Genomic DNA, 114,774 nt, shown 5'->3' with positions numbered 1-114,774 from the left:
TCGAACGCTTGTTTGATATCACCGTGTGCAACGACTAAAGTTGACCTTGATTTCACACCGGCTTCGCCGTCCGGTCCGCGTGGCCGATCCGGCCACACACAGGCCCTGACCGAACCGAACACCGAGGAGGCCCGGCCGTGCCGGAGGAGAACCCCGGAGCCGTCGGCTCCGGACCCACCACCGTTCTTTCGCCCGTCGGCGACCCGGGCCCGTCCGGGTCCGACACCCCCAAGCTCACCGCACGTCAGCAGAGTGTCCTCAACTGCATCCAGCGCTACGTCCGGGAACGGGGGTACCCGCCGTCCATCCGGGAGATCGGCGACACGGTCGGCCTGTCCAGCCCCTCCAGCGTGGCGCACCAGCTCAAGGTGCTCCAGCGCAAGGGCTACCTGCACCGGGACCAGAACCGGCCGCGCGCCGTGGAGCTGCGCACCCCGGGCCGCGAGGCCTCCCAGACCCTCACCCAGGAGGAGCTCACCGCCGACTCCACCCGGGCGGCCTCGGTGCCGCTGGTCGGTCGGATCGCCGCCGGTGGCCCGATCCTGGCCGAGGAGGCCGTGGAGGACGTCCTGGCGCTGCCGCGCCAGCTGGTCGGCGAGGGCCGTCTGTTCATGCTCACGGTGGTCGGTGACTCCATGATCGACGCCGCGATCACCGATGGTGACCTGGTGGTGGTCCGTCAGCAGCAGACCGCCGAGAACGGTGACATCGTCGCGGCGATGCTGGACGACGAGGCCACCGTCAAGGTGCTGCGCCGGGAGCCGGACGGGCACGTGTGGCTGATGCCGCGCAACGACGCCTACGACCCAATCCAGGGAGACGAGGCCACCATCCTCGGCAAGGTCGTCACGGTCATGCGCCGGGTCTGAGCCCAGGTCCCCGAGCCGGGGGTGGTGGGCGTGCCGATACGCTGAGGGCGTGTCGACACCTGCCTCCGCCCCCGTGTCCCCTTCCCCGAGCCGACCCCGCGCCGCCCTGGCCTCGGCCCTGGTCGCCGGGGCCCTGCTGGTCTCCGCCTGCGCGCCCAGCGACGGCGACGGGCCCGCGCTGCCCGGTGCGGCCGGGCAGGAGCGCGAGGTCTCCTTCGAGGGTGGCGGGTTCACGGTGCCGGGCACCTTCACCGCTCCCTCCGGCGCCGGTGAGGGCTCCGTCCCGGGGGTGCTCATCGTCTCCGGCAGCGGTCCCACCGACCGGGACGGCAACGGCGCCGCGCGCCCGGAGGCCAACACCAACCTGAACCTCGCCCGGGTGCTGAGCGGTGCGGGTGCCGCTTCGCTGCGCTACGACAAGTTCGGCAGCGCGGACCCGGCGGACATGAGCGAGGCCGAGGAGGAGGCCCTCGACCAGCCGGTCGACCCCCTCGTCTTCGACCGGCAGATGGCCGCCGCCTACACGGAGCTGGTCGCCCAGCCCGAGGTGGACCCCGAGCGCACGGTCATCCTGGGCCACAGTGAGGGTGCCCTGTACGCGCTGCGCGCCCACGAACTCCTCGACGCCGAACCCGCTCTGGTGCTGGCCGCTCCGCCGGGCACCCGCATGCTGGACCTCATCGACCGCCAGGTGTCCGAGCAGATCCGCACCGCCGAGGCCCAGGGCGGCGTCGGCGAGGTGACCGCGGCGCAGATGCTCTCGGACCTGCGGGCGGGCCGGGCCGCCGTGCGCGCGGGCGGGGAGCTGCCCGAGAGCGACGCCACGGGGTTGTTCGACGAGAACAGCGCGGACTACCTGACCTGGATCGACTCCTTCGACCCCGTGGAACTGGCCGAGGGCCTGCCCGGGGACACCCCGGTGCTGGTCCTGTGGGGCGACCAGGACGCCCAGGTGAACGAGGAGGAGGTCGACCGGCTCATGACCGGCCTGGACGGCGCCGAGCGGGTGGACCTGTCGGGGGTCGACCACATCCTGCGCGAGTACGACGACTCCCCCGGGGCCGCCGCCCTCGACGCGGACCGTGCCTTCTCCCCCGACGTCACCCCGGCGCTGGAGGGGTTCCTCGACGGTCTCTGGTAGCCGACCCGGAACGATCCGCTAGTCGTCCGCGGGTGCGGGCAGCTCGTCGACGACGGCGCGGGCGAGGAGCTCGGCCTCCTCGGCGGCGGCCTCACCGTCCATGGAACCGATCGCGTCGTAGTCGGTGGCGGCGGTGTAGCAGGACTCCACGTACAGGTTGGAGACCCGCACACCCACGCATCCCACTTCGAAGGCGCCGTCCTCGACCCACGTGAGCGCCTCGTCCCCCAGGCCCTCCACGGGCTGGGTGTCGTTCTCCCCGGCGGTGGAGCGCAGGGTCTCGGCGGCGGTCTCCACGCCACCCTCGACCGGGGCGGCGACCAGGACGAGGGTGGCGGCGGACGGCACGGAGGCGCCCGCTCCCTCGGGAGTGGCCCAGCGGCACTGCCAGCCCGCCCCGAAGGGGTCCTGGCCGGTGCCGACGGTCTCCTCGATCTCACTCTCGTAGCCGGGCACCGACTCCTCGAGGGTCTCGGTCTCACCGATCCCGCACTCGGGCGCGGCCTCGAACTCGCCCAGTTCCACACTGTCGCGCAGCAGGTACCAGGTGAGCCATGCGGCGAGCGCCAGCACGGCCAGGATCAGGACGACGAGGAGGGTGACGGCCAGTCCCCGGCTCTGCGGCGGGGTGGCTCCGGGGTCCTCCGACTGCGCGAAGGCGGGCGGGGGCCCGGAGTGGGGGGTGCTCACAGGGCCTCTCCCAGCTGTTCGGCGAAGGCGACGACGGTCTCGCTGGCGCGGTCGTAGGACACGGGGTCGTCCTCGTCCATGGCGCTGTAGGAGACGCGGACCAGCAGGTTGTCGCTGTGGAAGGCGAGTTCGGCGGTACCGGGGACCTGGCCGCGCCAGACCTCCGCCTCGGCGCCGGATCCCAGGACCACGGAACGACCGCGAGCCGGGGCCATCGCGGTCTGGGCCCGGGAGGCGGACTCGTCGCCGGTCACGGCCGGTTCGGCGGAGGCGTCGGTGAAGCGCGCGGACAGGTCCACCCGCAGCACACCCTGCTCCTCGGCGTCGAGTCCGGCCGTGGTCCACACGCACGCGGTGCCCTCGCCGCCCGCGAGGGGGCCGCCGTCGTCCGTTTCCAGGACGGCACCGGGCAGCGCCTCGGTGATCGCCTCCTCCGGGACCACGCCGCACGGTGGCGCCGTGGTGTGGGCGTCACCGCCCCGGGGTTGGTCCGGGTCGTTCCCCGTGAACCAGAGACCGCCTCCGACGGCGGCGGCGGAGACCGCCACCGTGCCCGTCACCACGATCGCCGCCCGCACCCAGGGTCTGGGTCCGGAACCCGTCGCAGAGCCCACCCGGCCACCGCCTCCCAATCAGTTGTCACGCCCAAGGTAGAGGGCGGTGGTCGCCAGCGCGACCACCGCCCCGTGCGACGGATCAACCGACGACGATGTTCACCAGCTTGGGCGCGCGGACGATCACCTTGCGCACGGTCTTGTCACCGATGAAGCTCTGGGCCTTCTCCGAGGCCAGGGCCAGGCGCTCCAGCTCGGCGGCGTCGATGTCGGGGGACACCGACAGCTTGTCGCGGACCTTGCTCTGCACCTGCACCACGCAGGTGACGGACTCCTGGACCAGCAGCGCCGGGTCGGCCTCGGGCCAGTTGCCGACGGCCACCGAGCCGCTGTGGCCCAGCTTCTCCCAGCCCTCCTCCGCGACGTAGGGCGCGAACAGGGACAGGGCGACGGCCACGAACTCAGCGGCCTCACGGACGGCCGGGTCGGCGGCGCCGGGACCGGAGTCGATCGCCTTGCGGGCGGCCGAGACCAGCTCCATGCAGCGGGCGATGGCGACGTTGAAGCGCTTGTCCTCGACCAGGGCGGTGATCTGGTCGATGGAGCGGTGCGTGAAGCGCCGCAGATCGGTGTCGCCTGTGGAGAGGTCCGTTCCGGGAGTGCTGCCCGCACCGGCCTCACTCATCACCCGATAGGCGCGGTTGAGGAACTTCTGCGCGGCGACCACGGACACGTCCGCCCAGTCCACGTCCTCCTCGGGCGGGGAGGCGAAGAGCATGGTCAGCCGGACCGCGTCCACACCGTAGGCGTCGATCTCCCTGCCCAGGTCCACGCCGTTGCCCAGCGACTTGGACATCGCCCGGCCCTCGTTGATGACCTGGCCCTGGTTGGTCAGACGGCGGAAGGGCTCGGTGAAGCCGACCATGCCCATGTCGTACAGGACCTTGGTGAAGAAGCGCGCGTACAGCAGGTGCAGCGTCGCGTGCTCCTTGCCGCCGATGTAGTGGTCGACGGGGCCCCACTTGTTCACCTCGTCGGTGTCGAAGGGGGCCGTGTCCAGGTGCGAGGAGATGTAGCGGAGGAAGTACCAGGACGAGTCCACGAAGGTGTCCATGGTGTCGGTGTCGCGCTCGGCCGAACCGCCGCAGGACGGGCAGTCCACGTGCAGCCACTCCTTGGCGGCGGCCAGCGGAGAGATGCCCTTGGGGGCCAGCTCGGCGCCCTGGAGGTCGGGCAGGGTGACCGGCAGCTGCTCGTCGGGGACGGCCACCTCGCCGCAGGAGGGGCAGTGGACGATCGGGATCGGGGTACCCCAGTAGCGCTGGCGGGACAGCAGCCAGTCGCGCAGGCGGAAGTTGACCGTGGCGTCGCCGGTGCCGCGCTCGCTCAGGATGCCGATGATGCGCTCGATGGCGTCGGTCTTGGTCAGGCCGTCGAGGGGGCCGGAGTCGCGCAGGACGCCCTCGCCCGCGGCGGCGACGCCGGTCTCGGCGGGGTCGGCCTCGCCGGTCTCGACCACGACCCGCACGGGCAGGTCGAAGGCGAGGGCGAAGTCGAGGTCGCGCTGGTCGTGGGCGGGCACCGCCATGACGGCGCCGTGGCCGTAGCCGGCCAGTACGTAGTCGGCGGCCCAGACGGGCATGCGCTCGCCGTTGACCGGGTTGACGGCGTAGCGGCCCAGGAACACGCCGGTCTTGGGACGCTCGGTCGTCTGGCGTTCGATGTCGGAGAGCTTGGCGACCTCGGAACGGTAGTCCTCGAAGGCCTCGCGCTGCTCGGGCGCGCACAGCTCCGCGGCCAGGTCGGCGTCGGCTGCCACCACGAAGAAGGTGGCGCCGTAGAGGGTGTCGGGCCGGGTCGTGTAGACGGTGACCGGCTCGTCGCGGCCCTCGATCTCGAAGCGCACGTCGGCGCCGGTGGAGCGGCCGATCCAGTTGCGCTGCATGGCCAGGATCTCGTCCGGCCAGCGGCCGCCGTCCAGCTGGTCCATGTCGTCCAGCAGACGCTGGGCGTAGTCGGTGATCTTGAAGTACCACTGGTTGAGGGCGCGGCGCTCGACGTCGGCTCCGCAGCGCTCACACCTGCCCTGCACGACCTGCTCGTTGGCGAGCACGGTCTGGTCCTGGGGGCACCAGTTGACCAGGCCGTCCTTGCGGTAGGCCAGCCCGCGTTCGAAGAAGCGGGTGAACAGCCACTGGTTCCACTTGTAGTACTCGGGGTCGCTCGTGTGCAGACGGTGCGACCAGTCCAGGGCCAGGCCGTAGCGGCGCATCGAGGAGGCCTGGGTCTCGATGTTGGCGTACGTCCACTTGTAGGGGTGGTCGTTGTTCTTGATGGCCGCGTTCTCGGCGGGCAGGCCGAAGGAGTCCCAGCCGACCGGGTGCAGGACGTTGTCGCCCCGCTGGAAGCGGTAGCGGCCGATCACGTCACCGATGGCGTAGGCCTCCGCGTGGCCCATGTGCAGGTCACCGGAGGGGTAGGAGAACATGTCGACGATGTACGAGCGGGGGCGGGTGTCCCCCGGGTCCGTGTTGGCCTCGAACGGAAGCTCGGCGGCCCAGCGCGCCTGCCACTTGTCCTGGAGGGCGCGGGCGTCGTAGGTGTCGCCCGTCGTCTGGTCGCCGTCTACCGCTGTCATCGCTGAGTGTTCCTTAGCCGGTTCTGGGTGTGTTGCCTTCAGGTTAGCGGCTGCGGTACACGGCCGAAGACCGGTTTACCGCCGTCCGGGACGGGACCCCGAACAGGGCTGTTCTCACGGAGGGTGACCAGCGCACCGGTGGTTTTCCGGACCCTGCGCCCCTCCACACCGACCGCCCGGTTTGTTACTCTGCCGTCAAAGTGGCGCAGAACACGCGATCCAGGTCACACCTGGCATTCGTTTCACCTGTCCGGATTCACATGTCTGCGGGAGGCCCCCATGTTCAACCTGTCCGTGCTCCTTGAGGACGGCGCCCGTTCCGCGCCCGAGAAGGAGTGCCTGGTCTTCGGTGACACCCGGCTCAACTACGCGATCACCGACATGATCGCCAACCAGGTGGCCAACCTCCTGGTCTCCAGGGGCGTACGTCCGGGCGACCGTGTCGCGCTGGCCAGCCCCAACCTGCCGTACTTCCCGTTCGTGTACTTCGGCGCGCTCAAGGCGGGGGCCGTGGTCGTCCCGCTGAACGTCCTGCTCACCCCGCGCGAGATCGCCTACCACCTGGAGGACTCGGGCGCCAGGGCGCTCTTCGCCTTCACCGGAACCCCCGACCTCCCGCTCGGGCAGCGTTCCTTTGAGGCGTTCGGCCAGGTGGACGGCTGCGAGATCTTCGTGGACATGCCGGCCACCGCGGGGGCCACCGAGTCCGCCATCGAGGGCGTCGAGACGATCTGGGCGGCCCTGGCCGGACAGCCCGGCACCTTCGAGACCGTGCAGTCCGGGGCCGACGACACGGCCGTCATCATCTACACGAGCGGCACCACCGGCAAGCCCAAGGGCGCCGAGCTGAGCCACAACAACCTGATGATGAACGCGGTGGTCGCCTCCAACCTCGTCAACGCGCACCCCGACGGCCGCGACGTGTCCCTGACCGTCCTCCCCCTGTTCCACATCTTCGGGCAGACGGTGATGCTCAACGCGTCGCTGTACCGCCACGGCACCATGGTCCTCATGCCCCGCTTCGACGGGAACCAGGCACTGGAGCTCATGCAGAAGGAGGGCGTCACCGGGTTCGCCGGCGTGCCCACCATGTACTGGGGTCTGCTCAACGCCGCCCAGCAGGCGGAGCCCGGCAAGTACGACCTGGAGGCCATCGCCCGCAACGTGGTCGACGCCGTCTCCGGTGGTTCGGCCCTGCCCGGCCAGCTCGCCGAGGACTTCACCAAGCTCTTCGGGGTGGGGATCAAGGAGGGCTACGGCCTGTCCGAGACCTCCCCGGTGGCCACCTTCAACAACCCCGCCACCGGCGCCAAGACGGGTTCCATCGGCCGCCCGGTGTGGGGTGTGGAGATGAAGCTGATCGACCCCGAGTGGAACGAGGTCGTCAGGGAGGGCGACAAGGAGCCGGTCGGCGAGATCGCGGTCCGCGGGCACCTGGTCATGAAGGGGTACCACGACCGACCCGAGGTGAACGCCGAGGTCATCAGAGACGGCTGGTTCCGCACGGGCGACATCGCCCGCCGTGACGACGACGGCTTCTACTTCATCATCGACCGGTCCAAGGACATGATCATCCGTGGCGGCTTCAACGTGTACCCCCGTGAGGTCGAGGAGGTCCTGATGACCCACTCGGCGATCAGCCTCGCCGCGGTCGTGGGCGTCCCGCACGAGTCGTACGGCGAGGAGGTCAAGGCGTTCGTGATCCTCAAGGAGGGCGCGGAGGTCTCCGCCGAGGACCTGACCGCGTTCGCCCGCGAGAGGCTGGCCGCGTACAAGTACCCGCGCCAGATCGAGTTCCGCTCGGAGCTGCCGATGACCTCCACCGGCAAGATCCTCAAACGCGAACTGCGCGACGCCGGGTGAGTGTCGGGGTGGGGGAGGCCGGGCGTCCGGTCTCCCCCACCGCCTCTCGGCCACGGGACGAGAGGCCCCCGTCAGGCGTGCGGAGTCCAGTGGGCGACCAACCGGCCCACCCCGTGTTCCAAGTTCCTCCACGAACCCGAGAAGGTCAGCACCGCGATCGAGGAGGTCGGGAACCCGGACCGGTTCATCCGGGGCAGCAGGTCGCCCTCGGCCTCCCCCGCCAGCGCGTCGGCCAGGCCGTGCACGCCGGGGTTGTGGCCGACCACGACCAGGTCCGCGACCTCGCGGCTACCCCTTGACGGCTCCCTGGACGAGCCCGGAGACCATCCAGCGCTGTACGAGGACGAAGAACACCATCACCGGGATGGTGATGATCGTGGAGGCCGCCATGACGTGGCCCCAGTCGTTGGCGTACTGCCCGAAGAACTGGCGCAGACCCACGGCCACCGTGTAGTTCGAGCTCTGCGTCATGAAGGTGAACGCCAGCACGAACTCGTTCCAGGCGACGATGAAGGAGAAGATCGCCGTGGCCACCAGGCCGGGGGCCACCAGAGGGAACAGCACCTTCCAGAACATCTGGGGCCAGGTGGCGCCGTCGATGTAGGCGGCCTCCTCGACCTCCTTGGGGACCGCCGCGACGAAGCCGCGCATCATCCAGACCGCCAGGGGCAGTGACAGCGCCACGTAGACGATGCTCAGTCCGATCACCGTGTTGAGCATCTGGAGGTCGCGCACCTGGATGAACAGTGGGATGACCAGAGCCTCCAGGGGCACCATCTGCACGATGAGGATCATCACGAGCACGGCGGTACGGAACCGGAAGCGGAAGCGCGCCACCGCCACGGCCGCGAGCATCGACAGCACGCACGCGAAGGCGACGGTGATTCCGGCGACGGTCAGCGAGTTGCGCAGGAAGGTGCCGAAGTTGCCCTCGGTCATGACGTAGACGAAGTTGTCGAGCGTGAACGAGGTGGGCAGCAGCGCCCCGGTCCCGGAGGTCGAGCTGTCCGAGAACGCGCTCATCAGCATGAAGTACACGGGGAACAGGGTGAAGAACAGCAGCACGCTCACCCCGGCGGCCTTACCGACCACGCGCCAGAGGCGAAGCGCTCCGCCCCGGCGCCTGGAGGCCCGTACCCGCGCCTCCCACTCACCGGAGGGCGTGTCAGCGGTGTGCGTGTCCATCGGACCTCCTCGTGGGGGCGGGGTGCTGACGGCGTGCGGTGAGGGTCATCTGATCTCGTCCTCCCGGAACAGCGCGCGCAGGTAGACGACCGTGATCCCCAGCAGGAGCAGCGTGAGCAGGGCCGCGATGGCCGAGCCCATGCCGAAGTCGTTCTGTCCGAAGGAGCGCACGTACGCCCACACGCCCAGGTTGAGCATCTGGGAGCCGCCGACGTCGCCGCCGGGCATCAGGTAGATCTGCGCGAACACCTTGAAGTCCCAGATGGTGGAGAGCACCGTCACCACGGCGAACACCGGGCGCAGCGTCGGGAACGTGACGTGCCAGAAGCGCTTCCACGCACCGGCTCCGTCGATCCGGGCCGCCTCGTGCAGTTCCTTGGGGACCGTGAGCAGTCCGGCCAGGACCGTGACGGCGACGAACGGGAAGCCGCTGTGCACGATGTTGAGCGTCACGATCGCGTAGAACCAGAAGCGGTCGGCGAACCAGTTGTATCCGGAGGGCTCGATCAGGCCCAGGGATTTCAGTGCCTGCGCCACGACCCCCTGGTCCACGTCGAAGATCCAGATCCACACGTAGGTGCCGCTGACGGCGGGCATGGCCCAGGCCACCATCACACAGGAGACCACGATGACCCGTGTGAGGGGCTTCAGGTTGGCCAGCAGCAGGGCGACGAGCGTTCCCAGGACCACCGTCGTGACCACGGCGACCACTGCGAACACGACCGTGTTGACCAGGACGACGCGCCACAGGTACGGGTCGGTGAGCAGCGTGACGAAGTTGCCCAGGCCGACGAAGTCCGACTCCCCCGAGACCAGGTTGCGCAGCTTGAAGTCCCGGAAGGACAGCCACACGATCCGGCCGATGGGGAACAGCAACAGGACGCCGATGACCCCGAGCGGGGGTACCAGGAGCGCCCAGGGCAGGAGGGCGCGCCGCCCCCGCATTCCCAGGAGCGGCGCGCGTCGGCCGCCCCTGGGCGGCCGGACCGGTGTGGCGGGTGGCAACTAGTTTCCCTCGTTGAGGATGGTCTCGATGGACTCGGCGGCGCGGTCGGTGGCCTCCTCCACGGTCGCTTCACCGTTGAGGATGTCCTGCTGCATGCCGACGATGATCCCCTCGGCCTCGACCTGCGACCAGGCGGGGACGGCCGGGGTGCTCTTGCCCGCCTCCAGCAGCTGGACGGCGAACGGCTCGACCAGCGGGTCACCGGATTCGGCGTAGGCCTCGATCTCCGCGACGCCGGCCGGGAAGAAGCCGCTCTCCTCGCCCCAGCGGTCGAAGAACTCGCCCTGGGTGAGGAGGTCGACGTACTGCCAGCCGGCTTCCTCGTTTCCGGTGCCCTCGAACACCGACAGCAGGGAGCCTCCGGCGAAGGAGTCGGTGTACCCCTCCTCCTGGCCGGGCAGCACGAACGCGCCGAGCTTGCCCTCGAGGTCCGGGTTGGACTCGATGATGGCCTTCGGGTTGGAGCTGTTGGAGATGGCCATGATGGCGTCCTCGTCGGCGAGGGACTCCATGACGTCGATCTCGTTCCAGTTGACCGCGCCCGTGGTGGACAGGCCGTCCTCCAGGGAGAGGTTGGTGAAGAACTCGACCCCGGCGCGCCCCTCCGGGGAGTTGATGGTGGAGGTCCAGGTGCCGTCGTCCTCCTGGACCGCGACCTCACCGCCGCCGCCCCAGACCCACGGCATGACCGAGTACTGGGCCTGGCCGGGCACCGGGAAGCCGATCATGCCGTCCTCGGCCTCGGCGAGGTCGGTCGCGGTCTCGCGCAGTTCCTCCCAGGAGGTCGGCTCCTCGTGGCCGTGCTCCTCGAAGATGTCCTTGCGGTAGATGATCGAGCGGATCGACGCGTACCAGGGCACCCCGTAGGCGGCGTCGTCGATGACGCCCATCGAGTACATCTCCTCCTGGAACCGGGAGGGGTCGTCGATGTACCCGGAGAGGTCGTGCAGGGCGCCCGCGTCGGCGAACTCCGGGGTGAAGGTGGTGCCCAGTTCGACGACGTCGGGCACGGTCCCACCCGCGATGGCCGTGGAGATCTTGTTCTGGGCGTCGGCCCAGGGCACGAACTCGACCTGGACGTCGACCCCGGTCTGTTCGGTGTAGGCCTCGTTGACCGCGTCGAAGAAGGCGCTGGCGTCCGGGTTGGTGCCCTCCATGATCCACACCTGGAGGGCGTCGGTGGCTCCGCCGCCGCCACCACCGCCGCCACACGCTGTCGCCGCAAGCGCCAGGGTCAGTGTGGCTGCGGGGAGGGTGACGTACTTGTGTGCTCGTCTGCGGGCCATCGGCTCGCCTCCCGTTCCTTTCGAGGGTCCCGTGAGGGTTGGTAGGAAACCTACGTAAAGAAGGACGACTTGTGAAGTAAACCACTGCCACTTGTGTCTGACCTGTTAGGCGGGCGGTTCCGGACGGCGATCGCGAGCGGCCCGACGGGCGCGATCAGTCGCCCAGTCCGGTTACCTGGCGCAGGGTCGACACGAGTTCGGCGCGCTTGTAGACAGCCAGTCCGATGGCGGCGCAGAAGGCGGCGAGCATGTGCACGAACACCATGCGATCGCCCTGGGCGAGGCGCTCGGCCGTCTCCTCCTCGCCGATCGAGTGGGCCTCCCACGCGGTGGATACGGCGAACTCCAGCTCCGGCGGCAGCATCTCCGCGACCGTGCGGGCCACGGCCTCGCGCGAGTCGGCGGGCTTCCACACCACGCCGGTCTCCTGGACGCGGCGGCCGAGGAAGGCCGCGATCACCCTGAGCTCGGACTGGACGTCGTCGACGTCGTCCGCCGCCCTGGGGATGACCCGGTCCAGTTCCTCGCGGTTGTGGTCCACGTAGGCGCTGATCAGCGCGATCGCGGTCTCCCTGACGTGGTCCGGCAGGTCGTGCTCGGGTGTCGGGTCGCTGTGGGGCGCGTTGTCGTCGGAGGACACGGGGTGGGTCCCTTCAAGCTGCTGGGTCTGATGGCTCCATGATGCCGCCTCGGCGCCGTTCCGTTGCGCAGGCCGGGGCCGGGCGCGGGGGTGTCCGCGCAACGCGAACACCCCCGTCTGAGACGGCCGCGACGAAGCGTCCGTCGCGGTGCTGGTCGGCCGATCGGGCGGCCGTCCGTGGGCGTCAGTAGTCCGGGCGCAGCGGCAGGTGAGCGTCGGTGCCGTCCAGCTTCACTCCCAGGATCTGGTGGAGCTGCACCACGTCCCGCTCGAAGCCCAGCACACACCCGGCCATGTAGAGCCGCCACACTCGCGCGGTGCCCTCCCCGACCTCGGCGACGGCCTTCTCCCAGTCGCGTTCGAGGTTGGCGCCCCAGTGGCGCAGGGTCAGGGCGTAGTGCTCGCGCAGGTTCTCCTGGTGGCGTATCTCGAAGCCCGCGTCGTTCATGGCGGTCTGGATCTGGGCGGGGCCCTCCAGCTCTCCGTCGGGGAAGACATACCTGTTGATGACACCCTTGGTGTTCATGGGTTTGAGATTGTTTCGGGGACGGGTGATGCAGTGGTTGAGCAGTCGCCCCCCTGGCACCAGCTTGGCGTTGAGCGAGGCGAAGTAGGCGTCCAGGTTCCGGGACCCGATGTGCTCGGTCAGCCCGATGGAGCTGATCCGGTCGAAGCTGCCGTCCGGCACGTCCCGGTAGTCCATGTGGCGGATCTCGGCGAGCCCGGTCAGCCCCTCCTGGGCGATCCTCTTCGCACCCCACTCCGCCTGTTCCTTGGACAGGGTCACGCCGACCGCCCTGACCCCGTGCTCACGCGCGGCGTGGCGCACCATGCCACCCCATCCGCACCCCACGTCGAGCAGCCGCATGCCCTTCTCCAGGCCCAGCTTGCGCGAGACCAGGTCGTACTTGCGGAACTGGGCGCTCTCCAGGGCGCCGTCGAAGGAGCCCACCCGATCCGGGGCACCGTCCTCCTCGTCGAAGACCGCGCAGGTGTAGGTCATCGACGGACCGAGGACCATCTCGTAGAACTCGTTGGAGACGTCGTAGTGGTGGTGGATCACCTCGGCGTCGCGCTGCTTGGAGTGCCGCATCCCCCGCCCCAGCAGGGTTCCCTGACGCATCTCCTGGGGCGGCGGCGCCACCCGGTTCACGAACTTGACCCAGCCCACCGAACCCACGATGGCGAGGAGGTCGCGGGCGGACACGTTGACACCCTCGGCGAAGGTGAAGTCCGCCATGTGTCTGAGCGCCGTGTACAGGTCGCCCTCCAGCTCCAGGTGGCCGGAGACGTAGGCGCGGGTCAGGCCCAGGGCGTTGGGCGACTGGGCCAGGTAGTTGACGGCCACCGGGGTCCGTACGTTCACCGCGACCTCACTGTCGGGGTCCCCCGCGGAGCTGCCGTCATAGGCGGTGAACCGAATGGGCGCGTCGGGTCCGACGACACGCTCGAAGATCTCTGCAAGCCGCATGCTCATGTCCTTTTTCCCTCCCGTACGCGGCCCCTGCCCACAGGTCGCCGCCCGGCGGTGCTGTCGACTGCTCGGCGAATGGGTGACTCAGCCGTTGCGTACGCACTTGGCGTACAGGTCAAGGAGCCGACCCTGGGGGTCGTAGGTCTCCTTGAGGCCCGCGTAGTCGGCGCCGTTGTAGAGCGCCCAGAAGTCGTCCTCCGAGTAGAAGGAGTCCGAGTACAGGGACTTGTGGCCGCCCAACCGGGTGACCTCCTCCTCGACCCTGCGGTTGTGGTGGCCGCGGCGCTGGCCGGGTTCGGTGTCGACCAGACCCCAGAACCCGAAGTTCACGTAGAGGCGGTCGTTCTCCAGGGGGTAGAGCGGCCAGACGTGCTCGTCGTCGGCGAGCCCGGCGCGGCGGGGCTCGCGGAGCCGGAGCGGGCACAACCACATGGGGGTCATGCCGATCTCCGCGTGGTAGAAGTCCAGGAACTCCGCCCCGCGCTCCACTCCGACCTCGATGTCCTGGATGAGGGGTTCCTGTTGCGGGCGGCCCCGGTAGTGGTTCAGGAGCCGGGAGAAGTCGGTGCGCCGGTCCCAGGCCACCAGCCTGCGGTAGACGTCGGAGCGCTTGAGGGAGCGCGGCCAGAACGGTCGCACGAACCGGTTCTGGGTGCCGAAGGCCCGGGAGCACCAGAACCAGTCGGTGTCCCAGCGCCACAGGTAGTCGTGCACGGTGAGGTAGTCGCCGGGGCCCGTGGAGCCGTCCTCCGGGTCGGCGTAGCGCGGGATCGAGCGGTAGTAGACGTCGTTGCCCGTGTAGTCGCCGGTCCAGGGGGCGTGGTCGGTGAAGCGGGCCAACGTCAGGTACAGCTCGTCGGGGCCGAACACCACCCCGTCCACGAAGTCCACGGGCGACCCCTCGTGGGCCACGTCGGCGCAGATCCGGGCGAGGGCGTCCATGGCCGCCGCGGAGTCGTGGAACCGCAGGTGGCGCAGGTGCACGTAGGGGGACACGGGGTCGAGTTCCACGCGCAGGCGCAGGGCGTACCCGAGCGTGCCGTAGGAGTTGGGAAAGCCGTGGAACAGGTCGCTGTGCGCGTTGTCCCGGGTGGCGGTGACGACCTCCCCGGAGCCGGTGAGGATCTCCATCTCCTGGACCGACTCGTGCGGGAGCCCGTTGCGGAAGGAGGAGGACTCGATCCCGAGTCCGGTGACGGCCCCGCCCACGGTGATGGTGCGCAGCTGCGGCACGACCGTGGGCATGAGGCCGTGCGGAAGGGTGGCGGCGACCAGCTCCTCGTAGGTGGTCATGCCGCCGACGTCGGCCAGTCTCTCGACGGGGTCGATGGAGATAACCCCGGAGAAGGCCGAGACGTCCAGTGCGGGGGCGGAGGACTCCTCGCGGAACCGGAACAGGTTGGAGGTCGGTTTGGCCAGCCGCACCGGGGCGCCCTCGGGAAGGGCCCGGTAGTCGCTCCGCAGCCGCTGGACCGCGGCGATGTGTTCCGCCAGCCCCGTACCCGCCGACGGCCCCCGTTGGGACCGGGGGCCGGAGTTGGAGGTCGTACCGGGCTGTTTCGGAGTCATACCTGGTTCCCCTGACTGTTGACGGCGCACAGCTTGGGTCGGCCAGGACCGGTGGTGGCATGCCGCGGCAGGCCGATCCCCTCAGTTCTACCTAGCGGTATCGGTCCACGGCCACCCCATTTCGGTACGTGTCTTACCCACTCTCGGGCACGGACGAAGGGGGTGCCGAAGGCAGGGGAGGGCGCCCTGGCGGCATCGGACCCCCTCCACTCCGCCCTTACCTGCGGTGATATGAGCGTTACGGCGGGGGCCACATAGGATGCGGTTCCATGCGCATCGCTCTCGTTGACTCCGGTATCGGCATGTTGTCCACGGCCGCCGCCTTGCACGCCGCCCGGCCCGACGCGGACCTCGTCCTGTCCATGGACCCGGACCACATGCCGTGGGGCCCCCGTACCCCGGAACAGGTGATCGACCGGGCCCTGGCCGGTGCCCGCGCCGCCCTGGACGCGGCGGGCTCCCTGGACGCCGTGGTGGTGCCGTGCAACACGGCGTCGGTGCACGGGCTGAACCGGCTGCGCACGGAGCTTGAGCCGGACATTCCGGTGATCGGGACCGTCCCGGCCATCAAACCGGCGGCCGCCGCCGGCACGCCCATCGCGGTGTGGTCCACCGAGGCCACCACCAGCAGCGCCTATCAGAAGCGGCTCGTGGAGACCTTCGCCCGAGACGTGGCCGTGACCCAGGTCGCCTGCAAGGGCCTGGCGGAGGCCGTGGAGTCCGCCGACCCCTCCCTGGTCGGCGACGCGATCGCGTACGCGGCCTCCCTGACGCCACCGGAGGTCAGGGGTGTGGTGCTGGGCTGCACGCACTACGACCTGGTGGGCGAGGAGATCTCCAAGGCGCTGTCCGGCAGGGCCGAGCTGTTCACCGCGGACCGCGCCGTGGCCGCCCAGACCCTGCGCAGGATGGGTGTGACCGACGAGGCCGAGGAGGGGACGTCGGAGGCCGCCTCCGCGGACCGGCCGGGGCGAGTCACCGTCCTGGCAAGCGGTCGACCCGCGCAGCTCCCCCCGGCGGCCCTGACCTACCCGGCCGGCCGCTCACTCCTGCCCCACTGACCCCGGCACCAACATCGGCGCCGGGGTGGAGGGCTCAGCCTCCGACCCCGTACCTCACCGCCCCCGCGGCCTCCTGGGGCTCCCGGGCGGGTGGATGGTCCGGAACCTGCGGGTGGTCGTCGACCTGCGGGTGCGCGGGAGCGGGCCGGTGTTCACGCACCGGCGGGTACTCCGGGACCGACGGGCCCTCGACCGCCTGAGGGCGGCTCGGAGCCGCACGCTCCTCCCGCACCGCCGCGTGGTCCGGGAACAGCCGCGGGTCGCCGACCCCCGGGTGGTCCGGAACCGACCGGCGGCCACTCACCAGCGACTGTTCCGGAAGCGACCCGCGATCCGGGACCAACGCGCCCGCGGCCAGAGTGCGGACGAGGTCGCGCACCCCGGCGGTGTCGTTGTCGTGCAGCAGCGTCTCCAGCAGTGACAGGGCGGCGCGCTGGTCGCCCGGCTGCTCGCGGACGTGGCGCCACTGGGGTTCGGTGGCCACGTCGGACAGCATCAGGGTGCGGCCCACCTGCCCCAGCGCGCTCAGCAGCGCGGAGTCGTGCGGCCGCTCCATGAGCGCCACGTTCACCTGCTCCGCCTGCTGCTCGGGGTTGACCTCCTCGGCCTTCTGCGCGCGGAGGAAGTCCAGGATGCCCCCGGAGGGTGCCAGGGGAAGGATGGCCTCCATCCCCCGCACCATCGACCTCACCTCCATCAGGTCGCCGGTGATCTCCTCGGCGCCGCCGAGTTCCCGGATGAGGCGTTCGGCCCGCTGCGCGGAGCACTCGGCGACCCACCGCGCGCCGCGGCCGCTGGCCAACCGGGACGCGGACAGGGCGAGTTCGGCACCACGTCGGGGCGCCCCGACCCGCTCGAAGTATCGGGACCAGGTGGTCACGCGTACGCCCAGGCGCCAGTCGTTGCGGACACTCCCCTGGCAGACCAGGTTCTCCACCGCCTCCACCCACGCCGAACGCAGCTTGGGGTAGGTCTCGGCCTCCTCCACGGTGGGCAGGAGTCCGATGGCCTGGCGGGCGTCGCACAGCCCCAGGCGGGCCAGCCAGGACAGCAGACGGGCGCGCTCGAAGCGGATCATCCGCAGCAGCGCGGCGCGACGCGGGTTGACAGCGGAACCGTCCCCGCCTCTGCCGCCCAGGTCGAGCTCGGCCTCCATCCGGTCCAGGGCGTCCAGGGCGTCGGTGTGCTTGTCCTGGTGACGAAGAGCCCTGACCAGGGTGAAGACACCTTCAGCGCCGAGCACGGCCGGACCGGTGGCGGTGTGGTCGTAGCGACGCAGCTCCGCCTCGGCGCGGTCGGCCTGCCCCTCGTCGATGAGCAGGTGGACGCGGGCCAGGGTGAAGCCGGGCCAGGCCGGGGTGCCCTCCCAACCGGACAGGCGCCGGGCGGAGAGGAGTTCGCGGCGCTGGTCGGTGGTTCCCCTGGCGTCGATGTTGGCGTGGCAGCGGACCAGCGTCTCCAGGGCGGAGACCGGCAGCGGCCCGTACTGGTTCGGCGCGGGCTCGTCCTCGACCACGGCTTTGGCCTGGTCCAGGGCGCGACGCCCCTCCGCCAACGCCCCCACGCGCACGGCGAGCGGCCAGTGCGCCAGGAAGAACAGGGTCGGTGGACCGAACACCCCCGGGACCGAGGCCGGAACGGCCGTGGGCGCGGGGTTGTCGGACTTCGCGGCCTCGGCGACGAGGCGGCGGGCGGTGCGCATCGCCGACCTGGCCAGCGCCTCCACCTTGACCGCGTCGCCCGCCTCGCTGAGTACGGGCAGCTCTGTGACGGCTTCGGCGAGTTCGTCCTGCCCGGCGGCGCGGAGTTGGCGTCCGGTCTCCCCCACCCATGTCCACATCGTCATGGTGTCTCCCCCCTGTGCCATGTGCGACAGAACGTAGCAGCGTGGTGACAGAACTGTCTGGAGAACGCGCAAACCCGCTACTGCTCGGGCGCTCTGGCCCCTCTGCGGCTGGATCACGGCGGATAGACTCGGAGACGGCCAGCGAGCGGCTGGCTGAGGCGGCACGAGGGAGACATGAGCGCCGATGGGATGGCGAGACCGGTTCGGACTCCGCAAGGCCAATCGCAAGGGAAAGGCCCGTTTCGACCGCGCCTCCGAGGATTCGGACATCAAGGCGCTGATCGAGTTCGCCAAGAGCCGGGTGGGGGTGGAGTTCTTCGTGGAGCCCGAAACCTTCGCCACACGGGCCACAGCGGTCGCCGTGGCCACGGACGGGGAGTGGATCCGACGGCGCTGCGGGTCCCCCGAGGTACTCCGCAAGGTGGCGAGCAACCTGGCCAAGCCGGCGTACGACGTACAGATCGTGGGCTATCCCCAGCGCATGCGCGACTGGACCGAGCGGAACAAGCGCGGCCTGTCCATGGACGACTGATCCCCGACCGGTGCGGGCGGAGCATACCTCCCCAAGGTGAGACCGGCCACGTCCACACCCCCTCTGAGCACGTCCGAAACCCGTCACCCGGTCATTTTGGGCATTGATGACGAGTCCTTGCCGCGACTTCCTCGCCGAACGGGTTCCCTAACGACCTCCATCCGTCGCATACTCGCCTGGGAGGGGGGACTCTGATGAAGCAGGATCTCACTGCCTTGTGTTGCGAATGCGGCATGGTTCGCGAGGTGAGCGACCACCAGAGTGTCGGCGAGGCGCAGTCCGCGTACGGGCTGGCCCGCTGTGTGGTCTGGCGCAAGTGCCGCCCATGCGGCTACCGCACCTACCACGCCTACCTGCGAACCGACGAGGAACGCGACGAGCTGGAGGACGCCCTGCGGCTCGACGGCGCACTGGCCGCCGAGGCCCTCGACGAGGAGGTCGAGCAGCTCCGGCTGTGCGGCGTGGAGATCGGTCACGCCCCCGTGCCGGCGATCTGGGACGGCCAGTCCGTCGGCATGGTGACCCAGCGGCTCACCGACCACGCCTACTCGATCGTGCTCGACCCCGAGGCGTCGGTGGTGTCCCGGCTCAAGCTCATCGACATGATGTGGAACGAGCTTCTGGTGGGCGATCACGACGACCGGTGGCAGATCCAGGAGCCGGAGAACGACTCCCCCGGATACGCGGTCCGGCTCTTCGGCTACCGCACACGCGGCTGAACCGGCACGACGCCGCAACAACACGGGCATCGAACGGGCGCGGGGCACGAGGCCCCGGCTCGATCTCGGCGACGGCAGCGGCCGGGCACCCCTGGGGCCCGGCCTCCGTCATGTGGCCCCCGCACCGGTCCTACGGCTGCAGGACCGTCCACGGCGGCGCCGGGCGAGGTCGGTGCGATCAGGCCGCGGACTCGTCCCGTCCCGCCGCGGCCTTCTCGGCCAGACGGCGCAGGGCCGAACGGGCGACCTCGGGGTCGGCCGTGCCCCAGTAGGGCGGCAGTGAGGCCCGCAGGAAACCCCCGTACCCGGCGGTGGCCAGTCTTGGATCCAGGACCGCGATCACCCCCCGGTCGTCGGTGGAGCGCAGGAGGCGACCGGTGCCCTGGGCCAGTAGCAGCGCGGCGTGGGTGGCCGACACCGACAGGAAACCGTTGCCCCCGTGCGCGGAGACGGAGCGCTGGCGTGCCGAGGCCAGCGGGTCGTCGGGGCGAGGGAAGGGAATGCGGTCGACGATCACCAGCTGGAGCGAGGGCCCCGGCACGTCCACGCCCTGCCACAGGGACAGGGTTCCGAACAGGCAGGAGCGTTCCTCCTCGGAGAAGCGGCGGACCAGCTGCCCGGTGGAGTCCTCGCCCTGGCACAGGATGGGCTGGTCCAGGCGCTCGCGCAGCTCGTCGGCGGCCTGCTGGGCGGCGCGCATCGAGGAGAACAGGCCGAGGGCGCGGCCGTCGGAGGCCTCGATGAGCTCGGCGATCTCGTCGAGGTAGGCGTCCGAGAGCCCGTCCCGGCCCGGTTTGGGCAGGTGTCGGGCGACGTAGAGAATGCCGCTGCGGCCGTGGTCGAAGGGCGACCCCACGTCCAGTCCGCGCCAACGGGGCTCCCCGGCTGCCCGGTGCGGACCGTCCTCGTCGGCGTCCTGCGTCGTCTCGCCCCCCGGGGCGCCCGGGGTCGGGGCGGACTCGGCCACGGTTGCTTCGCGGGCGGCCCGTTCGGCGGCCTCCTGGGTGACCTCTCGGCCCAGCCCCCACTGCCGGGCCAGGGCGCCGAAGTCGCCGCCCAGGGTGAGGGTGGCGGAGGTGAGCACCACGGTGCGGTCGCCGAAGAGCTTCTCCCGGAGCAGACCGCCCACGGCGAGCGGGGCGACGTTGAGTGTCGGCGGACGCGCGGGGACCTTGGTGAGCCAGACGATCTCGGTGCGGTCGCGCAGCGGCGGCTCGAAGGACTCCAGGATCCGTTCGGCCGCCTCACGGACCTCGGCGAGAGCGGCCAGGGCCAGACGGCGGTCGGAGGCGGTGTCCGGGTCGAGCTCGCCCGGGGAGGGGCCGATCGCGGCGACGCAGGCGGCGGAGGCGTCACGCGCCGCCGCCACAGCCCCCGCGAGGCCCTCGTCGATGTGGTCCAGGCGCCCCTCGGGCACCTCGGTGAACATCAGGGCCAGCCCGTCCGCGCACTCGCTGAGCCGTTCGCTGATGCCCGGTTCGACCAGGCGGGCGGCGCGCTTGGCGGCGGTGGTGACGCTGCGTTCGGTGAGGCTTCCGGTGGCCACGGAGGTGGCCCGGTCGACGAGTTCGTGCGCCTCGTCGATCATGATCGTGTTGTGCTCGGGCAGGATGTGGTAGCCCTGCGACATGTCGATGGAGAGCATGGCGTGGTTGGTGACCACCACGTCCACGCCGGTGGTGGCCTCGCGGGCGAACTCGGCGAAGCACTCCTGGCCGAAGGAGCACACGCGGGCGCCCATGCACTCGTTCCCGCCCACGGAGACCTGGCGCCAGGCCAGGTCGCTCACGCCGGGCACGAGTTCGTCGCGGTCCCCGGTGAGGGTCTCCTCCGCCCACTCGTGCACGCGGGCGACCTGGCGACCCAGTGAGGAGAGCTGGCGGGCGTCGAAGAGCTCGCTGCCCTCGGCCTCCTCGTCCGAGGCGGTCTGCATGCGGTTGCGGCAGAGATAGTTGCGGCGCCCCTTGAGCACCGCGAACGTGGGTTCGCGGTGCAGCAGCGGGGACAGCGCTCGGGCCAGGCGCGGCAGGTCGCGGTCGATCAGCTGGTTCTGGAGCGCGATGGTCGCGGTGGAGACGACCACGGGGGTCCTCGTCGCCATCGCGTGTCTGATCGCTGGCACCAGGTACGCCAGGGACTTGCCGGTGCCGGTACCGGCCTGGACCACCAGGTGTTCGCGTTCTTCGACCGCCTCGGCGACGGCGCCTGCCATGGTCTGCTGACCCTCTCGGCTGCTGCCGCCCAGGGCCTTGACGGCCGCGCCGAGCAGAGTGGGAACGTCGGGGAGATCTGCCACGGATCGACAGTACCCGCCGGTGACGACAGGTTCGGCGTCGTCCACAGGCACGGTTCGCGGCCCGGCCCGGTGGCCGGGCGGCGAACTCCGGGTCAGACCAGGGTGCGGACCAGCGCCTCCAGCTGGTCCATGGACTCTCCCGCGCCGGTCTCCATGCCGGAGGCGAGCATGCCGTCGCGGTCCTCCACGCTCTGGAAGACGGCGGTGGAGGTGTAACGCGTGCCTCCGTCGGCCTCCTCCAGGCGGTGGGTCTCCATCAGGACGTGCCCGGGCATGCCCTCGAACTCGAAGGTCTGGGTGAAGCTCCCGGGCGCGCTCACGTCGTGGATGACGCCGTGGAAGGCGTACTCCTGCCCGTCCGTGTCGCGCTCGACGATCCGCCAGTTCCCCTGGGAGCGGAAGTCGTACCGGTCGATGACGGTCTCGGTGTCCTTGAGGCCCCACCACTTCGGCAGCAGTCCGGGGTCGGTCATGGCACGGAAGACGACGTCACGGGGTGCGTCGAAGGTGCGGGTCATCACGATGTCCTGACGGCCCGGCTCGGCGACGATGCTGAGGTCACTCATGGCTCTGTTCTCCTCCGGTACTGCTCTGCAGCCTGCGTAGTTCCTCGTCCAGGCGGGCGAAGCGCCCCTCCCAGTGGTCCCGGTAGCGGTCCACCCACTCGTTGACCTGCTCCAACGGTGCTGAGTCCAAACGGCAGGGGCGCCACTGGGCCTCCCGCCCCCGGGTGATGAGTCCGGCCCGTTCCAGGACCTTCAGGTGCCGGGAGACCGCCTGGAGGCTGATGTCGAACGGTTCCGCCAGGGTGTTGACAGTGGCCTCGCCCTCCGCGAGCCGGGCGAGGATCGCCCGACGGGTCGGGTCCGCCAGTGCGGCGAAGGTGAGGCTGAGCGGGTCGTCCGCCATCTGCGCATTCAACCTTTCTGTTAATCAACCAACATGTTGATTATGCGCCCGCAGTATCCCCGGGTCAAGGGCACGCGGGGGCGACGGCCCGCCGTCAGGCGTGCCGCACACCCCTCGGGTCGCTCACCGTGGCTTCGACACCGGCGTCGGCCAGCTCGGAGAGTTCGGCGGCCAGCAACGACCTTGCGGCGTCGCTCAGCCCGGACACCCGTTCCAGGGCCACACTCACCGAGGTCACCCGTGCGTCGTCGATCGCCTCCTCCAACCGGGAGACCACCTGCTCCGCGGCGAGGAAGTCGATCTCGCCCCGCAGCCGCACGTCGAGCCGGCTCCCGTCCCTGGTCACGCTGTGCATCGGGGAGGGCGGTTCCGAGGGAGTCTGGAGCATGTGCAGGTCGTAGTCGTCGGAGAGCCGCTCCAGGGCGGCCACCCCGCGCACGCTGTTGCCCGCGTCGTCCAGCGGCGGGCTGAACACCCCCACACCGAACGCGCCCGGAGCGGCCGCGAGGATGCCGCCGCTCACCCCGCTCTTGGCCGGGATGCCGACCCGCAGCCCCCACTCCCCCGCGTGGTCGTACATGCCGCAGCTGGACATGATCGAGAGGGTGTGCCGCGCGGTGCGCTGGGAGACCACCCGCTCCTCCGTCACCGGGTTGACCCCGCCGACCGCCAGCGTGGCGGCCATGACCGCCAGGTCGCGCACGGTGACGCTGAGGGAGCACTGGCGGAAGTAGTCCTGGACGGCGTCCTCGACCTGCCCCACCAGCACTCCGCCGGCCAGGCTCAGGTACCCGAGGGCACGGTTGCGGTGTCCGGTCTCGGCCTCGGAGCGGAACACGTCCTCGTCCACTTCCAGCTCGCGACCGGCGAAGGACGACAGGACCGACCGGATGCGGTCGAAGCGCCTGTCGGGCTCCGCGCTCTCCACCAGGGAGGTGGTCACGATGGCCCCGGCGTTGATCATGGGGTTCTCGGGACGACCGTGCTCGTCGAGGCTGATCGCGTTGAAGGGCTCACCGCTGGGTTCGGCGCCGACGTGTTCGTGCACCGTGTCCAGCCCGAGCTGCTCCACGGCGATCGCGTACACGAAGGGCTTGGAGATCGACTGGATGGTGAACGGGAGCTCGGACTCCCCCACGCAGTAGGAGCGGCCGTGCGCGCTGACCGCGGCGATCCCGAACAGTCCGGGATCGACACCCGCCAGTTCGGGGATGTAGTCCGCCAACCGACCACCGGTGAGCCCGGCGACCTCCTCGCGGATCTTGTCCAGCACCTGGCTGACGGGGCTGGTCTCGTCGGCGGATTCGTGGTCCATCCGCCCAGTCTAGGAAGGCGGGAGCGCGCACTGTCCCCGGCCACGCGGGTGGTGGCCCGCCCAACAGGCAGGGTGACCCGGAAACGAAGAAACGACCCGGCGAGCGCCTTCACGCGGAAGCAGGGGCGGCCGGGTGCGTGAGCTCCCGCGAGCGCACACCGGGCGACAAGGGGGTCGCCCCCGAAGATGCGACGCAACGACGCGGCGGGGCGGCGGGGCGGCGAAGTGAGTAGGCGCCCCAGAGGGCGCACAACAAGGGCTCGGGGGTCGCTCCCCCCGAGCCCTCGAAAACAGGAACGGACCGCGGCGAGGAGGACGAAGTCCCCCGAGCAGCAGCCCGTTTCTCGTGGAGCTATGGGGATTCGAACCCCAGACCTCCTCCATGCCATGGAGGCGCGCTACCAACTGCGCCATAGCCCCGTGTGCCTTGCGGCGACGGTCCGATTCTATCGGATGTACGGCGGTGCCGTGAACATCTTTCGAGTCACACCGCGGGTGTTCGACGCCGTTCCGAGTTCACCGGGCCTTCAGCCGGGACACCCCCATGTTGGACATGCCCGTTTCCGGGGTACCGGATGGTGGCTTGAGTCTGGAAATCCCCCGAATGAGAGGCTTCCCCCGGATGCGTGTCCGTTTCCTGATCCCGACGGTGCTCACAGCGCTCCTCTTGGCGCTGGGGGCGTTCCCCGTGTCCGCCGCACCTCAGGGCACCCTGTCCCTGACCGAGGGCGAGGACTTCACCTTCGCCTACTCCACCTCCGAACCGCACGCCACCAACTGGATCGGGCTCTACCGCTCGTCCGGCGGCGGGCCCGTGGACGAGGAGTACGTGGCTCCCTCCCTCGTCTGGGAGTACGCGCCCGAGTCCGAAGGGACCGTGCGGCTGTCCGCCGACTCCCTGGAACCCGGCTCCTACACCGCCTTCCTTTTGGCACGTGACGGCTACGCGTGGCTGGCAGAACCGATCGAGGTGCGGCTGTCGGCCGAAGGTCCGATCTCCTTCCCCGTGGAGGAGGCCACGCTGCACAACGCCCGCCAGGGTCAGGCCTACGAGGCGCACTTGGGCGGACTGGTCTCGGGTGCGGGTGCCGAGTTCACGAAGGTGAGCGGGGACGCCTGGGTCGAGGTCGCCGCGGACGGAACCCTCTCAGGCACCCCGCGCGCCTCGGCTCGACGTGAGCCGGGTGTCTCCCGCCCCGACCGCTCCTCGGCGACGGTGACGGTGGAGGCCACCGGCGAGGACGGCTCCTCCGCGCGCCTGGACGCCACCATCCCCGTGCGCCGCCACAACGAGCCGCTGGTCGACGAGTTGGGCGTCATGAGTCTCAACACCTGGCACGGTGGCACGCAGGTCAACGGCTACCACGAGAAGCAGGTGCGCTTCCTGCTGGAGAGCGGCGCCGACGTCGTCGGGCTCCAGGAGACGCAGGGCACGCACGCGGCCCGACTGGCGCAGGCCCTTGGCTGGCACCACTGGCAGGGGTCGGGCAGCCTCGGGGTGATCAGCCGGTACCCGATCGTCGAGGAGTACGGCGAGGTCAACGCCTCCGGCGGCGTGCGGATCGCCTTGGACGGCGAGGAGTCCCAGGTCAACCTGTGGAACGTGCACCTGGGATACACCCCCTACGGTCCCTACGACTTCTGCTTCAACGGCATGGACGTGGACCGGGTCCTGGAGCGTGAGGCGGAGTCGGGTCGCACCCCGCAGATCACCGACACCCTGGCCGCGATGTCCGACCAGGTCGACGCCGCCGACGAGGTACCCGTGCTGCTCGTGGGTGATTTCAACGCGCCCTCGCACCTGGACTGGACCGATGAGCTGAGGGAGAAGAACTGCGGGTACGCGGACGTGCCCTGGCCGACCTCGGTGCTGCCGACGGAGGCCGGGTTCACGGACTCCTACCGCGCGGCCAACCCGGACCCGGTGAGCTCTCCGGGTCTCACCTGGTCACCGCTCTTCCCGTTCCACGAAGGCTCCACCGGCCCCGTGGAACCGCAGGACCGGATCGATTTCGTCTACCACGTGGGTGACCTCACGGTCCGGGAGTCTCACGACCTGGTCGTCGGGGACCCCACACCGGCCCCGGAGCACGCCGACAACGAGTGGACCACGGACCACGCCGCGGTGCTGACCTTCTACTCGCTCACCTCCTAGGCGCTGCGCCCCTCCCGGTCCGGGGAGGGGCGCGGACCCTCCCTTCCGGCATCCGTGAGGGCGGGCGGGACTCCCGGTACCTTGGGACGACGGCGCCAAGACGCTCTGGGGGAGGAGAGTCCGGTGAGCGACGAAGGGAACCCGCACGTCGCCGCCCTGCTCCGTTGGGAGGAGCACGGCGCTCTGTGGCGGGTGGTGGCACGCACCGGCGGCACGGTGACCGTGTCGATGCTCACCTGCGACGGCGGTACCGAGGTGGACCGCGTCACCTCGGACGACCCCGAACTCCTCTCCTTCCTCGGCCAGCGAACCAGCTCCGAAGAGCCGATCAGCCCTGATCCTCGGCGATGGACCTGATCCCCTCCAACCTGCGGTCCCAGGCGGCGGCGATGCCGCGCAGGTCCCGTCCGACCTCGTCGAGGCGGGCGCCCTCCACCTCGTGAAGGACCGAGCGCCCGCTGCGCCTCGTGCGCACCAGCCCGACCGCGCGCAGGACCTCCAGGTGCTTCACGATCGCCTGCCTGGAGACGGGCAGCTCCCGGGCCAGCTCCGAGGCGGAGGCGGGCTCCCTGCCCAGCCGGACCAGGATGCTCCACCGGGTGTCGTCCCCCAGGGCGGCGAAGACCGGGGGCAGTGCGGTGTCCACGGCCTCATCTCCCCCGCGTGGCGGAGAGATGCTCGGTGAGGGTGGTGAGTCCGCCGTTCCAGCCCTCGAGTTCCACGGCGGCGTTGTCCGCCGCGTCACCGAACCGCGCCGCCAGGGCGTCGAACCCCACCTGGGTGACGGTGAGCAGACTCCCCGTACCCGAGGCCCTGACCTCGAAGGTCACCAGGGTGCTGTCGTCCGCCCCGGGATCGGTCCCGGGCTCCATGGCGATCCGGTAGGCGAACCTGCGCGGCGCGTCCACCTCGACGACCCCGCCCCGGAAGGTGCCGTGCTCGGCCCAGCGCAGCTCCATCGGTGCTCCCGCGCGGGGTTCGAAATCGGCGCCGTCGAAGGCGTACCAGGCCGCGAAGTGCTCCGGCGTCGTCAGGACCTCCCAGAGCCGCTCCGGGCTGGCCTCCACGTGCACGGTGCGTTCGACCGTCAGCGGATCGAGCAGACCGCGTGCGGCGGCGAGCTCGATCTCCCACCCCTCGACCTGTCCGGCGACGTGGCGGCGCAGTTCGGTCTCGGCCAGACCCAGCCCCTCGAACCCGCTCTCCACGACCGTCAGCGTCACACCGCCCGGCCGCTCACGAATCCGGATCTCCACCTGCGTGGACTGATCGTCGTCCACCCTGCCGACCCAGCTGAACACGGCGTGGTGTGGCGGATCGAGCTTCTCCGTCCGCACCCGGAACACCCCGTGCGTGGGGTCGTGCACGAGGTGCACACCCTCCTCGACCTCCTCGATTCGGTGGTCGACCACCCGGCCGTCGTTGATGAACCATCCCGGCCGCGAGACGAGCCCCCAGACCCGCTCCGCGGTGGCGTCGATGTCCACCTGTCGTTCGATCCTGTCCATACCAACCCCCCTTGTGCAACCCCAGGATTGCACATGAGCCAGCCAAACTGCAACCAATACATTGCATAATCCTTGTGCCGATCAGTCCATCCGGACTAAAATCCGTCCATACGGCCTAACTCGTTCGGAGCCCCCCATGACCCCACTCCTGTGGTCCGGAGCCGTCGGCTCCTGGCTGTTCGTCGCCGTCTTCCTGCTGGACGGCCTCACCCGACCCGGGTACCATCCGCTCAGGCAACCCGTCAGCGCCCTCGCTCTCGGACCGCGCGGCTGGATCCAGACGACCAACTTCGTCCTCTGCGGTCTGCTGATCGCGGCCGGGGCGACAGCCCTGCCCACCGCCACCGACGGCTATGCGCTGGCCCTGGGCGCGGGAGTGCTCGGACTCGCCCTGGTGGCCTCGGGAATCTTCCGCATGGACCCGATGCGCGGTTACCCGCCCGGCACCCCGGACTCCACCCCGGAGGAGTACTCCACACGGCACCAGGCGCACGACTGGGCGGGCACGGTGGTGTTCCTGCTGCTGCCAGGGGTCGCGCTCATCGCGGTCCTCGAACTCGCGGACCCGGCCTGGAAGGTGGGATCGGGGATCGTCGCCGCGGCGTCCGCCGTGGCAGTCGGCGCCTTCGGCCGACTGTGGGAGCAGGACTCGCCCAGGGTGGGCCTGGTGCAGCGAGCCGCGATCACCGTCAGTCTGGCCTGGCTCGGCTACCTGTTCGCCCATGGGGCGACTGTCTGAAGTCCGCCGCGTGATCACGCGCCCACTGCCGGAAGGTGCGTGCGGGCCGCCCGAGGGCGTCCATCGAGGTCGGCACCGCCTCCGGTTGCAGGACCTCCAGGTCCCCGGGGTCCGACTCGCCACCGGAGTAGTCCTCGAAGCCCAACAGGAAGTCCGCGTTGCCGGCCGCGAATCCGCCCTGGGTCAGGTAGTCCTTCCTCGCCGTGTGGGCGTCGACCACCTCGAAGCGCACCGGTTCCCCGATCGCCTCCGCGATCGCGGCCACCTGTTCCCGGCGGCTCACCAGATCCGGGCCGTTCAGGGTGTACGCCCGTCCGGCGTGCCCATCCCCCGTCAGTGCGGCCACCGCGACGTCCGCGATGTCCCGTTCGTGCACCGGGTACCAGGCCTCCTCCGGCAACGGGTCCCTGACCGTCCGTCGGCGCCTGATCGAAGGCCCCCACAGCCACAGCTTGTTCAACGCGAACTCCCCCGGAACGCACGTGCGTCCATGCAACCAGGGGTCGAACACTCGATCCAGCCACAGACGAGACGCCACATGAGGACGGCGGCGCCGGACTCCGGATGGACGGACAGAATCCACCAGCGCCAGCCAGGCACGAGCGAGGTGAGCGGAAGCACCCACGCGGCCACAGACCAGACGCGTCACAGAAACAGAAGGAAGCGTGGGTTGAACGGGGATCCGGGCGATCACATCAGCCGTGGACGAGCCGCCTCGGTGAGCGCGGCCACGCGCGAGCAGGGGCGGCGAGGTGCGCGAGCTCCAGCGAGCGCACACCGGGGGGTTTGGGGGGTCGTCCCCCCAGAGAAACGACGAAACGACCCGGCGAGGAGGACGAAGTCCCCCGAGCAAGGTCGCTTCGGAGTGAAGTGGAGCTATGGGGATTCGAACCCCAGACCTCCTCCATGCCATGGAGGCGCGCTACCAACTGCGCCATAGCCCCTGGTAGGCCGGGCGGTTTCCCCGCTCGGCACACTTCAACTCTACAGGAAGTCAAGGGTGGGTCGGACCAGGATGAAACCTTGGATGGCCTTCTGGTGTTCCCCGGCGTGGGGGCTGGTCTCGGTCGGGCCGAATACTCTGGTGGCGTGGCCGAATCAAAGCTTGAAATCCAGATGCTGCATGACCGCCTGTTGGTGAAGACGGTCCCGGACAAGAGTGAGCGGCGCAGCAGCGCGGGTCTGGTCATCCCGGACACGGTGAAGCTGGCGACCCGGTTGGCTTGGGGTGAGGTGCGCGGCGCCGGAACGGGCGCGCGTCACGTGAAGACGGGTGACCGTGTGCTCTTCGATCCCGAGGAGCAGGGTGAGGTCGAGTTGAACGGTGAGCGTTACGTGATCCTGCGGGAGCGGGACGTCCACGCGATCGCGAACGAGGCGCCCGATCGGGGCACCGGTCTGTACCTGTGAGGTTCGACCGGCCCCGAGCGGTCAGTCCGCCCTTCACCGCGAGACGGCCTTGACCAGTGACATCAGGCACATGTTGTGTGCCTCGAAGGCGGGGACCCTGGCCGTGGTCACGTGGAGCCAGCCCGCGTAGAGGGTGGACCACATGAGCTGCTGTGCCCACAGCGGCGTGATCCGGGGGTCGATGGTGCCGTCCTCGTGCCCGCGCTCGACGATCTCGTAGAGGGCGAGGTCGCTGGGCCCGCACTCCTCCTCATCCTGTGCCTGCACGGTCTCGTCTCCGGCGAAGGAGAGCATGGCGGTCTGGCGGAGCGCGAAGTACTCGGACACGAGTCGCGAGAAGGCCTCGATGGCGGTGCCCTCGGTGGTGCGTGCGCGTTCGGTGGCCTCGTTGGCCAGTTCGTCGGTGTAGTCGACGAGGGCGGCCACGAGGTCGGCGCGTTCGGGGAAGTAGCGCTGGAGCGTACTCCGCGCCACCCCGGCGCGTGTGGCCACCTGGGACAGTGGCGCGGCTCGGTTCTCGCCCAGCACGTCGACGGCGGCGTCGAGGATCGCCCGGCGGGTTCGGGCGCGGGTTCTGGTCTCTTCCTCAGAGGGAGCGCTCTTCACCATGCCCTCATAGTAGGGGCGTCGGTAATCTGTTGACAATAATCGGGCACCTATGACCTAATTTCATCCATGACTGCTCATCCACCGGTAGAACATGCCCCACCCGACCCTTCGGACAGAACCACGCAGGAGCCGCGCTTCGCCCAGTTGAGGGTGCTCTGGTCCTTCGTCCGCCCGTACCGGAGCAAACTCCTCCTGGGCCTGGTCCTCGCCCTGTTCGGCTCGGCCCTGGAGCTGGCCAACCCGATGGTGGTCAAGCTCGTTCTGGACACCATCTCCGACGCGGGCAGCCTCGCGATGCCCATCGCGATCCTGCTCAGCCTGTTCTGCGTCGGTCTCGTCACCGGCCTGTGGCACTGGATCGTGCTCGGGACCGTCGCCGAGAAGGTCGTCCTGGAGGCCCGCACCTCCCTCGTCCGGCGCTACTTCCGGGCAGCCCTGTTCCCGATGTCCAAGCGCTCCTCCGGCGAACTCGTCACGAGGGCCACCTCGGACACCGTCCTGCTGAAGGAGGCCGCCTCCAGCAGCATCATCAGCCTGGTCAACGGCGGTGTCCTGATGATCGGGACCCTGGTCATGATGGGCGTCCTCGACCTGGTCCTGCTGAGCGTCACCGTCGTCGCGGTGGTCGTCGTCACGGTCCTGTTCCTCACTCTGATGCCCGCCATCGCCAGGGCCCAGGAGAGAGCCCAGAACTCCCTCGGGCTCATGGGCGGGGTGCTCGACGGCTCCCTGCGCGCGATCCGCACGGTGAAGGTGAGCCGGGCCGAGGAGCGTCTGGGCTCGCAGATCCTCGAACACGCCGAGGACGCCACCCGGCACGGCATCCGCTCGGTCCGGCGCGAGGCCCTCGCCTGGACCATCGCCTTCGGCGGCGTCCAGCTGGCAATCATCGCCATCCTCGGTGTGGGAGCGATGCGGGTGGCCTCGGGTGAGATCGCGGTCTCCACTCTGGTCGCGTTCCTGCTCTACGCCTTCACCCTGATGAACCCAGTCATGGAGCTCTCCCAGAGCGTGACCACCCTCCAGTCGGGGATCGCCGCCGCCAAGCGCATCCGCGAGGTGGAGGCCATCCCGCTCGAACCGACCGCCGAGGGCCCGAGCGGTTCCGTTCCGGGGACCGGCGACGGTCACGGGGGGCCGCTGTTGGAGCTGCGCGGGGTCACCGCCCGGTACGCGCCCGGGGCGACCCCCGCGTTGGAGGGGGTCGACATGGCCATTCCCAGACGCGGGCACACCGCGATCGTCGGTCCCTCCGGAGCCGGAAAGACCACGGTCCTGTCGCTGCTTCTACGGTTCCTGGAACCGGAGGAGGGCCGGATCACGGTCAACGGCACGCCCTACCGCGAACTGTCCCCGCAGCAGGTGCGCGGTCACTTCGCCTACGTCGAGCAGGACACCCCTGTGGTGCCCGGCACCATTCGCGAGAACCTGCTGTTCACCAACCCGGAGGCGACGGAGGACGACGTCCGGCGGGTCCTGGACGACGTCCTGCTGGCCGAGAAGGTCGCGGCCCTGGAGGAGGGCCTGGACACTCCGCTGGACGCCAGTTCGGTCTCCGGGGGCCAGCGCCAGCGCATCGCCCTGGCCCGGGCCCTGCTCGGCTCCCCGGACGTGCTGCTCCTCGACGAGGCCACCTCACAGGTGGACGCGATCACCGAGGCCGCCATCACCCGCAGCGTCCGCAGGCACGCGGACCGGGCGGCCGTGGTCACCATCGCGCACCGGCTGTCCACGGTGATCCACGCCGACCGCATCCTGCTGCTGGAGGACGGGAACATCCGCGCGCAGGGGACCCACGGGCAGCTTCTGGAGCAGGACGACCTGTACCGGAACCTGGTCTCCGCCCTGCACATCGCCGAGACCGAGGACCGCGACGAGGAGTTGGCCTCGGGGGCGCCGTCCGTGTGATCGGCGTTCCGGTGGCGAGTACGGGCTCGGGGCCCCGTACCCGCGAGTGGCGGCGAAGAGCGGGTCAGCGGCCGGGTTCGGCGGCGACCGGGCGACATTCGGAGGCCTCCCCCACGTCGAACACCGCGTCGCAGGAGTCCCGTACCGAGGAGTCGTGGGTGGCGATCACCACCGAGCAACCCTCCTCGGCCATCTCCGCCAGGGTGTCGATGACCATGGCGCCGTTGTCCTGGTCCAGGGCCCCGGTGGGCTCGTCGGCCAGGACCAGGCGGGGCCGCTTGACCAGGAGCCGGGCCAGCGCCACGCGCTGCTGCTCACCACCGGACAGGTGGTGCACCGGCTCCCGGTCCCGCCCGGCCAGACCGACACGGTCGAGCGCCTCCGCCTGCCGCGCCCGGTCACGGCGGACCACGTCGAGGTTCTGGCGCACGGTGGCGTTCTCGATCAGGGCGTAGTTCTGGAACAGGTAGCCGAGGTGGTCCCTCCGGAAGCGCCGTCGGCGCCCGGGTCCCAACCTGGTGACGGACCGGCCGTAGAAGAGGATCTCCCCGGAGTCGGGGGCCTCCAGGAGTCCGAGGCAGTTGAGGAGCGTGGTCTTGCCGCTGCCGGACGGCCCGACCAGCGCGAGCGTCTCGCCGGGACGGATGTCGAGGTTCACGCCCTCCCACAGGACGCGACGCCCGAAGGCCTTGCCCAGGTTGAGTGTGTTGATCACGCTGTGCTCCTTGGGATGGTCGGCCGGATCATGCCTGGGAGGCGCCTTCACGCACCACGCGGCGGTGGAAGCCCACGAGGGTGGCGGTGACGAGCAGGAGGCCGGACACGGCGATGGCCGCCGCGAGGAAGGGCTGGAGTGCGAGGGCCGCCGCTGGTTCGCCGGTCACCGGGTTGGCCGGGTCGGCGTGCCAGGCGAGCTCGGCCCGGGTGCGCCAGAGGGCCCAGCCGACGAACAGCGCGGCCAGGGCGCCCTCCATCACGAGGAGCCTCCGGTGGATGGCGAGGAACCCCCACCCGGCCAGGTGGCGCGCGAAGATCTTCTGGGCCCGGGCGCGGACGTGGATCACGCAGACGGAGACGGCGGTCATCAGCAGCACGACCGTGGCCGCCGACAGGTTGAAGGTCTGGAGCCGCAGGTCGTGGACGAGCTGGGTCTGGATGTCCGCCGCGCTGGTGACGACCATCTGGAGGCCGTTGACGTAGGTCGAGAAGGGCGGTCGCGCGATCGACGCCTCGGCGAAACCGGGATCGGGGAAGACCAGTCCCCCGCTGGTCGCGTAGGAGACGTAGGTGTGGTCGTCCAGGACGTCGCCGTCGGGCAGGACCACGATCACCGGGTCCTCCAGGTGGGACCGGCTGTGGAAGTCCCCGGGCAGGTCCGAGCCGTAGGTGAAGATCCGCTGTCCGGTCGCGATGGTCGCGGTCCGGAACCCCTGGGCCGGTTCCCCACCGACGAACCGCAGCCAGGAGCCGAACCCCTCCAGGAGGGCGCCGGCCTCCTTGGCCCGGTCCTCGGGGATGAGGAGGCGCACCCCGGGTTCCCTGCCGAGGCGTCGCCCGTCGGCGGCGGTCACCACCTGCTGCTCCAGGTAGGTGTCGTTGACCACCAGGACGTCGAAGTCGGGGCGCGGTCTGCCGGGCGGCACGAGGTTCTCGCCCCTCTCCCGCGCGGTCAGGACCAGCTGGCCCTCCGTGTCGGCCTGGCGGAGCCAGCCCGCGACGAGACCCTCCATGTCCTCGCGCTCGTCCGTCAGGTCGACGCTTCCGGACAGGGTGACCCGCGATGCCTGCCCCGCCTGCTCGTAGCTGTCGAGGCTCTGCTCCTGGGCGCGCACGTTCTGGGCGGAGACAACGACGTGCCCGATCACCACGAGCACGAAGACCAGTGCCGGAACCCGCACGAGGTAGGCCCCGGCACCGGCGAGACGGGCGGGCAGCCTCCCCTTGAGGGCGCCCAGGATGTCGGTGGCGTGCACCATGGCCAGTGCGAAGGCATGGGCGACCAGGGCCGCGCCGACAAGCAGGGCGAGGAGCTGTCCCGAGATCGCGGCGAACAGGCCGAGCTGGGACCAGCGGTTGTGGAGGTACAGGGCCAGAAGGACCAGGGCGACGGCGCTGAGGCCGAACCCGAGGTGGAACCGGGCCAGCTGGGCCAGGTCGCGCCCGAGGATGCCCGCGTAGGAGTGTCCCTGAAGACGCAGCACACCATAGGAACGGGCGTTGAGGAGGACCCCTGAGGCCGTGACCGTGACGGCGAACAGCAGGAGGATGACCAACGCGGTGTCGAGGTCGCCGCCGTACCGGTAGAGGTCGGTCCAGTTCAGTTCCTGCGCGCCGACGCTGGAGACCTCGCGGAGACCGATCCCGGCGAGCTCCTCCTCGAACCGCTGGGTGTCCGCCTCCGACCCGAAGACCAGGTAGAACCCGCGCGGATCGGGTTGTTCGAGGTCGGCGAAGGGACGGACGTCCGTGCGCATCGTGTGCCCGAAGGAGGGGTAACCGTCCTCCAGCCAGTCCGCGGCGGGCGCCCCGGGCGCACCCGCCGCCAGGTACAGGTGGCGGGCGTTGCCGGGATCGCGGAGGTCGGGCGTGTGCAGTGCGACGGAGACCCCGGTCTCCTCCGCGAACCCCTCGACCGTGTCGACGATCCGCGCGAGATCGGCGTCTCCGCTGTTGCTGTTCACCCAGACCACGCCGGAGGGAACCGTGATCGCCATTTCCTCATAGGTGCGAACCGTGACAAAGGCGAGAAAGGCCGCGACCAGAAGGAGAACGAAATGCGTGAAGGTGACACTTCGGTGCAGCACCGAACACTCCGAGGGGTAGGGGGACAAAGGGGCGGGGACCCGACGCCCCTCAGGTCAGCACGTGCCGACTTCGTTGTTCCAGTAGGTGGCGTTGTTCTTCTTCGCACGCGGGGCGCTCGCGTACGACCACCGGCCCGCGGGCGCCTTGCCCACGGACCTGTAGGTGCCCACGGCGGTGGAGGTGTGGCACACGGTCTCGTGGAGGTAGTTCGAGTAGACGTGGGACGACGTCATTCCCTCGTCCCACTTTCCACCACCGACATTCTGGATTCGGGCAGCAACCGGACCAACAGCGGCGAAAGCGAGAAATCCGGACAGAATAACCACGAGAGACGTACGCTGAAAGCTGCCCACGAATTCATCCTCTTCTCGGATCGACGACCACTCACGAGTAGACCAGAGAATGCACGTCCATTCGCGAGAAATCAAGAGGGAAGCGACAGCGCGGGCCGAAGGGGAAACCCATCACCCGCACCCACCATGGGCCTCGGAGAACGCGAGCAAGCCAGGCGCCTCAATGAGCGCGGCCAACAGATCGACGCCCAACCCACGCGCCGAACGGGGAACCGCACACACGCACCAGCATGAGCAAAGGCCGTACCCGAGCCACAGACAGGACAACCGATGAGCAGGACCACGAGCAGATCGACGCCCAGCCCACTCGCCGAACAGGAACCGCACACGTACGGGAGTGCGAGACGCCTCAGCGAGCCCGAGCAAAGGCGTCGGCCAAGCACGGTCGAACGGAAGCCGTCCACGCGCCCCAACCAGAGCACGGCAACCAACAGGCCTGTGTGCCCAACCACGCGCGGGCCGAACGGAAAGCCGGACGATCACACCGGCCATGGACGAGCGCCTCGGTGAGCGCGGCCACGCGCGAGCAGGAGCGGCGAGGCGCGCGAGCCCCAGCAAGCGCACACCGGAGGGCTCGGGGGCGTCCCCCCAGAGAAACGACGAAACGACCCGGCGAGCGCGTTCACGCGCGAGCGGGGGCAGCGAGATGCGCGAGCCCCAGCGAGCGCACAACCGGGGGGCTCGGGGGGTCGTCCCCCCGAAAACAGGAACGGACTGCGGCGAGGAGGACGAAGTCCCCCGAGCAGCAGCCCGTTTCTCGTGGAGCTATGGGGATTCGAACCCCAGACCTCCTCCATGCCATGGAGGCGCGCTACCAACTGCGCCATAGCCCCTTGTGGGAGTCGTTGGGGCGTGTGCCCTTCCGACTCCCTGAACCTTAGCGGAAGATGGGCGGTTCGTCGAAACGGGTTCAGGCGTCGTCGCTGAGCACCACGGGCTCGGGGAGGCTGGCGGCGTTGTGTTCCATGAGGCGCCAGGTGTCTGCCCGGGTCTGGAGCACGGACCAGCACGCGTTGCTGAGCGGGCCGAGGATCTCCCGTTGTTCGTCGGGGATGCCGAGCATGCGGGTGATGCCGATCCGCAGGGCCGCCCCGTGGCTGACGACGACCAGGAGACCGCCGGGCGGGGTCCTGTCGATCCCCCGGTGGATGGCGGCGTACATGCGGTCCCCGACGTCGGAGATGTGTTCGCCGTCGGGGATGTCCATGCGGGGGTGTTCGACGGGCCAGCGTTCGGCGAGTTCGGTGGCGGTGTGCCCCTCCCAGGAGCCGCCGAAGCGTTCTCGGAGGCCCTTGTCGTACTCCATCGGGAGTCCCGAGGACCGCGAGAGGTACCCGGCGGTGTCCGCGGCCCTTTTGAGGTCGGACGCGACGATGACGTCGGGGGCCAGGGTGGCGAGCAGCCGACCGGCCCGTTCGGCCTGGGCGTGGCCGACCGGGTCGAGGTCGATGTCGGTCTGTCCCTGGAATCGTTTCTCGACGTTCCAGGCGGTGCGTCCGTGCCGCCAGAACAGCACACGGGGCGCGTCAGTCACGTGTTGTGTCCTTCTTGTTCGGCGACCGGACGGCCGCGGAGGTTACGGCTCGTCCAGGGGGGTGCGCTCGGCGCCCCGGGCGGTCTCGGGGAGTTCGATCTCCGGGCAGTCCTTCCAGAGGCGTTCGAGGCCGTAGTAGCCGCGCTCCTCCTCGTGCTGGATGTGGACGACGATGTCGGCGTAGTCCAGGAGGACCCAGCGGCCGTCGCGCTCGCCCTCGCGACGCAGGGGCTTGGCGCCGGAGTGGATGCGGAGCTGGTCCTCGATCTCGTCGACGATGGCGCGGACCTGGCGGTCGTTGGGCGCCGAGCACAGGACGAAGGCCTCGGTGATGACGAGCTGGTCGCTCACGTCGTAGGCGATGATCTCCTGGGCGAGCTTGTCGGAGGCCGCCTCTGCGGCGACCTTGACGAGTTCCAGGGCCCTGTCGGTGGCTGTCACGTTGTGCCTGCTGCCTTACTTGGTCGGGATGCGGGTCCGCGTGGCGCGGTCAGGACTCCAGGTAGAGCCCGGTCTTGTGGATGTAGCGGACGATGCCGTCGGGTACGAGGTACCAGATGGGTTCGCCCTTGCGGACGCGTTCGCGGCACTCGGTGGAGGAGATGGCGAGCGCGGGGACCTCCACCAGGGAGACCTTGCCCTCGGGCAGGCCGGTGTCACTCAGGTGGTGTCCCGGCCGGTTACAGCCTACGAAATGTGCGAGGTCGAAGAGTTCGTCAACGTTGTGCCAGCTCAGAATGGCGCCCAAAGCGTCGGCCCCGGTGATGAAGAAGAGCTCCACGTCCGGGCCGTAGGCGGCGCGCATCTGGCGGAGGGTGTCGAGGGTGTAGGTGGGACCGGAACGGTCGATCTCGACGCGGTCGACCCTGAACTGGGGGTTCTCGGCGGTCGCGATGACCGTCATGAGGTAGCGGTCCTCGGAGGGGGTGACCTTGTCGAGGTCCTTCTGCCAGGGTTGGCCGGTGGGCACGAAGACCACCTCGTCGAGTCCGAAGAGGTGGGCGACCTCACTCGCGGCGACGAGGTGCCCGTGGTGGATGGGGTCGAAGGTTCCGCCCATGATTCCGACACGGGTCGGCGCGGAGCCGTCCCGTCTCACGGGTGAGCTCCCTCCGTGGGAGCCGCCGGTGGCCTGGTGTGTCACTGTGCGCTCCGTTTCGCCGTGGCGCTGCCGTCTTGCCGGTTTCGGCCAACCGAGGTTAGCCGACCCTGGCGGGTGTCGGCCCTCTCCCGGGCGCGTTACTCCCGGATCAGCTGAAACAAGGGCCGGGACGCAGTACTTCCCGTGGGGTTCGTGAAACTCCGGGGAGTCAAGTCATATCTCGATGGCCCGGAACCGTGGCCAACGGGCATCGTGCCGCATAGCATGCCGTTATGGCCAACTCACCAGACCGCGTACGCGTCCGGCTCACAGACATCTCCCCACGTGCCTACGAGCACCCCGCCGACCGTGGCGCCCTGGTCGCGCTGCGATCGCTGTCGGGCTTCGACACCCTCGTCAAGTCCCTGTTCGGTCGGGTCAACGAGCGCTCGCTCCGCCTGATGTTCCTCTCCAGTGCCGTGCGGGTCAGCCCCACGCAGTTCCCGGAGCTGCACGACTACCTCCGCGACGCCGCCTACGTCCTCGACCTGGACGAGGTGCCCGAGCTCTACGTGAAGATGGACCCCCAGCCCAACGCCATGGCGATCGGCCGCAAGAAGCCGTTCATCGTCATGACGACCGGTCTGTTCGATCTCTTCAACGACGAGGAGAAGCGGTTCGTCATCGGCCACGAGGTCGGTCACGTGCTGAGCGGGCACTCCGTGTACCGCACCATGCTCCTGCTGTTGGTGTGGCTCTCCACCAAGATCATGTGGATTCCGCTGGGCGCGATCGCGATTCAGGCGATCCTGGCGGGTCTGCGGGAGTGGCAGCGCAAGTCCGAGCTCTCCAGCGACCGCGCCGGCCTGCTCGCCTGCCAGAATCCCGAGGCCGCCAAGCGCGCCCTGATGAAGCTGGCCGGCGGCTCGAACCTGTCCCAGATGAACCCGGACGCGTTCATGGAGCAGGCCCGCGAGTACGAGGGCGGCGGCGACGCCGTGGACAGCGTCCTCAAGCTGATGACCACCATCCCGCAGAGCCACCCGTTCGCGGTGGTTCGGGTGGCCGAGCTGCACCGGTGGATCGAGAGCGGCGACTACCAGCGGGTCCTGGACGGTGAGTACGCGCGCCGCTCCACCGACCGTGACGCCAGCGTCTCGGAGGAGGCGAGCAACGCGGCCAACTCCTACCGCGAGGGCTGGAGCCGTTCCTCCGACCCGCTGGTGAAGACCATCCGGGACGTGGCGGGCGGCGCCGGGCGCGCCGGTGGCCAGATCTTCGACACGGTGGCCGACCGCTGGCGGGGCGGCCAGAACGGCGGCGCCGAGGGCGGCGGCGACCAGAACGGCAACGGCAACAGCAACTAGCCTCACCTCGTCCTACGGGGGTGGTGCTCGGTCCGGCCGGGTACCGCCCCCGTGGTGTGTCCGGGACCCCGTGGGGGCGCGGTCAGCCCCAGCCGCTGGCGAGCGTGTCGCGCACCTCGCGCCACGCGGCGCGTTCGGGGTCGATGACGGCGAAGTGGTCGATGCCGGGGACCTCCCGGTAGTCGACCGGGTCCCCGGCTGCTTCGGCAGCCGCCACGTAGTCGCGGCTGTGCTGGACCGGTACTCGCTGGTCGACGTCCCCGTGGACCAGCAGCTGCGGAAGGCCGAAGGGCAACTGGTGCAGCGGGGAGGACTCGGTGTAGAGGGCGGGTGCGGGGTCGGGGCCCAGGAAGGGTGCGACGGCTCCCTCCCCCAGTTCGGCCTCCGCGCAGCGGCGCAGGTCGGTGATGGGGGCGATGGCGACCACTGAGGTCACCAGGGAGTCCGCGGCCGTCATCAGGGCAAGGTGTCCCCCGGCCGAGTGGCCGATCGAGACCACGCGTGAGGAGTCCAGGTCGGGGTCGCGATCGGCGGTGGCGGCGAGGAGATCGAGGGCGCGGGCGACGTCTTCCCTGGTCTGCGGCCAACCACCGCCGTCCTCGCCGGTGCGCCGGTACTCGACGTTCCACACCGCCCACCCGGAGGCGGCGAGGGCGCGGGCGATCGGGTCCATGAGGTGGGCGTCGTGCAGGTCGCGCCACCAGCCGCCGTGTAGGAGGACCGCCACGGGCGCGGGGCCCTCGGCGCCCTCGGGGTCCCAACGGTGGACGATCTGGCTGGGATGCTCACCGTAGGACGTCGTCACCGTGGTCCTCCCTTGCTCGTGGCCAGTCCCGTTCCGGCTCAGAGGCGCCCGAGGGCGCCACCTCCGGTGCCGGGTGGCCGGTGTCTCGGAGGAACGTAGCAGGTCAAGCCGGGGGCGTGGTCCGCCGGTCCGGCCCGTGGGCGGTCTGCGGCCCGAGGTGGCTTCGGGGATCCGGCGTCGGCGCGCAGTATTGGTGACGACCGTCAAGAGACCTGCATGGAGAGTTTTCCACAGTGCGCCCAACCACCGGCGAAGGCGGGGACCAGACCGGGCACGTGGGCGAGGGCCGCTATCGTGTCCGCGTGACGCCCAACAGTGACCGGACAGCCGGGACCGACACCGATCCCCTGCCGGACACCCCTGAGGGTTCCTCAACGGACATCGAGCGGCGGCGGCCGCGGTCCCTGATCGTCTCCTTCTTCGGCTCCTACGCCCGTGACGTGGGCGGGTGGATCGGGGTGTCCGACCTCATCGCGCTCATGGCCGGCCTCGACGTGGACGGCCCAGCCGTCCGCTCGGCGGTGTCGCGGCTCAAGCGCCGGGGCTTGTTGACCCCCGAACGCCTGGGCGGGGTGGCCGGGTACCGTCTGTCCGACCAGGGGCGACGCACCCTCGCCGAGGGCGAACAGCGCATCTTCGGCCACCGGGTCGCCCGCGTGCAGGACGGCTGGGTGCTCGTGGTCTTCTCGGTGCCCGAGTCCGAGCGGCGCCGCCGCCACGCCCTGCGCGCGCAGCTCACCCGGCTCGGCTTCGGCACCACCGCCGCCGGAGTGTGGATCGCCCCCGCCCACCTGGCGGAACAAGCCCGCGCCGCGCTGCGCGATCTCGGACTGGAGGAGCACGCGGAGCTGTTCCACGCCTCCTACCTGGACTTTCGCGATCTCACCGCGTCCGTGTCGCGCTGGTGGGACCTGCCCGCACTCCAGGCGATGTACCAGGGGTTCCTCGACGAGCACGAACCCGTGGCGACAGCATGGCGCCGCCGGGGCGCCCGCACGCACCAGGAACCAGGACTGCGCGCGGCGGCCTTCGCCGACCACCTGCGGGCGGTGGACGCGTGGCGGCGGATGCCCTTCCTCGACCCGGGCCTGCCCCCGGAACTGCTCCCCGACCGCTGGGCGGGCAGCCGGGCGGCTCGGGTCTTCTTCGAACTGCACGCCCTGCTGTGCGGACCGGGCCTGGAGCACGTCCGCGCCGCGGCGACCCTCGACCCCACGACCTCGTAGGAGTCCGTCCCACCACCTCGTCGCACCGATGGCCCCCAGGCGACCGGCCCGGGGATCACGGCGACGCCCGACCAGTTCGACAAGGGCGTCCGGCTCGAACAACTCGGGCCACCCCCAGCAGAGCCGTCGCGGGGTCGTGGCGGCCCAGGTGGGCACGGTGGGCGCGGCCGACGTCGCGGAGCGCTGCCCGTTATCCGAGGACGTCGGTGGTGTGGATGGTGAGGCTCACGAGGTGCTCGGGGGCTCCCCCGCAGGCCCGGAGGGCGGTGACGACATTGCCGAGGGCCACCCCGAACTGGTCCGGCAGGGTCCGGGCGGCCGGTGTCCCGACCGGCCCTCAGGCGATCTGCCCGGCAGATGGACGGCGCGCCCGGGTGCGGGCCCACCGCGTGCGAGAAGCCGGAGGCGGGGCCGAGTTCGGGCGGGTTGACCAGCGCGGGCGGGGTCGGGGGCCGACTCGCCGGTTCCACGTTGCTCCCGTTCCACCAGTGCCCCTTCCACTCGGGCTCCCGACGGCCGGTGAAGGCCAAGCGGAAGTCCCGGTGGAGTTCGAAGTGCCGCCAGTGTTAGGTCAGGGGCGCGGACGCCCGGAAGGCGCTCATCGGTGGGTTCCCCCACCGTCGATGGTCAGTGACTGGCCGTTGACCGCCCCGGCCAGGGGGCTGGCCAGGTAGGCGACGGCGGCGGCCACCTCGTCGGGTTCGATGAGTCGGCCCAGAGGGCTGGCCGTGGCCAGAGCCGCCTCGGCCTGTTCGAGCCCGCGCCCGGTTCGCTCGGCGATGCGGGCCACGGAGCGCTCGGTCATGGGGGTGCGAACGAAGGACGGGCACACGGCGTTGCTGGTGACGCCGGTGCCCACCACCTCGGCGGCGACGGCCCGGGCGAGTCCGAGCATCGCGTGTTTGGAGGCGGTGTAGGCGGCGGTGTAGCGGGATCCGGTGTGCGCGGCGGTGGAGGCGATGAAGACGATCCGCCCCCGGTCGCGGGCGAGCATGCCTGGCAGGAGCGCCCGGGTGAGCAGGAAGGCCGAGGTGGTGTTGGTGCGCAGGTGGGTGTCCCACAGGTCGAGATTGGTGCCCCGCAGCGGTGCGCTCTGCGCGGTGCCCGCGTTGTTGACCAGCACGGACACTTCTCCGAGGCCGTCCGCCAGGGACTCCACCGCCTGTTCGTCGGTGATGTCGCAGATCCGGGTGGTGACGTTGAGGCCGTGTGCGCGGGCCCTGCGCTCCATGGCGGCCAGCCGCCCGGAGTCCCGCCCGAGGGCGACCACCTCGTCCCCCTCACTCGCCAGGGCGAACACGATGGCCCGCCCGATTCCGCCGGAACCACCGGAGACCACGACACGCCGTTCGGAGTCAGCCATGCCCCGGAATGTATCACCGGGCCATGACCATCGTCACTGCTACGACATAACAGTGGTGTTTGTGGGACAGATGGGATCGAAGTGGCCTCGAAAGCGGGCTGGCCCCCAAGGAAACAGCGCCGACGGCACGGGGCCGTCGGCGCTGCTGGAGGCGGAGGTCGGGGGTGGGCCCTCCTCCGGGTGTGCCGTGTTGCGCCGCCTGGGGCGGCGGGACCGGACTAGAAGGCGGGACCGGCCTCCAGGGCGTCCTCGATGGTCTGGGCGCGAAGCTCCTCGACCGTCTCCTCCAGGTCCGCCTCGTGCGCCTCGAACTCGGCGGTCACCTCGGCGGCCAGCGCCCGCAGCGCGACCTCCTGGGTGACGATGCCACCGCGCACGCGGTTGTTGTCGCCGACCTGGGCGGTCGGGCTGTTGTCGGAGGTGGTCAGGTCGCCACCCACGATGTTGTTGTCGATGTACACACCACCGGAGACGCCGGTGACCGTCAGGTTGCCGTCGATGTAGTTGAGCGAGCTGGCGAAGCCCTCCTCGGCGCCCGCACCGACCGCCACCGGGCCGTTGCCTCCGCTGTAGGTCGCGTCTCCGATGACCTCGCTGTCGGCGAGGATGCCGCCGGAGGCCGCGTCCGTGACGGAGAGGTCACCGCGCACCACGCTGTCGAAGATGTCCACGTACTCCACACCCTCGGCCGTCACGCCACCCAGACGGGAGTCGGTGACGTAGACCTCGCCGACGCTGGCGTCGACGGAGGAGGCGGAGGAACCGACCACGAAGACGAAGCCGTCGTTGTCGGCGCCCTCGGCGGGCGCGGCGCTCAGACCGGCGACCGAGGTGCCCTCCTCCAGGTAGGTGCCGTAGGAGCCGGTGTTGACGACGTCCCCGGCGACCTTGGTGTCGGAGGCGTCGAAGTAGCCACCGTTGGAGACGGTCACGCCGCCGTCGATCTGACCACCGAGCACGTGCAGGTTGGCGTCGCCCTCGACGGTGACCTTGCCCTGGATGACGGTGCCGTCAAGGAAGCAGCTCGCACCCGCCGGAACCTTGAGGTCAGTGGGCAGGGTGACCGCGCCACCGTGACCCGAGCAGAGAGTGATCAGGTCCGCCTGGGCGGGGGCTGCCATGAGGGTGACGCCGCCGATGGCCAGGGCCGCGGTGGCGGTGGACGCGGCGATCTTGCTCCCGAACTTCATGCGGGGGAATTCCTTTCGTCGTGACCGGTGGGGTCCGACGCTCCTGATGAGGGTGCGGGAAGAGCGCCTTGTGGACACCACAGTGAAAGTACCGACCCCAAAGCGCTTTGGGAATACTTGCAGGAGAAGATTCGCTTCTGCCCAGGTTTCCAGCAGAAGAACTCACCTGGTGACGTGTGTTACTCCGGGGGCAGCGGATAGCGCCTGGTGCGGATGTGCACGGTCAGCGCGGGCACCAGAATGGTCGCCCGGACCTTCGAGCGACCATTCTGGTGCGTGCCGACGGTTCCCCCGGCTACTTCAGGTGACCGTCCCCGGTGACCACGTACTTGGTCGAGGTCATTTCGGTGAGCCCCATCGGGCCCCTGGCGTGCAGTTTCTGGGTGGAAATGCCGATCTCGGCGCCGAATCCGAACTCGCCGCCGTCCGTGAAGCGCGTGGACGCGTTCACCATCACCGCCGCCGAGTCGACCCGGGCGACGAAGTACCGGGAGGTGCTGAGTGAGTCGGTGACGATCGCCTCGGTGTGCTGGGTGGAGTACCGCCGGATGTGCGCGATCGCGGCGTCCACGTCAGGGACCACCCGCACGGCCAGGTCCATGGACAGGTACTCGGTGGCCCAGTCCTCCTCGGTGGCCTCGACCACGGTGGCGCCGGTCGGGTGGGCCGCAGCGACGGAGAGCACGCGCTCGTCGCCGTGCACGGTCACCCCGGCCTCGGCCAGGGACGCGAGCACACGCGGCAGGAAGTCCTCGGCCACGGACTGGTGCACCAGGAGGGTCTCGGCGGAGTTGCACACCGAGCAGCGCTGGGCCTTGGAGTTGACCGCGATGGCCACCGCCTTGTCGAGGTCGGCGTCGGCGTCCACGTACACGTGGCACAGGCCCTCACCGGTCTCGATGACGGGGACCGTGGAGTCGCGCACCACGGCCTGGATGAGCGAGCCGCCGCCGCGCGGGATGAGCACGTCCACGAGCCCGCGGGCCCGCATCAGCGCGGTGGAGGACTCCCTGGTGCGGCCGGGGACCATCTGGATGGCGTCGGTCGGCACGCCGGTGCCCTCCAGGGCCTCGCGCAGCACCGCGACGATCGCGGTGTTGGAGTTGTAGGCGGAGGAGGAGCCGCGAAGCAGGGCGGCGTTGCCGCTCTTGAGGCACAGGGCCGCGGCGTCCACGGTGACGTTGGGACGGCCCTCGTAGATGATGCCGATGACCCCGAGCGGGACCCTGATCTGTCGCAGGTCGAGGCCGCCCGGCAGGACACCGCCGCGCACGGACTCGCCGACCGGGTCCGGCAGCTCGACGATCTCGCGCACCGCCTCCGCGATGGCCTCGATCCGCGCCGGGTTCAGGGTGAGCCGGTCGATCATGGCCGGGCTGGTGCCGTCCTGGCGGGCCCGTTCGACGTCCTCGGCGTTGGCGGCGGTGATCTCGTCCGCCCTCTTGACCAGGGCGTCGGCGATGGCCAGCAGGGCGGCGTCCTTCACGGACCGGCTGAGCGGGGCGAGGTCGGCCGCCGCGTCCCCTGCGCGTTCGGCGACCGCGTGGACCGCGCGCTCGATGTCACTCATGGCTGTCATCCTTGTCGGGGCTTCCTTGCTCGGGAGGCCGCCCGGGCCGGTGGACCCACCCCTTCGTAGGGCACCGGACCAGGGGGATCTCCCTCAGCGTATAGGGCCCCGCCCCCGGACACACTGGGTTATCCACAGGGTGAGACGGCGGAGCGCCCCGCGCGCCCCTCAGGTCCAGCCGTAGCGCTCCCTGAGGACCGCCGCGACCTTCCAGAACAGGCTCTCGTCCATCACGGCGGCCTCCCTGCGGATCGCCGCCTCGTCGAACTCGAAGAGGCGGTCCACCCGCACGAAGGAGTCGCGGCCCTCCCGGTCCCAGGCACCCGTGCCGATCGGCAGCCAGTCCTGTCGTTCGTGCTCGTCGGGGGCCTGCGTGGAGAGCATGAGCCCGTGCAGGCGCGGCCCCTTGCGCCCCACCACGAGCAGGGGGCGGTCCTTGCCCTGGGTGGCGTCCTCCTCGTAGGGCACCCAGGTCCACACGATCTCGCCCGCGTCGGCGAGGCCGTCCTTCTCGGGCGCGTAGACGAGTCTGGTGGCGTTGCGCCCGGTGGGGACCTCGCGCACCGCGCCCTCATGGGGATGGGCCTCGGTGCCCTGTTGGAGACCGCCCCGCTGAGGGGTGTCGCCGTCGCGCCGGGAGTTGCCGTTCTGTCGGGGTGCGCCGCCCTGGGGCGGGTTTCCGTGCTGCGTCGTGTGTTGGCTCACGCACCGCATCCTAGGACCCGCGCGGACCCGGCGCACAGCGCTCCGGGGCCGCCGTCCCTTGGTCAGTCCAGGTCCAGCAGGGCGCGCAGGGCCCGCACGCAGTGGTCGGCCTCGGCGGTCGGGTCGGTGACGCGTTCCCTGTCGGGGACGGCCGCCCAGCGCAGTGCCCTGGCCTCCACGTAGGCGGTCCACGCGTCGGTGACCGGTGCCGCCGCGTCGGGGGCGCCGAGCAGGGCGCGTACGCGGGCGCCCATGGTCTCGCGCAGGCCCTCGACCCGCGCGCCGTCCAGGGTCACCGGTCCCCCGCCGAAGACCAGCGCCGCGTAGGACGCCCTGCGCCGGTCCACCTGTTCGAAGTAGCGTTCGGCGAACTGGGTCACGGCGTCCCAGCCGGTGCGGTCCTCGTCCGGGGCGGTGTTGCGCACCACGCGCCGCCCGGCGGCCGCCACGACTGCGTCGTGGAAGGCGGTCTTGTTGGGGAAGTAGTGGAAGAGCAGACCTCGGGAGATACCCGCCTCCCGGGCGACCTCGTCCACCGCCAGGTCCTGGATGGGGCGCTCCACCAGCATGCGCAGGCCGATCCCCACCAGTTGGCGCCTGCGTTCGTCCTGGGTCATCCGCGTCCGACGCGGAGCTGCTCCACTCACCCTGTTGAGCATTGCTCAACAAGGTCGTAGTGTCAACGACATGGACTTCGCACCCTCCCCCCGCGCCGCCGACACCGTCGGGCGGGTCCACGCCTTCGTCGAGACCGGGACCGACCCCGTCGAGGAGGCCCGCCAACGGGACCTCGCCGCCCTCCGGGGCGACGGCGCCCCATGGCGGCCCCTGCCCGCGCTCGACGAGCTCCGCGCCCGTGCCCGCGCCCAGGGGCTGTGGAACCCCCTCCCGCCCGCCGGACACGAGGGCCCCTACGCCGAGCGGTTCGCGGACGGACCGGATGAGGCGCACCGGGCCGTGGTCACCCGGCTGGAGCCGATGATGCACGGAGCCCGCAGATGAGCGCCTCCGAGCGAGGGGCCCCGGCGAGCGGCACTGGCCGACGCGTCCTCGTCACGGGTGGCGCCTCCGGCCTGGGTGCGGCGCTGGTGGCCGCGTTCGCGGCGCGCGGGGACCGAGTGGTCGCCACCGACCTCGCCGAACACGCCCCGGACACCCTTCCGAGGGACGTCGCCTACCTGCGCCTGGACGTGACCTCCGACGACGACTGGGCGGCGGCCCTGGCCCACGTCGAGGAGCGGTGGAGCGGGCTCGACGTGCTGGTCAACAACGCCGGGATCGCTGCGGGCGGGCGGATCGACGTCCTCACCGTAGAGGACTGGCGGCTGATCACCGAGATCAACCTGTTCGGCGTGGTCCGGGGCTGCCGCACGTTCACCCCGCTGTTCAAACGGCAGGGATCGGGGCACGTCGTCAACGTCGCGTCCATGGCCGGGCTCGTGCACCCGCCGGTCATGAGCTCCTACAACGCGGTCAAGGCTGCGGTCGTCGCGCTCAGCGAGACCCTCCGGCACGAGCTCACCCCCTACGGCGTCACCACCTCGGTGGTGTGCCCGTCGTTCTTCCGCACCAACCTGGCCTCCTCCCTCAGCGGCAGCGACCCCGAGGTTGAGGTCTCCGCGACCAGGCTGATCAACGGCTCCCGGCTGTCCGCCGACGAGGTCGCCGCGCGTGTGCTCCGGGGAACGGACCGGCGTCGACCGGTCATCCTCACCGACAGGGAGGGCCGGGTCGCGGTCCTCGCCAAACGCTGGCTGCGTCCGCTGTACGACCGCGCGATGCGACAGGTGGCCGAGGGCGTGCGCCGCCGCGTGGAGCGCCCCTCCCCCGCACCCGACGACCCCACGGAGAACCGCGTATGAGCAGGGGAACCATCATCATCACCGGCGCCTCGGCCGGGCTGGGCGCCGAGATGGCCCGCCAGTTCGCGGCGCTCGGCTACGACCTGGGCCTGTGCGCCCGGCGCACCGAGCCCATGGCCGTCCTCCGGGACGGGATCGCCGCGGCCCACCCCGACCGCCGCGTGGTGCTCCGGGCCCTGGACGTCACGGACGACGAGGCGGTCCACCGGGTCTTCGGGGAGATCGCCGCCGAGCTCGGCGGGGTGGACCGGGTCATCGTCAACGCGGGCCTCGGCAAGGGCGCGGCGCTCGGCACGGGCCGCCACGACGCCAACCGGCAGACCGCCATGACCAACTTCGTGGGCGCCCTCGCCCAGGCCGACGCCGCCATGGAGATCTTCCGTGAGCAGGAGCGCGGCCACCTCGTGATGGTCTCCTCCATGTCGGCCCTGCGCGGCATGCGCCGGGCGATGACCGTCTACTCCGCCACCAAGGCCGGGGTGGCCGCCATCGCCGAGGGACTGCGTTCCGAGGGCGTGCCGGGGCTGGACGTCTCGGTGGTCCACCCCGGCTACATCCGCACGGAGATGAACGAGCACGTCGCTCAGAGGACCCGGTTCATGGTCGACACGGAGGTCGGCGTCCGCGCCATGGTCGCGGCCATCGAGAGGCGGCGAGTCCGGGCCTACGTCCCCGCCTGGCCCTGGGCACCCATCGGCTTTCTGCTGAAGCGGCTGCCGCTCTCCGTGGTCAGAAGACTGACATGACCCGAGGGGTCGCCACGGGGGGTGTCTCGCCGGGGCGCCTCACAGCTCCCGGACCGTGCGCATGATCCGGTCACGGGCGTCCCCGCCTTCGGGAACCGGGACCAGCGGGTGGATGTGGAAGGCCCCCTCCTCCACGTGGAGCTCGGCCACTCCCCCGGCCTCGGTCACGCGGTCGTGCAGGCGACGGGTGTCGGGCAGGAGCAGGTCACGGGTCCCGATGTACAGGTCCATCGGGGGCAGCCCCGACATCGGCCCGTACAGCGGACTGAGCCGGGGCTCGGCCAGATCGTCCCCGCCCGCCCACTCCCCGGCGGCCTCCAACAGACCCACCGGGGCCAACCAGGGGTCGGACCCCTCCACTTCCGCGATTTCGGGGTTGGACATCGTGAGGTCGGTCCACGGGGAGATCAGGACCAACCGCGCGGGCAGCGGCAGCCCGGCCTCGGGCAGGGTCTGGGTGAGAGCCAGCGCGAGCCCTCCCCCGGCTGAGTCACCCGCGATCAGGGTGCGCTCCGGCGCGGCGTCCTCCGTCAGTTCCCGGTAGACCCCGGTGACGAACGGAAAGGCCTCGCGGTAGGTGTGCTCCGGTGCCAGGCCGTAGATCGGCACCTCCACCCGGCAGCCCGCGTCGGCGATCCGGGCGACCAGGACCCAGTGCCACGCCGCGATCTCGCTGACGTAGGTGCCCCCGTGCAGATAGAACACCGCCCTCTCCGGTTCGACGACGCTGCGGGGCCGCACCGTGTAGACGGGGAAGCCGCCGACCTCCCGGCGGGTGATCCAGTGCCGTGCGCTGAGCCACTGCGGCGGCTCCGCGTCCTCCTTGGGCTCGTGGAGCCACTCCCGGGTGTCCTCCACCGACTCCAGGGTCGGTTTGCGCAGGACCCGGAGGGCCAGCGACGCCAGGTGTGTCATCAGACTGGGCATGGGTGCCACCCTCCTCGGGACGTTCTCTCGGACCCTTTCACGCACGGACGACAGGTGTGCGCGAAGGGCGGCGGCGCGGCCGTGATCGACTCCCGGACACACCGGGGCCGGCCCCGGACACAACGGCCAGGACCGGCCCTCGGCGATCGTCCGTCAGAGCACCACGAGGTCGTCGCGGTGCACGAGCTCGCGCTCGTAGGAGGGGCCCATCTCCCGGGCCAGCCACCGGGTGGACCGGCCCATCAGGTCCGGGACCTCGGCGGCGTCGTAGTTGACCAGGCCCCGGGCGACCACCGTGCCCTGCTCGTCGCGCAGGTCCACGGGGTCACCGGCGCTGAAGTCACCGTGGACCCCTACCACCCCGGCGGGCAGCAGCGACGCCTTCTCACGCACGACCGCGTTGACCGCCCCCGGGTCCAGGACCAGACTGCCCCGGCCGGCCGTGGCGTGGGCCAGCCACAGCTGACGGGCGGAGGGGCGGCGGCCGTCAGCGGCCGCGAAGAACGTGCCCACCCGCTCGCCGGACAGGGCGGCTCGGGCGTTGGCCGCAGAGGTCAGGAGGGTGGGTACCCCCGCCTCGGTGGCGATGCGCGCCGAGTCCACCTTGGTGACCATCCCGCCGGTGCCCACGCCCCGCTTGCCCGAGGAACCGATGTCGATCCCGTCCAGGTCGTCCCGGCCGCGCACCAGGTGCACGACCGAGGTCCCCTCGTCGGCCGGGTTTCCGTCGTAGAGCGCGTCCACGTCGGAGAGCAGTACGAGGGCGTCGGCCCGGATCAGGTGCGCGACCAGTGCGGCGAGGCGGTCGTTGTCACCGAACCGGATCTCGTGGGTGGCCACGGTGTCGTTCTCGTTGACGATGGGGAGGGCGCCGATGTCCAGCAGGCGGCGCAGGGTGCGCTGGGCGTTGCGGTGCTGCACCCGGCGCATCATGTCCTCCACCGTGAGCAGGACCTGGGCCGCGGTCAGACCGTGCCCGGCCAGCTCCGCGGCATAGGAGGCCACGAGGAGACCCTGGCCCACGCTGGCGGCGGCCTGCTGCGAGGCCAGGTCGTGCGGACGGCGGGCCATGCCCAGCGGCGTCATCCCGGCGGCCACGGCGCCCGAGGAGACCAGGATCACCTCCTGGCCGAGGGTTCTGCGGTCGGCCAGGACCTCGACCAGGTCCCTGATCCGGCCTGCGTCGATCAGCCCGTCCGGGGTGGTCAGTGAGGAGGACCCCACCTTGACCACGACCCGGCGGGCCCCGGCGACCGCCGCCCGCCCTGCCGACTCCAGGGCGTCGACGTCACTCCGCCCGGCCCTTTGGCCGGTGTGCTGCTGGGTGTCTGCGCTGTGCACCACGAGGGGCTTTCCATCCGTGGCACGGCGCCCTCCCGAGCGCCGTGCTCGTACCTTGTCTGGGTCCGGCTGGTGTGGAGCGGTCGGTCCCCGCGCGGGTCAGCCCAGCCGGGCGTCGGTTCCGCGCGGGCCGGACGGGACGACCTCGGCGTCCATGGAGTTGTCCCAGTCGAAGACCACGGCGTCCTCGTCCGTGCCGATCTGCACCTCGGCGCCCTGGGTGGCTCCGGCCTTGGCCAGCGCCTCCTCAATACCGATGCGGTTGAGCCGCTCGGCCAGGTAGCCGACGGCCTCGTCGTTGGAGAAGTCGGTCTGGCGCACCCACCGGGCGGGCTTGTCACCGCGTACCTGGAAGGAGTTGTCGCCGAGCGGCACGACCTCGAAGGGGACGTCCCCGATCATCTTCGGGCGCAGCACGATGCGGGTGGGCTCCTCGACCGGGGCGGCCTGACGGGCCGCCGCCACCTGCTCGGCCAGGGCGAAGGCGAGTTCGCGCAGGCCCTCACGGGAGGCCGCAGAGACCTCCATCACCTTGTACCCGCGCTCCTCCAGCATGGGGGTGACCATGTCGGCGAGGTCGCGGGCCTCGGGCACGTCCACCTTGTTCAGGGCGACGATGCGAGGGCGGTCGGACAGGTCCACCCCGGCCTGCTCGCCGTAGGCGGCCAGCTCGGCCTCCAGGGCGTCGAGGTCACTGACCGGGTCGCGGCCCGGCTCGTAGGTGGCGCAGTCCAGGACGTGCAGCAGCGTGGAGCAGCGCTCGATGTGGCGGAGGAACTCCAGGCCGAGGCCCTTGCCCGCGCTCGCGCCGGGGATCAGGCCGGGCACGTCGGCGATGACGTACTGGGTGGCGCCCGCCTCCACCACTCCCAGGTTCGGGATGAGGGTGGTGAACGGGTAGTCGGCGATCTTGGGCCGAGCCGCCGACATCGCCGCGATCAGCGACGACTTCCCGGCGCTGGGGAAGCCCACCAGGCCGACGTCGGCGATGGTCTTCATCTCCAGGCGCACGTCGAAGGCCTCGCCCTCCTCGCCCTTGAGGGCGAAGCCGGGGGCCTTGCGCTTCTTGGAGGCCAGCGCGGCGTTGCCCAGGCCGCCGCTGCCGCCCTGGGCCAGGACCAGGCGGGTGCCGTGGCCGACCAGGTCGGCGATGACCTCCCCGTCGCCCTTGGTGACCACGGTGCCGTCGGGGACGGTCAGGATCAGGTCCTGCCCCTTGGCTCCGGCCCGGTGGCCGCCCTGGCCCGGGGTCCCGTTCTGGGCGTTGCGGTGCGGTCGGCGCTGGTAGTCCAGCAGCGTCGCGGTCTGGGCGTCGACCTCAAGGACGACGTCGCCGCCCTGGCCGCCGTTGCCGCCGTCCGGACCGCCCAGCGGCTTGAACTTCTCACGGTGCACGGAGGCACAGCCATGCCCGCCGTTCCCGGCCTTGACGTGCAAGACCGCCTCGTCGACGAAGTCAGGCATAGCTCTCCCCGTTACTCTTGCGGTCCCCGCCACCCGGCGTGGACCGGTACTCCTCACGCGTCATCTCACCAGTGACAACGCGAAGGGCGGGCCAGTGTTCCCTGGCCCGCCCCCGAAAAACCGCTGTTGCCGGCGCAGCCTACTCGGCGGCGACCGGAACGATGTTGACGGCCTTGCGACCGCGGAAGTTGGCGAACTTGACCTCGCCATCGACCAGCGCGAACAGCGTGTCGTCGCCGCCACGGCCGACGTTCGCACCGGGGTGGAACTTGGTGCCGCGCTGACGGATCAGGATCTCACCGGCCGAGACGGCCTGACCGCCGAAGCGCTTCACGCCGAGGCGCTTGGCGTTCGAGTCACGACCGTTACGGCTGGACGAAGCGCCCTTCTTATGTGCCATTTCTCCAGGCCTCCTACTTCGCCGCGATGCCGGTGACGCGCACCTGGGTGTGCTTCTGGCGGTGACCCTGGCGCTTCTTGTAACCGGTCTTGTTCTTGTACTTCAGAATGTTGATCTTGGGGCCCTTGGTCTCGCCGAGGACCTCGGCGGTGACCGTGTAGCCGCTCAGCTTGTCGGCCTCGCTGATGACGTTGTCACCGTCGACCACAAGGATGGGCTGCCACTTGAGGGTGGCGCCGGTCTCGTCGGAGACCCTGTCGATGTTCAGGACGTCATCGACAGACACCTTCTCCTGTCGGCCGCCCGCTCGCACGATCGCGTACACCGGGTAACTCTCTTCCTGCTCGCTCAACGAATAATGCGCTCACTCATGACCGTGATGCCACGATCCACGAATCGCCTGTAGCGGGGCGCGGGGATCTGAGGGAAACAAACCCACCTTGGTGGAGAGCACTGCGGTCTCGGGGCGCGCGAACATTTGGGGCGCGCCGACGCACCGTCCATCAGATTACCACCGAACCGACACAGGCCCGCACACGTGCCCTGGCCCGGACCCGTTCGTGAACGGGTCCGGGCCAGCCTGCTGTCCCGCCTCGACCGCTGGTCAGCGGACGTCGACCGCGGTGGACTCACTGGTCTGTGAGGTCACCGCCGCCTTGGTCCGCCGCGTACGGCGGCGCTTGGGCCGCTCGGTGGCGCCGTCGGCGTCACCCTCGGCGGTGGCGGGTGTCTCGGTGGCGTCGGAGTCCGAGACCTGCTCGGCACCGCTCGCCCGCGTCTGCTCACCCTCACCGCTGTCGGCCTGGGCCGCCTTGCGGGTGCTGGTGCGCCGACGGGTCTTCCTGGCCGGGGCCTCCTCGGCCACAGGGGCCTCAGCGGGCTCCTCAGCCGGCTTGTCCTCCGACGCGGCCCCCTCGGCCACCTCCACGGGCTCGGCGGCCTTCTTCGCACGCGAGGAGCGCTTACGCGTCTTCTTCGCGGGAGCGGCCTCCTCGGCGACGGGAGCCTCGGCCTCGACGGGAGCGGACTCGCCCTCGCCGGACGGGGCGGCCTCGGACGGGCTGGCTTCGGCGGCCACCGGCTCCGCTGCCTTGCGGCCACGGCTCTTCCTGGTGGCCTTCTCCGCCTTGCCGGGCTTCTCGGGCTTCTCGGCCTGCTCGACGGGCTGCTCGGCCGTCTCCTCGCCGCTCACGGGGCGGTCGTCGCCGTCCTGACTGTCGGACCTGTCCGCCTTGCCCGAGGCGTCCTTGTCTCCGGTCGACTCGGCGTCGCCCTTGCCCTTCTTCTTCTTGCGTCCACCGGTGCCGCCACCACCGCCGCCGCCCTTGTTCTCCACCGGGTCACCGGAGAGCAGCAGGCCGCGACCGTTGCAGTGGTCACAGGTGTGCGAGAAGGCTTCGAGCAGGCCCTGGCCGACCCTCTTGCGGGTCATCTGCACCAGTCCGAGCGAGGTGACCTCGGCCACCTGGTGCTTGGTCCGGTCACGCGACAGGCACTCCAGCATCCGACGAAGCACCAGGTCCCGGTTGGACTCCAGCACCATGTCGATGAAGTCGATGACGATGATGCCGCCGATGTCGCGCAGGCGGAGCTGGCGGACGATCTCCTCGGCCGCCTCCAGGTTGTTCTTGGTGACCGTCTCCTCGAGGTTGCCGCCCTGACCGGTGAACTTGCCGGTGTTGACGTCGACCACGGTCATGGCCTCGGTGCGGTCGATGATCAGCGAACCGCCACTGGGCAGCCAGACCTTGCGCTCCAGGGCCTTGTTGATCTGCTCGTCGATCCGGTAGGCGGAGAAGACGTCGCGGTCCTCGTCCCAGTGCGACAGCCGCTCGGAGAGGTTGGGCGCCACGTAGTCCACGTACTCGTGGACGGTGGTCCAGGCCTCGTCACCGGAGACGACCAGGCTGGAGAAGTCCTCGTTGAAGACGTCGCGCACCACGCGCACCGTCAGGTCCGGCTCGCTGTTGAGCAGGGACGGGGCGTTGGCCGACTTCGACTTGCGCTTGATCGAGTCCCACTGCTTGGCCAGACGCGTGATGTCGCGCTCCAGCTCCTCCTCGCTGGCGCCCTCGGCGGCCGTGCGCACGATCACACCGGCTCCGGAGGGCATCACCTTCTTGAGGATGGTCTTGAGGCGCGCGCGCTCCTTGTCCGGCAGCTTGCGGCTGATGCCGGTCATCGAACCGCCGGGCACGTACACGAGGTAGCGGCCGGGCAGGCTGATCTGGCTGGTCAGGCGGGCACCCTTGTGGCCGACCGGGTCCTTGGTGACCTGCACCAGGACCGACTGGCCGGACTTGAGCACCGACTCGATGCGCTTGGGCTGGCCGTCCAGGCCGAACGAGTCCCAGTTGACCTCGCCCGCGTACAGCACGGCGTTGCGGCCCTTGCCGATGTCGACGAAGGCGGCCTCCATCGACGGCAGGACGTTCTGCACCCGGCCCAGGTACACGTTGCCCACGTAGGAACGGTGGGTGGCGCGGTCGACGTAGTGCTCGACCAGGATGTCGTCCTCGAGGACGGCGATCTGGGTGCGGTCGCCGGTCCGGCGCACGACCAGGTCGCGCTTGACCGCCTCACGGCGGGCCAGGAACTCGGACTCGGTGACGATGGGCGCGCGGCGGCGGCCCTGCTCGCGCCCCTCGCGGCGGCGCTGCTTCTTGGCCTCGAGGCGGGTGGAGCCGCGGACCGCCTGGACCTCGTTCTCGATGGGCCGTTCCTGGCGCGGTTCGCGCACCTTGACCACGGTGTTCGGCGGGTCGTCGTTGGTGGAGTCGCCACCGGATCCCGAACGCCGACGACGGCGACGGCGGCGACGGCTGCCGCCGCGCTCGCCCTCGGCGGAGTCGTCACCGGACTCGTCCTCGGAGTCGTCCTCCTCAGCGGCGGCCCGGTCGTCCCCGCGCTGGTCCCTGGTGTCGTCCTCGGACGCGGCGGAGTCGCCTTCGTCGTTGTCGGAGTCGCCGCGCGAGCGACCGCGCCCGCGGCCGCCACGGCGGCGACGGCGACGGCTGGGGCGCTCGTCGGAGCCCGTCTCCTCGGCCGGGGCCTCGGCGGACTCGTCCTCGGCGTCGTCCTCGTCCTCGTCCGTGTCGGTGTCGGCTTCGACGACCGGCTCGGCCTTGGGGCGGGTCTGGACGGCGGCGCTGGCCACCGGAGGCTGGAAGAGCATGGCGCCGGGCGGCTGGAAGACGGCCCCGCCGGTCTCGGCGGGGGCCTCCTCGGGCTCCTCGACGGCCTCCGGGGCGGGTGCCTCGACGGTCTTGGCGGAGCGGGAGCGCGTCCTGCCGCGCGTGCGGCCGCGACCGGTCTCCTTGACCTCCTTGGCGCTCTCCCTGGCCTCCGTGGCGTCGCCCCCGGTCTCGGCGGGCTCCTTCACCTCAGCGGCCTCCGGAGCGGGCGCGCTCGCCTTCTCGGCCGTGGCGCGGGCGCGGGTGCGGCGCTGCGCGGCGGCCGGGGCGTCGTCCGGACGGCCCGCCGCGCGCACGGTGCGCTTGCGGGAGCTGGCGGACACCGAGGTGTTGACGGTGCCGACCTCTCCGGAACCGGCCAGCTTGGTGACCGGCGCGGTGGGCGCGGAGAAGACGTCGTCGGGCTCGGGGGGTGGTCCTGCCGCACGGCGAGCGCCCTTGGCGGGCGCGGGTGTGGTCACCCGCACCGCGCCGTCCCCCGTGGGGGGCGCCGCCGCCGTGTTCTCGGTTGTTTCAGTTGTACCCGCGGCGCCTTCGGCACCGTTGTTGGGCTCGTTCTCGAGCATCCGGGCGGTCTCCCGTCAAAGCACTCGGGCGCACCGCGACCTCATCGGTCGGTGGCGCGGCTCACGGGCGCTGTCGTCGCTGTGTCAGCGCCGACGACACTGGTGTGCCGTCGGGGCAAAGTCCTGTGGTTTCGCCCATGTTCCCCGCTTTGGGGCCCTTCATGACGAAGATCCCGTCATGGGCGATGACGTCCGTGGTGAGCGGGTGCGTCGATCGTTCTTCTGGTCGTGCGCGGTCCCGGCGCTCCCAGTGATGGCAGCCTCGGGTCGGTCCGCGTCGAACGGATCAGCGATCACACCTGTCGCCTCGTCCAGTGGCCCCTGCGCCAGCCTGGTCATCGTCGGTGATGACGGCGGCGCGAGGTCGGCCAGTTGGCGGAGGCCGGTCAGCACGTCGTCTGGTCGTACAGCAGGTGTCGTGTGCCGTATGACCATTCGAAGTATGGCATATGTCGCGTGTCGGTCCCCTGGGACGCGCCCATGGGATCGGTGACACACATCGATATCGAGGACGGCCGGGCGGGTGTCGAAGCGGCGTCGGCCCTTCTTCGTCATCCGTTCCACCTCGACGCTCTCGGCGGCCAGGTAGGTGGCCACCGCCCTGGCGGCGTCGTCGGGGTCGACGTCCGCCATCTCCACGCGCCACTCGGAGGCCTCGAGCCGGTCGGCCAGGCCCTGGGTCCGGGCCTCGACGACCTCGATCACGTCGATCCCGTCGGGCATCGCCGCGTCGATCGCGGTCCTGACCTGTTCGGGTCGGCGCGCCTCGGCCAGGATGAGCTCAAGATACTCCGCCTCACTGGCGACCCCGGTGGGGGCCGCACCGGTGTAGGAGATCTTGGGGTGTGGTGAGAAGCCAGCGGAGAAGGCCACGGGTACCGAGGCCCTGCGCAGGGCTCTCTCCAGTGCCCGGGCTATGTCCCGGTGGCTCGCGAAGCGCATGCGTCCGCGTTTGGCGTAGCGGACGCGCAGCCTCTGGCCGGGGTTGGCGGTGGAGGGTGAGGTGGTGCCCTCGTGTGCGGGGGGCAGCTCAACTCCTTTCCTCAGTGCCCCCTGTGTTCAGGGCCGTCTGTGGCGGCCCTCAGGGGCTGTTCCTCGTCCTGTTCAGCGTACGGTGCGCCGAAGTGCACACGCGCCAAGCGGGACACGCATACCGGTACCTCCCCCGACGGCCCCCGATCGAAAAGTCCCGAGCGGGTCCGAGCGGACACTGAACCGGTGTTCACCTCCAGAACACGGGGGCGCGGAAAAAAAATCCAAAGAAATCCCGCAACCATGGCAACCCCCGGTATCCCCCGCGAGTCTTACTTCACGTACGGCCCGGCGCGAGCGGGGCGCCGGGCCGTACACCTTCTCCCCCGGACGCTCCCCCGGTGCCAACGGCACACGACGAGGTCGAGCCACACCGCGGCGGGCGCCCGGAGCGCGAATCCTACTCCGTTTCCCCCCATCGCACACTGATCGCCCCGATTCCCGGGTGCGCTCGCCGTGCCCACGAACCCTCACCCGCCCCTCGCGGGGCCGGTCCCACCCCCGGCGGGACCGGCCCTAACCCGTCTCAGACCACGGTCAGGGGCAGCATCGGACGGCCCCCGGCCTGATCGTTGATCTGGATCTCGGTGCCCATGGTGGGGCACACCCCGCAGTCGTAGCAGGGGTTCCAACGGCAGTCGTCGATCTCCAGGGACTCCTCGCCGTGCAGAGAGTCCTGCCAGTCCTGCCAGAGCCAGGAGCGGTCCAGCCCGGCGTCGAGGTGGTCCCAGGGCAGGACCTCGTCCTCGTCGCGCTCTCGGGTGGTGAACCAGTCCACGTCCACGCCGGTCCCTGCCAGCCCGGTCTCGGCCGCCCTCATCCAGCGGTCGTAGGAGAAGTGCTCGCTCCAGCCGTCGAAGCGGCCGCCCGCGCGCCACACCTCCTCGACGACCCGGCCGACCCGCCGGTCGCCCCGGGACAGCAGGCCCTCCATGATCGACGGACGTCCCTCGTGGTAGCGCAGTCCGATGGACTTCCCGTACCTGCGGTCACCTCGGATCCGGTCCCGCAGCCTGCGCAGCCGGGCGTCCACGTCCTGATGCGAGGTCTGGGCCGCCCACTGGAACGGGGTCTGCGGTTTGGGGACGAACCCGCCGATGGAGACCGTGCAGCGGATGTCCTTGCGCCCGGTCACCTCGCGGCCGGTCCGGATCACCTCGGTTGCGAGGTCCGCGATGGCCAGGACGTCCTCGTCCTCCTCGGTGGGCAGTCCGCACATGAAGTAGAGCTTCACCTGGCGCCACCCGGCCGCGTAGGCGGCGGTGACGGTGCGGATGAGGTCCTCCTCGGAGACCATCTTGTTGATCACCCGGCGCATGCGTTCGCTGCCGCCCTCGGGGGCGAAGGTCAGCCCGGAACGGCGGCCGTTGCGGGTGAGTTCGTTGGCGAGGTCGATGTTGAAGGCGTCCACGCGGGTGGAAGGCAGGGACAGGCCGGTGTTGGTGCCCTCGTAATGGTCGGCGAGGTTGCGTGCGATGTCGCCGATCTCACTGTGGTCCGCGCTGGAGAGCGAGAGCAGGCCCACCTCCTGGAAGCCGGAGGCCTTCACCCCCTCCTCCACCATCTTCTGGACGGTCTCCTGGTTGCGCTCGCGCACCGGCCGGGTGATCATCCCGGCCTGGCAGAACCGGCAGCCGCGCGTGCAGCCCCGGAAGATCTCCACGCTGTACCGCTCGTGCACGGACTCCGCCGTGGGGACGATGGGCCGCTTCGGGTACGGCCACTGGTCCAGGTCCATCACCGTGTGCTTCTGCACGGTGTCCGGTACCCCGGCGCGGTTGGGCGCGTACCCGGCGATCCGTCCGTCGTCGAGGTAGGCCACGTCGTAGAAGCGCGGCACGTACACGCCTCCGGTGGCGGCCAGGCGCAGGAGGAGACCGTCCCGTCCGCCTGGGGCGCCCTCCTCCTTGAACTCGCGGATGATCTCGGTGATGGCGAGGGTGATCTCCTCACCGTCCCCGAGCACCACGGCGTCCAGGAAGTCGGCGATGGGCTCGGGGTTGAACGCGGAGTGGCCCCCGGCCAGGACGACCGGGTCCTCCTCGGTGCGGTCGGCGGTGCGGCGCGGGATGCCCGCCAGGTCCAGCGCGGTGAGCATGTTGGTGTAGCCCATCTCGCTGGCGAAGCTCAGGCCGAGGACGTCGAAGGCGCGGATCGGCCGGTGGGAGTCCACCGTGAAGTGCGGGACACCGTGCTCACGCATGAGGCGTTCCATGTCCGGCCAGACAGCGTAGGCGCGCTCGGCCAGCACACCCTCGCGTTCGTTGAGCACCTCGTAGAGGATCTGCACGCCCTGGTTGGGCACCCCCACCTCGTAGGCGTCCGGGTACATCAGCGCCCAGCGCACCCGCGCGGAGTCCCAGGGCTTGACCACGGAGTTGAGCTCACCGCCCACGTACTGGATCGGCTTGCTCACCCGGGGCAGCAGGGCTTCGAGACGCGGGAAGAGGCTTTCGACGGACATGGTGTGGCCTTCGATCGGCGGACATCGTGTCTGGCTGGATCACACCAGGCTAGCCGCCTGGGATCCTCCCGGACCGGTCATCCACAGGCCGGTCCGGGGTGGTTCGCGCGGATCAGAACTCGAAGCCGCGGTCCCGGGAGTTGACCCCCAGCACCAGGCCCAGAGCCAGCATGTTCGCGAGGATCGCCGTGCCGCCGTAGGACACGAACGGCAGCGGCAGACCGGTCACCGGCAGGATGCCGAGGCCCATCCCGATGTTGATGAAGGCCTGGAACCCGAACCAGGAGGCCACCCCCACGCACAGCAGTCGCGGGTAGGGCTGGTCACACCCCTGGGCGATGCGCAGGATCCGCCAGATCACCACGGCGAACAGCACGATGATCGCACCGGAGCCGACGAAGCCCAGCTCCTCCCCGGCCACCGTGAAGATGAAGTCCGTGTGCTGCTCGGGGACGAACCGGCCGTGTGTCTGCTCCCCCTGGAACAGACCGGTGCCGTCGAAGCCACCCGACCCCACGGCGATCAGCGCCTGCGCGGAGTTGTAGCCCGCGCCCTGCGGGTCGGCGGCCGGGTCCATCAGGGTCGCGATCCGGTCCAGTTGATAGGGCTCCAGCAGGTCGAACCACCACACGGCCAGAGCCGCCAGCGCACCGCAGGACAGCATGCCCGCCACCCAGACGACCGGAGCCCCGGACAGCGTGAGCATGCCGAGGAAGATCGCGCACAGAACCAGGCTGGTCCCGAGGTCGGGCTGGAGCATGACGAGCCCGAGAGGGATCGCCATCACCAGGAGGCAGAACAGCACGTCCCTGGTCATCGGCCGGGTCTCGCCGTCCCGGGGCTCACCGAGAAGCGTGGCCAGGACCAGGATCAGCCCGACCTTGGCCAGCTCACTGGGCTGGAACTGGAAGCCGCCGATCACGATCCAGCCGCGCGAACCGTTGATCACCGCGCCCAGGGGCGTGAGCACCAGGACGAGGGTGACCACCGAGAACCCGTAGGCGATCGGCGCGTAGGCGCGGACCGTCCGGTAGTCCACGGCCGCCAAGACCAGGCACACCGTCACCGCCACGGCGAGGTGGGCCAGGTGGCGGACGAGGTGGTCCAGGGACTCCAGAGGGTCGCCGCCGTCGCCCGGCAGGGTCGCCGACCACACCAGCAGCGATCCGATCCCGGCGAGCGCCAGCACGGAGGCGATCAGGAGCCAGTCGAGGCGGCGCGCCCCGCCCGCCGCCGTGCTGAGGGTCCGCCCCAGGTCGTTCTGGCGCCGGGGCGGACCGCCCATGTTCGTGATCATCAGGGCTCCAGCGTCTCGATGGAACCGTCCTGGCGGACGACCGGCAGTTCGGTGTGCGGCTTGCCGCCGGGAAGCAGCGGCTTGCCGTCCTTCACGTCCTCGGTGTCACCGGCGGACGAGAATCCGTACAGGCCCTCGTAGATCTCGCGGGCGATCGGCGCGGCGGTCTCACCGCCGGTACCGCCCTGGGAGACCAGGACGACGATGGCGTACTGCGGATCGTCCACCGGCGCGTAGGAGGCGAACCAGGACGACACCTGGCGGCCCTGCGCGTCGGCACTTCCGGTCTTGCCCGCGACGGCGACCTTGTCCTGCGGGAAGTCGGAGAAGGCGCCACCACCGGTACCGGACGTGGTCACCTCCGCGAGGGCCTCCTGGAGGTACTTGATGGTCTCGTCGCTGACCGGCACCTCGTTCTTGACCGTGGGCTCGATCGGATCGACCTTCGAGCCGTCGGCTGCGACCATGGCCTTGGCCACGCGGGGCTCGTACAGCGTGCCGCCGTTGGCGATGGACGCGTAGGCGCTGGCCAGCTGGAGCGGGCTGACGAGGACGTCACCCTGGCCGATCGAGAAGTTGATCGCCTCGCTGGCCCTCCACTCGAAACCCTCCACGCAGTGTTCGTGGGCGAGCTGCTTGAGGTAGGCGGCCTGGGACGGGTCGCTCTCGGCGATCTCCGGGTAGCCGCCCTCGGCGCGCTTGCAGTTGACCTCCCGGGTCTCCTCCCAGAAGGTGCGCTTCCACTCGCGGTCGGGGATGCGGCCACCGGTCTCGTAGGGCAGGTCCACGCCGGTGGGCGAGCCGAACCCGTAGCCGCGCGCCATGTCGGCCATGGCCTCCTCGGGGTCGCCGTCCGGGTGGAGCCCGCCGTCCTTGGACCACATCTGGTAGCCGAAGTTGTAGAACACGGTGTTGCAGGAGGCGATGATCGCCTGCTTCAGGGTGATGCTGCCCTGACCCGCGCCCGCGTAGTTCTCGTAGCTCTGACCGGCCAGGTTGACCGAGCCGGGACAGGCGTAGCTGCTACGCAGCGAGTACCCGTTCTCGACGGCGGCCGACAGCGACGACACCTTGAAGGTGGATCCGGGCGGGTACGTGCCCTGGACGGCGCGGGAGAGCAGCGGCTCCCCGGCCTCCTCGCTGAGCATGGCGTCGAAGGTCTCCTGGTCGATGCCGCCGTCCCAGATGGTGGGGTCGTAGGTGGGCAGGCTGGCCATGGCCACGACCCCGCCGTTGGTGACGTCCAGGACGACCGCGGCCCCGGAGTCGGCCTTGTACTTGGGCCGGGCGCCCTCCATGCCGCGGGCCAGGGCCTCCTCGGCGACCTTCTGGACGTTCATGTCCATGTGGGTCACCAGGTGCATGCCCGCCTCGGGGAGGCGCTCGGAGATCACGTCCATGATCTCGCCGTGGTTGTTGACGCCCAGGGTCCGCAGTCCGGCGTTGCCGCGCAGCTCCTTGTCGTAGACGGCCTCCAGGCCGTCACGGCCCACCATGTCGATCCCGGTGAACTGGGTGCGCAGCTCCTCACGGGCCTCCAGCTCCTCCTGGGTGACGGGCTGGAGGTAGCCGAGCATCTGGCCCGCGTGGTCTCCGTAGGGGTACTCGCGCACGGCCTGGGCCTGCGCGGTGATCCCCGGGAAGTCGTCGGCGCGCTCCATGATCTGGAGCGCGATCGGGCCCTCCACGTCCTCGGCGAGGGTGACGGGCTGGTAGGGCGACCCGGGCCAGCAGGGACGCTGGACCTCGGGGCCGCACAGGCGCATGCGCTGCTGGAGTTCCTCCAGGGGGACGTCGAGGACTCCGGAGAGGTCGCTGAGGACCTTCTCCCCGCCGTCCTTCATCCCCTGGAGCCGGTGGTAGTCGGCCGACACCAGGAGTTCGGTCTTGTTGTTGACCACGACGCGGCCGCTGGAGTCGAGGATCTGCCCCCGGGTGGCGGGGACGACCAGCTCCTGGTGGTGGTTGGAGACGGCGAGCTCGCGGTAGTGGTCGGCCATGGGCACCTGGAGGTACCAGAGCCGGGCGACCAGGACCGCGAACAGGGCCAGCACCAGGAACTGCGCCAGGAAGAGTCCGAACCAGCCGAGCCTGCGGCCGGGAAGCGACGGGTTGGTGGGCGGCTTGTGCACGGGGTCACCACCCTCTGATCGAGGTCGGCCCCTGGATGGTGGCGAGGTCGCTCTCCGCGAGCGAGGTGCGCACCCACAGGATCGGCAGTGTCACCACCGTGGCGAACAGGGTGGTCAGGAGCGCGCCGACGCCGACGCGGACGCTGACCGCCGCGAGCGTGATGTTTGCGTCCCCCATCAGGAATCCGACGAGCGCGTAGGTCAGCCCCACTCCCACCGCGGTGACGGCGGTGATGCCCAGGGCGGTCCAGTTCGAGACGGCGTTGCCCACCGCACCGCCCAGGCCCGTGTTGGCTCGCAGCAGTGAGACGAGGTAGGCGGCCACGCACAGCACCAGGGCGTAGCGGCCCATCGGGTGTTCGGCCGGGGGCAGGGCGTCCATGGCCAGCCCGGCCGCGAAGCCGCACCCGGCGGCGGCCGCCGGGTTGGTGGTCAGGGCGACCGCGACGACCGCCGCGAGGACCAGGTCCGGCCCCCACTCGAAGGGCAGACGGTTGACGATGGTGGCCTGCGCGAGCACCGCGACGGCCACCATGAGCAGGGTCCCTGCGGTCCTCACTGGTCCCCCTTGGGGTCGGGTTTGGGCGGGAGCACGGAGTCGCGCGGGTCCTCGGCGGGGCCGGAGACGACCACACCCACCATGTCCAGGGACGCGAAGTCCACGGCCGGGGTGATGCGGGCGATCCGGCTCAGCGCGCCGGGCGCCACGTGGACCTCGTCGACGGTGCCGATGGGCACCCCCGGGACGAAGGGAGCGCCGTCGTGTGAGCCGAGCGTGACCACGCGGTCCCCCTCGTCGATGGGGGCCTCCATGTCGAACAGCTCCAGGGTGAGGTCGGCCTCGGGGCCGCCCGGCACGCTGCCTCCGCTGATCGCGCCGATCTTGCTGGTCTTCTCGAGCCGCGCGCCGACAGTGGAGTTCACGTCGGTGGCGAGCTTGACGGTGGCGAGTCGGGGCCCGGCCTCGATGACCCGTCCGACCAGGCCGGAGCCGCTGACGACGGTCATGTCCGGGCGGATCCCGGAGTCGGTGCCCGCGTCGATGGTGACGGTGTGCGCGTAGCCCTGCGCGGTGGTGCGAGTGACGGCCTGGGCCGGGACGATCTCGTAGCCGCCCAGACCGGACAGGTGCAGGAGCTCGTCGAGCTGGTCCGCGCGTCCGTCGTCGAGTCGGGCCGCCTGGAGGTCCGACTCCAGTTCGGCGTTGGCGGCCTCCAGCTCGGCGATCCTGGCGGCCGACTTCGGGCCCTGGCTCACACCCTCGTAGAGCGTGGCGGCGGGCCCGGCGGCCAGGCCGACCGCGGTTGAGGCGGGGGTGAAGACGAGTTCGCCGCCGCCCCGGGCGACCGAGGTGACCGGATTGCTCCCCGCCCGCGAGTCCAGGACCATCAGGGCCACGGCCGCCACGACGAGCACGGCGAGGAACAGACGGGACCGCGTGGAGTCGCGGAGCATGTCAGCGCCGCCGTTCCGGGACGAGGACCTGGTGGAGGCGTTCGTAGTTCTCAACGCAGGTGCCCGAGCCCACGGCGACGGAGTCGAGGGCGTTGTCGGCCACGTGGATGGGCATTCCGGTCTCGTGGAGGAGACGGTCGTCGAGGCCGCGCAGCAGGGCGCCGCCGCCGGTGACCGCGACGCCCCGGTCCATGATGTCGCCGGAGAGTTCGGGCGGGCACTTGTCGAGACTAGTGCGGACCGCGTCGATGATCGCGGTGACCGGCTCCTCGATGGCCTGGCGCACGTCGGACTCGGACAGGACGATGGTCTTGGGCAGGCCGCTGATGAGGTCGCGTCCGCGCACCTCGGCGTGCAGCTCCTCCGTGCCCGTGGGGTAGGCGGAGCCGATGGCGAGCTTGAGCTCCTCGGCGGTGCGCTCCCCGATCATCAGGGAGTACTCCTTCTTGATGAAGGTCATGATCGCCTGGTCGAGTTCGTCACCGCCCACCCGGATGGACTGGGAGGTGACGATGCCGCCCATGGAGATGACGGCGACCTCGGTGGTGCCTCCGCCGATGTCGACCACCATGTTGCCGGTGGGCTCGTGGACCGGGAGCCCGGCGCCGATGGCCGCGGCCATGGGCTCCTCGATGATGTACACGCGGCGCGCCCCGGCCTGGTAGCCCGCCTCCTTGACCGCGCGGTGCTCGACCGAGGTGATGCCGCTCGGGACCGCGACGATGATGCGGGGCTTGGCGAAGTGGCGGCGGCGGTGGATCTTCTGGATGAAGTACCGCAGCATGCGCTCGGTGACCTCGAAGTCGGCGATGACGCCGTCCTTGAGGGGGCGGATGGCGGTGATGTTGGTCGGCGTGCGGCCGATCATCTGCTTGGCCTCGATACCGACCGCCACGATCTTGCCGGTCGAGGTGTTCAGCGCGACCACGGAGGGCTCGTTCAGGACGATGCCGCGTCCGCGTACGTACACGAGTGTGTTGGCGGTACCAAGGTCTACGGCCATGTCCCGGCCGAGAAATGCAAGGTTGTTCGGCATGTAACGTCCTCAGAGGCGCCGTGTCGGGCGGGGACGCGCGGTCACGACCATACGTGGTCGTTCCAGCACGTTAGGTATCCAGTCCTCCGCATCGTAACGGTCCGCACTTAGTCCGTTACGCAAACACACCGAATTGTTGCCTCGTCACCGGGCAAGGGTGGGAAAAGAAATGGTGTCCCGGGTGCGTGAGCACCCCGGGACACCAAGACTAGGGCTCACGGGCCCGGAACCCCTACAGGTCGGGGAAGAACAGCTTGATCTCGCGCTCGGCGGAGTAGGTGGAGTCCGAGCCGTGGACGATGTTCTTCTGGACCTCCAGGGCGAAGTCGCCGCGGATGGTCCCGGGCGTGGCGGTCACCGGGTCGGTGGCACCGGCCAGGGCGCGGAAGGCCTCGATGGCGCGCTCGCCCTCGACCACCATGGCGACCAGCGGACCACCGGTGATGAACTCCACCAGCGAGTCGAAGAACGGACGCGAGGCGTGCTCCTCGTAGTGCGTCTTCGCGGTGTCCGCGTCGAGCGTGCGCAGCTCCATCGCGACCAGGTTCAGGCCCTTGCGCTCGATGCGCGAGATGACCTCACCGACGATGTTGCGGCGGACACCGTCGGGCTTGATGAGAACGAGAGTGCGCTCCACGTGCGTTTCAACTCCTCATTGGGGACCCCCGCGTGGCACAAGGGGGCCTGGGCCCGCAGTGGCGAGCGCACGCGGTGGGGTGAACGGGTGTGTGACCGGGGCTCGGGGACGAGGCGGGGGGAGGTTCCGCCGTGCGGGTCCGCTCGTCTGCCCGGACGTGCGTCACACTATCGCGTTTGCTCCGTGGACGCGGGGGGAGAGCCCATTCGTCCTAGGACGGCCCGCCGACCCCCGCGTCCACCTCCTGCTCGGCCCGTTCCTCGTGGGCGGCGCGGGCTGCGTCGACCCTTCGCCCCAGGATCACGCCGGTGACCCACAGGGACACGAACACGATCGCTACCAGGGGCGCCCCGGTGACCATGAAGGAGCTGAACAGGAAGGCCGCCTGGAGCACCCACGACGCGTAGTGCGCCCAGGTGTGCTTCTGGAGGCCGGACAGCAGCAGGGCGGCCAGCGCCATGCCGCCCCAGACACCGCCCGCCACGGCGGGGTCGGCGCCCTCCAGGTTGATGGCGATCGGGATCGCCAGACCGATCACGACGGCCTCGAACACGAGGACCACGGCGCAGAGTGTGCGCACGGCGTTCTCCCTTCGTCTGTGGGTCTTCAGTCCCCGGAACCGCGCAGCAGGTGGATCGCGTCGCCCGAGGTGACGACCGATCCGGTGACCAGCACGCCGGTTCCGCCGAACTCGCCGCCTCCCTCGGCCAGGCCCACGGCCTGGTCGATGGCGTCGTCGAGCCGCGCGGCCACGTGCACGCGGTCCTCGCCGAAGATCTGCCGGGCGATGTCGGTCAGCTGTGCCGGGTCAAGGGACCGAGGTGAGGAGTTTCGGGTGACCACGATCTCGTCGAGCAGCGGTTCGAGGGGTTCCAGGATGCCCTCGACGTCCTTGTCGGCCATGATCGCGATCACGCCGATCAGCCTGGAGAAGGAGAAGGCCTCCTCCACGGCCGCGGCGGTGGCGATCATTCCGGCCGGGTTGTGGGCGGCGTCGGCGATGACGGTCGGGCTGGTGCGCACGACCTCCATGCGGCCCGGGGAGTCGATCGCGGCCAGGCCCTCGCCGACGATCACGGGGTCGAGTCCGGCCGCGTCCTCGGAGGCGGAGAAGGCCTCGACGGCCGCGATGGCGACCGCCGCGTTGCTGGCCTGGTGTTCACCGAACAGCGACAGGAAGAGGTTGTCGTAGGTGCCGGTGAGGCCCTTGACGGCGACCTGCTGGCCGCCGACGGCGACCTCGCGGGAGGTCACGCCGAACTCCAGCCCCTCGCGGGCCACGGTGGACCCGACCTCGGCGGCGTGCCGGAGCAGGACCTCGGCGGCGGGCAGAGGCTGCTGGGCCATGACAGTGACCGAGCCGGGCTTGATGATCCCGGCCTTCTCCTCGGCGATGCCGTCGAGGGTGTCGGGCAGGTACTCGGTGTGGTCGATCCCGATGGGGGTGATCACGGCCACGTCGCCGTCGACGACGTTGGTGGCGTCCCAGCTGCCGCCCATGCCGACCTCCACCACGGCGACGTCCACGGGGGCGTCGGCGAACACGGCGTAGGCCATCACGGTGAGGATCTCGAAGAACGACAACCGGATGTCGCTCATCGAGTCGGCCATCTCCAGGTACGGCCGGATGTCGTCGTAGGCCTCGACGAACTCCTCCTGCGAGATCGGCTCGCCGTCGACGACGATCCGCTCCCGCACCGTCCGCAGGTGGGGGCTGGTGTAGCGGCCCACGCGCAGGCCTCGGCCGCGCACGAGCGCGTCGATCATCCGGGCGGTGGACGTCTTGCCGTTGGTTCCGGTGACGTGGATGACCCGGAAGTTGCGGTGCGGGTCACCCAGCAGGTCCAGGACCGTGCGGACACGGTCCAGAGTGGGGTCGATGTCGGATTCGGGCGCGCGGGAGAGAATCTCCGCGGTGACCTCGGCGTAGCGCTCGTGGGCGCCCGCGCCACTCACGGGGTCTCGGTGATCGGGGTGTACACCCGCGCCAGTGTACGCGGCCCCACCTGGGCTCCGACGCGGGGTCGGGCGTACGGCGGTCCCCTCCGCGCGGACCATACTGGGGGCATGCCCAGCTTTGACCCGATCGTCGAACCGTTCTTCTCCGAGTGGGCGGGACGCGGCCCCGGACAGGCGCGCAGCCTGGACCGCGCGTCCGCGCTCCTGGCCGCGCTGGACCTGGACCCGGCACCGACGCCCGTGCTCGGTGTGGTGGGTTCCAAGGGCAAGGGGAGCACGGCCACCTACGCGGCGGCCACCCTGTCCGCCGCCGGTCTGCGGACGGTCCTGGTGACGGGTCCGAGCTTCCGGGGGTACCGCGAACGGGTCCGGGTCGACGGCGTGTCCGTGACCGACGACGAACTCCGCGACCTCGGCCAGACCATGGAGGCCGCCCGGCGCTCCCTGCCCTCCCCTGAGGAGGGCTATCTGGCGCCGAGCGGGCTGTTCCTCGTGGCCGGCCTGCTGCACGCACGCGCGGTCGGCGCCGACGTGTGCGTCCTGGAGGCCGGCATGGGCGGGCACCGCGACGAGTTGCGTCTCCTGGGCCCGCAGGTGGTGGCTCTGGGCATGGTCTTCGCCGAGCACGTGGGGGTCCTCGGGGACACCGTGGCGGAGATCGCACGCGAGAAGACCCGCGTGGTCCACCCCGAACGCACCCGTGCGCTGGTGACCCTGCCGCAGAGCGCGGAGGCGGCGCCCGTCGTGGCCGGGACCCTGGCCGAGAACACCCGTGAACGGCTCTCCCCACAGGTCGTGGACCCCGCGACCGCGACCGAACCCCCCGAGGCCCTGCGCCCCCGGGGCCTGTCCGCCGCCAACGGAGTCCTGGGCACCGCCGCCGCCACCCGCATGCTGGACCTGATGGACAGGCCACCGGCGACGCCCAGTCGGCTCCACGAGGTCCTGGGCACCGTGAACCTGCCCGCCCGCCTGTCGAGGCACACCGTTCCCGGCTCATCCACCGAGGTCGTGGTGGACTCCGCCATCGACCGCGTCGGCGTGACCGCCGCGCTGTCCCACGCCCGCGACCTGTGGGGCGGTGTGGATCACGTCCTGCTGTGCCTGCCCGACCACAAGGACGTCTCCGGGGCGGTCGAAGCGCTCAAGGGGCTGCGGGTGACCGCCGTGCGCCTGCCGGAGGAGCACCTGCGCTTCGAGCACGCCCTCCCCGACCACTGGAACCGCGTCCGCGCCGAGGACCTCTCCCCCACCGCCGTCACCGCCCTCGGCCGACGCGTCCTCGCCCTGGGCACGGTCTACTTCACCGGGCGCATGACGGAGGTCCTCGACGCCCCCACCGACCGCCTCTTCGACCCGCGTCCCGCATAACCCCCACACGCGACCACACTTCGCGACACGATCGGCTCGGCCTCAATGAGGCCGCTCGCAAGGAGCTGGAGGGCTTGATGGCTGTGGAGACCTACGAGTGGCAGAGCGACTTCGCCCGCAAGTACGTCGGTATCGGCCGGGAGGAAGGCCGGGAAGAAGGCCGCGCGGCTGAGGCGGCGCGCAGCGTCGTCTCTGTGCTGGAGGCACGCGGGTTCAGCATCTCGGACGAGGTCCGCGAGCGCATCGAGGCCTGCGCGGACCTGGCGACCCTGGAGAAGTGGGTCCCCTCGGCCGTCACGGTGGACCGGCCCGAGGACCTCTTCGACTGAGACGGGGCCGGGGGCACGCGGCCCCCGGCCCCGGATCGTCGGTGACGGTTACCGGCCGGGGCGGTAGACCGGCTGGGTCTGCGGGTTGAACTCCTCGTACGTGACCCGCTCGGCCGCACGCAGGCGCGGGTCGGTCAGCTTGAGGACGTCCAGACCACGGTCGATGTCGGACGAGTACACGTAGCCGTTGTAGTAGTACGTCGACCAGGTGTCGTTGTCCTGGATGTCGGGGTCGATCCGGGAGTCGGCGTCGAAGTAGCCGATCTCGCGCGGGTTGGTCGGGTCGTTGAAGTCGATCACCGAGATGCCGCCCTGGTACCAGGACTGCACGAAGTAGTCCTGGCCGGGGACCGGGATGAGCGACCCGTTGTGGGCCACGCACACCTGGTCGCCCTGGTGGCGGTCGATCTTGAAGTAGCTCGCGAACTCCAGCGTGGAGTCGGCGCCCTCACCGTCCAGGGTGTAGATGGCGTTGGCGCCGCGCTCGGGTCCGATCTCCTCGGTGCACGTGGGCGCACCGCCGCCGCCGAGCTCGTCGGTGAACAGCACCGTGCGGGCGTCGTTGGTGAAGGTCGCGGAGTGCCAGAAGGCGAAGTTGTCGTCCTGGACCACCTCGGTGACCACCGGGGAGGCCGGGTCCGAGATGTCCATCAGGATGCCGTCGCCCATGCAGGCACCGGCGGCGATGTCCTTGGACGGGAAGACCGTGATGTCGTGGCAGCCCGTGGTGGTGCGGTGGCCGCCGTCCGGGAACAGCACCGGCTCGTTGACAAGGAACGCCTCCGAGGGCGCGTCGAGCGGCACCTCGATGACGCCGATCTTGTCGTGCGGCGGCTGGCAGTTGGGGAAGTTCGCCGAGGGAGAGTACGAGGACACGTAGACGTACTCGCGCTCCGCGTCACCGGGGACCAGCGTCAGGGTGTGCGATCCGCAGTCGGTGCGCACGGCCGAGACGTACTGCGGGTTGGCCTTGTCGGAGATGTCGAAGATGCGAACACCCTCGAACCCGTTCGGGTCGGTGACCGGCACGGCGGGGGCGCCGCACTCGTCGTTCGCGCGGGGGTAGTCCACAGCGAAGTACAGGAGGTCGCCGCTGACCGCGACGTCACCCTGCCCGCCGGGGCACACCACCTCGGAGACGATCCTCGGGTCCTCGGGCTCGGAGATGTCGTAGATGACGAAGCCGTCGTAGTTGCCGCCGATGGCGTAGTCGCCGGTGAACGCCAGGTCCGAGTTGGTGTTGTTGACCGCCTCGGGCTTGGGGACGTTGGCCACGAGCTCGACGTTGTCGCTGGAGATCTCGTCCGAGGGCGGCGTGTCGGCGTACGCCGCCGCCGGGCCGAGGAGCCCGGTGAACAGCGTCGCGGCAGCGGCCGTCGCCAGTACGGCGACGCGGCGCGGGGAGGTGCGCATGGGTCTGCCTTCCAGATGGGGATCGGGGGTTGGGGGTGACAGCACGCGGGGGTGCCGCGCGTGGCTCGCGCGGCACCCCGGTGCGTCGTCGCTGGTTACCGCCCGGGGCGGTAGACCGGCTGGGTCTGCGGGTTGAACTCCTCGTAGGTCACCCGTTCGGCCGCGCGCAGGCGGGGGTCGGTGAGCTTGAGGACGTCCAGGCCGCGGCGCATGTCCGAGGAGTACACGTGGCCGTTGTAGTAGTACGCGGACCAGGTGCTGCCGTTCTCGATGTCCGGGTCGATCCGGTTGTCGGGGTCGAAGTAACCGATCTCGCGGGGGTTGCTGAGGTCGTTGAAGTCGATGATCGAGATGCCGCCCTGGTACCAGGACTGCACGAAGTAGTTCTTCCCCGGAACCGGGATGAGCGACCCGTTGTGCGCGACACAGGACTGCTGGTCGCCCTGGTGGCGGTCGATCTTGAAGTAGCTCGCGAACTCCAGGTCGTGGCCGCCGTCAGGGGACTCCTTCAGGGAGTAGATGGCGTTGGCGCCGCGCTCGGGTCCGATCTCCTCGGTGCAGGTGGCCGCACCGCCGCCGCCGAGTTCGTCGGTGAACAGGACGGCCTCGGCGTTGTTGGTGAAGGTGGCCGAGTGCCAGAAGGCGAAGTTCTCGTCCTGGACCACCTCGGTCACGACCGGGTTGACCGGGTCGGAGATGTCCATGATGATGCCGTCGCCCATGCAGGCGCCGGCGGCGAGGTCCTTGGCCGGGTGGACCGTGATGTCGTGGCAGCCCTCGGTCGGTCGGAGCAGACCGGGCTGGTCGTGGTTGCCGCCGTCCGGGAAGAGCACCGGCTCGTTGACGATCGCGGCCGAGCCCGGGTCGTCCACCGGGACCTCGATGATCGCGATCTTGTCGTGCGGCGGCTGGCAGTTGGGGAAGTTCACCGAGGGCGCGTAGGACGAGACGTAGACCAGTTCGGTCGAGGGGTCCGCGCCGGGCACGAGGGTCAGGGTGTGCGATCCGCAGTCGGTGCGCACGGCCGAGACGTACTGGGGGTTGGCCTTGTCGGAGATGTCGAAGATCCGCACGCCCTCGAACCCGTTCGGGTCGGTGACCGGCACGGCGGGAGCGCCGCACTCGTCGTTGGCCCGGGGGGAGTCCACGGCGAAGTAGAGCAGGTCCCCGCTGACGGAGACGTCGCCCTGGCCACCGGGGCACACCACCTCCGAGACGATCCTCGGGTCCTCCGGGTCGGCGACGTCGTAGATGACGAAACCGTCGTAGTTGCCGCCGATGACGTGGTCGCCGGTGAACGCCAGGTCCGAGTTGGTGTTGCTGACCGCGTCCGGCTTGGGGACGTTGGCGAGGTGCTCGACGTTGTCACTGGTGACGCTGTCGGAGGGAGGCGTGTCGGCGTACGCCGCCGCCGGGCCGAGGAGCCCGGCGAACAGGGTCGCCGCCGCGGTCAGCGCGACCGCCGTCACGCCGCGCGGGCCGAGTCCGGCCCGTGACGGGGGAGCTGCGGGCATGGTTTCTCCAGATCGGTTGGGGGACGGAGATGAGGGGTACGCGGCGGGGCCGTGGCCGTCGGACCACGGCCCCGTTCTCTCCCGTTTGCCCTGACTCCCCAGGAGGAGCCACCGGGAGAGGTCGTGGCGCGCGTCAGCGGCCCGGTCGGTAGCTCGGCTGCGACTGCGGGTTGAACTCGTCGTAGGTGACGCGCGCGGCGGAGCGCAGGCGCGGATCGTCGAGCCGGATCACGTCGAGGCCCCGGGTGATGTCCGAGGAGTACACGTAGCCGTTGTAGTAGTACGCCGACCACGAACCGCCCAGGACGAGGTTGTCCTCGTCGATCGGGGCCCGGTCGAAGTAGCCGATCTCACGCGGCGCGGTCGGGTCGTTGAAGTCGATGACCGACACCCCGCCCTGGTACCAGGACTGAACGAAGAAGTCCTGGCCCGGGACCGGGATCAGCGAACCGTTGTGCGCAACGCAGTTCTCGGTGGCGCTCTGCACGCGCGGGATCTTGTAGTAGCTCTCGAAGTCCAGCTCGGGCGCCCCGTCCGTGCCGCCGACGGAGTAGATGGCGTTGGCGCCGCGCTCCACCCCGTGTTCCTCGGTGCAGATGGCGCCGCCACCGCCGCCGAGCTCGTCGGTGAAGATCACGGTGCCCGCGTCGTTGGTGAACGTGGCCGAGTGCCAGAAGGCGAAGTTGTCGTCCCGGACGACGTCGGTGACCACGGGGTGGGCGGGGTCGGAGATGTCCATCAGGATGCCGTCACCCATGCACGCCCCGGCGGCGAGGTCGAGCTCCGGGTAGGCGGTGATGTCGTGACAGCCGCTGGTGTTGCGGTTGCCACCGTCCGGGAACAGGACGGGCTCGTTGACCAGCGCGGCCTCGGAGGGGTTGTCCACGGGGATCTCGATGACCGAGATCTTGTCGTGCGGCGGCTGGCAGTTGGGGAAGTTCGCCGAGGGCGAGTAGGAGGACACGTACACGTAGTCGTGCTCGCCGTCCTTGCCGGGCACCAGGGTGTTGGTGTGCGATCCGCAGTCGGTGGCCACGGCCGCGACGTAGGCCGGGTTGGCCTTGTCGGAGATGTTGAAGACGCGGATGCCCTCGAACCCGTTCGGGTCGGTGGTGGGGACGGCGGGGGCGCCGCACTCGTCGTTGGCCCGGGGGTAGTCGACGGAGAAGTACAGGAGGTCGCCGCTGACCGAGACGTCGCCCTGGCCGCCGGGGCACACCACCTCGGAGACGACGGTCGGAGACTCCGGTTCGGAGATGTCGTAGACGACGAAACCGTTGTAGTTGCCGCCGATCGCGTAGTCACCGGTGAACGCCAGGTCGGTGTTGTAGTCACCCATGGCTTCGGACTTCGGGACGTTGGTCACGTGAGTGACGTTCGCGCTGGTCTCGGCGTCGCTCTCGAAGGGGGTCCGGTCCGCCGAGGCGGCGGCGGGCCCGAGGAGGCCCAAGGTCAGGGCGGTGGCGCCGACGAGAGCGAGGCCGGTGGAGCCGCGTCGGTACCGCAAGCGTCTGGAAGGGGAGGGGGCGGGGGACGACGCCATGCGTACTCCTGATTCCTGATGGAGCGAAACAGGAAGAACGTACACAGCTCAACATCAATATGTATAGAGGGAAACAAAAGAAACATGGTTGTTTACACGGTGTCGAGCCGACTCGATCCGCTCACGCACCGTGTCCAGACCGGCCCGGTTCCGGGTGCGGCGGGCGACCGCCGCACCCGGTCCGGCTAGCTGTTCGGGAGCTCCGGCTGCGACTGCGGGTTGAACTCGTCCAGCACCACCGACTCAGCCCCTTCGAACCGGGGGTCGGTGAGCGCCAGCACGTCCAGCCCGCGTTCCATGTCCGACGAGTAGACGTGCCCGTTGTAGTAGTACGCGGACCAGGAGCCGGCCGTGCGCAGCTGGTCCGGGTCGAACGGGCCACGGTCGAAGAAGCCCACCTCGACGGGCTGGTCGGGGTCGGTGAGGTCGATGACCGACACTCCGCCCTGGTACCAGGACTGAACGAAGAAGTCCTGGCCCGGGACCGGGATCAGCGAACCGTTGTGCGCCACGCAGTTCTCGGTATCGGTCTGGTGCCGAGGCAATTTGTAGTAACTCCGAAACTCGAGTTCGGGGCTTTCTCCCGACGTGTCCAGCGAGTAGACGGCGTTGGCGCCGCGCTCGGGGCCGATCCTCTCGTTGCAGGTCGCCGAGGAACCCGAGCCGAGTTCGTCGGTGAAGACCACGTTCCTCGCGTCGTTGGTGAACGTCGCCGAGTGCCAGAAGGCGAAGTTCTCGTCCTGGACGCGCTCCACCACCTCCGGGTGGATCGGGTCAGTGATGTCCAACAGCAGGCCGTCACCCAGGCAAGCGGCGGCCGCCAGACCGCGAGCGGGATAGGCGGTGATGTCGTGGCAGCCCGTGGTCGTGCTGTGGCCGCCGTCCGGGAAGAGCACCGGCTCGTTGACGACGGCCGCCTCCTCGGGGGCCTCGTGCGGCACCTCGACGATGGAGATCCTGTCGTGCGGCGGCTGGCAGTTCGGAAAGACCTCCGCGGGGGCGTACGAGGACACGTAGACCACGTCGCTGCGCCCGTTCGCGCCCGGCACCAGGGTGTTGGTGTGCGATCCGCAGTCGGTGGCCACGGACGCGACGTACCGCGGGTTCGCCTTGTCCGAGATGTCGAAGATCCGCAGGCCCTCGAAGGCGTCGGCCTCAGTGGCCGGGGCGGACGGCGCCCCGCACTCGTCGTTCGCGCGCGGGTAGTCCACGGAGAAGTACAGGAGGTCGCCGCTGACCGAGACGTCGCCCTGACCCCCCGGGCACAGGACCTCGGAGACGACCGTCGGGGACTCCGGTTCGGAGATGTCGTAGACGACGAAACCGTTGTAGTTGCCGCCGATCGCGTAGTCACCGGTGAACGCCAGGTCGGAGTTGGGCGACCTCGCCAGCGTCTCCGGTTTGGGCACGTTGGCCAGGTGCACCACGCCCCCACCCGTGGTCACCCCGTCGTCGGCGCCGGCGCCCGGGACCGCGAGCCAGGCCACCGCGACCAGCGAGGCGACCGCGACCGTACCCCGGCGCCGTCCCGTAACCGAAGCCATGCACCCACCCCCGAAAACCACCCAAAGAAGTCACTTGACTACAATGGGTTGTACCCTCATCGTCGTACACAAGCCAGACGAAACGCCGAGAACGGACACCACCGGGAGTCCCACGAACGGACACGACCACCCCGCCGCACCCCCGGTACTGGACAAAACACCCCTCGAGTGAGTAGAAAACCCGCAGGACGTCGGGTCAGCCGACACCGGCGGGCACCCGGCCCGCCGACCCCCACCCCTGGAGGAGACCTCGTGCGTCGCCTGGCACTCGCAGCCGGAACCGCCCTCGTGCTGCTCGGAGTCTCGGCCTGTACCGGTGACGAGGGACAGCAGTCCGCCAACGTCATCGCCCCCGGCGCCCCCGGGGAGGAATCGACCCCAGCCACCGCGGACCAGATCGCCGCCCTCGCCGAGGAGCAGGGCCACAACGAGGCCGACGTCACCTACCTGGTGAAGATGATCGAACACCACCGCCAGGCCCTGGAGATGACCGACCTGGTCGAGGACCGCTACCAGCGCGACGGCATCGAGCGCATCGCCGACCGCATCGCGGCCGCCCAGGGGCCCGAGATCTCCGCCATGGAGAGCTGGCTGGAGGTCAACGTCTTCGGCCCCGCCCGGGAGAACCCCGCCCACCAGAACTTCTGCGGTCTGGAGGGCGACGGCACCCACCACTCCACCGAGGACGCCGTGGTCGCCTGTGACCTCCAGGTGGACCACGACGACATGGAGGGCATGGTCTCCGACGAGGACATGGGCCGCCTAGCCGACGCCGACGGCGACGACTTCGACCACCTCTTCGTGGAACTCATGACCGCCCACCACGAGGGCGCGGTCACCATGGCGGAGGAGGCCATGGCCGAGGGCAAGGACCAGGAGGTCCTGCGGATGGCCAACGACCTCATCGCCGAGCAGAACACCGAGATCGCCCGAATGGAGGGAGTCCTCGAGGTCGGGGAGTGACCGGACCACGCCCGGCCCCGTCCGGCCTGGTCCAGGCATGAGAAGGGGCGCCCTTCCCGTGGGAAGGGCGCCCCGAAGGCCTCAGCGGTCCAACCGCGCGGCGTCAGCCCGCCGCGGCGACCGGTCCGGCGGTCAGGCCGACTTCTCCTGACGACCGTCCTCGTCCGCCTCGAGCTGGGCGCGCGGCACGATGGTCGGGTTCACGTGCTGCTCCACCGACTCGCGGGTGATGATCACCTGGCCGACGTCCTCCCGGCTGGGTACCTCGTACATCACCGAGAGCAGGACCTCCTCGATGATGGCGCGCAGACCACGGGCGCCGGTCCCCCGGATGATGCCCTGCTCGGCGATCGCCTCCAGGGCGTCCTGGGTGAACTCCAGCTCGACGTTGTCCAGCTCGAACAGCCGCTGGTACTGCTTGACCAGGGCGTTGCGGGGCTCGGTGAGGATCTGGATCAGCGCGGCCTTGTCCAGGTTGTGCACGCTGGTGATCACCGGCAGACGGCCGATGAACTCCGGGATCATCCCGAACTTCAGCAGGTCCTCCGGCATGACCTCGCCGAACAGCGCGGTCCCGGCCATCTCGCTCTTGGGCCGCAGGGTGGCGTTGAAGCCCATGCCCTGCTGACCGGTGCGGGACTCGATGATCTTCTCCAGCCCCGCGAAGGCTCCACCGCAGATGAACAGCACGTTGGTGGTGTCGATCTGGATGAACTCCTGGTGCGGGTGCTTGCGGCCGCCCTGAGGGGGCACGCTAGCCGTGGTCCCCTCCAGGATCTTCAGCAGCGCCTGCTGGACACCCTCGCCGGAGACGTCGCGCGTGATCGACGGGTTCTCGCTCTTGCGGGCGACCTTGTCGACCTCGTCGATGTAGATGATGCCGGTCTCGGCCTTCTTGACGTCGTAGTCAGCGGCCTGGATCAGCTTCAGGAGGATGTTCTCGACGTCCTCGCCCACGTAGCCCGCCTCGGTGAGGGCGGTGGCGTCCGCGATGGCGAAGGGGACGTTGAGGATCTTCGCCAGGGTCTGCGCCAGCAGGGTCTTGCCCGAACCGGTCGGCCCCAGCAGGAGAATGTTCGACTTGGCGATCTCGACGTCCTCGTCACCGGGACGGTCGGTCTCCGAGCGCACTCTCTTGTAGTGGTTGTACACCGCCACCGAGAGGGACTTCTTCGCCTGCTCCTGACCGATCACGTACGAGTCCAGGAAGTCGAAGATCTCCCGGGGCTTGGGAAGGGAGTCCCACGTGAGCTCGGTGGCGTCGGCGAGTTCCTCTTCGATGATCTCGTTGCACAGATCGATGCACTCATCGCAGATGTACACGCCGGGGCCAGCGATGAGCTTCTTCACCTGCTTCTGGCTCTTACCGCAGAATGAGCACTTCAGCAGGTCCCCGCCGTCGCCGATGCGTGCCACCCAGCCACTCCTCAAAACTAAGGCCGCCCCGTTCCGGGCGCACGCGGCGCCGAACGGACGGAAGGACTCGTCTCCCGTGTGTCCGTTCGCGACTGCCAGCCACGAACGGGGCGATCTGTGTGTCGCTCTCCGCCAGACTAAGCGAAAAACCGGACCGGCTTCACCACCGGGCTGTCCCAGGCGGGTCAGAAACCGGACCGGTGAGTACTTCGTGGCGCCGGATTCCCCCCGCCGGGGCGCTCCTCGCGTTCGCGAGACGCCCCGGCCGGGGAGGACACGGCAACCGTTGTCCCCGCTACTTCAGGGAGGCCTTGCGGTAGGGCAGGACGAAGTCGATGAGACCGTACTCCACTGCCTCCTCGGCGGTGAGGATCTTGTCCCGCTCGATGTCCTTCGAGACCTGCTCGTGGGAGCGACCCGTGTGCTTGGCCAGAGTGGTCTCCAGCTGCGTACGGATACGGGTGATCTCGTTGGCCTGGATCTCGATGTCGCTGGCCTGACCGTGCATACCCTCGGTCGCCGGCTGGTGGATCATCATCCGGGCGTTGGGCAGGGCACCACGCTTGCCCTTGGTGCCGCCCGCCAGCAGGATCGCGGCGGCCGACGCGGCCTGTCCGATGCACACCGTCTGGATGTCGGGGCGCACGAACTGCATGGTGTCGTAGATCGCCATGAGGGAGGTGAAGGAACCTCCCGGCGAGTTGATGTACATCTGGATGTCCCGCTCGGAGTCGAGCTGCTCAAGGGTGATGAGCTGGGCCATCAGATCGTTGGCCGAAGTGTCGTCGATCTGGACGCCGACGAAGATGATCCGCTCTTCGAAGAGCTTGTTGTACGGATTCATCTCCTTGACGCCGTACGACGTACGCTCCACGTAGGACGGCAGGACGTAGCGGCTCTGGGGAGCCATCGAGGCCGCGCCGCCGATGAGACTGGGGTTGAACTCGGTCATTTCACGCCTTCCACGCGCTGCGCCGATTCATGGACTGGGCCAGGTCAGCTCAGGACTGTCAGCTGGTCACGTCGAGCGTGCCCTCGAGCACCTCGTCGATGAAGCCGTACTCCTTGGCCTCCTGAGCCGTGAACCAGCGGTCCCGGTCGGCGTCCTTCTCGATCTGTTCGACCGACTGCCCGGTGTGCTCGGAGATCTTCTGGATGAACATCTTCTTCACGTAGAGCAGCTGGTCAGCCAGGATCCGGATGTCGGAGGCGGTGCCCCCGATGCCACCGGACGGCTGGTGCATCATGACGCGGGTGTGCGGCAGCGCGTAACGCTTGCCGGGCGCACCGGCGCACAGGAGCATCTGGCCCATCGACGCGGCCATGCCGATACCCACGGTGCGCACGTCGTTGGGGATGTACTGCATGACGTCGTAGATCGCCATACCCGCCGTCACGGAACCACCCGGCGAGTTGATGTACATCGTGATGTCCCGCTGGCGGTCCTCCGCGGACAGCAGCAGGAGCTCACCGACGAGGCGGTTGGCGATGTCATCGTCGACCTGCTGGCCGAGGAACACGATTCGCTGGCGCAACAGGCGCTGAGGCGTCTGCTCAATAAAAGGGGAAAGCTGCTGATCCGACGTACGAGCGTCGAATCGCTGGGACTCATCAAAGGTCGGCGGCACTCTCGTCACCTGCTCCGGAATCGAAACGGTTGCGATACAGCGACACTAACGCCGACAGACGCCAGGCTCGTCCGGATACCGTCCCTGTTCGCTTTGAGCGCAGGGTGCAGCCGGTCGCGGACACACCCTTTCTCCTGACAGCGAACAACGCGCCAGGAACGGAAGGGAAAGGGCCCCGGCCGTCCCGTAACGGGTTGGCCAGGGCCCGTGAGAGCCATGGTGCCTCGCGGCGCCGTGAAGCCTCGGACTACTTGGAGTCGGCCTTGTCGGCGTCCTCGTCGGTTTCGGGGGCCTCCGCGGTCTCCTCGGCCTTGTCGGCCTCGGCGACCTCGGTGGAGGCAGCGGCGGCGGCCTTGACGGCCTCGGCCAGGGCCTGGTCGTCGGTGGCCTCGACGATCTCCTGCTCGACGACGTTGCCGTCCTCGTCGGTCACCTTGGCACCGGCCAGGACCACGTCCATGGCCTTGCCGCGGACGACCTCGGTGAAGGCGACGCGGATCTGGTTCGACTCGACCAGGTGCTGGGCCAGCTGGTCCGGGCTCACGCCCATGCGCTGGGCCTGCTCGAACACGTACTGGCTGAGCTCACCCTGGTCGGCGCTGAGGTCCTCCTGGAGGGCCAGCTGGTCGAGGATGAAGCCAGCCTTGACCGCCGAGTTGGCGCCGGTCTTCAGCTCCTCCTCGAACTCCTCCTCGGTCTTCTCCTGCGACTCGAGGTAGGCCTCCTTGGTCAGACCGCTCTGGGCGAGCTGCTGCTCAAGGCTCTGGCGACGGCGGTTGATCTCCTCGTCGACCACCGCGTCGGGCAGCGGGATCTCGACGGACTCGATCAGCTTCTCCAGCGCCTTGTCACGGGCGGCGGACAGCTGCTGCATGCGACGGACGTCGGCCATGCGCTTGCGCACGTCGTCACGCAGCTCGTCGATCGTGTCGAACTCGGAGGCCAGCTGGGCGAACTCGTCGTCCAGCTCGGGCAGCTCCTTCACCTTCACCGAGTGCACGGTGACGGTGACGTCCGCCTCCTGGCCCTCGTGCTCACCACCGACGAGGGTGGTCTTGAAGGTGGCCTCGCCACCGGACTCCATGCCGCGCAGGGTCTCGTCGAGGCCCTCCAGCATGGTGTTGGTGCCGACCTCGTAGGAGTAGCCGCTGACGGCGACGTCCTCGAGCTTCTCACCGTCGATGGCGGCGACCAGGTCGATGGAGAGGTTGTCACCGTCCTCAACGGGACGGTCGGCGCCAACCAGGGTGGAGAAGCGCTCGCGCAGGGTGCCGATCTGCTCGTCGACCTGCTCGTCGGTGACGGTCGCGCTGTCGACGGTCACCTCGATGCCCTTGTAGTCCTTCACCTCGAACTTGGGTCGGATGTCGACCTCGGCGGTGAAGGCGAGCTCGTCGTTGTCCTCCAGCTTGGTGACCTCCACGTCGGGCTGGCCGAGCGCGAAGATCTCCTCCTTCTGGATGGCTTCGTTGTAGAGCTCCGGAACGGCGTGGTTGACCGCTTCGCTGATCACCGCGCCACGGCCGACGTAGCGGTCGATCAGCCGCGCCGGTGCCTTGCCCGGGCGGAAGCCCTTGATCCGAACCTGCTTGGCGAGCGACTTGTAGGTCACGTCGAAAGCGTGCTCGAGCTCCTCGAAGGGCACCTCGATGGTCAGCTTGACCCGGGTCGGGCTGAGCTCCTCGACATCGGTCTTCACGGGGCGGTACTCCTAGGTTTGCCGGCTGGTGTCCGCGTCGGCCCGCAGGCGCACCACACGAACGGCGTATGCACGCGCGCACCCCCGGTCGGTGATGACCACGTTCCTTCGGGGTGCCCTGCGACGGGCTGGGACTTACAGTTTCCTGCTGATCGCACCAAGTCTAGGGCAGACAGACAGGGGGCCACGGCGCACGGCCCGAAGGCCGAACCGCCGCGGACGGTTTCGTCGGGGTGGCGGGATTCGAACCCGCGGCCTCATGCTCCCAAAGCATGCGCGCTAACCAAGCTGCGCTACACCCCGTCACCCGGCGTGGACACACGTCCCGAAAACGGGTGTGCGACCAACGCCCCAGAGACTGTACTCTTGTCTCCATCGGCTCCACGAGTCTAGAGGAAACTCAGGGGCTCCGATGCCACGCGGGCGTAGTTCAATGGTAGAACCCCAGCCTTCCAAGCTGGTCATGCGAGTTCGATTCTCGTCGCCCGCTCCACTCGAAACGAGCTGTGTGCCTGTCGGCACCAGCTCGTTTCGCCGTTCCACCCGGGGGACGACCCCCGAAACCCCGCACCACTCGAAACGAGCTGTGTGCCCGTCGGCACCAGCTCGTTTCGCCGTTCCACCCGGGGGACGACCCCCGAAACCCCGCACCACTCGAAACGAGCTGTGTGCCCGTCGGCACCAGCTCGTTTCGCCGTTCCACCCAGGAAACAACCCCCAAAACCCGCACTACCCGAAGCGAACCGTGTGCCCGTCAGCACCAACCCGCTTCGCCGATCCACCCAGGAAACAACCCCCCCAAAACCCGCACCCTCGAAGCCCGGAAGACTCGGCGGCTCAGGGGTTCCGGCCCGTGCCCCTAGCCTCCGGGAACGATCCGCTCGGCCACGGTGACGCGGAAGTGGAACTCCGTCGTGGCACCGTCCACGTTCACGACGTACTCGTCGGGAGAGATCCGGTAGGCCTGACGGTCACGCTCCGACCACGGGTGGCCCGGAACATGCGCCGCTGTCAGGCGAAGGGCCTCCGTCCTGGCTTCCTCCCGATCGTCGAAGCTGGCGTTGCGCTGGCCACCGAGCGCCGATGGGACCAATCCCCAGCGTTGGCGTTCACCGCTCCCCCGGATCTCCTCGATCAGCACCGTCCACGACATGGACACCTCTTCCTCTCGCACTCGATTCCAGTGATGGGACTCACTCCCCGCCGTCGTGGTTCGCGGCGACGCAGGGCACATTCACAGAACACTGTTCGGTTTCACCTCGCCACGAAGCGGAATACCGGCCTCAAGCGGGTACGTTGACCTTTCGGGCGGACCCGTCGGCACGACCTGGAACGGGCGCCACTCGGGTTCGGTGGAACGGGGGCCAGATGACGGACACGGACGGCACGGGCGAGCAGGCGACGTCGCTCCGCCTGCTGTGGTTCCAACGACCGGAGCCGTTGGAGCGGCCGGTCGTCGTGACCGGAGTCTTCGACGTCCTGCACGTCGGGCACGTGCGCTTCCTCCAGTCCATCGCCGCCCGCGGCCTCCCCCTCGTCGTGGGGATCGAGTCCGACGAGCGCGTCCGGGCCTGGAAGGGCCCCGGACGCCCGGTCAACCCCGACGCGGAACGGTCCGAGACCATCGCCGCCCTGGGCTGTGTGGCCGGATCGTTCGTGATCGAGGGCCCGCCCTCCGTGGCGGACTGGGCTGCCTACGCGGAACTGCTCCGGCCCCTCTCCCCCGCCGCGCTGGCCTTCACCGCCGGGGACCGCTACACCCAGGCCAAGATCCGGGGCGCCGACGCCCTCGGCGCCCAGACCTGGGAACTGCCGTTCACCCCCGGCCGCTCGACCACCGCGGCACTGGGCCGTCTCGCCTCGTCCCTCTGACGACCCGTGTTCCCACCGACCTCCCCGGCGATCCCACATCGGACCAGGGAAGCAGCGCCCTCCCTCCGGTGTTGAGGCTTGGATGGCGACGTGGTGAACGGAATCGAGGCTGCGGATGATGTCAGGGAGGCCCTCCTACAGGGCACTGGTCAACGACGGAAGCGCGCGGGGGCAGGAACTGCCCCCGGGGCTCACCAGACGTGTGCTGTCCTACGCGACACCGCACTGGCGGCAGATCCTGCTCTTCCTCGGGGTGACCGCGGTGGGCGCGGCCGTGGTCGTGGCCAACCCGCTCCTCCTGCGAGCCATCATCGACCAGGGCATCCTCCCGGGGAACACCTCGGTGGTGATCTGGTTGGCGGTCGCGGCGGCCGTGCTGGCGCTCGTGGAGGGCGTCATCACCCTGACCGGACGGTGGTTGTCCTCCAGGATCGGTGAGGGCGTCATCTACCTGCTGCGCACCCAGGTGTTCTCCCACGTGCAGCGGATGCCGATCGCCTTCTTCACCCGAACCCAGACCGGGTCTCTGATCAGTCGGTTGAACACGGACGTGGTCGGCGCGCAGCGCGCCATCACCTCGGTGCTCCAGTCGGTGGTCTCCAACCTGATCAGCGTGGTGGCGGTGCTCATCACGATGCTGGCCCTGTCGTGGCAGGTGACCCTGCTGGCGCTGGTCCTGGTACCGCTGTTCATCGTCCCGGCGAAGCTGCTGGGACGCAGGCTCGCGAACATCTCCCGCGACGCGATGGACAACAACGCCGCGATGAGCTCGCTGATGACCGAGCGGTTCAACGTGGGCGGGGCCATGCTGGTCAAGCTCTACGGCCGTCCCGACGAGGAGTCCGGCACCTTCTCCGACCGTGCCGCCCGCGTGCGCGACCTCGGGGTGCGCCAGTCGGTGATCGGCGGTCTGCTGTTCACCATGCTGGCCACCATCACGGCGCTGGCCATGGCGATGGTCTACGGCGTGGGCGGTGTGCTCGCCGTGGACGGTTCCTTCGAGGTGGGCACCCTGGTGGCGCTGACCACCCTGCTGGCCAGGCTCTACGGGCCGATCACCACGCTGTCCAACGTGCACGTGGAGATCATGACGGCCCTGGTCTCCTTCGACCGCGTCTTCGAGGTGCTGGACCTGGAACCGCAGATCAAGGAGAGCCCGGACGCGCAGCCGCTGCCCGCCGGGCCGCTGAGCGTGGAGTTCGACCGGGTGTCCTTCCGTTACCCGGGCGCCTCGGAGACGTCGGTGGCGTCCCTGGAACTGACCCCGCAGGCAGAGGCCGCCGACGACACCCAGGTGCTGAGCGAGGTGTCCTTCCGCGCCGAACCGGGTCAGATGGTGGCCCTGGTGGGTCCGTCCGGGGCGGGCAAGTCCACCCTCACCCACCTGGTCTCGCGGCTGTACGACCCGACGGAGGGGGCGGTGCGGATCGGCGGCCTGGACCTCCGTGAGACCACCAGTGACTCCCTCCGGGAGGCCGTGGGCGTGGTGACGCAGGACGCGCAGCTCTTTCACGACACCGTGGGCGCCAACCTGCGTTACGCCCGGCCGGAGGCGACCGACGCGGAGCTGGAGGAGGCTCTGCGGATGGCGCGGCTGGGTGCTCTCCTGGACCAGCTGCCCAACGGCCTCGACACGATGGTCGGTGACCGCGGCTACCGCCTCTCGGGCGGGGAGAAGCAGCGTCTGGCGATCGCGCGGCTGCTGTTGAAGGCGCCGTCCGTGGTGGTCCTGGACGAGGCCACCGCGCACCTGGACTCCGAGTCGGAGGCGGCGGTGCAGGAGGCGCTGGCGGTGGCGCTGGAGGGCCGGACCTCACTGGTGATCGCGCACCGGCTGGCCACGGTCCGCGAGGCGGACCAGATCCTGGTGCTGGAGGACGGGCGCGTCCTGGAACGCGGCACGCACGAGGAGCTGCTGGAGTCGGGCGGGCTGTACACGGCCCTGTACCGCACCCAGTTCGCGTCCCAGTCGGGCTAGGGGGTTCGGGGCGGCTCCGTCGGTGTGCTCGGCGGGGTCGCCCCCTCACGTCCTCCCAGCCTCCTCCTTCTTTTTCTTTTCGGCCTTCCTGGCCCGCTTCTTGTCCTTCTTATCCTTCTTATCCTTCTTGTCCTTCTTGCTCTTCTTGCTCTTCTTGCTCTTCTTGCCGGACTCGGTGCCCCCGGACAGTTCCGACTTCTTCTTCGACTTCTTGCGTTTCTTCGGCTTCTTGGCGTCCTTGGAGGTCACGTGCTCCTCCAGAAGTGCGGGGAGCGGGGCGATGCCGGGTCCTCCGTCGAAGATCCAGTCGTCGAGCGCCTCCAGGAGACGGTCCTCGGTCATCCGGCCCAGCCAGACGGGGTTGCCTCCGGCGGCGCGGCCCTGACGGGAGGGCTGGACCACGACGACGTTGGCCTCGAAGCAGATGCCCAGGCACTTGCTGGTGCGGACCGGGACGCGGCGTGCCGCGTGGTCGTCGATGGCGCTGAGCCGGGCGAGCTGCGCCTTGTGGTCGACGCCGGGCACCTTCTTGCGTGTGCCGCAGCAGCAGCCCCGGCAGACCGTGAGCTTGCAGGGCGTACCGTCGATCGCGCTCACCACACCCCCTCATTAGGCTTGCCTTACCTCAGTTCAGGATATTCCTCCGGGACACCGTCCTGACCAGCACTGACGTGGTCAGGTCCGACGACCTCCACCGACCGCCAGGTTTCGGGAAGCCCTTCGTTCTCCGGGGCACCGGCCCTCCAGCCCCTCCCCCAGACCATGGGCAGCCCCGCGGCGAAGAGCGGGTGGGCCAGGTCCATGAGCTGCATCCGGACCTGGGGCTCGGTGCAGGCACCCGAGTTGCCGCACGCGGCGACGCGTTGGCCGACCACCACGGTGTCTCCCGGGGCCACTGTGACGGAGCCCCTCCGCAGGTGGCCGAGGAGCACGTGGGCGCCGCCGAGGTCGATGACCACGTGGTTGCCGACCAGCCCCGAGGGTCCGCGCATCTCACGGAGGGTGTTCTCCACGACGGCGCCGAACAGCCACGGCCAGGAGTTGCGGCTGCGGTGGTCGCGCTGGCGGTCGTGCACCCGGACCACGGTGCCCGCGGCGGGTGCGTACACGGGGGCGCCGTAGGCCGGGAAGTCCTCCGGGGGTCGGCTGAGCGGCCGCCAACCGATGTCCGGGCGGGTGCCGTCCTCGGCGACCAGACCCAGCGCGTACGTCTGCCCGTAGGCGTGCGTGCCCTGGCTGGGTACGTGGTCGACGGGGCTGGTCAGCGGCATCCAGCGTCCGCGTACCGGCCGGGGCCAGCACGCGCGGCGCGCACCTCGGAGTGCCCAGTCGCAGGTGCACCGCGAGCGCGACCACCAGCAGCGTCCCGCCGACCCACCAGGACAGACCCAGGTACCCGGCCAGGAGCGCGGCCATCGCGGCCCACAGCAGGGGCATGCGCAGCCGGGCGAGGAGGACGGGCACGGGACGCGGAACGGATGAGGCCATGCCCCATTGTGGGCCCGCCCCATCCGTTCCGTTCCTCGGGGCCCGAGAGCCCCCGCGTCTACTCCTGACCCTTGTCCTTCTTGTTCTCCTGTGCGCGCTTGCGCAGGTAGTCGGTGGCGGCCCCGGCTCCCTTGTCGATCTTGTCGTCGTGGGACCCGCCGGTCGCCTTCTTGGCGGCGTCGGCCACCTTGCCGACGACCCCCTCGGCCTTGTCGGCGTGGTCGTTGACGGCCTTCTTGAGCCGGTTGAACGTATCTCCGGTATCGGACATCGAATCCCCCTCAGACGCGTCCTGCCTGCTGGTGCGATACCCGTTTCCGCCACACTTCAAGCGAAACGTCAGCCCCTGGTCACAGCCCGAGCACCATGCGTGCCACCGAGAAGTAGATGAGCAGACCGGTGGCGTCCACGAGCGTGGCGACCATGGGTGAGGAGACCACGGCGGGGTCCACCCCCACCTTGCGGGCGAGCAGGGGCATCGCGGAACCGATGATCGCCGCCCAGGTGCAGATGGCGATCACCGAGAGGGCGACCACCACGGCGATGTCGAAGCCGACCAGCACCGACCCGATGACCAGGGCGATTCCGGCGAGCATGACGCCCAGGAGCAGACCGACCCGGCTCTCCTTCCAGATCACCGAGGGGAGGTCGCGCACCCGCACCTCACCGACCGCGAGGGCACGCACGATCGCCGTGGCCGACTGCGCGCCCACGTTCCCGCCGGTGCCGATGAGCATCGGGACGAACATCGCCAGCGCCGTGACCTCCTCCAGGGTGGCCTCGTAGACCTGCATGACGTTGACGGTCAGAGTCGCCGCGACGATGAGCAGCATCAGCCACACCGAACGCGCGCCGACCAGGCGCAGCACCCCGACGGACACGTAGTGGTCGTCGATGGGGCTGGCGCCGGACTGACGCGCCATGTCCTCGGAGTCAGCCGCCTCGATGACCTCAAGGGCGTCGTCGAAGGTGAACAGACCGACGAAGCGGTCCTCGGAGTCCACCACCGGGAGGGAGACCAGGTTGGCCTCCTGGATGAGTCGGGCGGCGTCCTCGACCGGTTCGCTCACGCCCACCCGGGGCGCGAGGACGTCGACCAGGTCCCTGAGGACGCGGTCGTCGTCGCTGACCACGAGGTCGCTCAGGGTGATGGTACCGAGCAGCCGACGGCCGTCGCTGACCACCGGGAGGGTGTAGATGGTCTCGGCGTCGGCTCCTTTGGCGCGCACCACCTCGAGGGCGCGGCCCACGGTGAGGTCCCGGTGCAGGATGACGGTCTCCGGCGTCATGTACCGGCCGACCGAGTCCTCGGGGTAGCCCAGGAGCGCGGCGGTCATCTTGCGTTCGGCGGGGCTCAGCCCGGCCAGCGCCCGGGTCGCGATCTTGGCCGGGGCCTCCCCGATGAGGCGGGCCCGGTCGTCCGGGTCCATCTCCTCCAGGATGTCGTGGAAGTCGGTGCCGCGCAGGCCGAGGAGGATGGCCTGCTGCTGGCCGGGGTCCAGCTCCTCGAAGACCTCCAGCTCACGGTCCTTGTCCAGGAGGCGGAAGGGGATGATCGCCTCGCTGCTGGACATGCGGGCCAGTTCGTCCGCGATCTCGTGGGGCCTGTGTTCGGCCAACCAGAGCCTGATCCCGGTCAGGTCGTTGATCTCGACCAGGTCCGTGAGTTCTTCAGCGCGCTCGCCGTCCATGCGAAGCACCCCCTTGCGTCTCCATCGCCCGGCGGGCACGCCCGCGGGGCCGCGAAAATCCGGTAGGTCCGGGTCCTGGGGACCCGGTCCGGCCCCTGGTCACTGGTGTGGTGGTCCGTGCGGGCGTCGGCGCCCAGGGGGCGGAGAGGGGCGGGCACGGTGGTCCGTGAACGGGTACGAAGACCTCGTACCGGGGTCGGGGAACATGTCGACCCTACCGCCAGGAACGGCTGGGGCGACTCACCCCCTGCCGGTGCCGCGGCGGCCGGGGGTCAGGTTCTCCAGAGGACCACGAGCGCGCAGTCGTCGTTCTTGTCCTTGCTGAGGGTGTCCACGACCTCGCTGGCGCCGGTGGCGAATCCCTGGGTGACCAGCGATTCGGCGGCTCCGAGGAGTCGGTCGATACCGGCGTCGAGGTCCTCGCCGGGCGTCTCGATGAGGCCGTCGGTGCACAGCATGATGGCGTCGCCGGGCCGCAGCTTGCCCTGGACTGAGGTGTAGGTCATCTCGGGGATGACTCCCAGGACAACGCCCTTGGCCTCGGTGGTGCTCCACACTCCGCCGCCGCCGTCGAAGTGCAGGGCGGGCGGGTGCCCGGCCGAGGCGACCTGGTACTCGCCGGTCTCGGTGTCCACGCTCAGGTGGACGGCGGTCACGAAGCCCTCGCCGCCGCTGTTGCGCATGAGGTAGTCGTTGCAGTGGGCGAGGAAGTCGCTGGCGGGGACCGCTCCTATGAGCCCGCTGAAGGCCCCCGAGAGCATCAGGGCCCGTGTCCCGGCGTCCACGCCCTTCCCGGAGACGTCGACGACGGCGATGTCGAGCCGGTGTTCGCGGCGGATGGAGACGACGAAGTCCCCGCCGAACGAGGAGCCGCCGGCCTGACGCAGGACGGCGGTGCGCCCCCAGCCCGAGGGGACCGGGGGGAGCTTGCCCTGGTCCCGCAGCCGGTCGCGCAGGTCCAGCAGCATCATCTCGCCGCTCAGGCCCTGGACGCCGAGGCGTTCGCGCACTCCGGACAGCAGGTAGGACAGGACCCCGGTGACACCGATGGTGACCACCAGGCCGGGGCCGACCTGGCCGAAGTCGAGCATGAAAGCCACGAACAGCAGGACGGCGACGACCACCCCGAGCAGGAAGGCGAGGCTCTTGCGCTTGAGTAGCAGTCCGCCCGCGAGGACGGTGAGGATGGTGGAGCTGGGCGGGAACCAGCCGGTGGGGCCCCACACGGCGCCGACTCCGATGCCCACGGCGATGGCGACCAGGGTGATGAGTACGAGGCGATAGCGGAAGAGCACCTTGCGCCGGAGCACCGCGACGATGCGCTGCACGGTGGATCGCAGCAGTCGGGTGGTCCTGGCGGTCGGTGTGGGGTTCATTGATCCTCTAGGCTCGGCACGCCCGCTCACCCGCGGGGGTCACTCCTGGTCGGGGTACGGCACACCGGTGCGATCACGGTCGCGTCGGGGGCCTGTGTCTGGGTCGGCGGAGGGGGAGTCGTGTGGGGGCACGGCCCGGATCGCGGAGGCTGGTTCCGCCGAGGGGCGGGCACCGATGGACGCGGACAACAAGGTGTCTCGGACTACGATGGCCCGCCGCTGTGCACGAACTGTAGCGCTTGGGGTGCTGGCCTGGCACGTACTACCAGCGGCGATCCGCCCCATAACCCCGGGTTTGGGTTCCGCCTAAACCCGTGTTCGCGGTGTCGGACCCACATGCCCGTGGGGGAACTTCCCGCTGATTTCGGGAACCCTCCCCTCTCTCGGACACGGCATGCTGGCCGGGTGTGTCCCGGGCGCACTCGCGCGCTTGGCGAAGAACCCACGCCGGACGCGGGGCCACTCCTGGGCAAGGATCCCACAACGACCCCCGAGGGCGACAGGGCCCCGGTCCCGAACCGGACACTGACCCCACGGCGCCCCGCACGCGTTCGCCCCCGCGTGCCGGGCAAGCGGGGGCGAGGGGTCGGACCCGCACGAGCGGGACCTGGGACGGGTTACGGAAGCGGGGGCAGCTCGCCGGTGCGCTCGTAGTCGCTCAGCATGGCGATACGGCGGGTGTGCCGCTCCTCGTCGCTGTACGGCGTGGCGAGGAAGAGCTCCACGAACCGCGTGGCCTCCTCCAGGGAGTGCATCCGGCCGCCGATGCCGAGCACGTTGGCGTCGTTGTGCTCGCGCGCCAGCTTGGCGGTGTCCTCGCTCCAGGCCAGGGCGGCGCGGACGCCGGTGACCTTGTTGGCCGCGATCTGCTCGCCGTTGCCGGAGCCGCCGATCACGACGCCCAGGGAACCCGGGTCCTTCGCGACGCCCTCGGCGGCGCGCAGGACGAAGGGGGGGTAGTCGTCGACCGCGTCGTAGACGGCCGGTCCGGCGTCCACGACCTCGTGGCCGTTCTCCTTCAACCAGGAGACGAGGTGTTCTTTGAGCTCGAAGCCCGCATGATCTGATCCAAGGTAAACACGCACGTCACCAGTGTGACAGCTCCCTGGAACGAACGACGCCGCGCCCCACCCGGTCGGTGTGACCGTCGAGGGGCGCGGCGCGCGCCGTGTGGGTCGCGGGGGATCAGGCCCCGGCGGCGGCCGCCGCCACGCTCAGACCGAGGACGGCGAAGCCGGCCATCGACAGGATCGCGATCAGGTTGTACACGAGGATCGACTTGAGGTCCTTACCGAGAGGACCTGCCTTGGAGACCGCGGGCTTGTTGCTCAACTCACACCTCGATTGGGTTCGACCAGGGGATGACCAGTCGGAATCTTTCCACACCGCACAACGCGTGCGTCACCGGGTCCGATTCCGGAAGGGCCTGGTGGGGGGCGGTGAGACCGGACACAGGGGTCATCTCTGTACGGCCTTGACCTCGCAGAACTCCACCAGGCCGGGCAGGCCCCACTCGCGTCCGTTGCCGGATCGCTTGTACCCGCCGAAGGGTGCCCGCGGGTTCAGGGCACCTCCGTTGAGCTCCACCTGCCCCGCCCGGAGGCGGCGGGCGACGGCCAGGCCCTCGTCGGGGTCCCCGGACCACACGGCGGCGTTGAGCCCGTAGACGGTGTCGTTGGCGATCCCCACGGCCTCCTCCACGGTGTCGTAGGGGATGAGGACGAGTACCGGGCCGAAGATCTCCTCCCGGGCGACGCGCATGTCGTTGCGCACGTCGGCGAAGACGGTCGGGCGGACGTAGTAGCCGACGGCCCGCTCCTCGACCGGTTCGGAACCCCCGGTGACCAGGCGCGCGCCCTCCTCCACGCCCAGGGCGACGTAGGCGCGGACCTTGTCCCGCTGCGCGGCCGAGACCAGCGGACCCAGCCGGGTGGCCTCGTCCTCGGGGTCGCCCGGCACGTACTTGGCGGCGGAGGCGGCGGCCAGTTCCACGGCCTCCTCGTAGGAGTCGCGGTGCACGAGCATGCGGGTGAGCGCGTTGCAGCTCTGGCCGGTGTTGCGCATGACGTCGGCGACGCCGCGCTTGACGGCCTTGGTGAGGTCGGCCCCGGGCAGGATGACGTTGGGAGACTTGCCGCCCAGTTCCAGTGCGACCCGCTTGACCGTCTCGGCGGCGACCTGGGACACCCGGGTCCCGGCGCGGGTGGAGCCGGTGAAGGAGACCATGTCCACTCTCGGATGGGCGGCGATCGCCTCGCCCACCACCGGCCCGGTACCGGAGACGAGGTTGAACACGCCCGCGGGCAGCCCGGCCTCGTGGAGGATCTCCGCCAGCCAGTAGGCGCTCAGCGGGGCGACCTCGCTCGGTTTGAGGACCACGGTGTTGCCCGCGAGGAGCGCGGGGACCACCTTCAGGACGATCTGGTGCAGCGGGTAGTTCCAGGGGGTGATGGCGCCGACCACGCCGACCGGCTCGTGCACCACCAGGGAGTTGCCGACCTCCTCGCCGCCGAAGTACCGCTCACCGTGTTCCTCGACCAGGTCGATGTAGGTGCCGAACATGCGCGAGGGCAGACCGGCCTGCACCTTGGTGGCGAAGGTGGCGGGCGCGCCCATGTCGGTGGTCAGCAGCCGGGCGACGTCGTCGAGGCGGGCGTCGAAGAGCTCCAGCGCACGGGAGAGATGGGTGACGCGCTGGCCCGGGGTGAGCGCGGACCAGGCGGGGAGGGCGGACGCGGCGGCCTCGACCGCGGCGTCGACGTCGGCGGCGGAGCCCGCCGGAACGGTGTCGATGACCTGCTCGGTCGCCGGGTTGACCACGTCAAGGGCCTCGTCGGAGGCGGAGTCACGCCAGGCGCCGTCGATGTAGAGGGATCGCATGGCCCCACTTTCGCAGAACGCGATTCGGGTTGGCCAGAGCGAGGGGGCCGTGGGAACGACTGCGGGGCGGGCACCCGTGGTTCCACGGATACCCGCCCCGTCGGGGCGCGGAAGGGGCGGACCCGGGTCCGGCGCGGGAGGTCAGCCCCAGTGCGGGGGGCGGTCGGCGATCAGCCGCGCGGTGGAGTCCTCGTCGGCGTCGCCCCATCCCTCCGAGCGTTCGTCGCTCGTGGTGTCGGGCAGCAGGTCGAGGTCGTCGAGGAAGGTGGCGCGGCGGTCGTCGTCAGGCCCTGGCATGGGTGCTCCCGGTGAGGTGGTCAGTCGAAGATGGGCGAGCGCGTGCGGGTGCGCTTGAGCTCGAAGAACCCGTCGGTCCCGGCGACCAGGCGCACGCCGTCCCACAGCTTCCCGGCGGCCTCACCGCGGGGGATCGGGGAGACGACCGGGCCGAAGAAGGCCACGTCCTCCACCTGGATGACGGGTGTGCCGACGTCCTCCCCCACCAGCTTCATCGCCTCGCCGTGCGAGGCGCGCAGGGCCTCATCGTACGCGGTGGAGTCGGCGGCGTCGGCCAGGTCCTCGGGCAGCCCCGCGTCGGCCAGGGCGGCCCGGACCGTGTCCGTTTCCTTGGCCTCGCCCCGGTCGTGGTAGCGGGTGCCCAGGGCGGTGTAGAGGGCCCCCAGCACCTCGGGGCCGAAGCGCTCCTCGGCGGCGACGCACACGCGCACGGCGCCCCAGGCGCGGTCGAGGAAGTACCGGTAGTCAGCGGGCAGGTCGCGGCCCTCGTTGAGCACGCTCAGGCTCATCACGTGCCAGCGCACGGTCACGGGGCGGACCTTCTCCACCTCCAGCAGCCAGCGGGAGGTGATCCAGGCCCACGGGCAGGCCGGGTCGAACCACATGTCAGCGAACACGCTCTCCGGCTCGGCTGGCTGTGCGGGGATCTGGGTCATCGCTGCTCCTCGTCCGGGGCCTGAGGTCTCGGGCCTGGGGGAAGGTCGGGTTCCGGTGGCCGCGGTCAGACCGCCGCCATGGATCGTCAACCACGGTGATCGGTTGCGCATTCCGTCCCGGCGCGTGGCAGGATCGAACCGACTACAACGACCTCAGGCCCGGCGGCGCCCACCCCCAGTCGGCGGGCCCGACGCGGTCGACAACCGATTTCCGGCCGACGACGAAGACGGCCGTGAAGGGAGCGTGGCGTGGCAGGGAACCTGACACGGGACGAGGCCAGGGAACGGGCCCGCATTCTCGGCGTGGACTCCTACGCCGTGGAGCTGGACCTGACCACCGGTGACGAGACCTTCCGGTCCACCACCGTCGTGCGCTTCTCCAGTTCGGAGCCGGGCGCGCGGACCTTCGTCGACCTGGCCGCGCCGAGAGTCAGCAGCGCCGTGCTCAACGGGCGCGAGCTGGACGTGGCAGAGCTGTTCGACGGCGAGCGGCTCACCCTCCCGGACCTTGCCGCCGAGAACGAGCTGACCGTCGTCGCCGACGCCGCCTACATGCGCACCGGCGAGGGCCTGCACCGGTTCGTGGACCCCGTCGACGACTCGGTGTACCTGTACAGCCAGTTCGAGACGGCCGACGCGCACCGCATGTTCACGTGCTTCGACCAGCCCGACCTCAAGTCCACGTTCGAGCTGACCGTGTACGCGCCGCCGTCGTGGGAGGTCGTCTCCAACAGCGCCCCCGACGTCGAGCGCGAGGCCTCGGGTGAGGAGCGGGTGCGCTGGCACTTCCCCGCCACCCAGGTGATGTCCACCTACATCACCGCGCTGATCGCGGGCCCCTACCACGTGGTGCGCGACGAGCACGACGGCATCCCGCTGGGCCTGTACTGCCGCGCCTCGCTCGCCGAGCACCTGGACTCCGACGCGCTGTTCGAGGTCACCAAGCAGGGCTTCGACTTCTTCCACGGCCTGTTCGACCTGCGCTACCCGTTCGGCAAGTACGACCAGCTGTTCGTGCCCGAGTTCAACGCGGGCGCCATGGAGAACGCCGGCGCGGTGACCTTCCTGGAGGACTACGTCTTCCGCTCCCGCGTCACCGACGCCCGCTACGAGCGCCGCGCCGAGACGATCCTGCACGAGATGGCGCACATGTGGTTCGGCGACCTCGTCACCATGCGCTGGTGGGACGACCTGTGGCTGAACGAGTCGTTCGCGACCTACGCGAGCGTGTACTGCCAGGTCAACGCCACTCAGTGGTCGGACGCCTGGACGACCTTCGCCAACGTGGAGAAGGCGTGGGCGCTGCGCCAGGACCAGCTGCCCTCCACGCACCCGATCGCCGCCGACATGGTCGACATCCAGGCGGTCGAGGTCAACTTCGACGGCATCACCTACGCCAAGGGCGCGTCGGTCCTCAAGCAGCTCGCCGCCTATGTGGGCGTGGACGCGTTCTTCGCGGGCGTGCGCGCCTACTTCAAGGAGAACGCGTTCGGCAACACCGAGCTGCGCGACCTCCTCAAGCACCTGGAGGCCGCGTCCGGCCGTGACCTGTCCGGTTGGTCGAAGGAGTGGCTGGAGACCACGGGCGTCAACACCATGCGCCCGGAGTTCGAGGTCGACGCGAACGGCGACTTCACGTCGTTCACGGTCCTCCAGGAGGCCGCCTCCGAGCACCCCACGCTGCGTTCGCACCGGCTGGCCGTCGGCCTGTACGACCGCACCGACGACGGCATCGTGCGCCGCGAGCGCGTGGAGCTGGACGTCAGCGGGGCCCGCACCGAGGTCGCCGAGCTGGTCGGCAGGGCCCAGCCCGACCTGGTGCTCATCAACGACGACGACCTCACCTTCACCAAGATCCGTCTGGACGAGCGCTCCCTGCGCACCGTGGTGGAGGGCGCGGGCGAGATCCGCGAGTCGCTGCCGCGCGCGCTGGCCTTCGGCGCGGCCTGGGACATGACCCGCGACGGTGAGATGGCCGCCCGGGACTACGTGGCACTGGTGACCTCCGGCATCAGCGGCGTCAACGACGTCACGGTGGCCCAGACCCTGCTCCGCCAGGCCTCGGGTGCGCTCTTCAACTACGCCGACCCGGCGTGGCGCCCGTTCGGGTTCGCGCTGCTGGCCGACCGTCTCAGCGAGCTGCTGTCGTCCGCCGAGCCCGGCGGCGACCTCCAGCTGGCCTACGTCAACGCCCTGGCGGACGCGGCCGTGACCGACGCCCACCTTTCCCTTCTGCGGGGGCTGCTGGACGGCGCGATCACCGTGGAGGGCCTGGAGGTCGACACCGACCTGCGCTGGACCCTGCTGCGCCGCCTGGTCGCCGCTGGAGCGGCGGGTGAGGCGGAGATCGCCGCCGAGCTGGTGGCCGACCCGACCGCCGCCGGTCAGCGCAACGCCGCTGGCGCCCGGGCCGCGATCCCCACCGCCGAGGCCAAGGAGACCGCCTGGGAGCGGATCGTGGGTGGGGACCTGGCCAACGCCGAGTTCCGCGCCACCCTGCTGGGCTTCACCGAGCCGCGCCAGGCGGACCTGTTCCGCCCCTATGTGGAGCGGTACTTCGCCCAGCTCGCACCGGCGTGGGAGAAGTGGACCGGTGAGTTCGCGCAGTCCTTCGCCGAACTGGTCTACCCGAGCCAGCTGGTGGAGGAGGCGACCCTGGAGCGCACCGACGCCTACGTCGCCGAGCACTCCCCCGCTCCGGCGCTGCACCGCCTGCTGATCGAGGGGCGGGCCGGGGTGGAGCGTGCCCTGCGCGCCCGCGCCAAGGACATCGCCACCGGTCAGGGCGGCTGACGGCCACGGTGTGAGTGATCGTGGGACGGCCCCGGGGAGATGCGCTCCTCGGGGCCGTCCCGTGTTCGGCTGCGGATCGCGTGTCCGGTGGCCGGTGCGTCCTAGAGGCCGCGGCCCTGGTGGCCGAGGGGCCCCAGGGTGCGTCGCACCCGGGCGACCATCCTGGGGTCGGCCAGCAGTTCGTCGACCAGGACCGGCTCGCCCTCGCCGCTGGTGAGCGGTATCCGCCAGTTCGGGTACTCGGTGCTGGTGCCCGGTTGGTTCTGCATGCGCCGCTCCCCCACCACGTCGGTGAGCGCCACCCCCAGCATCCGGGCCGGGGTCGCGGCCAGGTAGGCGTGCATCGCGGCGACCACGGAGGCCGGATCCCCCACGGGGTCGGCGTCCTCCTCCAGCAACCCCAGATACACCAGCAGGGCGCACCACTGGGCCACCCGGGCCTCGGAGGAGGCCCGTTCCTCGGCCACGGGCCGGTCGAGGAGTCCGAGGCGGTCGCGCAGTTCCACGTGCTCGGCGGACAGGTACGAGGAGACCGGCGGGAGGTCGTGGGTGGCCACGGTGGCCAGGCAGTCCCGGCGCCACCTGTCGGGCGCGAGCGGTTCTCCGTCCGCGTCGTTCTCGAACCACAGCACGGAGGTGCCGAGCACCCCGCGGTCGGAGAGGTGGTCGCGGACCCAGGGCTCGACGGTGCCCAGGTCCTCGCCGACGATCACCGCGTCCGCGCGCCGGGCCTCCAGAACCAGCGTGCCCACCGTGCCCTCGTGGTCGAAGCGCAGGTAGGTTCCCTGGTCGGCGGAGGCGCCCTCGGGCACGCACCACAGCCGGAACAGGCCCATGACGTGGTCCATCCGCAGGCCGCCCGCGTGCCTCAACCCCTGGGAGAGGATCTGGCGGAACGGGCCGTAGCCGAGCTGGGCCAGGCGGGTGGGGTTCCAGGGCGGCTGCCCCCAGTCCTGCCCGCGCCGGTTGAACTCGTCCGGTGGGGCACCCACGTGCAGTCCGTGGACGAGGGCGTCGCCGTACATCCACGCGTCCGCGCCGCCCGCCTGCACGCCGATGGCGAGGTCGTGGACGATCCCCACCTCCATGCCGCTGTCCAGGGCGCTTCCCTGCGCCTGGGCCAGCTGTTCGTCCAGGATCCACTGGAGCCAGCGGTGGAACTCCACGCGCGGCCACAGGTCCAGGGCCCGCCTGCCCACGGTGAGCGCGCCGACGTCGCGCAGTTCCGAGGGCCAGGTGCGGAAGTCGGAGCCGTGCTCCTCCGCGAGCGCCGACCACGTGGCGAACTCGACCAAGGGCTGGCCCTCGCGCTCCAGGTAGTGGCGCAGCGCCTCCTCGCGGCCGGGGGCGCGCGGCACCTGGAAGAGGATCTCCAGGGCGGTGAGCTTGGCCTCCCAGACGGCGTCGCGGTCGAGGAGGTCGGCGGTGCGGCCGCGTTCGCGCAGCGGCCGCGCCAGGCGCTGGATGCCCTCCCGCTGGGCGGGGTCCAGGCGCGCGTACTCGGGCACGTCCTCCACACGGACGTACAGCGGGCTGGCGTACCGGCGGCTGACCGGCAGGTACGGGGAGGGTTCCAGCGGTGTGACGGGTTCGGTGGCGTGCACCGGGTTGATCAGGGTGAAGTCGGCGCCGAGGTCCCGGGCGCTCCACTCGGCGAGTTCGGAGAGGTCACGCAGGTCCCCTGTGCCCCAGGAGGCCCGGGAGCGCACGCTGTAGACCTGAGCCATGAGTCCCCACAGGCGGGGGTTGTCGCGCAGCGCGGTGGATTCGATCCGGTCGGGGACGACCAGGATGGGGGCGTCGTGCTCGGTCCCCCTGTCGGTGACCCGCAGCGTGTGCACGCCCAGGGGCAGCCCGGGGTCGAACGGCAGCAGGGCGCCGTCCGAGGTCTCCACGGAGGCGCGGGCGCCCTCGGGCAGCGCCAGATCCGGCGCCTTGCCCTCGCGGACCACCACGGCGGGTGGCAGCAGGCCGTGCCCCGGCCCCGCGTCGGGATCGGTCGGGTCCACCCCCAGGGCGGACAGGACATGGCGGATCGTGTCCGGACTGACGGGCACCTGCCGGCCCCGCCAGTCCTCGTATGCGGTCGCGACCCCGTAGCGCTCGGCGACCCGGGTCAGCTGAACGTCCCTCACAGACACCGATCATGCCCCACGGTGGCGCGCGTACACCGCAGGACGGCCCGGCGTGGGGACAGAAGATGCTTCCCCTCGACCTTCCTGGGCCCCGGCTCGACCTCCCCTTTCCCCTGGCTTTCCCTGACCCCGTGCGCACCGGTGGGCGGTGGGGGAATCCTTTCGCGGAGCGCCCGGTGGGAGCGGCATAATCGAACACGTGCTCGCCAACTACCGACGGCTCTTCGCCGTGCCCCACGTCCTGTCCCTGTTGGTCTGGTCCCTCGCGGCCCGGTTCTACACACCGGGGTTGATGATCGCGGTCACCTTCCTCGTCCAGGGCTGGACCGGGTCCTACACCCTCGCGGGTCTGGTGGCGGGAGCGTTCACCCTGGGCATGGCGCTGGTGGGACCGTTGCGCGGGCGCATGGCCGACCGGGGCAACAGCGACCGTCTGGTGCTGGTGTGCGGCGTGGTGTTCACGGTCGGTCTGGCGACCCTGGCGCTGCTGCCCGCGTCCCTGTGGTGGGTGTCCATCCCCCTGGCCCTGGGCACCGGTCTCTTCGGCACCCCGGCCAACCAGATCGTGCGCGCGCTCTGGCCCCGGCTGACCACGGGTTCGGAGCGGCAGGCGATCTACGCGGCCGAGGCCACCACGCAGGAACTGATCTTCGTCTTCTCCCCGATCCTCACCGCCGGTGTGGTGGCGTTCGCTGGTCCGCGCTGGGCGCTGTTGCTCCTGGGGATTCTGGGACTGATGGGGGCCGTGGGGTTCGCCCTGGCCCTGCGCCGCGCGGGGGTGACCGGTCCGGCCGTACCGGACCGCGCCGCCGCCGTCCCGCAGGAGACTGCCAGCGTGCGGGACCGCCCCTCCACCCGGGTGAACCGGAGTCTGCTCTTCCACCCGGCGCTCTGCCTGCTGTTCGCGATGTGCGGGATGATCGTCTCCGGCGTGGTCGGCATGGACCTGGTCATCGTGGCCTGGGCCAACGAGCTGGGCGCGCCGCACTACGTGATGGTGCTGGCCTCGGTCTGGGCGCTGGGCTCCCTGGTGGGCGGCGCGGTGGCCGGTGCGCTCCGGGGCGCTCCGAGGCTGCCGCTGCGGGCCTTCGGGGCGGCGCTGGGCATCGCGGTGCTGGTCCCGTTCCTGCCGCCGGTCAGCCACCTGCCGACCCCGTTGCTGATCACCCCGCTGCTCTTCGTCTCGGGTCTCGCGCTGGCACCGACCCTGGCCGCCGCGATGGGTCGCCTGGGCGACACCGCCCCCGCCCATCGCAGAGCTGAGGCGTTCGGCTGGATGGCCACGGCCATGAGCATCGGCGCGGCGGTGGCGGGGCCGCTGACCGGTGCGCTGGTGGACACCAACGGGATCGCGGGCGGTGCGCTGGGCGCGGCCGTGCTGGTGCTGGTGTCCGCCGTCCTCAGCCTCTTCCTGCGCGGTGCGTCGGCGTCCACGGACCGCGAGGACGCGCGGGAGGCCGCCGACCCGGCGGAGGTGTCCGCCGTCCTCGACGCGAGCCCGGCCGCACCCGGCTCGGGCGCGACGCTGGTCTCGGCCGCCTCCACAGCGGCCGAGGCTGACGCCGTCGACTCCGAGGGCGTCAGTCCGTCCAGCCATCGGGAACCCGGTGCGCCCACGGACGGGCCCGCTCCAGCTGCGCCGACAGGGACAGCAGCGTCCCCTCACCGCCCATCCGACCCGTGAGCATGGAGCCGATCGGCAGACCGCTCGGAGACCAGTGCAGCGGGACGCTCACCGAGGGCTGCCCGGTCACGTTGTAGAGCGAGGTGAACGGGGTGAACTCGGTCATGAGCCGGAACTCCTCCTCCGGTCCGCCCGAGGTGAAGTGCCCGATCGGCACCGGCGGCTGGGCCAGCGTGGGGCTCAGGACGGCGTCGAAGCGATCCGTGACCGCGAGCATCGCGCGGGTGCCGCGCTGGAGGCGGGCGGTGGCCCCGACGTGTTCGGGGACGGTGGTCCGGCGGGCCCGTTCGCGGAGCCACCGGTAGATCGGGGTGAGCTCGTCCTCGCGGGCCGGGTCGACGGGCGTGGCCGAGGCGATGGCCGCCCACAGGTACGGGAAGTCGTCGGCGAAGGCCCCTCCGAAGGCGGACTCGAAGGGGTTGTCGATCTCCTCGACCTCGTGGCCCAGCTCCAGGAGCAGCCGCGTGGTCTCCTCGTGGGCGGCGAGCACGTCGGGGTGGACGGGGATACCCGTGGACCCGGTGTCGGAGTAGCGGGCCACGCGCAGCCGCCCGGGTTCGCGCCGGGCGTGGTCGGCGAAGGTCTCACCGGGGAGCAGGGGCGGGGCGGTGAAGAGGTCGCCGGGGAGGTTGACCGCCATGGCGTCCAGCATCAGGGCGGCGTCCAGGACGGAGCGGGTGATCGGTCCCGCCGTGGAGAGGCCGTTGAGGTCGGCGCGGTCGGGTCCGAGGGAGATGCGCCCGCGCGTGGGCTTGAGCCCGAACAGGCCGCAGACGCTCGCCGGGATGCGGATGGACCCGCCGCCGTCGCTGCCCTGGGCCACGGGCGCGAGACCGGCCGCCACGGCCGCGGCGGCGCCCCCGCTGGAGCCGCCCGGGGAGCGGGTGGTGTCCCAGGGGTTGCGGCTGGGCGGGGCGATGGCGTTCTCGGTGTGGCAGGTGGCGCCGAACTCGGGGGTGTTGGTCTTTCCGAGGAAGACCGCGCCCGCCTCGCGCAGCTGGGTGACCGTCGCCGAGTCGGTGGGTGCCACGAGGTCGGCGTACAGGCGTGAGCCGAAGGTGACGCGGACTCCGGCGATGGTGTCCAGGTCCTTGATGGGCACCGGGACACCGAGGAGTGGGGGCAGATCGTCCGGCGTGTCGCTCAGAACGCGTTTCTGCGCGTTCCGGGCCTGCTCCAGAGCCAATTCTTCTGTGACCGTAACGTAGGCGCCGTATCGGTCGTCCAACCTCCGAATTCGCTCGAGATAGTGCTCAGCGATCTCAACAGGCGACAGTTCACGACTGCGGACCAACGCGGCGAGTCGGTGCGCGGGAAGTTCATGAATTCTGGTCATGCCACCCGAGGTTAACCGGGTAGGGCAACGGGCACCACGCCGAAGAACGGTACTTCTCCAGAGAGGTGACGAAAGAGCAATCCTTCCCCGTTCCGACGCCCCGGACACGCTTGGGCGCCAGGACATCAGGGAAGAAAAGTGTGAGAAGTAATGCACTAGGACTCGGATATGGATGGAACTAACCTGTCCGTCGTGGAATCGGCAACCAGAGTGAACGGTCGTAGCTCATCCTCCGACGGGTCGGAGCCCGAACGACCCGAGACCCTCTTCTTCCCCAACCAACGCAAGGAAGGCGGGGCGGCGAACACCAGGGCCCTCTACGGGGCCCTGAAGTCGAACGACGCCGTCCGCCGCTGGATCTTCCGGAGCGTTCCGGCCGGGGCGGTGGCGGGCGCCTTCGGCATGCTCACCGGCGACTGGAGGGTCGGCGTCACCCTCGGTCTCGTCGTCCTGGTCGGGGTGATGGTCTGGAGCGCGCGTCGGGAGTCGGAGATCCCACGCTGGCGCAAGCCCTCGGCGGCCCAACGCCGCACCGAGGTCCAGCTCAAACTCATGAAGCAGCTCGGCTACCGCGTGCTCCACGCGCGCGCCGTCCCGGGCGGCAACGGGCAGATCGACCACTTCATCGTGGGTCGGCGCGGCGCGTTCGCCATCGACTCGGAGTCCTGGGACAAGCGTCTCCCGCTGCGCAACAAGCTGGAGAAGCTCTACCACGGCCGGTTCAGCAAGAACGAGCGCATCGACGAGGCCTTGGAGGAGGCCAAGCGCGCGGAGGAGCTCATCAGCAAGGAGCTCGGCCGCGACATCTCGGTGCGCGCCTCCCTGGCCATCTACGGCCCGGGCATGCCCTGGGACAGCCACCGGCTCCGGGGCGTGGACATCATCACCGGAACCAAGGTCCGCAAGTGGCTGCGCAGCGGACGCGACCGCCTCAGTGAGACCGAGATCGAGGAGATCTACCAGGCCGCCAGCAAGGCCCTGCCTCCCCGCTACTGACCCCGTCCCCCACCATCGCCTGCGGGCCCGGAACCGGCCACATCGTCGTGGTCTCCGGGCCTCTGGCGTGTCCGGGCCCGGGCCGGGCACCCCCCGGGGACACGGCGAACCGCGGCCCGGACCTCGGGAAATCTCACCATCCGGAACGAGCGTCTCCCCCGGCGAGACCGAACCTACCCCTGAGGGGGACTACCATCGTGGGGAAACACCCGTATCGATGGGAGTCCACCCCATGCCAGCCCTACGCTCACGCACGGTCACCCACGGCAGGAACATGGCAGGTGCCCGCGCCCTCATGCGCGCCACCGGCGTGGAGCGCGAGGACTTCGGCAAGCCCATCGTGGCCGTGGCCAACAGCTTCACGGAGTTCGTGCCCGGACACGTGCACCTGCGCGAGGTCGCCGAGGTCGTCGCCAACGCCATCCGCCAGGCGGGCGGCGTGCCCCGCGAGTTCAACTCCATCGCCGTCGACGACGGCATCGCGATGGGCCACGGCGGCATGCTCTACTCGCTGCCCAGCCGCGAGCTGATCGCCGACTCGCTCGAGTACATGGTCAACGCCCACTGCGCCGACGCCCTGGTGTGCGTGTCCAACTGCGACAAGATCACCCCGGGCATGCTGCTCGCCGCGATGCGCCTGAACATCCCCACCGTGTTCGTCTCCGGCGGTCCCATGGAGGCCGGGAAGGTCACGGTGGTCGACGGCACCGCCACCACGGTCCGCAAGCTCGACCTCATCAACCCCATGATCGCGGCGGCGGACGAGAGCGTCTCCCAGGCCGAGCTCGACGAGATGGAGGAGAACGCCTGCCCCACCTGCGGCTCGTGCTCGGGCATGTTCACCGCCAACTCGATGAACTGCCTCACCGAGGCCCTGGGGCTGGCCCTGCCCGGCAACGGCACGGTCCTGGCCACCCACACCGCGCGCAAGGCCCTCTACGAGGACGCCGGGCGCCTGGTCGTCGAGGCCGCCCAGCGCTACTACCGCGACGACGACGACTCCGTGCTGCCGCTGTCCATCGCCACCCCCGCGGCCTTCGGCAACGCCATGGCGCTGGACGTGGCCATGGGCGGCTCCACCAACACGATCCTGCACCTGCTGGCCACCGCCACCGAGGCCGGAGTGGACTTCGGGCTGCCCGAGATCGACGCCGTCTCCCGCCGCGTCCCCTGCCTGTGCAAGGTCGCGCCGAACACCGAGAAGTACCACATCGAGGACGTCCACCGGGCGGGCGGCATTCCCGCCATCCTGGGCGAGCTGGCCCGGGGCGGCCTGCTCGACACCTCGCTGCCCACCGTGCACGGAAAGACCGTGGGCGAGTTCCTCGCCGAGTGGGACATCGTCTCGGAGACGGTGCTGCCCGAGGCCGTGGAGCTGTTCCACGCCGCCCCCGGCGGTGTGCGCACCACCAAGGCCTACTCCCAGAGCGTCCGCTGGGACACGCTGGACGCCGACCGAGAGAAGGGCTGCATCCGCTCCGCGGAGCACGCCTACACCAAGGACGGCGGCCTGGCCGTGCTGTTCGGCAACCTCGCCCCGGACGGCGCGATCGTCAAGACCGCCGGTGTGGAGGAGGAGCTGTGGACCTTCTCCGGGCCCGCGAAGGTGTTCGAGTCGCAGGAGGACGCCGTGGACGGCATCCTCAACAAGCAGATCGAGCCCGGTGACGTGGTGGTCATCCGTTACGAGGGCCCCAAGGGCGGCCCCGGGATGCAGGAGATGCTGTACCCGACGAGCTTCCTCAAGGGCCGCGGCCTGGGCAAGGCCTGCGCGCTCATCACCGACGGCCGCTTCTCCGGCGGTACCTCGGGGCTGTCCATCGGGCACGCCTCCCCCGAGGCTGCCGCGGGCGGCGACATCGCCCTGGTCGAGGACGGCGACACCATCAGCATCGACATCCCGAACCGGGGCATCGTGCTGGAGGTCGGCGAGGACGAGCTGAACACACGCAGGGAGCGTCTGCTCAAGGAGCTGGGCCGGTTCCAGCCGCGCGACCGCCAGCGCCCGGTGACCGCCGCGCTGCGCGCCTACGCGGCGATGGCCACCTCGGCCTCCACCGGCGCTGCGCGCGACGTCACCCAGATCGAGAGGTAGGGCGGCCTCAGCCGCAGCAGCCGCCCCCGCAGCAGCCTCCCCCACCGGAGGACGCGGGGGCGGCGGCGCGCCCGCCCACCGCCACGGTGGACAGCAGGCGCACGGTGTCGTCGTGGCCCCGGGGGCAGTCGGCGGGGGCGTCGGACTCGGCCATGGGGCGGGAGAGCTCGAAGGTGTCGCCGCACTCGCGGCAGCGGAAGTCGTATCGGGGCATGCCCCAAGGATAGGCCGGGCCGGGGTCGGCCTCCAGCCCCTCCCCCGTCCCTGTTGACGGGGGCGCCCCCGGCGAGTCGACGGGGTCGAGTCACCGGGGGCGCTGTCTGGGCCGGGTGGGACGCCCGGTTCCGACCCTTGCTGCCGCCTAGGCGGCCAGATGTGCCATGTACGGTTCCCACTGGGGGTCGCCGTGCAGGTCACCGTTGATCAACCGCCAGTGGGGGCCCTTGGGCACCTTGGGGGTGATGTGCAGTTCCCAGCCGATCTCGTCCAGGAACTTGTCCGCCTTCCGGTGGTTGCACGGCTTGCATGCCGCCACCACGTTCTCCCACACGTGCGCGCCACCGCGGCTCCGGGGGATGACGTGGTCGATCGTCTCCGCCTTCTTTCCGCAGTAACCGCAGATGTGCCGGTCCCGCCGCATGAGCGCCACCCGGGTGAGGGGCACCCTCCGGCTGTAGGGGACGCTGATGTAGCGCCGAAGCCTGATCACCGACGGTACGTCGTAGGAGCGCGTCGCCGAGTGCAGCACCGCCCCCGCGCCGTCATCGTGAACGACCTCCGCCTTCTCGCGCAGAACGAGCAGGATCGCTCTGCGCAGGGGCAGCGTCGTCAGTGGTTCAAAGCTGGCGTTGAGCAGCAGCACGTGGCGGCGGGCGGTTCCTGGACCACCCTCCCGGCTGCGTCGGGCGCTCATCGCGTCGCCCCGACGGCCGCGTGCGACCGCCGTGTCTCTTCCCCGGCCAGCCGATCAGCCAGCCAGGTGACCTCCCTGTGCACCGACCCGAGGATCGGTGTCTCCGTACGCCTTGCCACACGGACCTCCCGGTGGTTCCCGCCGAGTTGCGTCCCGCATTCAGTTTGCTTGTTCGGACCGCTCCGGCGCCACCCCAATTTACGTCGGGCCGCCCAGAAAACGCCCGTTGTCGCTTTCTGGAAACCATTCTGCGTCCCGGTGACCCGGATTCATCCTCCCGCCGCGCCGAACACACACAGTGAGATAACGGTGGATAGGGTGCGAAGTATGCGCGAACTCCGCTATCCCCCGGCCACTCGGCTGGACATCAACGAGACCCTCCACGGCCACACCGTCCGCGACCCCTACCGGTGGCTGGAGGACGCCGACTCCACGGACACCAAGGCGTGGGCCGACGCCCAGGACGACCTGTACGAGAAGCTGTCGAGCGACTACGTGACCCGCGACTGGTTCGCGGATCAGGTGCGCTCACTCATGGGCGCGGGGCACGAGGGCACGCCGCTCTGGCGCGGCGACCGGCGCTTCGTCACCCGGCGTGCCCCCGGCCAGGAGCACGCGGTACTCCACGTGCGGGACGGTGACGGCCCCGAACGCGTCCTGATCGACCCCGGTGCCCTCGACCCCTCCGGCCTGACCACCCTCGACGCGTGGCGCCCCTCCCCCGACGGCCGCCTCCTCGCCTACCAGCTCTCCGAGGGCGGCAACGAGGAGTCGTCGCTGCGCGTCGTCGACGTCGACTCCGGCGAACTCGTCGACGGACCCATCGACCGCACCCGTTACAGTCCCGTGGCCTGGCTGCCGGACGCGTCGGCCTTCTACTACGTGCGACGCCTTCCCCCGGAGGACGTGCCCGAGGAGGAGACCTCCTACCACCGCCGCGTCTACCTGCACCGGCTGGGCACACCCGACGACCAGGACGCCCTCGTCTTCGGCCAGGGCCGGGAGAAGACCGAGTACTTCGGGGTCGAGGTGAGCCGGGACGGGCGCTGGCTGGTCCTGACCTCCGTCCGGGGCACCTCGTCCGCGACCAACGCCTGGATCGCGGACCTGGAGGAGGGTCCGCTGGAGAGCCCCCGTCTGGTCACCATCCAGGAGGGCGTCGACTCCGACCTGCACCCCGGGATGGGCCGGGACGGCCGCCTGTACCTGTTCACGGACCGTGAGGCCCCGCGCGGGCGCCTGTGCGTCGCCGACCCGGCCGCACCGGGCTACGAGAACTGGGCCACGCTGATCCCCGAGGACCCGGAGGCGGTCCTGGAGGGCCACTCCCTCCTGGGCTGGGACGGGAACGGCACCCCCGAGATCCTGGCCGTGTGGAGCCGGCACGCCGTCAGCGAGATCACCCGGCACGACCCGGAGACCGGGGAACGCCTCGGATCCCTGCCCATGCCCGGTCTGGGCAGCCTCGCCGGGCTGAGCACCCGGCCCGAGGGCGGGCACGAGGCGTGGTTCGGGTACACCGACAACACCCACCCCTCGTCGGTGTACCACTACGACGCGCGGAGCGGGGAGGTGACGCCGTGGGCCAGCTTCCCTGGCGAGATCGACCTGCCCGAGGTCCGGACCGAACAGGTCGCGTTCACCTCCAAGGACGGCACCACCGTCCGCATGCTGGTGGTCTCCCCCGTGGAGCCCGCCGACGGTCCGAGGCCGACCATCCTCTACGGGTACGGCGGATTCCAGATCTCCCTCACTCCGGGCTACTCGGCCGCGATCCTGGCGTGGGTGCGCGCCGGGGGCGTGTACGCCGTCGCCAACCTGCGCGGCGGTCTGGAGGAGGGTGAGGAGTGGCACCGAGGTGGCATGCTCGCCAACAAGCAGAACGTGTTCGACGACTGCGCGGCGGCCGCCGAACACCTGATCAGCAGCGGAATCACCACTCCGGAGCGGCTCGCCGTCATGGGCGGCAGCAACGGGGGGCTGCTGGTGGGCTCGATGGTCACCCAGCGCCCGGACCTGTTCTCGGCCGCCGTGTGCTCGGCTCCACTGCTGGACATGGTGCGCTACGAGAGGTTCGGCCTGGGCCAGCTGTGGAACGTGGAGTTTGGCAGTGCGGAGGACCCCGAGCAGCTGGGCTGGCTGCTGGGCTACTCGCCGTACCACAACGTGCGTGAGGGCACCCGGTACCCGGCCACCCTGTTCACGGTGTTCGACAACGACACCCGGGTGGACCCGATGCACGCGCGCAAACTGTGCGCGCGGATGCAGGCGGCCACCTCCGCGCCAGTGGAGGAGAAGCCGATCCTCGTGCGCCGTGAGGCAGAGGTCGGGCACAGCTCCCGGTCGGTGAGCCGGAGCACGGCCCTGACGGCCGACCAGCTCGCCTTCCTCGCCCACCACCTGGGGCTCTCGACGCCCTGACCTCGGCTGCCCTCCCCCGGTGAGGAGAGCAAGGACACAGGGGGAGGGCCGCCCGCGCCGGGGTTCACCCAGGTGGTCTTTGGGAGAATCGTCGGAGTCGGGCGCGTCCCGCACCACGTGGTGCGGGGCGCGCCCACCCCGCGGAGAGGATGCAGGACGTGACACAGACCGAGGCCGAGAACACCGCGACCACCGGACCCCAGCGGTACGTTCACCTGGCCCAGGTGCGCTACGCCGACCTTGACCCGCAGCAGCACGTGAACAACGTCCGGATGCTGACCTACCTGGAGGACGCCCGCGTCGGCTTCCTCCACTTCGGGGCGGGTGGGGAGGGCCCCGAGGGGTTCGGCGCGACGGTGGTGGCCCGCCAGGAGGCCGACTACGTCGCCCCGCTGCTGCCCAGGATCGAGCCGGTGCGCGTGGAGCTGTGGGTGTCCGGGGTGCGCAACGCCAGCTTCACCATGGACTACGAGATCCTCGACGACGACCGCGTGTACCTGCGTGCCAGGACGGTCCTGGTCGGCTTCGACGTGGCGACGCAGAGCGCCCGGCGCCTCAATGACGCCGAGCGCTCGCTCCTGCACAGGTTCTCCTGAGGGTGCGGGTCACCGCTTCAGGGAGATGGTGACGGCCTCGCCGTCGTCATCGTCACCCGCGCCCCCGGTGTCACGCCGCACCTTGCCGTCGCCGCCCACACGCAGTGAGGTCGGCTTGACCACCGCGGGTGGGGTGGCGTCCTCGGCGACGTTCACCATGCTGTGCGCGGCCATCACCATGTACTCCCAGAGTTGGCGCTCGAGGGCCTCGTGGAGGTCCAGGGAGTCCACGGCGTCACGCATGTGCCTGAGCCACAGGTCCCGCTCGGCGGCGCCGATTCGGAACGGCACGTGGCGCATGCGCAGGCGAGGGTGGCCTCGCTGCTCGTTGTAGGTGCGGGGGCCGCCCCAGTACTGGATCAGGAACAGCCGCAGCCGCTCCTCGGCGGGTCCCAGGTCCTCCTCGGGGTACATGGGCCGCAGCACGGGGTCGTCGGCGACGCCCTCGTAGAAACGGCGGACCAGGCGGGTGAAGGTCTCCTCACCGCCCACGGCCTCGTAGAACGTCATTCGCACGGGCTCTTCGCCCGCGCCCTGGTGGTCATCGCGCGCGGAAGTCATCGCCCCCAGGGTATGCCACGTTCACGCCCCCTCCCCGAGACCGTCCACAAGGGGAGTGACCGGCCCCCTCGGGCACGCGGAAGGCCCCGCCCTCCGGAGGTCTCCGGAGGGCGGGGCCTGACGACGAAACCGTGACTAGTCGCGGGTGAGCTTGCGGTGGGTGACCGCGTGGGGGCGCGCGGCCTCCGGGCCAAGGCGCTCGACCTTGTTCTTCTCGTAGGACTCGAAGTTGCCCTCGAACCAGTACCAGGAGGAGCCGCCCTCCCAGGCCAGGATGTGCGTGGCGACGCGGTCCAGGAACCACCGGTCGTGGGAGGTGATCACGGCGCAGCCCGGGAAGTCCAGGATGGCGTTCTCCAGCGAACCGAGGGTCTCGACGTCCAGGTCGTTGGTGGGCTCGTCCAGGAGCAGCAGGTTGCCGCCCTGCTTGAGGGTGAGCGCCAGGTTGACCCGGTTGCGCTCACCACCGGAGAGCACACCGGAGGACTTCTGCTGGTCCGAGCCCTTGAAACCGAAGGCGGCGACGTAGGCGCGGCTGGGGATCTCGACCTTGCCCACGGTGATGAAGGACTCGCCGTCGGAGATGGTCTCCCAGACGTTCTTGGAGTCGTCGATCCGACCCCGGTACTGGTCGACGTAGGAGGTCTCGACGGTCTCGCCGACGGTGATCTTGCCCTGGTCGGGGGCCTCCTCACCGACGATCATCTTGAACAGCGTCGTCTTGCCGACACCGTTCGGACCGATGATGCCCACGATGCCGTTGGGCGGGAGCGAGAAGCTGAGGTCCTCGATGAGCACCCGGTCCTCGAAGCCCTTGGTGAGGTTCTTGACCTCGACCACGGTGTTGCCCAGACGCGGACCCGGCGGGATCTGGATCTCCTCGAAGTCCAGCTTGCGGGTCTTGTCGGCCTCCGCGGCCATCTCCTCGTAGCGTGCCAGACGGGACTTGCTCTTGGTCTGGCGGGCCTTGGCGTTGGAGCGGACCCACTCCAGCTCGTCCTTGAGGCGCTTGGCCTTCTTGACGTCCTTTTGCCCCTCGACCTTGAGACGGGCCTGCTTGGTCTCGAGGTAGGTGCTGTAGTTGCCCTCGTAGGGATAGAACTGGCCGCGGTCCAGCTCCAGGATCCACGTGGCGACGTGGTCGAGGAAGTACCTGTCGTGTGTGATCGCGATGACGGTGCCCGCGTACTTGGACAGGTGCTGCTCCAACCAGTTCACGCTCTCGGCGTCCAGGTGGTTGGTGGGCTCGTCCAGCAGCAGGAGGTCGGGGGCCTCAAGCAGCAGCTTGCAGAGCGCCACGCGGCGCTTCTCGCCACCGGACAGCTGGGTGACGGAGGCGTCACCGGGCGGGCATCGCAGGGCGTCCATGGCCTGCGCGAGCTGGCTGTCCAGGTCCCAGGCGTTGCGGTGGTCGAGCTGCTCCTGGAGCTTGCCCATCTCCTCGAGCAGGTCGTCGGAGTAGTCCGTCGCCATCTGCTCGGCGATCTCGTTGAAGCGGTTCAGCATCGCCTTGGTCTCGGCGACGCCGTCCTCGACGTTCTCCAGGACCGTCTTGCTCTCGTCGAGGCGCGGTTCCTGGGCGAGCAGACCCACGGTGAACCCGGGCATGAGCCGCGCCTCACCGTTGGACGGCTGCTCGATGCCGGCCATGATCTTCAACAGCGTTGACTTACCCGAACCGTTCGGGCCAACGACACCGATCTTGGCTCCGGGCAGGAACGACCCCGAAACGTTGTCAAGGACGACCTTGTCGCCGTGCGCCTTGCGCACGTTTTGCATGGTGTAGATGTACTCCGGCATGCCTCCAAGCCTAGGGCGTCCCGGCCGGTGCCCCCGCCATCGCGGGGCGATCGGGGCGAAGGAACGTACCGCGTGCGGACCGCCGTGGTGGAGGTCCCCGGCCTGCGCGGCTGCGAGGGTTGCCCCCGCGTTCCTTCGCCAGGAACCACACCGCTCACGTGATCACGCACGATGCCGTGGGAGTGGGTGATTGAGCCGAACGGAACCAACCCGGGGGCTCCGAAGGCCTCCGTGGCCACTCGTGCGCTCTCTCGGTGTCCGGTTCCCCGCCGTCCCCGTCCGTGACGCGGGCGGCCAGGAAACCGCGCCAACGACTGGCGGGCAGGCCCACCTTCAGTGCGCGGCCCATGAGCACCGCCATCGCGTACCCCGGCTCCGCCTCCAGAGCAACGTCGACCGCCGCGCGAGCCAGGTCGAGGTCTTCGTGCTGCCAGGCGGCCACGGCCAGCAGGGCGGCCGGTGCCGGGAGCAGGTGCTCCGGCAGGTGGCGGACCAGGCGGGACCAGAGCCGGACGTGGAGTTTCGCGGACTCCGGCGTGATGCGGGTCCACACCGCGTCCCGTACCCGGACGCGGGTCAGGTGGACGCCCAGCCGGGCGAGGACCGCCGGGTCGGTCACCCGTCGCAGTGCCTCCTCCGCCAGGGTCTCCAGCACCTCGGCGGTGCGGCCTTCCACGTGCCGGGCCCCCTCCTGCGGCGCCGCCTCCTCGGCGGCGACCGCGTCGGCCACCGCGGCCCTCGAAGGACCGGGTGCTGGCTCCAGCAGGAACCCGGTCCGCGTGGAGGGAGGCCGCCCTACCGGCACCAGCCCGCGCACCACCGCTCCGGCCGGGACCGGGGACGCGTTCACGTCGAAGCGCCTTCCCTCGGCTGGGCAGCAGTCGGGGTCGTGGCACAGGTAGGACCAGTAGCGGTCGCCGTTCACCCGCAGGGCCTCCAGGACGAGGAGTCCCCGGGCGCGGGCCTCACTCAGGAGCGCGCGCACGTGGGGGGTGACCCGCGCCGAGTGACCGAAACCGGCCACCAGCAGTGCGCTGCCGTCCTCTGCGAGGGCGGCGTCCACGGCGGCCCGACCGCTGCGGTCCGGGGTGAGGACGTGGTCCAGGTGGTCGAGCCCGCCGTACAGGACCCCGAGAACGCTGTCCTGCCTGAGAACCAACGCGACCACCGCGTCGTCCAGGGGTTGGTTCACCAGGTAGGGCAGGGCGGCGAGCAGGTCCGTCGGGGAACGCAGGCGCAGGGGTGCGGGGGTGGAAGAGGAGGTGGGAGCGGGGTCGTCGGGTCCGGAGGAAGGGTCGTGCTGTTCACCGGGCATGCTTCAACGTTCGGTCACCGGGGGTGACGGCGCAACCGGTCGGCGCTGATCTGTGGACAACTGCCCCAGGCGCCTTCCCTTCCGCTGGTCAGCGGGTCAGGAAGGCTCTCCGGGGCTGTTGGCGGGGTCCGTGACCTGCCCCTCTCTGGGGCCGGGGATCTGCCCCGTCACCTCGGGTCGCCCGGCGGGCAGGCACACGCGGTCGCGGCCGGTCTCCTTCGCCCGGTAGAGCGCGAGGTCGGCCGCGGTCAGCAGTTCGACGAGGTCGTTGCCGTGGTCACCGGCGACGGCCACCCCGATGGAGATGGTGATGGAGACCTGGACGTCCTCCACCGCGATCTCCATCCGCCCCACCTGGGAGCGCAGCCGCTCGGCCGCCTGCCAGGCCTCGGTGGCGTCGGCCCCGGGCAGCAGGACGACGAACTCCTCGCCGCCGAACCGTCCGAGCAGGTCCGACTGGCGCAGCTGTTGGGCGATGGTCGTCGCGACACCCAGCAGGACCTGGTCGCCGAAAAGGTGACCGTAACTGTCGTTCACCCGCTTGAAGTGGTCGATGTCCACGATGAGCACGGCCGCCCGGCCCCGCGTGGTGCGGGCCCGGTTGATCTCGGCGGCCGCCTCCTGTTCCCAGGTGGGGGCGTTGAGCAGGCCGGTCTTCGGGTCGGTCCGCGCGGCGGTCTGAAGCTGCTGGTAGACCAGGCTGCGCTGGAGCAGGAGAACCGGCGGAACCGCGATGACCAGGAGGAACATCGACAACTGGGCGAGGATCGCGACGGTCACCCCGACACATAACTCGGCGGAGTCCACCAGGAACGCCTCCCGGTCCCACATGGTCCGCACGCTGCCCGATCCGCCGCTGAGCCTGGTACCCAGGAACACCAGGAACGTGTTCATGACGGTGAAACCGGCGCAGCAGGCCAGGGCCAGGCTCACGCCGCTGAGCGAGAGCAGGGACTCGTGCGCGTTCGGGGAGCCGCTGATCCCGGCCAGCAGGCCGCCCTGCGCGCCGTGCCAGACCACCGAGGCGAAGAAGCCGGAGACGCCGATCGCGGCGGCGTTGAACACGCGACGGTGCGGCAGGGTGCGCCTGCTCCGGCGCTGGAGCAGGAGGTAGACGGGGACGGGGATGAGGAGCGAGTACACCGGGGGCAGGAGGAGCATCGCGGGGAACCACCAGGCTCCCAGGAGGTCGCGGGTGATCCCGGCGGGCAGGTCGATGCGGCGGATCGCCTCGACGCACACCACTGCGGAGATCACCAGGGCGAGCAGCAGTGAGAGGTCGGAAACGGTGGGAACCGTCTGCGCCGCCGCCACCCCGAACAGGAACAACGCGACGAAGACCAACAGGATCAGGTAGACGACCAGCCCCAGGGGCTGCTGGAAGATCGGCCAGGACCGGCGCTCCCCAAGGGGGGCGCCCTCGGTTGCCATCGGTTTCTCAGAGATGCTCACCGCTCCCTCCTCCCTCCCAGTGTCACCTTCTGTCTCCGGACCCCCGCACTCGACTCTGATGCGCCCACCGCCTCTCACGGTTCTCCCTTCGACGAACCGGACTCGCCCCGCGTTCCCTCACGGTGCCACTCGGTGACCGGGTGGGTGCCACGTCCTCCCTGGTAGGCGACTGGGGAGTACGCCCCTACCACTTTACATTACTTTGGGTAATAACTTAATCGCCGATTGTATGTGACCCGCAGGTTGAGGCTACCTTAGTGGTCACCCTGTGTTCCAGGGGGGTTGGTTAGCGTCACGATCTAGGGCATCCTGCCAGAGGGCATCGCCGGTTTCGGCCAGAAGCTGGCCGGTCCGTCTCTGTCGCTGTCTGTCCGCCGTGCCGACCGCCCGATGATCCAGCAGCACTCACTCGAATCGAAGGAGCATCACATGGCCAAGAAGGTCGTTCACTGGCTGTAAGTCCCCCTCATTGACACACGACGGGGACGGGCGGCCCATGCCGCCCGTCCCCGTTCTCGGAGGGCCGGTCGGGGTTCGCCCCCGACCCGCCCACCTTTGTACAACCGCCCCCGTCCCCCCCCCATCC

101 protein-coding genes and 5 tRNA genes are annotated in these 114,774 nt (G+C 70.2%); 28 read left to right on the top strand and 78 right to left on the bottom strand.

What is annotated here, in order from left to right; genetic code table 11:
• The first annotated feature begins 137 nt into the window (after positions 1-137).
• Positions 138-869, top strand: a complete 732-nt coding sequence (lexA, locus tag KBX21_RS04630; protein ID WP_049565786.1) for a transcriptional repressor LexA — start codon at positions 138-140, stop codon at positions 867-869.
• Between the two features lie 49 nt (positions 870-918).
• Positions 919-2,010 (top strand): alpha/beta fold hydrolase, encoded by a 1,092-nt coding sequence (locus tag KBX21_RS04625; RefSeq protein WP_049565788.1) that lies wholly within the window; start codon positions 919-921, stop codon positions 2,008-2,010.
• 18 nt (positions 2,011-2,028) lie between these two features.
• On the opposite strand, the gene KBX21_RS04620 is transcribed toward KBX21_RS04625, so the two are convergent.
• The 3 genes from KBX21_RS04620 to leuS form a co-directional block, all read right to left on the bottom strand.
• The gene (locus KBX21_RS04620; protein ID WP_082206227.1) at positions 2,029-2,700 is read right to left on the bottom strand and encodes a hypothetical protein; all 672 of its coding nucleotides are present in this window, start codon (positions 2,698-2,700) and stop codon (positions 2,029-2,031) included.
• Positions 2,697-3,314 (bottom strand): hypothetical protein, encoded by a 618-nt coding sequence (locus KBX21_RS04615; protein WP_374225697.1) that lies wholly within the window; start codon positions 3,312-3,314, stop codon positions 2,697-2,699. Before KBX21_RS04615 ends, KBX21_RS04620 begins: the two co-directional genes overlap by 4 nt.
• Before the next feature lie 82 nt (positions 3,315-3,396).
• A complete protein-coding gene (gene leuS, locus KBX21_RS04610) occupies positions 3,397-5,892 on the bottom strand; it encodes a leucine--tRNA ligase (protein WP_210841072.1) in 2,496 nt (831 codons plus the stop codon).
• A gap of 279 nt (positions 5,893-6,171) precedes the next feature.
• Between leuS and KBX21_RS04605 the strand changes: the two genes are divergently transcribed.
• On the top strand, positions 6,172-7,755 hold the full coding sequence (locus KBX21_RS04605) for a long-chain fatty acid--CoA ligase (protein ID WP_210841071.1): 1,584 nt from the start codon (positions 6,172-6,174) through the stop codon (positions 7,753-7,755).
• Positions 7,756-7,826: 71 nt separating this feature from the next.
• On the opposite strand, the gene KBX21_RS04600 is transcribed toward KBX21_RS04605, so the two are convergent.
• The 7 genes from KBX21_RS04600 to KBX21_RS04570 all read right to left on the bottom strand — a co-directional run bounded on the left by KBX21_RS04600 (position 7,827) and on the right by KBX21_RS04570 (position 14,915).
• Positions 7,827-8,021, bottom strand: a complete 195-nt coding sequence (locus KBX21_RS04600) for a hypothetical protein (protein ID WP_247665230.1) — start codon at positions 8,019-8,021, stop codon at positions 7,827-7,829.
• A gap of 22 nt (positions 8,022-8,043) precedes the next feature.
• Entirely contained in the window at positions 8,044-8,940 is an 897-nt protein-coding gene (locus KBX21_RS04595) for a carbohydrate ABC transporter permease (protein WP_049565799.1), read from the bottom strand.
• Between the two features lie 45 nt (positions 8,941-8,985).
• Positions 8,986-9,885, bottom strand: a complete 900-nt coding sequence (locus KBX21_RS04590; RefSeq protein ID WP_049565803.1) for a carbohydrate ABC transporter permease — start codon at positions 9,883-9,885, stop codon at positions 8,986-8,988.
• Positions 9,886-9,945: 60 nt separating this feature from the next.
• A complete protein-coding gene (locus tag KBX21_RS04585; RefSeq protein WP_049565808.1) occupies positions 9,946-11,232 on the bottom strand; it encodes a sugar ABC transporter substrate-binding protein in 1,287 nt (428 codons plus the stop codon).
• 154 nt (positions 11,233-11,386) lie between these two features.
• Positions 11,387-11,872, bottom strand: a complete 486-nt coding sequence (locus KBX21_RS04580) for a hypothetical protein (protein WP_049565813.1) — start codon at positions 11,870-11,872, stop codon at positions 11,387-11,389.
• A gap of 184 nt (positions 11,873-12,056) precedes the next feature.
• The gene (locus KBX21_RS04575) at positions 12,057-13,343 is read right to left on the bottom strand and encodes a cyclopropane-fatty-acyl-phospholipid synthase family protein (protein WP_049566046.1); all 1,287 of its coding nucleotides are present in this window, start codon (positions 13,341-13,343) and stop codon (positions 12,057-12,059) included.
• A gap of 87 nt (positions 13,344-13,430) precedes the next feature.
• Entirely contained in the window at positions 13,431-14,915 is a 1,485-nt protein-coding gene (locus KBX21_RS04570; RefSeq protein WP_049565816.1) for an FAD-binding oxidoreductase, read from the bottom strand.
• A 269-nt stretch (positions 14,916-15,184) separates the two neighbouring features.
• Here KBX21_RS04570 and KBX21_RS04565 point away from each other — a divergent pair, with 269 nt between their 5' ends.
• Positions 15,185-15,976, top strand: coding sequence for a glutamate racemase (locus tag KBX21_RS04565; protein WP_210841070.1), 792 nt, complete (start codon positions 15,185-15,187; stop codon positions 15,974-15,976).
• A gap of 34 nt (positions 15,977-16,010) precedes the next feature.
• On the opposite strand, the gene KBX21_RS04560 is transcribed toward KBX21_RS04565, so the two are convergent.
• Positions 16,011-17,822, bottom strand: coding sequence for a hypothetical protein (locus KBX21_RS04560; RefSeq protein ID WP_049565823.1), 1,812 nt, complete (start codon positions 17,820-17,822; stop codon positions 16,011-16,013).
• 184 nt (positions 17,823-18,006) lie between these two features.
• Between KBX21_RS04560 and KBX21_RS04555 the strand changes: the two genes are divergently transcribed.
• Both KBX21_RS04555 and KBX21_RS04550 read left to right on the top strand, forming a co-directional pair.
• Positions 18,007-18,354, top strand: a complete 348-nt coding sequence (locus KBX21_RS04555) for a hypothetical protein (protein WP_017545249.1) — start codon at positions 18,007-18,009, stop codon at positions 18,352-18,354.
• 194 nt (positions 18,355-18,548) lie between these two features.
• Entirely contained in the window at positions 18,549-19,073 is a 525-nt protein-coding gene (locus KBX21_RS04550; protein WP_049565828.1) for a DUF6315 family protein, read from the top strand.
• A 178-nt stretch (positions 19,074-19,251) separates the two neighbouring features.
• Here the strand turns inward: KBX21_RS04550 and KBX21_RS04545 are convergent, their stop codons facing one another.
• From KBX21_RS04545 to KBX21_RS04525, 5 genes are all read right to left on the bottom strand, one after another.
• Positions 19,252-21,369: an ATP-dependent DNA helicase gene (locus KBX21_RS04545; RefSeq protein WP_210841069.1), complete on the bottom strand. Its 2,118-nt coding sequence runs from the start codon at positions 21,367-21,369 to the stop codon at positions 19,252-19,254.
• Positions 21,370-21,461: 92 nt separating this feature from the next.
• On the bottom strand, positions 21,462-21,935 hold the full coding sequence (locus tag KBX21_RS04540) for an SRPBCC family protein (RefSeq protein ID WP_049565831.1): 474 nt from the start codon (positions 21,933-21,935) through the stop codon (positions 21,462-21,464).
• Entirely contained in the window at positions 21,928-22,278 is a 351-nt protein-coding gene (locus KBX21_RS04535) for a helix-turn-helix transcriptional regulator (protein WP_210841068.1), read from the bottom strand. Before KBX21_RS04535 ends, KBX21_RS04540 begins: the two co-directional genes overlap by 8 nt.
• A gap of 94 nt (positions 22,279-22,372) precedes the next feature.
• A complete protein-coding gene (gene glsA, locus KBX21_RS04530; protein WP_049565836.1) occupies positions 22,373-23,593 on the bottom strand; it encodes a glutaminase A in 1,221 nt (406 codons plus the stop codon).
• Positions 23,594-23,940: 347 nt separating this feature from the next.
• A tRNA-Ala gene (locus tag KBX21_RS04525) sits at positions 23,941-24,013 on the bottom strand.
• Between the two features lie 202 nt (positions 24,014-24,215).
• On the opposite strand from KBX21_RS04525, the gene KBX21_RS04520 reads away from it, so the two are divergent.
• Together KBX21_RS04520 and KBX21_RS04515 are read left to right on the top strand one after the other, a co-directional pair.
• Positions 24,216-25,748, top strand: coding sequence for an endonuclease/exonuclease/phosphatase family protein (locus tag KBX21_RS04520; protein WP_210841067.1), 1,533 nt, complete (start codon positions 24,216-24,218; stop codon positions 25,746-25,748).
• A gap of 123 nt (positions 25,749-25,871) precedes the next feature.
• Positions 25,872-26,105, top strand: a complete 234-nt coding sequence (locus tag KBX21_RS04515; protein WP_210841066.1) for a hypothetical protein — start codon at positions 25,872-25,874, stop codon at positions 26,103-26,105.
• Here KBX21_RS04515 and KBX21_RS04510 read toward each other — a convergent pair.
• Positions 26,077-26,394: a metalloregulator ArsR/SmtB family transcription factor gene (locus tag KBX21_RS04510; protein ID WP_210841065.1), complete on the bottom strand. Its 318-nt coding sequence runs from the start codon at positions 26,392-26,394 to the stop codon at positions 26,077-26,079. The genes KBX21_RS04515 and KBX21_RS04510 overlap by 29 nt on opposite strands.
• Before the next feature lie 4 nt (positions 26,395-26,398).
• On the bottom strand, positions 26,399-27,256 hold the full coding sequence (locus tag KBX21_RS04505) for an SRPBCC domain-containing protein (protein ID WP_210841064.1): 858 nt from the start codon (positions 27,254-27,256) through the stop codon (positions 26,399-26,401).
• Positions 27,257-27,392: 136 nt separating this feature from the next.
• Between KBX21_RS04505 and KBX21_RS04500 the strand changes: the two genes are divergently transcribed.
• Entirely contained in the window at positions 27,393-27,995 is a 603-nt protein-coding gene (locus KBX21_RS04500) for a DUF998 domain-containing protein (protein WP_210841063.1), read from the top strand.
• Here the strand turns inward: KBX21_RS04500 and KBX21_RS04495 are convergent.
• Positions 27,946-28,455, bottom strand: coding sequence for a hypothetical protein (locus tag KBX21_RS04495; RefSeq protein WP_247665229.1), 510 nt, complete (start codon positions 28,453-28,455; stop codon positions 27,946-27,948). The two genes, KBX21_RS04500 and KBX21_RS04495, sit on opposite strands and share 50 nt — an antisense overlap.
• A gap of 411 nt (positions 28,456-28,866) precedes the next feature.
• A tRNA-Ala gene (locus tag KBX21_RS04490) sits at positions 28,867-28,939 on the bottom strand.
• A 172-nt stretch (positions 28,940-29,111) separates the two neighbouring features.
• Here KBX21_RS04490 and KBX21_RS04485 point away from each other — a divergent pair.
• On the top strand, positions 29,112-29,405 hold the full coding sequence (locus KBX21_RS04485) for a co-chaperone GroES (protein ID WP_017545236.1): 294 nt from the start codon (positions 29,112-29,114) through the stop codon (positions 29,403-29,405).
• A 33-nt stretch (positions 29,406-29,438) separates the two neighbouring features.
• Here the strand turns inward: KBX21_RS04485 and KBX21_RS04480 are convergent, their stop codons facing one another.
• Complete coding sequence (locus KBX21_RS04480) at positions 29,439-30,014, bottom strand: TetR/AcrR family transcriptional regulator (protein WP_210841062.1); 576 nt, start codon at positions 30,012-30,014, stop codon at positions 29,439-29,441.
• Positions 30,015-30,164: 150 nt separating this feature from the next.
• On the opposite strand from KBX21_RS04480, the gene KBX21_RS04475 reads away from it, so the two are divergent.
• Complete coding sequence (locus KBX21_RS04475) at positions 30,165-31,922, top strand: ABC transporter ATP-binding protein (protein WP_049565858.1); 1,758 nt, start codon at positions 30,165-30,167, stop codon at positions 31,920-31,922.
• 64 nt (positions 31,923-31,986) lie between these two features.
• On the opposite strand, the gene KBX21_RS04470 is transcribed toward KBX21_RS04475, so the two are convergent.
• From KBX21_RS04470 to nadD, 7 genes are all read right to left on the bottom strand, one after another.
• A complete protein-coding gene (locus KBX21_RS04470; protein ID WP_049565861.1) occupies positions 31,987-32,637 on the bottom strand; it encodes an ABC transporter ATP-binding protein in 651 nt (216 codons plus the stop codon).
• Positions 32,638-32,665: 28 nt separating this feature from the next.
• Positions 32,666-34,636 (bottom strand): bacteriocin-associated integral membrane family protein, encoded by a 1,971-nt coding sequence (locus tag KBX21_RS04465; RefSeq protein ID WP_210841061.1) that lies wholly within the window; start codon positions 34,634-34,636, stop codon positions 32,666-32,668.
• 144 nt (positions 34,637-34,780) lie between these two features.
• Positions 34,781-35,053, bottom strand: a complete 273-nt coding sequence (locus tag KBX21_RS04460) for a lactococcin 972 family bacteriocin (RefSeq protein WP_234003812.1) — start codon at positions 35,051-35,053, stop codon at positions 34,781-34,783.
• A 787-nt stretch (positions 35,054-35,840) separates the two neighbouring features.
• Positions 35,841-35,913, bottom strand: a tRNA-Ala gene (locus KBX21_RS04455).
• A gap of 77 nt (positions 35,914-35,990) precedes the next feature.
• The gene (locus KBX21_RS04450) at positions 35,991-36,614 is read right to left on the bottom strand and encodes a histidine phosphatase family protein (RefSeq protein WP_049565869.1); all 624 of its coding nucleotides are present in this window, start codon (positions 36,612-36,614) and stop codon (positions 35,991-35,993) included.
• Positions 36,615-36,656: 42 nt separating this feature from the next.
• Positions 36,657-37,055: a ribosome silencing factor gene (gene rsfS, locus KBX21_RS04445; RefSeq protein ID WP_049565872.1), complete on the bottom strand. Its 399-nt coding sequence runs from the start codon at positions 37,053-37,055 to the stop codon at positions 36,657-36,659.
• A gap of 49 nt (positions 37,056-37,104) precedes the next feature.
• Entirely contained in the window at positions 37,105-37,713 is a 609-nt protein-coding gene (gene nadD, locus KBX21_RS04440) for a nicotinate-nucleotide adenylyltransferase (protein ID WP_304413744.1), read from the bottom strand.
• A gap of 275 nt (positions 37,714-37,988) precedes the next feature.
• On the opposite strand from nadD, the gene KBX21_RS04435 reads away from it, so the two are divergent.
• Positions 37,989-39,062: a M48 family metallopeptidase gene (locus KBX21_RS04435; RefSeq protein ID WP_049565876.1), complete on the top strand. Its 1,074-nt coding sequence runs from the start codon at positions 37,989-37,991 to the stop codon at positions 39,060-39,062.
• 82 nt (positions 39,063-39,144) lie between these two features.
• Here KBX21_RS04435 and KBX21_RS04430 read toward each other — a convergent pair whose 3' ends face one another.
• Positions 39,145-39,867, bottom strand: a complete 723-nt coding sequence (locus KBX21_RS04430) for a S9 family peptidase (protein WP_210841060.1) — start codon at positions 39,865-39,867, stop codon at positions 39,145-39,147.
• A 302-nt stretch (positions 39,868-40,169) separates the two neighbouring features.
• Here KBX21_RS04430 and KBX21_RS04425 point away from each other — a divergent pair, with 302 nt between their 5' ends.
• Positions 40,170-41,093, top strand: coding sequence for a PaaX family transcriptional regulator C-terminal domain-containing protein (locus tag KBX21_RS04425; protein ID WP_210841059.1), 924 nt, complete (start codon positions 40,170-40,172; stop codon positions 41,091-41,093).
• A 598-nt stretch (positions 41,094-41,691) separates the two neighbouring features.
• On the opposite strand, the gene KBX21_RS04420 is transcribed toward KBX21_RS04425, so the two are convergent.
• From KBX21_RS04420 to KBX21_RS04400, 5 genes are all read right to left on the bottom strand, one after another.
• On the bottom strand, positions 41,692-42,456 hold the full coding sequence (locus KBX21_RS04420) for an SDR family NAD(P)-dependent oxidoreductase (RefSeq protein WP_210841058.1): 765 nt from the start codon (positions 42,454-42,456) through the stop codon (positions 41,692-41,694).
• Between the two features lie 218 nt (positions 42,457-42,674).
• Positions 42,675-43,646, bottom strand: a complete 972-nt coding sequence (locus KBX21_RS04415; RefSeq protein ID WP_017545223.1) for a hypothetical protein — start codon at positions 43,644-43,646, stop codon at positions 42,675-42,677.
• Between the two features lie 295 nt (positions 43,647-43,941).
• Positions 43,942-45,216: a glutamate-5-semialdehyde dehydrogenase gene (locus KBX21_RS04410; protein WP_049565888.1), complete on the bottom strand. Its 1,275-nt coding sequence runs from the start codon at positions 45,214-45,216 to the stop codon at positions 43,942-43,944.
• A gap of 168 nt (positions 45,217-45,384) precedes the next feature.
• Entirely contained in the window at positions 45,385-45,921 is a 537-nt protein-coding gene (locus KBX21_RS04405) for a type II toxin-antitoxin system PemK/MazF family toxin (protein ID WP_374225696.1), read from the bottom strand.
• 62 nt (positions 45,922-45,983) lie between these two features.
• On the bottom strand, positions 45,984-46,538 hold the full coding sequence (locus KBX21_RS04400; protein ID WP_049565892.1) for a TetR/AcrR family transcriptional regulator: 555 nt from the start codon (positions 46,536-46,538) through the stop codon (positions 45,984-45,986).
• A 70-nt stretch (positions 46,539-46,608) separates the two neighbouring features.
• Between KBX21_RS04400 and KBX21_RS04395 the strand changes: the two genes are divergently transcribed.
• Genes KBX21_RS04395 through KBX21_RS04385 form a run of 3 tightly spaced genes read left to right on the top strand, consistent with a single transcriptional unit; the run spans position 46,609 to position 48,529 of the window.
• A complete protein-coding gene (locus KBX21_RS04395) occupies positions 46,609-46,923 on the top strand; it encodes a hypothetical protein (RefSeq protein ID WP_247665225.1) in 315 nt (104 codons plus the stop codon).
• Positions 46,920-47,783, top strand: a complete 864-nt coding sequence (locus tag KBX21_RS04390; protein ID WP_049565898.1) for an SDR family NAD(P)-dependent oxidoreductase — start codon at positions 46,920-46,922, stop codon at positions 47,781-47,783. The genes KBX21_RS04395 and KBX21_RS04390 overlap by 4 nt, the downstream gene beginning before the upstream one ends.
• Positions 47,780-48,529, top strand: coding sequence for an SDR family oxidoreductase (locus KBX21_RS04385; RefSeq protein ID WP_049565900.1), 750 nt, complete (start codon positions 47,780-47,782; stop codon positions 48,527-48,529). Before KBX21_RS04390 ends, KBX21_RS04385 begins: the two co-directional genes overlap by 4 nt.
• A gap of 39 nt (positions 48,530-48,568) precedes the next feature.
• Here KBX21_RS04385 and KBX21_RS04380 read toward each other — a convergent pair whose 3' ends face one another.
• From KBX21_RS04380 to KBX21_RS04305, 16 genes are all read right to left on the bottom strand, one after another.
• Positions 48,569-49,456, bottom strand: coding sequence for an alpha/beta hydrolase (locus KBX21_RS04380; RefSeq protein ID WP_049565903.1), 888 nt, complete (start codon positions 49,454-49,456; stop codon positions 48,569-48,571).
• Between the two features lie 153 nt (positions 49,457-49,609).
• Positions 49,610-50,797 (bottom strand): glutamate 5-kinase, encoded by a 1,188-nt coding sequence (proB, locus tag KBX21_RS04375; protein WP_049566058.1) that lies wholly within the window; start codon positions 50,795-50,797, stop codon positions 49,610-49,612.
• A gap of 99 nt (positions 50,798-50,896) precedes the next feature.
• Positions 50,897-52,261 (bottom strand): GTPase ObgE, encoded by a 1,365-nt coding sequence (gene obgE, locus KBX21_RS04370; protein WP_049565904.1) that lies wholly within the window; start codon positions 52,259-52,261, stop codon positions 50,897-50,899.
• A gap of 139 nt (positions 52,262-52,400) precedes the next feature.
• A complete protein-coding gene (gene rpmA / locus KBX21_RS04365; protein WP_026129380.1) occupies positions 52,401-52,661 on the bottom strand; it encodes a 50S ribosomal protein L27 in 261 nt (86 codons plus the stop codon).
• 13 nt (positions 52,662-52,674) lie between these two features.
• Positions 52,675-52,986 carry a 50S ribosomal protein L21 gene (gene rplU / locus KBX21_RS04360; RefSeq protein ID WP_049565907.1) on the bottom strand — a complete coding sequence of 104 codons (312 nt, stop codon included), beginning with the start codon at positions 52,984-52,986 and terminating at the stop codon, positions 52,675-52,677.
• Positions 52,987-53,265: 279 nt separating this feature from the next.
• Complete coding sequence (locus KBX21_RS04355; protein ID WP_210841057.1) at positions 53,266-56,421, bottom strand: Rne/Rng family ribonuclease; 3,156 nt, start codon at positions 56,419-56,421, stop codon at positions 53,266-53,268.
• Positions 56,422-56,580: 159 nt separating this feature from the next.
• Positions 56,581-57,363 carry a TIGR03936 family radical SAM-associated protein gene (locus tag KBX21_RS04350; protein WP_049565912.1) on the bottom strand — a complete coding sequence of 261 codons (783 nt, stop codon included), beginning with the start codon at positions 57,361-57,363 and terminating at the stop codon, positions 56,581-56,583.
• 616 nt (positions 57,364-57,979) lie between these two features.
• Positions 57,980-59,917, bottom strand: coding sequence for a TIGR03960 family B12-binding radical SAM protein (locus tag KBX21_RS04345; RefSeq protein ID WP_210841056.1), 1,938 nt, complete (start codon positions 59,915-59,917; stop codon positions 57,980-57,982).
• Positions 59,918-60,029: 112 nt separating this feature from the next.
• Positions 60,030-61,214 (bottom strand): rod shape-determining protein RodA, encoded by a 1,185-nt coding sequence (gene rodA / locus KBX21_RS04340; RefSeq protein WP_049565917.1) that lies wholly within the window; start codon positions 61,212-61,214, stop codon positions 60,030-60,032.
• On the bottom strand, positions 61,214-63,346 hold the full coding sequence (gene mrdA, locus KBX21_RS04335) for a penicillin-binding protein 2 (RefSeq protein WP_210841055.1): 2,133 nt from the start codon (positions 63,344-63,346) through the stop codon (positions 61,214-61,216). Before mrdA ends, rodA begins: the two co-directional genes overlap by 1 nt.
• A 4-nt stretch (positions 63,347-63,350) precedes the next feature.
• Positions 63,351-63,905: a rod shape-determining protein MreD gene (mreD, locus tag KBX21_RS04330; protein ID WP_049565924.1), complete on the bottom strand. Its 555-nt coding sequence runs from the start codon at positions 63,903-63,905 to the stop codon at positions 63,351-63,353.
• Positions 63,902-64,801, bottom strand: a complete 900-nt coding sequence (gene mreC, locus KBX21_RS04325; RefSeq protein ID WP_210841054.1) for a rod shape-determining protein MreC — start codon at positions 64,799-64,801, stop codon at positions 63,902-63,904. The genes mreD and mreC overlap by 4 nt, the downstream gene beginning before the upstream one ends.
• 1 nt (position 64,802) lies before the next feature.
• Entirely contained in the window at positions 64,803-65,837 is a 1,035-nt protein-coding gene (locus KBX21_RS04320; RefSeq protein WP_049565930.1) for a rod shape-determining protein, read from the bottom strand.
• A gap of 232 nt (positions 65,838-66,069) precedes the next feature.
• On the bottom strand, positions 66,070-66,474 hold the full coding sequence (gene ndk / locus KBX21_RS04315; protein ID WP_049565932.1) for a nucleoside-diphosphate kinase: 405 nt from the start codon (positions 66,472-66,474) through the stop codon (positions 66,070-66,072).
• A gap of 211 nt (positions 66,475-66,685) precedes the next feature.
• Positions 66,686-67,054 carry a DUF4233 domain-containing protein gene (locus KBX21_RS04310; RefSeq protein WP_049565935.1) on the bottom strand — a complete coding sequence of 123 codons (369 nt, stop codon included), beginning with the start codon at positions 67,052-67,054 and terminating at the stop codon, positions 66,686-66,688.
• Positions 67,055-67,080: 26 nt separating this feature from the next.
• Positions 67,081-68,430, bottom strand: coding sequence for a folylpolyglutamate synthase/dihydrofolate synthase family protein (locus tag KBX21_RS04305; protein WP_210841053.1), 1,350 nt, complete (start codon positions 68,428-68,430; stop codon positions 67,081-67,083).
• A gap of 111 nt (positions 68,431-68,541) precedes the next feature.
• Here KBX21_RS04305 and KBX21_RS04300 point away from each other — a divergent pair, with 111 nt between their 5' ends.
• Both KBX21_RS04300 and KBX21_RS04295 read left to right on the top strand, forming a co-directional pair.
• Positions 68,542-69,804, top strand: a complete 1,263-nt coding sequence (locus KBX21_RS04300) for a hypothetical protein (RefSeq protein ID WP_049565939.1) — start codon at positions 68,542-68,544, stop codon at positions 69,802-69,804.
• A gap of 77 nt (positions 69,805-69,881) precedes the next feature.
• Positions 69,882-70,133, top strand: coding sequence for a hypothetical protein (locus KBX21_RS04295; RefSeq protein ID WP_210841052.1), 252 nt, complete (start codon positions 69,882-69,884; stop codon positions 70,131-70,133).
• 48 nt (positions 70,134-70,181) lie between these two features.
• On the opposite strand, the gene KBX21_RS04290 is transcribed toward KBX21_RS04295, so the two are convergent.
• From KBX21_RS04290 to KBX21_RS04275, 4 genes are all read right to left on the bottom strand, one after another.
• Positions 70,182-71,546 carry an LVIVD repeat-containing protein gene (locus tag KBX21_RS04290; RefSeq protein ID WP_210841051.1) on the bottom strand — a complete coding sequence of 455 codons (1,365 nt, stop codon included), beginning with the start codon at positions 71,544-71,546 and terminating at the stop codon, positions 70,182-70,184.
• A 95-nt stretch (positions 71,547-71,641) separates the two neighbouring features.
• On the bottom strand, positions 71,642-73,060 hold the full coding sequence (locus KBX21_RS04285; protein ID WP_210841050.1) for an LVIVD repeat-containing protein: 1,419 nt from the start codon (positions 73,058-73,060) through the stop codon (positions 71,642-71,644).
• Between the two features lie 133 nt (positions 73,061-73,193).
• Positions 73,194-74,603, bottom strand: coding sequence for an LVIVD repeat-containing protein (locus KBX21_RS04280; RefSeq protein ID WP_210841049.1), 1,410 nt, complete (start codon positions 74,601-74,603; stop codon positions 73,194-73,196).
• Between the two features lie 185 nt (positions 74,604-74,788).
• A complete protein-coding gene (locus tag KBX21_RS04275; protein ID WP_210841048.1) occupies positions 74,789-76,147 on the bottom strand; it encodes an LVIVD repeat-containing protein in 1,359 nt (452 codons plus the stop codon).
• 252 nt (positions 76,148-76,399) lie between these two features.
• Here KBX21_RS04275 and KBX21_RS04270 point away from each other — a divergent pair, with 252 nt between their 5' ends.
• Positions 76,400-77,110 carry a DUF305 domain-containing protein gene (locus KBX21_RS04270; protein WP_210841047.1) on the top strand — a complete coding sequence of 237 codons (711 nt, stop codon included), beginning with the start codon at positions 76,400-76,402 and terminating at the stop codon, positions 77,108-77,110.
• Between the two features lie 132 nt (positions 77,111-77,242).
• Here the strand turns inward: KBX21_RS04270 and clpX are convergent, their stop codons facing one another.
• The 5 genes from clpX to KBX21_RS04245 form a co-directional block, all read right to left on the bottom strand.
• Positions 77,243-78,526, bottom strand: a complete 1,284-nt coding sequence (clpX, locus tag KBX21_RS04265) for an ATP-dependent Clp protease ATP-binding subunit ClpX (RefSeq protein WP_049565959.1) — start codon at positions 78,524-78,526, stop codon at positions 77,243-77,245.
• A gap of 295 nt (positions 78,527-78,821) precedes the next feature.
• Positions 78,822-79,478 carry an ATP-dependent Clp protease proteolytic subunit gene (locus KBX21_RS04260; protein ID WP_017545193.1) on the bottom strand — a complete coding sequence of 219 codons (657 nt, stop codon included), beginning with the start codon at positions 79,476-79,478 and terminating at the stop codon, positions 78,822-78,824.
• Positions 79,479-79,536: 58 nt separating this feature from the next.
• Entirely contained in the window at positions 79,537-80,085 is a 549-nt protein-coding gene (locus KBX21_RS04255) for a ClpP family protease (protein WP_082206236.1), read from the bottom strand.
• A gap of 316 nt (positions 80,086-80,401) precedes the next feature.
• Positions 80,402-81,853, bottom strand: coding sequence for a trigger factor (gene tig / locus KBX21_RS04250; protein ID WP_049565963.1), 1,452 nt, complete (start codon positions 81,851-81,853; stop codon positions 80,402-80,404).
• Positions 81,854-82,081: 228 nt separating this feature from the next.
• Positions 82,082-82,156, bottom strand: a tRNA-Pro gene (locus tag KBX21_RS04245).
• 116 nt (positions 82,157-82,272) lie between these two features.
• Between KBX21_RS04245 and KBX21_RS04240 the strand changes: the two genes are divergently transcribed.
• A tRNA-Gly gene (locus KBX21_RS04240) sits at positions 82,273-82,346 on the top strand.
• A gap of 366 nt (positions 82,347-82,712) precedes the next feature.
• Here KBX21_RS04240 and KBX21_RS04235 read toward each other — a convergent pair.
• A complete protein-coding gene (locus KBX21_RS04235; protein WP_210841046.1) occupies positions 82,713-83,006 on the bottom strand; it encodes a hypothetical protein in 294 nt (97 codons plus the stop codon).
• A 215-nt stretch (positions 83,007-83,221) separates the two neighbouring features.
• Here KBX21_RS04235 and KBX21_RS04230 point away from each other — a divergent pair, with 215 nt between their 5' ends.
• Positions 83,222-83,725, top strand: coding sequence for an adenylyltransferase/cytidyltransferase family protein (locus KBX21_RS04230; protein ID WP_210841045.1), 504 nt, complete (start codon positions 83,222-83,224; stop codon positions 83,723-83,725).
• A gap of 115 nt (positions 83,726-83,840) precedes the next feature.
• Positions 83,841-85,703, top strand: coding sequence for an ABC transporter ATP-binding protein (locus tag KBX21_RS04225; protein WP_210841044.1), 1,863 nt, complete (start codon positions 83,841-83,843; stop codon positions 85,701-85,703).
• Positions 85,704-85,748: 45 nt separating this feature from the next.
• On the opposite strand, the gene KBX21_RS04220 is transcribed toward KBX21_RS04225, so the two are convergent.
• From KBX21_RS04220 to KBX21_RS04175, 10 genes are all read right to left on the bottom strand, one after another.
• Positions 85,749-86,303 (bottom strand): (2Fe-2S) ferredoxin domain-containing protein, encoded by a 555-nt coding sequence (locus KBX21_RS04220; protein WP_210841043.1) that lies wholly within the window; start codon positions 86,301-86,303, stop codon positions 85,749-85,751.
• A 20-nt stretch (positions 86,304-86,323) separates the two neighbouring features.
• Positions 86,324-86,974 carry a M23 family metallopeptidase gene (locus KBX21_RS04215; protein ID WP_247665221.1) on the bottom strand — a complete coding sequence of 217 codons (651 nt, stop codon included), beginning with the start codon at positions 86,972-86,974 and terminating at the stop codon, positions 86,324-86,326.
• Positions 86,975-87,249: 275 nt separating this feature from the next.
• On the bottom strand, positions 87,250-87,462 hold the full coding sequence (locus tag KBX21_RS04210; RefSeq protein ID WP_017545185.1) for an antitoxin: 213 nt from the start codon (positions 87,460-87,462) through the stop codon (positions 87,250-87,252).
• Between the two features lie 79 nt (positions 87,463-87,541).
• Positions 87,542-88,882 (bottom strand): magnesium transporter, encoded by a 1,341-nt coding sequence (gene mgtE, locus KBX21_RS04205; protein ID WP_049565980.1) that lies wholly within the window; start codon positions 88,880-88,882, stop codon positions 87,542-87,544.
• 272 nt (positions 88,883-89,154) lie between these two features.
• Positions 89,155-90,258 carry a PP2C family protein-serine/threonine phosphatase gene (locus KBX21_RS04200; protein ID WP_049565983.1) on the bottom strand — a complete coding sequence of 368 codons (1,104 nt, stop codon included), beginning with the start codon at positions 90,256-90,258 and terminating at the stop codon, positions 89,155-89,157.
• A 617-nt stretch (positions 90,259-90,875) separates the two neighbouring features.
• Complete coding sequence (locus KBX21_RS04195) at positions 90,876-91,343, bottom strand: ribose-5-phosphate isomerase (protein WP_026129371.1); 468 nt, start codon at positions 91,341-91,343, stop codon at positions 90,876-90,878.
• Positions 91,344-91,443: 100 nt separating this feature from the next.
• Complete coding sequence (locus KBX21_RS04190; RefSeq protein ID WP_199776439.1) at positions 91,444-91,590, bottom strand: hypothetical protein; 147 nt, start codon at positions 91,588-91,590, stop codon at positions 91,444-91,446.
• 126 nt (positions 91,591-91,716) lie between these two features.
• Complete coding sequence (locus KBX21_RS04185; protein WP_210841042.1) at positions 91,717-93,138, bottom strand: aldehyde dehydrogenase family protein; 1,422 nt, start codon at positions 93,136-93,138, stop codon at positions 91,717-91,719.
• 141 nt (positions 93,139-93,279) lie between these two features.
• Entirely contained in the window at positions 93,280-93,435 is a 156-nt protein-coding gene (locus tag KBX21_RS04180; RefSeq protein ID WP_199776440.1) for a hypothetical protein, read from the bottom strand.
• A gap of 20 nt (positions 93,436-93,455) precedes the next feature.
• Positions 93,456-94,091, bottom strand: coding sequence for a DsbA family protein (locus tag KBX21_RS04175; protein ID WP_210841041.1), 636 nt, complete (start codon positions 94,089-94,091; stop codon positions 93,456-93,458).
• A gap of 249 nt (positions 94,092-94,340) precedes the next feature.
• Between KBX21_RS04175 and pepN the strand changes: the two genes are divergently transcribed.
• On the top strand, positions 94,341-96,884 hold the full coding sequence (pepN, locus tag KBX21_RS04170) for an aminopeptidase N (protein ID WP_210841040.1): 2,544 nt from the start codon (positions 94,341-94,343) through the stop codon (positions 96,882-96,884).
• A 101-nt stretch (positions 96,885-96,985) separates the two neighbouring features.
• Here pepN and malQ read toward each other — a convergent pair whose 3' ends face one another.
• Entirely contained in the window at positions 96,986-99,019 is a 2,034-nt protein-coding gene (malQ, locus tag KBX21_RS04165; RefSeq protein ID WP_210841039.1) for a 4-alpha-glucanotransferase, read from the bottom strand.
• A gap of 199 nt (positions 99,020-99,218) precedes the next feature.
• Between malQ and KBX21_RS04160 the strand changes: the two genes are divergently transcribed.
• The gene (locus KBX21_RS04160) at positions 99,219-100,703 is read left to right on the top strand and encodes an MFS transporter (RefSeq protein WP_082206231.1); all 1,485 of its coding nucleotides are present in this window, start codon (positions 99,219-99,221) and stop codon (positions 100,701-100,703) included.
• Here the strand turns inward: KBX21_RS04160 and KBX21_RS04155 are convergent.
• Positions 100,600-102,039 (bottom strand): amidase, encoded by a 1,440-nt coding sequence (locus KBX21_RS04155; protein WP_210841038.1) that lies wholly within the window; start codon positions 102,037-102,039, stop codon positions 100,600-100,602. The genes KBX21_RS04160 and KBX21_RS04155 overlap by 104 nt on opposite strands.
• 210 nt (positions 102,040-102,249) lie before the next feature.
• Here KBX21_RS04155 and KBX21_RS04150 point away from each other — a divergent pair, with 210 nt between their 5' ends.
• The gene (locus KBX21_RS04150; protein ID WP_049566002.1) at positions 102,250-103,035 is read left to right on the top strand and encodes a nuclease-related domain-containing protein; all 786 of its coding nucleotides are present in this window, start codon (positions 102,250-102,252) and stop codon (positions 103,033-103,035) included.
• A gap of 232 nt (positions 103,036-103,267) precedes the next feature.
• Positions 103,268-105,130: a dihydroxy-acid dehydratase gene (ilvD, locus tag KBX21_RS04145; RefSeq protein WP_082206233.1), complete on the top strand. Its 1,863-nt coding sequence runs from the start codon at positions 103,268-103,270 to the stop codon at positions 105,128-105,130.
• A gap of 7 nt (positions 105,131-105,137) precedes the next feature.
• On the opposite strand, the gene KBX21_RS04140 is transcribed toward ilvD, so the two are convergent.
• Positions 105,138-105,344: a zinc ribbon domain-containing protein gene (locus KBX21_RS04140; protein WP_026129369.1), complete on the bottom strand. Its 207-nt coding sequence runs from the start codon at positions 105,342-105,344 to the stop codon at positions 105,138-105,140.
• A gap of 147 nt (positions 105,345-105,491) precedes the next feature.
• On the bottom strand, positions 105,492-105,992 hold the full coding sequence (locus KBX21_RS04135; protein ID WP_017545170.1) for an HNH endonuclease: 501 nt from the start codon (positions 105,990-105,992) through the stop codon (positions 105,492-105,494).
• Between the two features lie 378 nt (positions 105,993-106,370).
• Here KBX21_RS04135 and KBX21_RS04130 point away from each other — a divergent pair, with 378 nt between their 5' ends.
• Both KBX21_RS04130 and KBX21_RS04125 read left to right on the top strand, forming a co-directional pair.
• Entirely contained in the window at positions 106,371-108,464 is a 2,094-nt protein-coding gene (locus KBX21_RS04130) for a prolyl oligopeptidase family protein (RefSeq protein ID WP_049566010.1), read from the top strand.
• Between the two features lie 158 nt (positions 108,465-108,622).
• Positions 108,623-109,060 carry a thioesterase family protein gene (locus KBX21_RS04125; RefSeq protein ID WP_049566069.1) on the top strand — a complete coding sequence of 146 codons (438 nt, stop codon included), beginning with the start codon at positions 108,623-108,625 and terminating at the stop codon, positions 109,058-109,060.
• A 9-nt stretch (positions 109,061-109,069) separates the two neighbouring features.
• Here the strand turns inward: KBX21_RS04125 and KBX21_RS04120 are convergent, their stop codons facing one another.
• From KBX21_RS04120 to KBX21_RS04105, 4 genes are all read right to left on the bottom strand, one after another.
• On the bottom strand, positions 109,070-109,621 hold the full coding sequence (locus tag KBX21_RS04120; protein ID WP_234003811.1) for a globin: 552 nt from the start codon (positions 109,619-109,621) through the stop codon (positions 109,070-109,072).
• 135 nt (positions 109,622-109,756) lie between these two features.
• Positions 109,757-111,421 carry an energy-dependent translational throttle protein EttA gene (ettA, locus tag KBX21_RS04115; protein WP_049566021.1) on the bottom strand — a complete coding sequence of 555 codons (1,665 nt, stop codon included), beginning with the start codon at positions 111,419-111,421 and terminating at the stop codon, positions 109,757-109,759.
• A 154-nt stretch (positions 111,422-111,575) separates the two neighbouring features.
• The gene (locus KBX21_RS04110) at positions 111,576-112,736 is read right to left on the bottom strand and encodes a DUF4192 domain-containing protein (protein WP_210841037.1); all 1,161 of its coding nucleotides are present in this window, start codon (positions 112,734-112,736) and stop codon (positions 111,576-111,578) included.
• A gap of 96 nt (positions 112,737-112,832) precedes the next feature.
• The gene (locus tag KBX21_RS04105) at positions 112,833-114,188 is read right to left on the bottom strand and encodes a GGDEF domain-containing protein (RefSeq protein WP_210841036.1); all 1,356 of its coding nucleotides are present in this window, start codon (positions 114,186-114,188) and stop codon (positions 112,833-112,835) included.
• Positions 114,189-114,774: the final 586 nt, after the last annotated feature.

Origin of the sequence: Nocardiopsis sp. B62 (assembly GCF_018070675.1) — a bacterium.
Taxonomy (GTDB): domain Bacteria; phylum Actinomycetota; class Actinomycetes; order Streptosporangiales; family Streptosporangiaceae; genus Nocardiopsis; species Nocardiopsis prasina.
Note: the sequence above shows the minus strand (reverse complement) of the source record. Positions and strands in the feature narration are given on the sequence as shown.

What these genes read in the sequence shown, in the direction of transcription:
- KBX21_RS04385 (WP_049565900.1), top strand. Translation starts at nt 47,780, where the DNA reads ATGAGCAGGGGAACCATCATCATCACCGGCGCCTCGGCCGGGCTGGGC.
- KBX21_RS04555 (WP_017545249.1), top strand. Translation starts at nt 18,007, where the DNA reads ATGGGATGGCGAGACCGGTTCGGACTCCGCAAGGCCAATCGCAAGGGA.
- KBX21_RS04565 (WP_210841070.1), top strand. Translation starts at nt 15,185, where the DNA reads ATGCGCATCGCTCTCGTTGACTCCGGTATCGGCATGTTGTCCACGGCC.
- KBX21_RS04550 (WP_049565828.1), top strand. Translation starts at nt 18,549, where the DNA reads ATGAAGCAGGATCTCACTGCCTTGTGTTGCGAATGCGGCATGGTTCGC.
- KBX21_RS04200 (WP_049565983.1), bottom strand. Translation starts at nt 90,258, where the DNA reads ATGAACCCCACACCGACCGCCAGGACCACCCGACTGCTGCGATCCACC.
- KBX21_RS04155 (WP_210841038.1), bottom strand. Translation starts at nt 102,039, where the DNA reads ATGACCAGAATTCATGAACTTCCCGCGCACCGACTCGCCGCGTTGGTC.
- KBX21_RS04120 (WP_234003811.1), bottom strand. Translation starts at nt 109,621, where the DNA reads ATGACTTCCGCGCGCGATGACCACCAGGGCGCGGGCGAAGAGCCCGTG.
- KBX21_RS04180 (WP_199776440.1), bottom strand. Translation starts at nt 93,435, where the DNA reads ATGCCAGGGCCTGACGACGACCGCCGCGCCACCTTCCTCGACGACCTC.
- KBX21_RS04260 (WP_017545193.1), bottom strand. Translation starts at nt 79,478, where the DNA reads ATGACCGAGTTCAACCCCAGTCTCATCGGCGGCGCGGCCTCGATGGCT.
- KBX21_RS04110 (WP_210841037.1), bottom strand. Translation starts at nt 112,736, where the DNA reads ATGCCCGGTGAACAGCACGACCCTTCCTCCGGACCCGACGACCCCGCT.
- KBX21_RS04130 (WP_049566010.1), top strand. Translation starts at nt 106,371, where the DNA reads ATGCGCGAACTCCGCTATCCCCCGGCCACTCGGCTGGACATCAACGAG.
- rpmA (WP_026129380.1), bottom strand. Translation starts at nt 52,661, where the DNA reads ATGGCACATAAGAAGGGCGCTTCGTCCAGCCGTAACGGTCGTGACTCG.
- KBX21_RS04420 (WP_210841058.1), bottom strand. Translation starts at nt 42,456, where the DNA reads ATGGCTGACTCCGAACGGCGTGTCGTGGTCTCCGGTGGTTCCGGCGGA.
- KBX21_RS04290 (WP_210841051.1), bottom strand. Translation starts at nt 71,546, where the DNA reads ATGCGCACCTCCCCGCGCCGCGTCGCCGTACTGGCGACGGCCGCTGCC.
- KBX21_RS04535 (WP_210841068.1), bottom strand. Translation starts at nt 22,278, where the DNA reads ATGGCGGACGACCCGCTCAGCCTCACCTTCGCCGCACTGGCGGACCCG.
- KBX21_RS04275 (WP_210841048.1), bottom strand. Translation starts at nt 76,147, where the DNA reads ATGGCTTCGGTTACGGGACGGCGCCGGGGTACGGTCGCGGTCGCCTCG.
- KBX21_RS04175 (WP_210841041.1), bottom strand. Translation starts at nt 94,091, where the DNA reads ATGACCCAGATCCCCGCACAGCCAGCCGAGCCGGAGAGCGTGTTCGCT.
- KBX21_RS04280 (WP_210841049.1), bottom strand. Translation starts at nt 74,603, where the DNA reads ATGGCGTCGTCCCCCGCCCCCTCCCCTTCCAGACGCTTGCGGTACCGA.
- KBX21_RS04380 (WP_049565903.1), bottom strand. Translation starts at nt 49,456, where the DNA reads ATGCCCAGTCTGATGACACACCTGGCGTCGCTGGCCCTCCGGGTCCTG.
- KBX21_RS04605 (WP_210841071.1), top strand. Translation starts at nt 6,172, where the DNA reads ATGTTCAACCTGTCCGTGCTCCTTGAGGACGGCGCCCGTTCCGCGCCC.
- KBX21_RS04230 (WP_210841045.1), top strand. Translation starts at nt 83,222, where the DNA reads ATGACGGACACGGACGGCACGGGCGAGCAGGCGACGTCGCTCCGCCTG.
- KBX21_RS04590 (WP_049565803.1), bottom strand. Translation starts at nt 9,885, where the DNA reads ATGCGGGGGCGGCGCGCCCTCCTGCCCTGGGCGCTCCTGGTACCCCCG.
- KBX21_RS04540 (WP_049565831.1), bottom strand. Translation starts at nt 21,935, where the DNA reads ATGAGTGACCTCAGCATCGTCGCCGAGCCGGGCCGTCAGGACATCGTG.
- ettA (WP_049566021.1), bottom strand. Translation starts at nt 111,421, where the DNA reads ATGCCGGAGTACATCTACACCATGCAAAACGTGCGCAAGGCGCACGGC.
- mgtE (WP_049565980.1), bottom strand. Translation starts at nt 88,882, where the DNA reads ATGGACGGCGAGCGCGCTGAAGAACTCACGGACCTGGTCGAGATCAAC.
- KBX21_RS04485 (WP_017545236.1), top strand. Translation starts at nt 29,112, where the DNA reads ATGCTGCATGACCGCCTGTTGGTGAAGACGGTCCCGGACAAGAGTGAG.
- KBX21_RS04505 (WP_210841064.1), bottom strand. Translation starts at nt 27,256, where the DNA reads ATGGACAGGATCGAACGACAGGTGGACATCGACGCCACCGCGGAGCGG.
- KBX21_RS04235 (WP_210841046.1), bottom strand. Translation starts at nt 83,006, where the DNA reads ATGTCGTGGACGGTGCTGATCGAGGAGATCCGGGGGAGCGGTGAACGC.
- KBX21_RS04585 (WP_049565808.1), bottom strand. Translation starts at nt 11,232, where the DNA reads ATGGCCCGCAGACGAGCACACAAGTACGTCACCCTCCCCGCAGCCACA.
- KBX21_RS04575 (WP_049566046.1), bottom strand. Translation starts at nt 13,343, where the DNA reads ATGCGGCTTGCAGAGATCTTCGAGCGTGTCGTCGGACCCGACGCGCCC.
- KBX21_RS04400 (WP_049565892.1), bottom strand. Translation starts at nt 46,538, where the DNA reads ATGACCCAGGACGAACGCAGGCGCCAACTGGTGGGGATCGGCCTGCGC.
- KBX21_RS04215 (WP_247665221.1), bottom strand. Translation starts at nt 86,974, where the DNA reads ATGCCGCTGACCAGCCCCGTCGACCACGTACCCAGCCAGGGCACGCAC.
- mreC (WP_210841054.1), bottom strand. Translation starts at nt 64,801, where the DNA reads ATGCTCCGCGACTCCACGCGGTCCCGTCTGTTCCTCGCCGTGCTCGTC.
- KBX21_RS04285 (WP_210841050.1), bottom strand. Translation starts at nt 73,060, where the DNA reads ATGCCCGCAGCTCCCCCGTCACGGGCCGGACTCGGCCCGCGCGGCGTG.
- ilvD (WP_082206233.1), top strand. Translation starts at nt 103,268, where the DNA reads ATGCCAGCCCTACGCTCACGCACGGTCACCCACGGCAGGAACATGGCA.
- KBX21_RS04295 (WP_210841052.1), top strand. Translation starts at nt 69,882, where the DNA reads ATGGCTGTGGAGACCTACGAGTGGCAGAGCGACTTCGCCCGCAAGTAC.
- KBX21_RS04595 (WP_049565799.1), bottom strand. Translation starts at nt 8,940, where the DNA reads ATGGACACGCACACCGCTGACACGCCCTCCGGTGAGTGGGAGGCGCGG.
- KBX21_RS04140 (WP_026129369.1), bottom strand. Translation starts at nt 105,344, where the DNA reads ATGCCCCGATACGACTTCCGCTGCCGCGAGTGCGGCGACACCTTCGAG.
- KBX21_RS04210 (WP_017545185.1), bottom strand. Translation starts at nt 87,462, where the DNA reads ATGTCCGATACCGGAGATACGTTCAACCGGCTCAAGAAGGCCGTCAAC.
- KBX21_RS04350 (WP_049565912.1), bottom strand. Translation starts at nt 57,363, where the DNA reads ATGCGCTTCGCGAGCCACCGGGACATAGCCCGGGCACTGGAGAGAGCC.
- KBX21_RS04345 (WP_210841056.1), bottom strand. Translation starts at nt 59,917, where the DNA reads ATGTCCGTCGAAAGCCTCTTCCCGCGTCTCGAAGCCCTGCTGCCCCGG.
- KBX21_RS04500 (WP_210841063.1), top strand. Translation starts at nt 27,393, where the DNA reads ATGACCCCACTCCTGTGGTCCGGAGCCGTCGGCTCCTGGCTGTTCGTC.
- KBX21_RS04435 (WP_049565876.1), top strand. Translation starts at nt 37,989, where the DNA reads ATGGCCAACTCACCAGACCGCGTACGCGTCCGGCTCACAGACATCTCC.
- KBX21_RS04355 (WP_210841057.1), bottom strand. Translation starts at nt 56,421, where the DNA reads ATGCTCGAGAACGAGCCCAACAACGGTGCCGAAGGCGCCGCGGGTACA.
- KBX21_RS04520 (WP_210841067.1), top strand. Translation starts at nt 24,216, where the DNA reads ATGCGTGTCCGTTTCCTGATCCCGACGGTGCTCACAGCGCTCCTCTTG.
- KBX21_RS04320 (WP_049565930.1), bottom strand. Translation starts at nt 65,837, where the DNA reads ATGCCGAACAACCTTGCATTTCTCGGCCGGGACATGGCCGTAGACCTT.
- glsA (WP_049565836.1), bottom strand. Translation starts at nt 23,593, where the DNA reads ATGGACCACGAATCCGCCGACGAGACCAGCCCCGTCAGCCAGGTGCTG.
- KBX21_RS04225 (WP_210841044.1), top strand. Translation starts at nt 83,841, where the DNA reads ATGATGTCAGGGAGGCCCTCCTACAGGGCACTGGTCAACGACGGAAGC.
- KBX21_RS04415 (WP_017545223.1), bottom strand. Translation starts at nt 43,646, where the DNA reads ATGAAGTTCGGGAGCAAGATCGCCGCGTCCACCGCCACCGCGGCCCTG.
- obgE (WP_049565904.1), bottom strand. Translation starts at nt 52,261, where the DNA reads ATGCCTGACTTCGTCGACGAGGCGGTCTTGCACGTCAAGGCCGGGAAC.
- rodA (WP_049565917.1), bottom strand. Translation starts at nt 61,214, where the DNA reads ATGATCACGAACATGGGCGGTCCGCCCCGGCGCCAGAACGACCTGGGG.
- KBX21_RS04390 (WP_049565898.1), top strand. Translation starts at nt 46,920, where the DNA reads ATGAGCGCCTCCGAGCGAGGGGCCCCGGCGAGCGGCACTGGCCGACGC.
- KBX21_RS04480 (WP_210841062.1), bottom strand. Translation starts at nt 30,014, where the DNA reads ATGGTGAAGAGCGCTCCCTCTGAGGAAGAGACCAGAACCCGCGCCCGA.
- KBX21_RS04300 (WP_049565939.1), top strand. Translation starts at nt 68,542, where the DNA reads ATGCCCAGCTTTGACCCGATCGTCGAACCGTTCTTCTCCGAGTGGGCG.
- KBX21_RS04465 (WP_210841061.1), bottom strand. Translation starts at nt 34,636, where the DNA reads ATGGCGATCACGGTTCCCTCCGGCGTGGTCTGGGTGAACAGCAACAGC.
- leuS (WP_210841072.1), bottom strand. Translation starts at nt 5,892, where the DNA reads ATGACAGCGGTAGACGGCGACCAGACGACGGGCGACACCTACGACGCC.
- KBX21_RS04560 (WP_049565823.1), bottom strand. Translation starts at nt 17,822, where the DNA reads ATGACGATGTGGACATGGGTGGGGGAGACCGGACGCCAACTCCGCGCC.
- KBX21_RS04410 (WP_049565888.1), bottom strand. Translation starts at nt 45,216, where the DNA reads ATGAGTGACATCGAGCGCGCGGTCCACGCGGTCGCCGAACGCGCAGGG.
- KBX21_RS04395 (WP_247665225.1), top strand. Translation starts at nt 46,609, where the DNA reads ATGGACTTCGCACCCTCCCCCCGCGCCGCCGACACCGTCGGGCGGGTC.
- KBX21_RS04570 (WP_049565816.1), bottom strand. Translation starts at nt 14,915, where the DNA reads ATGACTCCGAAACAGCCCGGTACGACCTCCAACTCCGGCCCCCGGTCC.
- KBX21_RS04185 (WP_210841042.1), bottom strand. Translation starts at nt 93,138, where the DNA reads ATGCGATCCCTCTACATCGACGGCGCCTGGCGTGACTCCGCCTCCGAC.